Origin of the sequence: Chryseobacterium populi, from assembly GCF_000282115.1 — a bacterium.
Lineage (GTDB): Bacteria > Bacteroidota > Bacteroidia > Flavobacteriales > Weeksellaceae > Chryseobacterium > Chryseobacterium populi.
Genome location: NZ_AKJY01000034.1, coordinates 1 through 115343 on the forward strand (window position 1 = coordinate 1; position 115343 = coordinate 115343).

Consider the following 115343-nt stretch of genomic DNA (forward strand, 5'->3'; position numbering starts at 1 on the left):
TATAAAAAAGTCTCACAGAGTATTCTGTGAGACTTTTTTTTGTTATATACCTAATCCAATACCAATAATCAATAGATGATGAAGGATAGATGATAATTAATAAAAGGTACACCATAAATGATGAGGAAGGAGTAATTATAATACCCGGAGTCATTTTTCATTCATCACTTATCACTTATCAATCATAATGGCTCTTTAATGCCTTTCAAATTGCACTTATCGTAAAAACAACGCTGCTCTGATATGTAGCAGAAGGAATTATTACCGATACACCACTCAGCTGTAATTGAATCGGAATATTAGAATAAGCTGCCAACGCTAACGTTGCCGTAATTCTGAATAGTTCAGCATCTGTGAGAGTAAGTGTTTGGTAAGCCGTTCCTCCGCTTATGCTACACAGTACACAGGCCGTAGTTCCGTCTCCGGTTCTTTTGGCAGATAAAACCAAAGAATTATGCCATGTGGGATTAGCCTGATAATGTACGGAGACTTTTGCGTTACCCAATAATAATGGAACACTGGCAGCCAATAGAATCTGGTTGGTTGCACTTTCATAAGTTCCGGCATAATTGCTCCCGGCTTCGGTAATTGAGGGAATTGAAACAGTCCAGTTTGAACCTCCAACCGTCAACGTTCGTTGTGCTTTAAACACTCCACTCCATATTATCAGAATAAGAATCATACATTTGTTGTGAAGGGATTTTTTTTGTAAAAAGCGGCTGTGAGATTTCATTTTAATTTTATTTATTCGGTGATCGTATAGGTAATAGCAACCTGATTATTGGTATGGGCAGATAAATTGGCATAGGTATTGGGAACCAGTGTAATGGTCAGCCGGTGGCCGTTATTCGCTCCGTTTCCTGTAAATGCTCCGCCTATTCCACTTATAATGGTAATTGGAGTGGTAGTAAGAGTTACTTGTGCTGAAGGTGTGCCTAAAGTACCTCCACCGGCTCCGGAAGCAGCTGCGGCCTGTAATTTTATATCAATGCCGGGAATAATCTGATTAACGGAAGCTGTAATTTTTCTCGTAAGTCCTCCGGAAGTGATAGCTGAAGTGTAATTTATCCATTTGGCGGTATTGGCAGATGGGTTTATAATTGGTCTTCCTGCATCTGTAGGAGCTGCGAAGCTTAAACTAATATTTCCCGTAGGTTCTACATCCAGTAATGTAACGACTGGAAGCGTTATGGAAACAGTTTTGCTACCGGTTGTCTGGGGGAATACTTTACAGGATAATATAAAGCAGATTGTCAATAATATCTGGTTAGTTTTCCTCATTTTTTCTTTTTTATTTCATTGTATCCAACTTTTATACTTTCCTGCTGGTATCTAATTTCTGATTGTTGCTTTACAACATTGATGGTTAAATTTTTTATTTCAGAAGGCTTTAACATAAAATGAAAAACGGCCATAGAAATTTTATAGCGTTTGTCCAGTCCGTTTCTGTATATTTTTAGAGTCCAATCTCCCGGGCGTAAATAAGTAAAATCAAAAACATCTCCTATAAAAGCTATTTTCCTGTAAGTTTGTTCACCATTGGATGCTTCTAAAATGATACTTTCTCTTTTCTTTTTTTCCTTTTTGAGCGGAAACTGGGCAAAACTCAACTGATTATTTCCAGAAGCTTCATTAAATTCAATATGTCCCTGGATCTCTGCAGCAGTTGTTAAACCGAAATTAAAAATATGGTCTTTATTAGTCAATAATACGGAAGCAGGCAAAGTAACATCCGGAATATCATCGATTTCTGTTGTTGACCGGTCTATTTCAAGCAAATAATCTCCCGGAACAACATTTTTAAATATAAAATTTCCGCTCTTATCGGTAACTGCAAGATGGCTCCCAAGCAATAATCTTATCCCATCTACTTTCTTTACACCCATATTACTGATGTTTCCTGATAAAGTAGTGTATTCTGCAATTTTTTGTACAGGTATATTAAGGCGCCATGTGTAGCGTAGAGAAAATATAAAATCTTTATTTCCCAGTTCTCCTCTTTGTAAAGTATATCTTCCGGATAAATCAAATTCATGTCCCTGAAAAAGCTGCTGATGAAAAAGAAGCTCAAAAAGATTTCTGTCATTATAATATTCTTCAGGCATATAATTATTCTGATAAAAAATACTCAGGAATGTTTTGGAAGAAAACCTGCTCATGACACGGGCTCCATAGTAAAACTGTTTCTGGTTCTGCAGTTGGTATCGGGAAGTAATAGCATAGCTTCCATATACATTGAAAGAAGTTTTAAATTTTTCAAAACCCAGATTAATGGTATAAAAACTTGAATTTCCGGAAAAAGCAGTCAGATAGTTATCTGTATTGCCAAACTGGCTTTCCAGGTTCAGTTGAAAAATTCCTAACTGCTGATCGATACTTATCCTGAAATATTTTTCGTTATAATCAAATTCTCTTGGCTCGAGACGGTCTTTATACCTTTGATATCCGTTGTAAAACATAATGGTTCCGTTCTTGAGATATCTGTAGCTGATACCATACTGAAAGAATTTTCTGTAAGGTGCTGCCAGGTATAAAGTATCTCTTTGGAAATTCCGGGCGTCCTGAACATAGTTGGTAAATACACTCAGCCTTTTTAATATTTTAAATTGCAGGTTACCGTTAAATGTACTTGTATTGGAGAAATATCCTGAAAATTGGGGGCTTGCTCTCATATACATCATACTTCCGTTGATTCTTTCGAAATTGCCCGAAACCTGCAGCATATAAGCATTCCCTTCTGTTTTATCTGTTTTACTGTAAGATATTTCACCGGAGGCATCGATGTTTTTGTTGAGCTTAAGCTTTCCTGTTGCATAAGGAAGATGAGCATTTGAATCCAGTTTCATCCCATTAAAACTATAGCTGATCTCATCCTGTCTCGGAATCTTATATAAATATCCTGCTGTAATTTCAGATTCTTTATTAAGTTTAAAGGTGGAATATACATTAAATTCATCTTTAATATCCCGGAAAAACCTCGGATGATTGTAAAAGCCACCCAGGCTTATTTTCTTGAAATTGTAACGGATTTCTGCTCCGCGTCCATACCGGGCAAATTCTGTAAGATAGGATGATGAATAGTTTTTATCACCCAAATGAATAAAAAAATCATTACGTCTGTAACTGATAAAATATTCCTCATATTTTGTAAAAGAATTAAATTCCACCGGGTTCTTAGTGACGGCATGAAATTCAAGCTCACCTTTATTTTCTTTATCTAAGCTGCCTTTACCATAAAGCTCACCCTGAAAGCCATCCTGGTAATTTCCCCTGTTTTTCATTCCTATAAAAGCTAAGGAAGCCGAAACTGGTAAACGGTGATAGATATCGTCTTCGGCAGGTTTGACGGCAATAATCTTTGTACTTGTATATAGACTCTGATTTTCTGCCGGATTGTCGGGTGAATAAACCGATAGATTCAGATTCTGATATTCATTCTTTCCTAAATCGGGGTTCGTATTTTTACTGATGGTAATTATTTTTGTTTCGCCCGGTGGCAGGCTCAGTGAAGCATCATGGTCTACAATTGCATTTTTACTTTCAAGGATCAGGTTTTCTGTCATATTTCCATTGTTCTTTAATAGGAAAGAAGCTTTAATAATTTCTCCTGCTTTTACAAATTCCGGGAAATCTATTGCAGTCAGGGAAAGCTTTCTGTTTCCGGAAATGATGATTTCTGAAGATCTGATAATCTGCTCACTGTCAGTTTTCCCGGTTCCATATAATTTTATGGTATATTTTCCCTGTGGAGCTTCACTGGCAATTCTTAATGGAACAATATAAACAGCATTTTCTCCTGCAGGAACGGAAAATTCATTTTTTGTAATAATAGGAATGATAAATAAATCCGAAGTTTCAATCCGGATATCATAAATCTTATTCTCAGAAGTTCCGTTTTCTATTGTAAAAGAAATAGAAGTGGATGTTCCCGGTAGCAGACTATCTTTTTTGCTGACAAATTCTTTAGGCTGTTTTTGAGAAAAAATAAGTACTGGGAATAGTATGATAAGATATAGTGCCTGATTTTTAGTCATTCTTTACTTCTAGTTCCACATTGAGAGCAAAAGCGTTTTCATCTTCATCAGTAGCTATGATTACAGCATTGTACTTATCAGGAGGTATTTTGCTGATATCAATATGAAATGATTTGGATGTTTTAGGTAATAATCCCATGGCCTGGCTGGAAAAGGTTCCTACTTTCTGTCCGTTTTTGCGGTTATACATTTCAATAGCTGCTGTTGGTTTACAATAAATTTCACCTTTATTGGCTATTGCGATTTTAGCGATGTGCCTGCCTTCTTCTTTATCAATTTTTACACTTTCAAACTTAAGATCAGGTTTTATATTTTCCGAATCATAATCGGTAATCACCTGGATTGCATACCGGACGATAGAGGTGATATTCACACCGTCTTTATTCTCGTTCGGCTTTACATCTTCTACGGGCTCAACGATGATTACGCTCCAATAGCTGCCTGGTTTGGCTACCTGATTGGGAATGGTAATCTCATAATACACTTCAGTTTTTTCTTTGGCCTTTAACGTCAGAAAATTAGTATTAAGTCTGATCCAGTCTGTATTGGTTTTATCATTCGTGTGTGGAGCGGTAAAATTGATTGAGCCATCCGCATGATAAGTGAAATCCTGTAAGAATATTTTCACGTTCTGCGGTTGGTTGTCTGTATTTTCTATTGCGATCTTTCCCTTATAAACCTGTCCGTTTTCTACCTTATAATTATGGGTAAGGCCATTAAGGATCACAATACCCGCCTGTAAAACGGCAAAAGGTAAAATAAGGCTAATAAAAAAGAAAATACGCTTTATCATTTTTATGTAAAGTTTTTGAGTTTAAAATAAGACAGCAGAAAATAAAGAAGAAACTGATGAAACAATTTCTCCTTATTTACTTTAAGGTCGGGGTGTTCAGATTCTAATTATCCGAAATGGTATAGGTAACGGTAGCTACAGCTGTAGTTGTGGCTTCCAGGTCCGCATAGGCAGCTACACCACCGGGGCCGCTTCCTGCAGCTAAAGCATAAGTAAGATTATGGCCGTTATTGGCTCCGTCTCCTGTATAAGCACTCCCGATACCTGAAATGATCGTTTGATCCGCTGCACTCAGTGTTAATTGGGCAGAAGGTGTTCCTAATGTCCCGCCACCTGAGCCTGTAGCTGTCGCTGCAGTAACATTGATGTCAACTCCCGGAATTAAGGCATCCAGTTTTACAGACACATTACGGGTAGCATCTGCAACCGATTTAATAGATGAATAATTGAGCCAGAGTGTGGTGTTGGTAGCTGTAGGAACGATAGGAAGACCAGCTTCTGTAGGAGCGGTAAAACTTAAAGTGATGTTTTTGCTGGCAGCAGGTTCAATATCTACCAGTGCAACCTCCGGAACGGTAATACCAATCGTATGATTATCAGTGTTGGTGTCCTGAGCATGTACATAAGCAGAAACGGCTAATGCCACTAAAGACAGCGATAAATTTAGTTTTAATTTTTTCATGGTTGGTTATAGTTTTGTAGAGTGAAATTAATAAAAATTAAATAAAGGCTAAAAATTTTTATGTTAAAATGTAAAACATTAACACTCGTAAAAACAAAAGCCTTACACCGAAAGTAAGGCTTAAATGTATTTTGAATCATTGAAACATATTATGCCCAATGTGGATCAGATATAGAAACTTTTCCTGTTTCTATCCGTCCTGAAAAATGCCAGACGTTTTTTTCTGAATGTATTTTGATGTCATACCATCCCTTGGTTGCAGCGAGATTAATAATGATTTTCTCTTCAGATTGATTGACAGCAATCTTCTTCTGACTTTTTCCGTACAGGTTTTCGAGACTGATACTTATGTTTTCTTTCGTATTCTTTTTTATCATCAGATGAACTTCATTTTTCCGGGTATCATTCAGTAATCTGATTTCCAGTTCAGGTTGATGGTCACCTTTGAAATTTCTGTAAAAGCCATTGGGACCAAAAACTTCATAATCATACCGGCCGGAGTTTACAGCATGAGACAATTCCTGTTTTGAATATAAAGCATAAGAAAAATGATAATTTTCACTTTCAAACTGGGTCCTGTCGTAAATCAATAATGGGATTCCTGCGTCTTTCAGATTAACCATTTTAATATGATTGCCTTCTAAATTAACGAGGAAATCATAAGGCAGCGGATTGGAAGGTTTCATTCCCCGCTCCTGAATTTCCAATAAATCAGTATGCAATTCATTTTCAGAATACCATTTCAGATTTGGGACGGGCTTATTTTTCGCAGCATTGATCGTTTTCGCATAATCTTTCTGGTTTAAATAATCCATCTGTGGAACTTTCACACTGGATGTATTAAATGCAGAAATCAGATCACCACAGATCGCACGCCTCCAGTCACTGATATTATCAATGGTAACATCCTTACTGAATTTCTTCTGTATAAATTTTTCAAGAAACTGAAGAACTGAAGTGTGATCCGAAACTTCAGAATTAACGAAACCTCCCTTCGTCCACGGAGATGCAATAATCATCGGCACTCTGTATCCCAGTCCTACCGTTCCTTCAATCCGTTCATGATCCTTCAACGGAAGGGTTGACATATATTCCTGGTTTTTGTTGACATATTCTGCTCCTTCTTTTCCATTCATATCGACGGGCTGATTGGGGTTTAAAGGTGGTGCAAACGGTAATACATGATCAAAGTAACCGTCATTTTCATCATAATTGATAATGAAAATGGTCTTTTTCCATGTTTCAGGATCCTTGGTAAGAATATTTAAAACCTCAGAAATATACCATGCCCCATACCACGGTGAACCGGGATGATCCGAAAAATGTTCCGGAGCAACCAGCCATGACACCAAAGGAAGCTTTTTGTCTTCCACATCTTTTCGGAACTGGAATAAAACATCACCTTTAGGTACTACTAACCTTTCTCCATGTTCATCATTGCCGATTTCCAGATTCCAGTATTCCGGATCTCCCGAATTGGTGGTGAATGCTTTTTCATGAAGATTTTTTTCTTTCCGGGAAAGCTTTGAATAATTATCAGGGTGATATTTTATCTGGTCTTCCTGAAGTTCTGCAATCCTATTTTCAAATCTTTCCTTCTGCTTCGGATTTTTTTCAATTTCCTGCTTCAGGTAAGTAATGATATGGGGAATGTTTTTATAATACCCTTTTGAAAATTTTACATTGAAGTTTGAAAACCATTCGATCGGGTTATCGGTAAAATTGCTTAGCCAGGCTTCCTGCTCTCCGGACATTCCTTTAGGTAAGCTGATTTCATTCTGATAAATTTTCCATGAAACATTTTGTTCTTCTAATATTTCAGGAAAGCTTTTCCATCTTGCCTGATGGTTTTTATCATAATCAATATTTTCGTTAAAAACATTTGCTTTTGCTTTGCCGTTTTTCTGCTCACGAATGGTTCCGGACCACAGAAAAAGCCTGTTGGGTGTGGTTCCCGTCAGTGAGGAACAAAAATATTGGTCAAAAATGGTAAAGGCATCTGCAAGCTGATAATAAAAAGGAAGATCTTCACGGTTGTAATATCCTAATGTCAGCGGAATATCTTTATAATCTTTATTTCCTGATGCTTTTGCCTGCAGCCACTGATCATACTTCCCCTGATGTAAAGCTTTTTGCTGATCAGACCATGAATGGGGAAGTGAGCTCATCCAGGTAGATTTTGTATTTCTTAAATCTAAACGGGCAGGAGAAGCATATTTCCCGGCATCATTTTTCTGGAAAAAAACGGAATACCCGTCCGGCTTTATAAAAGCTCTTTTATCCAGAAATCCGCGTACTCCTTTAAGTGAGCCGAAAGCGTGGTCGAAAGAACGGTTTTCCTGCATTAAGATCACAACATGTTCCGCATCATAAAAAGTAGACTGAGCTGCAGGCTCTATTGTTAAAGCCTTCAGGATAGAAGGATGTAAAACACTTGAAGTTCCCAGCCCAGCCAGTAACAATCCTGATTTTTCTAAAAATTCTCTTCTTTTCATAATAAATAATAATAGGAAAGAAACCGCAAGATAACAGTTATTCTCCTGCGATTTCTCTTTGATACAGTAAAAAGTTAGATTTTTATTGCAGCCACCACGGTTTGGAATTGATATTATCAGTTCCGCCATATTGTGTAGCGAGTGCAGCTTTTAAATTGATGCTGTTGTAATTGTACTCAGCTTGCGGGTATCTGAACCTGTATGGTGCAGAAACTCCGGTCTGTAAAGGATAATTAGGATATCCTGTTCTCAGATAATCGTAATAAGAGGTCCATTGTGACTGGTGGAACATGGTCATGTATTTCTGAGTCATGATTTTCTCCAGTTGGGTAGCCAACGGAGCTGAATTATCATAAATAACTAAAGATTTAGTTAAGTATTGATTCACATCAAATCCTGTAAAATATTGCCCCGGATTTTTTACATACGTCTGATAAAAAGTGAAACTTGCCTTGATTGCATTGTCATAATGTGTTTTTGCAGATCCTGAAATCCATCCTCTTGCAGTGGCTTCAGCTAAAATAAATTCCAGTTCCGAATAGCTCAATACCGAAGAAGGTTCATTGGTAGCATCTTTGTAAAAACGGTCGTTTACTTTGGAAATATTTTTAGCGGCTACCAGAGCGGCATTGTCAGAATAAGGGGAAGTAGGATTTCCGCCGTTGTATCCTGTATAATCGGTAACAGGTTTCCCGGCTTCCTTTGCTGCTGTAGTTTGGGCTGCAAAAGTGAATAAACGCGGATCCTGTCTGTCTTTAAAGAAATTGATAAAATAATTGGCCATGTATAAACTTGAACCGTAGCCGCTGTTGTTAAACATCGTATACCTGCTGTCTGCAGCATCGGCAAATTTAAGCTCACCATTATCTGTAATAGCAGTCATTAAAGGTTGGCTTCCTGCGATAGAAGCAAATTCTGTTGAAATATTGTAGCTTCCAACCGTTGTTTTTTTGGAAAGGCTGATTAAAATTTTCAGACGGAAAGAATTGATCAGCTTTTTCCATTTGGAGGCGTCCCCGTTATAAATAATATCACCCTCTATTTTATCATTGGCATTGATAAGGTCATTAGCTTCTTTTAATTCTGTTAAGATTCCTGCCATTACGGTTTCCTGGCTGTCATACTTCGGCTGGGTGATCCCTGATTCTCCTTTTACGGCTTCGGAATAAGGAATACTCCCGAATTTTAAACTTAAATTGAAAAAATGATAAGCTCTGTAAAATTTACCGATGGCTATGTAATTTTTATTATTGATCTTTTCAGCTTCCTGCATCATTTTCACGGTATTCAGAAGGCCTGATGTGTAAACACCGAAAGAGGCGTCATTCCATTTCATGTACTGGTATACATTTTCACCATCCGTACCGATCATCATTCTTGAAGCATACATATTATCACCATTCACCTGGAAAGCAGATTTTGAAACATACGTTAAAAGGAATTTAGGATCAATGCTTGCCTGGTCATTCGGGTTTTCGTTAATAGTGTCAAGGTTGGATTCACAAGAGGTCAATGTAAATATTCCTGCAACAAATACTGATTTTATAATATTTTTCATTTGATTAAACTGCTTTTAATTAAAATTTAAGATTAAACCCAACTCCGAACCACCTGCTCGACGGATCCTGGATGTCATTTCCGGTTCCGATTTTGTAATCAGGGTCAGAATAAAGGTTTTTAGATTTTTTCCACATGGCAAGATTGTATCCTGAAATATTTGCAGTGAAGCTTTTCACCATTCCTTTCGGGTTCAGCAGGTAAGAGAAATCGTACTCAAGAACTACAGACCTCAGTTTTACAAACGTCCTGTCAAACACATTTGCAAACAATTCGCTTTCATCCTCCGTTACTCTTGCCTGATAAGGATAATTCTGTGCCCAGTCCTGGAAGCTGATGGCTTTGGTGTGTGGTGTATAAGTTCCGGTCGCTGCATTATAATTTACCCCATCCGGTACGAAATAGTAAGTTCCCGGATTGGCATATTCAAGGTCTCTGTAGGCTGTAGAGTTCGGATGTTTTCCGCCCCACCACATTTTTTCGACGACCTGAGATCTCATCACCCCGCCGATGCTTCCGTCGATACCGATATTTAAACTTAATTTTTTGTATTTGAAAGTGTTGTTAAAGCCAAATGTCCAGTCCGGATTGAAATGTCCTAAATTGGTAGGTGTGGTGGCCCTTGTCGGCATTCCCGTTTCAGCATTCAGAATCACTTTTCCGTCCGGAGACTTCTGCCATGTATAATCATAATAGCTGTCCATTCTTTCGCCCAGCTTAATGTTATTATAATTAGGCATATCCTGGTAAATAGAAGTCAGCTTCTGTTCGTAAGTACTCCAGTTGATCAAAGCTTTCCATGTAAACTGATCCGTTTTTACAGGTACCAGCCCCAATGAGATTTCAAGGCCCTGTGTAGTGTATTCGTTACCGTTTACATATTGGGAGGTGAAACCTGATGATTCTGTACTTGGGAACTGAAGGATATTATTATAGTCTAAAGTCCTGAAATACGTAGCATCTAAGGTAACCCTGTTTTTTAATAATCCGGCACTCAATCCTAATTCATAAGACTTTGTCTGTTCCGGCTTCAGAGAATTCTCATAATTCAGGGTTGTCGGATAATAATAGGTAGGATTTCCGTTATACGTAACTCCGCCATTGTTCAGATAGTAATTCCTGATTGAGTATGGCTGGAAATCATAAGCTACTTTCGCCCATGAAGCAGATAATTTTAGCATATCGATGGCTTCCGGCATTGTAACAAGATTTGAGATCACTGCACTTAAAGATGCAGAAGGATAGAAGTATGACCTGTTGGCTTTCGGAAGGGTAGAAGACCAGTCGTTACGTCCGGAAACGTTAATGAAAAAAGCATTATACAATCCGATATCGATTGTGGAGTAAGCACTGTAAATCAGTTTTTCCTTTAAATAATCATAGTATTTTACTGCCCCGATGGAATTGTTAAGGTTATACAGCTCAGGAACCTTTAAACCATCTGTAGAAGCATTGTCAATATTGTTTTTATAATAGAAAGCAGAACCTCCGGCATTGATGGTAAAATCAAAATTATCAGAGATTTTTTTCTTATATGTTGCTAAAATATCGTAGTTTAAGTTCCATGTTTTGGTGTCATTCAGGATATATCCGCCACTTCTCGGTGCGCTGTAATTGAAATAAGAATATGGGCTTAAAATCTCCTGCTTGTTATGATTTTCAACGATAGATATTTTACCTTTTACCGAGAGATCTTTCGTTGCTTTATATTCTAAGCCGGTTTGGGCATTGATAACGTTGGTTCTGTTCTGGTTTTTATAATAATTTGCTCCAAACCAAGGATTATTGTACCATGCATAATTCCAGTTGGCCTGCACGGTTCCTTCTTTTCCGGGAACCCACATATGAGATTTAAGATCTTTTCCGTTGACGTCACCCCCCATCCAGATCAGGATGGTATACATATGCCCGCTTGGGTTGTAATCGTAATTAGGGATATTTGGAGTAAAAGTCTGGTTGAAATTAAACTTTGTATCAAAAATCAATTTTTCTCCCAAATGGTTTTCCGAAGAAAAATTAATCCCGTAACGCTGTAAATAAGAATCAGGAACGCGGTCATCATAATTCATGAAATTTCCGGAAAGCCTGTAAATATCTTTATTGTTCTTATAACTTACCGAAAAATTATTATTGCTGATTACAGCAGGCTTTAAGAAAGTGCTTAAGTTATCATGATATTCCCAGTCGATAGGAAGCCTTTCGTATCTTGATTTATCGTTGTACTGGCTTCCTGCAACCGTTCCGTACCATGGGATAACTTTTCCGGTTACTTTATCCCTGATCGGGCTGTTCCATTGGGCAATTTTCAATCCCGGGACAAATTTGGGTCCCCAGATCATATCACCGTCATTTACTCCACCGTCAGCACCATCCCAGAATTCATATTGCCCGTGGGAGCCGTTTCCATATTCAGTCTGGGTTTTAGGAAGATTGGTAAAACCACCGGTTACCATCACGTTTTGTGAAAACTCTACGGTAAACCCTTTCTTTTTAGCACTTTTTGTTGTAATTAAAACAGCTCCGTATCTACCTCTGGAACCATATAATGCGGAAGCAGTTGCTCCTTTCAGAACATTGATATTTTCAATATTATTAGGATCTAAATTTTGAAAAACGGCTTTTTCTACAATAACCCCGTCAATTACAAATACCAGATTGGAATTGCCCCTCAGGGTAAACTCAGGTGTCTGCTGCATTCCTGTGGGATTGGAAACATTTAACCCGGCTACCTGTCCAGAAAATAAATTTCCTATGCTTGGTGTTGTAATGGTTTCAAACTGTTTTGTATTGACTTCCTGGGTAGAATAACCGATTTTTTCCTTCTTTTTAGCAATTCCCAAAGCGGTAATCACCACACCCTCAAGCTGCTTTTCATTCACTTTCCTTAAAACAATGACATATTGTCTTTTAGAAGAAATTTCTACACTGTACACCGAATAATCGGGAGAGAAAAACTCAAGAATATCTTTTGGATTGGCTGTAATGGTAAAATTTCCGTTTTCATCAGTAGTGGCAGATTTTCCGGTATTTTTATCAGTAATGCTGACACCGGAGACACTATTGCCATCTTCGGATTTTACATTTCCGGAAATATTAATTTCCTGGGCAGTTAAATAAAGGGGGAGCAAAAAAATTGCAAAAGTAGCTAAAGTCTTCTTCATTTTTTTGAGAGCAAATTTAGCTGTGTATTGTTACCTGTATTTTAATGATGTATTAAAATAAAAATATCATTTCAGTAAAGGGTTCCGAAAAGAATTAATGAAATTATAAAGCGGAAAATGCAGTACATACCACATTTTTTGTTTTATTTTAAATAGAATAGTAAGTAGGTATAAATACTTTTTTTCTAAAATCTGCTCAGGATTCCCCAATGGATTTTGATATCATTGAATTTAAAAGGATTTCCAAATTCGTTACCATTGGAAAACTGAAAGCTCATCAGCCCAATCGGAATAAAGAAATTGAACCCGAGCCCGACACTGTAGAGCTTGGGTTTTACATTTAAGGACTTATTATTGAGCTGCCCGTATTGCCCGAAGACATCGAAGAAAGCCTGGTTCCCGATTAGATACCTGTATTCCAGACTTCCATAATAATAAAAGTCGGCGGCGAGAGAGTTTTCATTAAAACCCCGCATGGAATTCCAGCCTCCAAAACGGTATAATTCGTTGGCTGAAAACTCGATTTTAGAATCCATCATGGCACCTTCCCCTTTTATATTTAGAAAATGATTCCCCGAAATATGGTAATTGTGTTCTCCAAAGAAGTAGAACTGGTTTTGATTCGCTTTCAGATTATCCGCGGTATAAGTAGTCGTAAGAAAATCATACCCCGCATTGATTCTTGTTTTATAGAGAAAAAGGTCAATATCCGTAGGTTCCGTCATTTCATACCAGATCCCGATCCCTTTTTTGTTGTAATCCTTACCCTGAACATATAAAGTATCAATAATACTGGATGTTTCAAAAGTTCCCCTGAAACCCACTTTATTGCGGTTATTGATGTGATAGTAAAATGCAGGAAGCAATTTTACATTTGCAAAAGTAGAATCCTGCCGGAAGATATTCACTTTCATGTTCAAACCTACATTAGATTTGAAAAGATAAGGGATATCGGTCTGCAGGTCGAAAGTTTGCCCTTTATCCGGGTTTCTCTGCCAGTATAGATTAATGGCTTCAAAACCGTTAAACATATTTTTGAAATTGACATTCAGGGTTCCGTTTAAAGTGAATTTATCCGTTTTGTCATTTCCAAAACCAATTACCCCATCAAAAGTATTGGTTTTTTTCTTTTCCATGAAAAGATAGATCTGGGTAGAATCTTTGGTAAATAAAGTTTGTGGCTGACGTTCCAGGGTGATAAACGGATGGCTCTGAAAGGTTTTATTGATGGCCAGAAGATTTTTGTCGTCATAGGTTTTACCTTTGAATTCTTTTTCAAGATTTTTCATAAATCTTTTGGGAACACTGGTATAACCTTTTACAACAAAGCCATCAATGGTTCTTTTGTCATTTTTATTGATTTCCAGCTCTACAACGGGATAGCCGTTTTTCTGCCCTTTATACTTAGATTTGAGGCGGCTGAAAGAATATCCGTCGTCAATGTATTTTTTATTAATGCTTTTCTTGGTTGAGTCTAAATTTTTAGTGAAAAAATCTTTCTGAATTTTTAATTTATGACTGATGGAATCGGAAAGATTGACATATGTTTCATTGAAGTTTTTGCCCTTGTCATAAGAGATTTCTGTTTTATCCCCATCTACTTTTACATCCCTGAGCTGTGTGAAAAAATAATTGCTTTGTGCGAGGGAATCCAGAAATTTTGCAGCGGAAGTGGAATCCTTCACTTTTTTCTTCTGATTGGTCTGAATATCAATAAGCCAATATTCCTTTTTCTGCGCTTGGATAAAAACGCAGAACAGCACGAAAAATATGTTCAGGAATAATTTCAAACTCTTTTAACAACTGGAATTAATCCAGTTTATTATATTTCTTCATTAAATTTTCATAAGTCCCCTGCGGAAGGATCCATTTCAAAGGAACACCGATTTTCTGTCCGAATTTACCAAAATAATAATGAGCTTTCCATTTATTTTTATTCAGAAGGCTGTTTATATATTCAGCCACTACAAGAGGTTCGGTTCCATCCCCCACATGGGAATTCATTAGTGAATAGACCTTGTCAAAAATGGTCTTGTACGGGTCTGAAACTTTTGTTCTCATCCGGTTTTCAGCAATATTGGTTTTAATATCTCCCAGATGCAGTGAGCATACATGAATATTCCATGGATAGACTTCATAGCGCATGGCTTCCGTCACTTTATCCAAAGCAGATTTTGATGCAGAATAAAATCCGCGGAAAGGAAGCCCCATTTCACTTCCGATACTTGAAACATTAATAATCTGCCCGAATTGATGTTCCCGCATTTTCGGTAAAACAGCACTCATCATCTGAACGGCTCCCACAAGATTAAGATTGAATAGCTTTAAAATATCCTCTTTTGTAGAATCTTCCACAGCACCTACCATTCCCATTCCGGCATTATTGATCAGAACATCAATTTTTGTTTCGGTTTTTAAAACTTCTGCAATGGCTTGCTGCACTGCATTATTATCAGTAACATCAGTAGGGATAGATCTGAAATATTGACTTTCAGTATGTTTTCTGCTTAAACCATACACTTTATGGCCTTTCTTTCCGAAATATTCGGCAAGCACAAAGCCGATTCCTGATGAGGTTCCTGTGATAATGATTGTTTTTGACATTAGAAATTAAAATGTTTATCTGAATTAGGAATTTTATATGAATTTTCTCCGATCGTAAAATTATTCATTTTTGTCAGTGGTTTAAACGGATACTTAAATTCTTTATAGAAATTTTTTGCCGGGGCTGCCTCTCCGTCGGCACACGGAAAATACTGTTCATCAACTATTACTTTTCCGGTTGAAAAATTAATTTCATTCAGAATATTAAACTCACAGGTATCGTCAAACTTATTGACAGATCCTATCAGGAAAAAATCATTATTCTGAAACCTGAATGTGTGGATGTACATTTGAGTATGCCTTGAATTGGTATTAAACTGTTGCGAAATAATCAGACAGTTATTTTTTATGGTGATATCGGGAAGTCCATTATTCTCCGGATAAAAACCGTAATTACTCGGGAAAATAAGGCTGGAGTTTTCTTTCCAGATTTTTAGTTTTCCGTTGATGCTCTTTAATATAAAAAAGATTCTCCGGTAACCTTCCGAACCTTTTTTGTTTTTTGTATTCAATAAGATGACCACTTCATTTTTACCATCCTTATCCAGGTCACCTTTCGTTTCCGAAAGTCTGGTATAACCTTCCGGAACAATAAAATCTTTCAGGTCCTGGGCATAAAAGATAGGGATCAATAAAAATGCTAAAAAAGAGAAGAAGCTTTTCATTACTCCTTATTTAATACTTTGGAAAGGTCTTCCCAGAATTTCGGGTATGATTTTTCAACAACATCTTCATCTTCAATGTTCAGTTCTTTGATAAGGCAAAACGGAGCGAAACTCATAGCCATTCTGTGATCCTGATACGTTCTGACTGAAATATTTTCTTCTGCTTCTTTAAACTGAGTTGATTGAATCGTTAAATCTGTAATTTCAGTTTCCGTTCCGAGTTTTTTCAATTCATTCTGTAAAGCCTGCAGCCTGTCGGTTTCCTTTACTTTTAAAGTTCCCAATCCTGAAATTTCAAACGGGATACGTAAAGCGGCAGCTGTTACACAAAGCGTTTGGGCAATATCCGGACAATCATTCATATTCAGAACAATTTTTTCCGGAAATGAAAAACTGGGATCAGGTTGCAACGTAATTTTATGCTCATCTTCAGAGAAAGTAGTCGTAATTCCGAAAAATTTCTCATAAATTTTTGCACTGGCAGAATCTCCCTGTGTAGATGCTTTGTAAAAACTTTTAAGGTGAATGGTTTTTCTTCCTATGGCAGAAAATGAATAGAAATAAGAGGCAGAGCTCCAGTCGCTTTCCACTTCGAAGGTGTCTGTTTTACTATTTTCATCAAACTTTTCAACGGAAATAGTATTATCTTCAAAGCTGTTTTTAATCCCGAATCTTGTTAAAATATCCAGGGTCATTTCGATATAAGATCTGGAAGTGATTTCGCCTACAAGATTGATTTTCAGGCCATTTTCAGGTTTTCCTGCAATAAGGAGCAGTGAAGTGATAAACTGGCTGGAAATATTAGCCGGAACATCTACTTTATTCTCTGTGATTTTTCTTCCCGTAATTTTCAAAGGCGGAAAGCCTTCATTTTCCATGTATTCTATTTCAACACCCAGATCCCTTAATGCGCTGACCAGGTTTTTGATCGGTCTTTCCTTCATTCTCCCGGAACCGGTAAGAATGGTCGTTTTTCCTTCAAAAATTGAATAATAAGAGGTCAGGAAACGCATGGCAGTTCCTGCATGATGAATGTTTACCGTTTCAGAATTCTCAGCTAATGCTTTTTTCAGCAGTTGAGTATCCTGGGAATTAGAAAGATTTCCAATCTGTATGTTTTTAAATAGGCTTTCCAAAATCAACAAACGATTCGAAATACTTTTCGAACCGCTGATCTGAATTGTTTTATCCCCGATTAATTTAGATTTTTCTAACTTCATTTTATATTAACTTCATTATTTAATAAGTTGAATAAGTTAATTCATAACTCATCATTCATAACTTATAACTATTTTAACTTTTCATTATTCTGATGCCTGTCTTTATCGCGATCAGTTTTTATTTTCATTTTCCTGTCGAAAGCTTCCTGCAGGTTTACTCCTGTCTGGTTGGCTAAACACAAAGTGACGAACAGCACATCTGCCAGCTCCTCACCGAGGTCTTTGCTTTTATCACTTTCTTTTTCACTTTGCTCACCATACCTTCTGGCGATAATTCTTGCAACTTCACCTACTTCTTCTGTAAGCATGGCCATATTGGTAAGCTCATTAAAATAACGTACCCCAATGGTTTTTATCCATTCGTCGACCTGCTGCTGTAAATTGGTAATTTCCATTATTGATAAGCTCCGAGGGTAGGGGTGGAAGGTCTTGATACATTGGCTATGTCAAAAGGTACACTTGCCGCACCGGCAGCATTTCCTTTATTTCTTGCTGGTGAATCAGGCTTTACTCTTAAATTAAGGTGTGCTGTGAAGTAGTTGAGGAACAAGGGGTCTTCATTCTTTTTACACAGTTCAACATTAGTATTGTTGTCAAAATTAAATCCTGCTTCAGAAGTATCGGAATATTTCAATAAACAATTCTGGAAAAGGTAATTGAATAACTGTCCGGGAGTATGCTCAAAATTTACGGAATTATCCCGGTCGGAATATACAATACTGTTGATTAAGCTGATCTGTAATGCTCCCTGTTCTGCCTGTCCCGATTCGTTCTGCCATTCGTTAGTGGCAAAAACCCCGTTGCGGTTGGAAGAGGCCATTACATCAGAGTAGTTGGCGATTGTAGAATGAATATAGCTGTGGGTTCCCCCTTTGAAAATACCGATAGAAGATTCACCGCAATTATTCATCACAAGATTTTTTGCATTAACTGTTGAAGCTACGGCATAAATACCATATTCCTGGAAAGTGTGAATGAATGAATTACTGATCGTGGCATTGGTCTGTTTCATTTCCAAACCTCGGGTACCTCCGAAAAGCCTTGCGTAATTCATATTAAGGGTAGAACCGGCATCCATTTTAATGGAGTTCCAGTTTTTCGGAATTGTATCATATCTCGGGTCATTTCTGTCACCACGAAGGACCACTTCATTATTTAAAACACCGTTGATATTGAGAGTTGCTCCTGAAGATACCTTCATCCCGCTGTTTTTATGGAAGTAAACTTTAGTTCCGGGCTGGATATCCAGAGTAATATTGGAATCAATGGTCAGGTCTCCGTAAATAATTTTAGCCTTATCATTGGTCCATGTCGTATGACTGCTGATCACATTCGGATTATTGGGAGTCTGAATAAAGAATTCCGCATCCTGAACAACAGAAAATAAAGTAACGTGCTGTTCTCCTGCCGGACTGTTAAAAATAATACGGTCCTCAGCAATAGCTTCAGGTCCGGAAGCTTGCGGAGCAATTTCAACAAAAATATAAAGACTGTCTTTTTTTCTCAGAGGAACATCCTTAAAATCATATCCGGATTTTCCGTCTACATTGATTTTGTAAAGAGATGCAGCACCTTTCTCAAGATTGATTCTCGGAATTAAAACATCCTTGTCTTCATTATTATATACTTTTACAGCATATGTTTCAGAACGCACCTGATGATAAACCGTATCACAAAATACCGTATCGGCAGAAAATCTTAATGACTGTGAAGGAGCATCAAAACTGATATCGTCTTTATTACACGATACTGTTAGAAGAAGCATCCAGAAAGAAAAAGCCAGTAATAATTTGAATTTCATCGAAATTAAAGTTTAAATAGATTTCAAATTTAACGAAAATACTTTGAATTTCTTATTAAACAAAAAATATTGGACAGCTATTTGGATATTAGAAAAAATATTGTATTTTTGCACCCTAAAATTAGCAGAGAAATATCCATTACTATTTCGAAAGCAAAACTTTAATTTTTTTAACAATTGTATTATGAAAAACGGAATCCACCCAGAAAATTATAGACTTGTTGTTTTCAAAGATATGAGTAACGACGAGGTGTTTCTTTGTAAATCTACTGCAGAAACAAAAGATACTATCGAGTATGAAGGACAAGAATATCCTTTGATCAAAATGGAAATCTCTTCTACTTCTCACCCTTTCTACACTGGTAAAGTGAAATTAGTTGATACTGCAGGTCGAGTTGATAAGTTCATGAACAAATACAAAAAATTCGCTAAGTAATTTTTTGAAACATAAAATATTGAAGTCTCCCAATCGATTGGGAGACTTTTTTTATTGATTTAATATAGAATTTAGATATTAGATATTAGAAGTTAGTTTCAGTATTTGTATTTTTGCTTTCAGCTAGAAAAGAGATTGAGATTAGAAGTTCATTAATGATTTTTTTTTAACTTCCGGTTTCCGTCCTCTAATTTCTGGTTTCTAACCTCTAACTTCTATAAGAATGCAATTAGTATTTTCAGATGCACAATACTGGGAAGATTTCCTTCCGCTTACTTTTACACGTCCCGTTGCAGAAATGCGATGCGGAATCCTTACGTTCTCCGAAAGATGGCAGAAGCTGTTAGACAACCCGGAGATTTCTTATTTTACTGAAAATTATCTTCAGGATAAATTTAAAAGCCCGGAAGAAAAAGAAAGCCTTTTTTTAGTAACCAACTTCCTCCCGACAGAAACCGTTATTCAGCAGATAAAAGACCTTAAGCAGGGAGAAGCCCTGGTATATGAAGACGAGCTGATCGCTGCTAAAATCAATATGAAAGGGTTTTCATTAAACCAGATTGAAAAAATGACGGATATTAAAGAGGAGCTTGTTTTCTTTAAAAAGCCGACTGATTTATTCACATACAATGATAAGGCGATTGATTTCGATTATGATTTGTTAACCGAAGGAAGAGTTTCACAGGAACTTTCTCCAACCAACGGATTTTTAGGCAATAAAAAAGATCTGTTCATAGAAGAAGGAGCCCAGATTGAGTTTTCAACATTGAATACCAAAACCGGGAAAATCTATATCGGGAAAAAAGCTGAGGTGATGGAAGGTTGTAATCTTCGTGGTCCGATTACACTTGGAGAGGAATCTAAGTTTAATTTAGGCTCGAAGATCTACGGAGCCACTACCATCGGGCCCCATTGTAAAGTAGGAGGCGAAGTTAATAATATTATCATTTTCGGATATTCAAGTAAAGGGCACGAAGGTTTTGTGGGAAATTCAGTGATCGGGGAATGGTGTAACTTCGGAGCAGATACCAATTCTTCCAATCTTAAAAACAATTACAGCCATGTAAAACTCTGGAATTACAGAACCAAAGCTTTTGAAGATACCGGATTACAGTTTGCCGGCCTGATTATGGGGGACCATTCCAAAACAGCGATCAATACTCAATTGAATACAGGAACCGTGATTGGGGTCGCTTCCAATATTTTTAAAGAAGGCTTCCCACCAAATTTAATTGAAAACTTTTCATGGGGTGGATTTAAAGATGATGAGAAATTTAAGCTAGATAAAGCCTACGAAGTTGCAGAAAGAGCAATGGCAAGAAGAAAAGTGCCATTAACAGACAATGATAAGGCTATTTTGAAATATATTTTTGATGTATTTTAATCAAATTGTAAACGAAACTTCAATTTTTTTTGAAGTTTTTTTATTTTAAGATGTAATACAATTCAAACTTTAATTGTCTTACCTATAGAAACAAAACTCATGACCCAAGAAATTTTTAAGAATACGGTGTTTATTCTCAAAAACGAGATGTATCGTTTTGCGAAAAGATTTGTCATGAGCAGTGATGAGGCGGAAGATGTAGTGCAGGATCTGATGATCAAATTCTGGCAGAAAAAAGAAGAGCTTGAGCAGTTCGGGAATTTAAAATCCTATGCATTGAAAGCTGTCCGGAACGAATGCCTGAACAGACTGAAGCACCACGATGTGAAGTTAGGGTTTGCAGATATGCAGCTTCACCGCTCTGAGCTTTACAGTATGGAAGTGAATAATCTGAAAGAACATATTATAGGATTTATCAATCAGCTTCCGGAGAAACAAAAAATGGTTATCCATATGAAAGATGTAGAAGAGTATGAAGTGTCTGAAATTTCTGAAATACTGGAAATGGAAGAAAACGCAGTAAGAGTAAATCTGATGCGGGCGAGACAAAAAGTAAAAGAACAAATATCACAACTGATGAATTATGAACAACGATCAATATCAAGATAAGTACGAGGAGGTCTTCCGGAAGTTAAAGGAAGAAAAAATGGATTGGGATTTTGAAGATTTCCTAAAGAAAGCAGAAGGAAAAGAAGATGAGAGCGGACCAGATCATGGAGCTCCGGTCATTCCGATTGGAAAAAGTAAACCTTCTTTCCCGAAATGGTTCTGGATGGCAGCAAGTGCAGTGGTACTTTTCGGTATCGGGCTGGTCTTAAATTATAATCAGGATAATACCGCTAAAGATCAGGCTCAGTTTGTCGAAAATCAGATTAAAAATCAGAAAAATGATTTTATCGAAGAGAATAATGACCATCAGGATCAGGTAGCTGTCAATCATACCAACGATACGATTTCCGGCGCCAAAAAAGATTCAATCTTCCAGGAAAATACAATGGCGGAGAAAGATGTTCTCGATGAAATCTTACCCAAAAGAGGCAGGCTGAAAAAAGAGAGAAAGCCGAAATACGTTGATAATTCTTCCTATAAAAAGATTTCAAAAGATTCCATGAGCTATAATGATTCCTATGTAATTGTGAATGGAAAGAGAATCACCAGTGAAAAAGAAGCAATAGATGTTGCTACCTATTCCTTTATGAAAATGGGGAGTGAGTTTAAAAAATCAGTAGCATCTTCTCAAAAAAATGAAAATTTGAACAACGAATACTAAAAGTCATGAAAAAAATATTTTCTATATTAATGATTATCCTAACCGGTTTGGTAACGCTTTCCGCACAGACTGAAAAGTTAAATCAGCTTTTTCAGGATTTTGAAAAGAATGGCGGGGTAACCTCTATCAACATTAAAAAACCGATGTTCAAATTATTGAATACCCTTGATGTGGATAATGAATATCTTGCAAAAATAAGACCTATCCTGAGCCAGGTAGATGGTCTTAAAGTTCTTATTATTCCAAAAGCTACATTTCCGGAAGACCTCAAATCTGAAAATTCAGACAATATAAGATTAAACGATCTGAAAACAGAGAAAGTGAATAAAGCACTGAGATCCCTTAATTTTAATGAGCTGATGTCTCTGAACAGTGACGGTACTTCTATGAAGTTTTTGGCAGAGACGGAAAACGGTGATTTTTTAGAGAACCTGGTTTTCAATATTGATTCTAATGAAGAGAATATTCTTTTTATCCTTAACGGGAAAATGAAAATGAGCGACGTTAATAAAATCATCAATTCCACAGAATCAAAAAATAGCCCTGTTAGTAATTTAAGAAGTAATATGACTTCGGAAACCAATTCCTCCTATCTGAACGGAGAAACCAGAAATGTAGGTGAGTTTTCAGGGATTCATGTAAGTACCGGAATAAGCCTGGTTTATAAGCAGGAAAGCCCGACCAGCATCAAAGTAATTGCTGATGCGGATAAACTTCAATATATCGTTACGAAGGTGGAAAATGATATTTTAAAAGTGTATATAGATAATAAAGGGGTTAAAAACGTGAAGTTTAAAAATTTAAGTGTAAATGTTTCCTCTCCAAGAATGGATAACGTTAAAGCTTCTTCCGGAGCCAGTTTTACAGCAGTAAATTCTGTAAGAGCGGATAACCTTGATATAGATGCCTCATCAGGGTCTTTAATAAAAGGAAAGTTTACTGTTTCAAATACGACCAATGTAGAAGCTACTTCCGGGTCCAATATTAAAGCTGACATCAATACCGGAAATATTATTATAAAAACATCAAGCGGTGCCGATACGTTTTTTGAAGGCCAGGCCAGCTCCGGATCAATTGATATCAGCAGTGGGGCGCTTTGTAAAGCTGAAAACTTAAGACTGGATGAGCTTGAGGCCGAATCGACATCAGGGGGAAACCTTTCTGTAAATGTGGCTAGAAAGCTTAAAGTAAAAGCTTCATCAGGAGGTTTGGTGAAATACAGAGGAAACCCTGACATAGAGTCCGAGATCAGTAAAATGTCCGGCGGAAGTTTAAAGCCTATCAATTAAAACTGAACAGCCATGAAAACTTTAAAAAACATTTTTCTCACTGCAGGTATATTGTTCTTACTGCAATCCTGTGTCGTTTCACACAAACCCAATATGGATTTCTTTTCAGATTCGGGGTATGATTTTAAAGGTGCAAAGTTTGAAAGCTTCAATGTACCGATGTTTTTAGCGAAACCCTTTATTAAAAAAGCGCTGAAGGAAGATGGTGAAGATGAAGCGATGATGGATCTTGTGAAAAAAGTATCAAAAATAAAAGTGCTGACCGTTGAAAATGGGGATAAAGAGATGTTAAATGATTATGCAGCATTTCTGAATAATAACAATTATGAAGACTGGGCAACCATAAAACATGACGGAGACAATGTTAATATCCGTGTAAAACAGACAGGTGAATCCATTAAAAATATGCTGATTACAGTAAATTCTGATAAAGAATTGGTTTTTGTAGATGTAAAAGGAAATTTTACGGCAGACGATATTTCAAAGATGATTAATGCTGCGTCAGATAAATAATTTATGATAATCAACACTGTTTACTATGGAAAAATTAACAAGAGAAGTACGTATTCTTAAAATATATGCAGTTTCACTTACTGCCGTTTGCATTCTGTTTTTCTTTTTTGCATTTAAACATCAAAACAGCCATCAACGTTTTGAAGAAATAGATGTAGAACGCATTAATGTTATCGAAAAAGACGGAACATTAAAAATGGTGATCAGTAATAAAAAACGTCAGCATCCCGGAATGGTCAACAATAAAGAATTTAAACCAAGAGAAAGAGAAGCGGGGCTGATCTTTTTTAATGAGCTGGGTGACGAATGCGGAGGGCTTGTGTATGGAGCGGATAAAGATGGATCCGGAATGGTATATTCTGTAGATCAGAAGAATACAGACCAGATTATGCAGCTTCAGTACATGGAGGGAGGCAGTGATAAAAAGAACAGGACCTACGGGCTTAAGCTTTGGGACAGACCCGATGACTTTCCTCTGGAAGATATAATAAAATTTGAAGATTCACTAAAGAAGCTTAATGACCCTGCAGCATCGAAAAAGGCATATGGCAAGTTGAGAAAGGAAGGAAAATTAACTACGGAAAGATTTTTTGCAGGAAAAACAGGTGACGGAGATGTAGGACTATTCCTTAAAGATAGCAATGGGCGTATCCGTCTTAAAATTTATGTTGATAAAAACAACCAGACTCATATCGATAAATTAGATGAAAATGGGCAGATTGTAAAATAAAGCAGACATTTATAATAAGAAGCAATTAGTTTCACATACATTCATTATTTTGTACAGAAGACCGTTCTTTATATAAGGGCGGTTTTTCGATTTAAGTTATTGATTATTAAATTTTATTTAAACTATTAAAAAGGATTTTTTTATCTCGTTAAAATAGCCTAATTTTGCAAAGAAAGTAAAGATGTCTATTCATAACAAAATTGTAGAGACAGCCATCACTTTCGATGACGTTCTTCTAGTCCCTTCTTATTCAGAAGTTTTACCTAACCAGGTTTCATTAAAATCAAGACTTACCGACAAAATTACGCTGAATGTTCCGATAGTTTCTGCTGCGATGGACACAGTTACTGAAGGAGATCTGGCTATTGCTCTGGCAAGAGTCGGAGGCTTGGGTTTTATCCACAAAAACATGACGATTGCAGAACAGGCAGCACAGGTAAACCGGGTAAAACGTTCTGAAAACGGAATGATTTCTGATCCCGTTACCCTTTCAAAAGATCATACCTTAGGCCAGGCCAAAGATATGATGGCAAAATATAAAATTTCCGGTCTTCCGGTAGTAAATCCTGATAATGTATTGATCGGGATCATTACCAACAGAGATGTAAAATATCAGGAAAACCTTGATATGAAAGTTGAGGAGATTATGACAAAGGAAAATCTGATCACTTCCGATAAAGATACCAACCTTGAAAAAGCAAAAGAAATCCTTCTTAAAAACAGGGTTGAAAAACTTCCGATCGTAGATAAAGACAATAAATTAGTGGGTTTAATTACGATTAAAGATATTGATAATCAATTGGAATACCCGAATGCCAACAAAGATCAGAACGGTCGTCTTATCGTAGGAGCCGGAGTTGGAGTAGGTGAAGATACGATGGATAGAATTGAAGCTTTGGTAAAAGCCGGTGTGGATATTGTAGCAATCGATTCAGCTCATGGTCATTCTAAAGGGGTTTTGGATAAAATTTCAGAAATCAGGAATGCATATCCGGATTTAGATATCGTTGGTGGAAATATTGTAACCGCAGAAGCAGCAAAAGACCTGATTAAAGCAGGAGCAAATGTTCTTAAAGTGGGTGTTGGTCCTGGTTCTATCTGTACAACGAGAGTGGTTGCCGGGGTAGGTGTTCCTCAATTGTCTGCAATTTACAATGTATATGATTATGCTAAGTCTCAAAATGTGGCAGTAATTGCAGATGGCGGGATCAAGCTTTCAGGAGATATTGTAAAAGCAATTGCAAGTGGAGCAGGAGCCGTAATGTTAGGCTCTCTTTTAGCAGGAACGGATGAAGCTCCGGGGGAAGAAATTATTTTCCAGGGAAGAAAATTCAAATCTTATCAGGGAATGGGAAGTCTTTCCGCAATGAAGAGAGGAGGAAAAGAAAGATATTTCCAGAGTGAAGCTAAGAAATTCGTTCCGGAAGGAATTGAAGGAAGAGTACCGCACAAAGGAAAATTGGAAGATGTCATTTTCCAGCTGACCGGTGGTTTAAGAGCCGGTATGGGATATTGTGGGGCAAAAGATATCGAAGCGTTGCAAAAAGATACCAAAATGGTAATGATTACAGGAAGCGGATTGAAAGAATCTCACCCGCATGACGTGATTATCACTCAGGAGGCTCCCAACTATTCATTATAATGATTATTTGAATATAAATAAAAACCATGCAAATAAGCATGGTTTTTTGTTTTGATAATATGTTCACAGCTAAGAAAGAAGGTCAATGAATGAATCATAAGTCCCGTCATAATCTTCCCACTTCTGATTATTGACAAAAAATGAAGGGGTTCCGTTGACGCCGCTTCTTACTCCACCTTCAAAATCAGTTTCAATTTTATCCTGCAGGTTGGCAGTGGTAATGTCATTTTCAACTTTATGAATATCGAGTTTCAATGCTTTGATACACTCTTTAAGCATGTCTTCATTCAGCATGTTTTGATTATTATAAATCAGATCGTGCATTTCCCAGAATTTCCCTTGTTTTCCGGCTGCTTCCGCTATTGTTGCAGCTGCCATAGCATATTCATGAGAATCTGTTAAAGGAAAGTTTCTGAAAATAAAAGCGACTTCATCAGAATGCTCTTCAGCAAATCTTTTTACAAGTGGAAAAGCATGTCCGCAATAAGGACACTGATAATCTCCATATTCTACTAATACGATTTTTGCAGTATTGGGATCACCCTGAACATGATCGTTAGGGCTAACTGGAATTCTTAGAACAGACATAATTATTGTTTTTGAGTTAAACTTTCTAAAGCATCGATAATGCCGTCAGCACCAGGATTAATACCATCAGGAGATAAATAACTCCATTGAATGATTCCTTCTTTATCGATTACAAACAAAGCTCTTTTTGATGTTCCGTTTTCTTCATTATAAACTCCGTAAGCTGCTGAAACTTCTCCTTTCGGATTAAAATCGGCCAATAAAGGAAAGTGTAGCTTCCTGTTCTCCATAAAGGCGTCATGGCACCAGGCGCTGTCTACTGAAATTCCCAGAATCTCGGCGTCGTATTTTCGGAAAATGGAAAGCATTTCATTATATAAACTCACCTGGTCTCCACACACAGGGCTCCAGTCTGCTGGATAGAAAACCAAAACTAGGTTTTTACCTGAAAAATCAGAAAGTTTCAGCTTTTGATCAGGTGTGGAATGAAGTTCAAATTCCGGGGCTGGGGTTCCTTTTTCTAATATCATATTTAGAGATTTGATTAATGTGTATTTAATGGCAGATTAAAATTATAAATAGGAATTTAATTTATTGTATTTAAAAACTTAAATTTATATTAAAGTTTGGCTTAAAATGAGAATTATTTAACATATACAAAAAATAACAAAAAGCATTCACCAAGAATGTTTTCTTGATTGGGATAAGTAAGAGAAAGTAATTCAACTTCATATTAATTTTTCAATTATTCTACGTTACGTATAGCCGTAATTAAATTTTAATCCTATTCTATACCTTTGAAAAGTCGTATTAAAGGTGCTTAATATAGAAAAATAATTTCCAGATTATTGGATTTATTTTATGTCTTCACAATGAAATTTAAATATTAAAATAAATATGAAAAAACTAATGATAGTTTTAGCTATGGTAGCTTTTGTGGCTATTGAAGCAAAAGTATGTACAAAAGGGTGTTATAATTCAGCCGGTGGTTATGGAGTTGGCATGGGATGGAATGTTCCAAATGGAACTGCTTGTACAGGAAATCCTCCTCATGGAGCAACAGTTCATTATGCCTATGCAACGTCAGATTATGTCTTTGATACCGGAGTAGTTGATTCGTGGGAAGGAACAAGTATAGGTTGCTAACAAAAAAATAAATTAAGAATATGAAAAAAATCATTTTAAGCACTATAGCTATAACTTCAATTTTAGCAAACTGTTCTAAAGAAGACGCTATGGCAAATGAATCAAATAATGATAAAAGTGCATTTAAATCATCGATTTTAAATGAAAATAATTCAGTCACTAGCAGGGTCGCTGGGAAAGAGTATACAGAACAATTGCCATATCTTGATGCTCATACAGATTTTCTTACTTTCAGTATTGAGAATGATCTTAATCATAAAATAAATGACTCTGAAATTGAGTGGAAAGTAATTAATTCATTGTATAACACTGATTTAAGTACTGCAGAGAAACAATTTTTGATCTATATAATACTTGCCAAAAAAGATCTTCTTGGAACTCAAAATGAAACGCCGACTCAGGATCAGGCTGCCTTAATAGCAAATTATGCTAAAGAATTAGTTGCTTCAAAATACATAGGATATTGTCTTTTGTACAATACCTTAGTGACTTTGAACAAAGATTCTCAAAATACACAATTAGTGAAGGATTTAGCAAAACAGATTGTTACTTATTCAGGAACTGAAACATTTCATTCAGATTTCGTACGTAAACCAGAAGGACGAGACCCCTACATAAACAAAGTTAAGGAAGATTATACTTTTTTAGATAAAATCGAAGATTTACAATAAAAATATGAAGTTCTTTAAAGAAGCTGAACAACTAAATTCCGAAGAAACTGCATCAGAAGAAAAATAAGTTTATTTTTTACTGATATATCATTTTATTTTAATAAACTTAAATTTTGGTTTGATGACGGCATTTAAAAACCTGCCTTTAGATCTTACTGTTTTAAATTTATCAGAAATGGGCTGCGGAACCTTCAGATAATCATATATGGCACCCGACTGATATATAATCCGCAATATTTCAGTTTCAGGAAAATAGATATATTGATTAACAACACTGGAAGGCATACTATTTTCCTGCAAAAAATATTCCTATCATTAAAAACCCCTTCAGGATTTCTGAAAGGGTTTTAATTTATTTCTTAAGGTTTTCTTTAAAATCATCAATCCGGAAATCGGTCAGGGCATTTCCTTTTTCCACTTTTTCTTTTGAATATAAGCGGAAATCATTTTCGGTTTTTTCAAGGAGATAATCATAAGGCCCGATATGAGAAATTAATTTGACCAATACAGGAGAAATTTCAAGACAAATAAAAAGCCCCATAATAAAAGCAGCAGCTAGACCTATGATAGCCGAATTTTTCCCCAGCTCATCCAATGCCTGTAGCCTTGCTGCAAAGCCATTGAATTTGTCCTCAAATGTTTCGGTTGATTTTCTTTCCGTTTCAAGATTGGCATATACTTTTGAGATCTCTTTATCCAGGTATTCAAGCCTTGGGGCCACCTGCTTCTGGTAATTCTCCAGATCCTGTCTTCTTTGCTCCTTAAGTTCCTGTTTACGTTTGGCATTAGGCCCAAAACCTTCTTTTCCACTTGTAAGGTCAGTCTGTTTTCCTAGAATCTCCTTTTCCAGTTCTACAGCTGCAGAATCATAAGACTTCTGGTACTGTCCAACTTTTTCTGAGATCTGTTTCTTTTCTGTTTCGAAAGGGCCGCTTTGTTGTAAAATCCTTCCGTTCATTTCACCCTGAAGCTGTTTTTTATTTCTCTGGATGATTGTATTCAATTGTTTGTTAACCTCTTTCTCGAAAATTTTGAGCTCTAGTGGCTTTGAAATAATGATTCCTAAAAATGTTGCTAAAACCAGACGAGGAACAGCCATTAGAACCTGATTCCACCAGGTGCCTGTTTTTTTTATGGAAGAAACAATATAACGGTCAAGATTGAAAATCATTAATCCCCATAAAATTCCAAAGCCCGCCGATGCCCATATATTATCAAATACAGTATACATGGCATAGCCTGCTGAGAGAGTGGCAAAAACAGCTGTAAAAAGGACGATTCCACCAATCCCGGCAAATTTGTTCCATTCACTTGGGGTTTTTCTTAAAATATGGATGTTTCCCCCGGAGCAGACCATCAGAAACTTCTGGAACCAATTTATCTTATGACTCACTTGATTTATAGTTTGTTGGTTATTTTTCATGATTGAAAATTTATACAAAAGTAATACTAAAAATCATACCAATGTTAAAAACAGTAATATGTTTTACCAAGTATGTTTGTTTTACGAGTTAAGTTGTTGTATTCCAATTTTTTATAAAATAATATGAAATCGTATTGAATATTTGGCTGAAAAATCGCTTGTTACTTTTGATAAAAATCATATTTTAGTGGCAATTATTTATTAAATAAATACAATATGAAAAAAATTATTATGATTTTCGCATTAATTTCTTTTATTAATGCATTTTCTCAAAACACAGAAAAATATTATAATTCTGATCGTGCGATGAGAAAAATGGATGCCAAATACGCACATTTGGAAAAAGATAGAAAAGAAGTAGAGGCCAGATTAGCCGGGTTGGATAAACGATCTTATCTGAATAAAGTAGGGGCAACTACTTCCTGGAACGGACTTTATACAGGCCAGATATATGAGATTCCTGTAGTAGTGCACGTAATTGAATCTCAGGCTGCAGCCAATGCCTACCTTTCCCTTACAGACCAGGAGATTATAGATTGGATCGACAGGACAAACAGCATGTTTGCTACAACTTTCGGAAATGGTTTTTACCCTGAAGGCCCTGGTCCCGACGGCGGAGCAGTGATGCCTTTTAAGCTTGTGCTGGCTAAAAGATCCCCAAGCTGCACCCCTACTACGGGTATTGTAAGATACAATGGAAGTACGATTCCCTCATACGATACGTGGGGAGTTCGTGTGCAGGGTACAGTTGGAGTAAGGAGTGACAAGATTAGAAACGCGGAACCTCACTGGCCGGAAACATCCTATTTTAATATCTATGTGGTGATAGGATTTGATGGCCAGCAACAATTGTCATATGAAATAAACGGAGTATCAACTTACCCGGGTTCTTATGATTACTACTATGACAGTTTTATAAAAGTTGCTGTGATTAAAGCCCCGAACAATGTAACACTTACCCGGCAAATTGGAATGGCCCTAGGATTATATTATACTTTCCAAGGGGATAGTGATAACTATCTTACAGGTTGCCCTATAAATAATAACTGTGAGACAGACGGTGACAGGGTTTGTGATACTTCACCTTCCAAAAGTATGGAGGGATCTGCGGTGGTTCCTGATAATAATACAATTGACCCATGTACGGGACAAAATTACGACGGAACCCAGTATAATGTCATGAATGAGACAAGTTCCAGCCGTAAGTTTACAGAAGGGCAGAGAGACAGAGCTGTTATGATGATGATGGAGAACCGAAAAAACCTGCTTAATTCAACAGCCGGACAAGATCCGTCAGTTGTTATTCCGTCTCCTGTATCTGTTGTTGCAGCACAATGTAACCCCGCGGGAACGCTTCATCCTACTAATAATAATTTTACCATTGGACCTTACAAAGTTAATTTTGGAAGTATCAACAGCACTACTAACGGGTATGATTCAGATGAAGCAGCACCTGTCTATTATGCAGACTATTGTATGGCAACATGTATCAGACCTGCTTACTATACTGATATTTCGGCAACAGCCGGCACGCCATTGAGAGTAAGCTATTTGAATGGACTTCCCCAGGCGGATAAATTCAAGACAAAAGTCTGGATAGATTACAATAACAACGGTTCTTTTGAAGATACCGAATTAGTAGTTAATGATACTTCGGTGAGCCCTTTAGATCCAGGATCAGGCACCACGCTTACCAATAATATTACTGTACCTGCTTCAGCAGTGAAGAATACTTATCTCAGAATGAGAGTTGCTGTAGATGCGGCAACGTTTGATGGAGCGGATCTTCCTGATTTTGGACCGTGTGCTCAATTGCAATACGGGCAGATGGAAGATTATGCAGTAAGAATTTTAGATGTATTAGGAACTTCTGAAGTGAAAAATAATTCAGAAACTAAAATTATCTATTTAAAATCTGAAAATAAGCTGAAATTAGTTGGCGGTAAGAACAGTATATTTGGAAATTACGAGATCTATGATGCAAGTGGAAAAATCCTTCAGAAAGGAGTTTCTAAATCAGATGAGATTCAGATCAATCAGCAGCTTCCAAAAGGAATGTACATGATCAATTATTCAGATAAGAAAGAATCGAAAAAATTCTTAAATAATTAAATAAGAAGCTGTCTCATAATAAAATGTAAACTGCACCCAAAAGTCTAAATAATATTTTGATAAGAAAGAGTCCTGCACTGTGCAGGACTCTTTCCTTTTAAATTAAGTCTGATCTATCCTGTAGTAATGAATATATTCTTTCATTGACCTTATGATTCGCTTGATTTATAGTTTGTTGGTTGTTTTCATAATTAAAAATGTATACAAAAGGAATACTAAAAATAAGATCAATGTTAAAGAGTAGGAATATATTTTACCATTGTGTTTGTTTTTACTAAGTTAAATTATTGTATCCCAGTTTTTTATAGAATAATATGAAACTATTATTGAATATTTGTAAAATTTAGGTAGAAATTATTGGGGTGTTTTGAAAAAAATGATAGTTTTGTGAAAAATTATTTACGAAATAAGTTAATATGAAGAAAATTATTATGATTTATGCATTGATTTCTTTTGTTAATGCATTTTCTCAAAACGCGGAAAAATATTGTGGTTTTGATGATGTAATGAGAAAAATGAATGCTAAATATCCAAATTTAGAAAAAAATAGAGAGGAAGTCGAAGCAAGACTGGCTGGATTAAATAAACAATCCTATCTGAATAAAGTAGGAGCAACTACTTCCTGGAACGGCCTTTATTCAGGCCAGGTATACGAAATTCCTGTGGTAGTGCATGTGATTGAATCTCAGGCTGCAGCCAATGCTAACCTCTCCCTTACAGATCAGGAGATTAAAGATTGGATCGACAGGGCAAACAGCATGTATGCCACAACTTTCGGAAATGGTTTTTACCCTGAAGGCACAGGTCCTGACGGTGGAGCCGTGATTCCTTTCAAGCTTGTATTAGCTAAAAGATCTCCAAGCTGTACTCCTACAACAGGTATTGTAAGATATAATGGGAGCACGATTCCTCTATATGATACCAGGGGTATTAAGATGCAGAGTGCAAGTGGAGCAAGTGATAGCCAGATTAAAAACGAACTGGCCCCTCACTGGCCGGAGACATCCTATTTTAATATCTATGTGGTGATCGGGTTTGATGGCCAACAACAATTATCATACGGATTAATGGGATATGCCATGTTCCCGGATTCTTATGATTACAGCTATGAAAGTTTCATGAAAGTGGCTACGATTAAAAACCTGAACGATACAACACTCACCCATGAGTTGGGACATGCTTTCGGATTATACCATACGTTTCAGGGAGTATCATATACCAATCAAACGAGTTGTCCTGTAAATAATAACTGTGCAACAGACGGGGACAGGGTTTGCGATACATCTCCTTCAAGAAGTATGTATGGAGTTCCGGTTCCTAATAATAATACAATTGACCCATGTACGGGACAAAATAACGATGGAACCCAGTATAATGTCATGAATTATACAAATTCTAACCGTAAGTTTACAGAAGGGCAGAGAGACAGAGCCATCATGCTTATGATGGAATACCGAAAAAACCTGCTTAATTCAACAGCTGGTAAAGATCCGTCAGTTGTTATCCCTTCACCGGTTTCTGTAATTGCAGCACAATGTAACCCTGCAGGAACACTTCATCCAACTAATAATAATTTTGCCATAGGACCTTACAAAGTTAATTTTGGAAGTATCAACAGTACAACGAACGGATATGATTCAGATGAAGCTGCTCCTGTCTACTATGCAGATTATTCTACAGCAACATGTATCAGGCCGGCCTATTATACTGATATTTCAGCAACAGCCGGCACGCCGTTGAAAGTAAGCTATATGAATGGATTTCCCCAGGCAAATAAATTCAGGACAAAAGTCTGGATAGATTATAATAACAACGGTTCTTTTGAAGATGCTGAATTAGTGGTTAATAATACTTCTGCAAATGCTATGAATTCAGGATCTGACATAACGCTTACCAATGATATCACGGCACCTGCTTCAGCAGTAAAAAATACATATTTAAGAATGAGAATTGCTGTAGATGCGGCAACGTTTAATGGAACAGATCTTCCTGATTTTGGGCCATGCGCTCAATTGCAGTACGGGCAGATGGAAGATTATGCAGTAAGAATTTTAGATGTATTAGGAACTTCTGAAGTGAAAAATAAATCAGAAACTAAAATGGTTTACATAAAATCTGAAAATAAGCTGAAATTAGTTGGTGGTAAGAATAATATATTTGGAAATTACGAGATCTATGATGCAAGTGGAAAAATCCTGCAGAAAGGAGTTTCTAAATCAGATGAGATTCAGATCAATCAGCAGCTTCCAAAAGGAATGTACATGATCAATTATTCAGATAAGAAAGAATCGAAAAAATTCTTAAATAATTAAAATAACAAAGAGGCTGTCTCAATTTTGAGACAGCTTTTTTTATGTTTAAAAAGGATAAATATGAGAATACTTATTGTATTGCTGTTTTACAGTCTAATAGTAGGCTGTCAGGGGCAAACTCAAAATTTGACATTAGCTGATGCGCCAAAGAATTTCCGGAAAAATGATAATGCTGATTATTTTACAGGAACATGGAAATTAACGGCTAAGAATTATGCAGATGGAAATGAAAAGAAAGTATTTCCTCTTCATGAATGTATGAAACACTATACTTTGCTGTTTGAAAAAGAGAGGCAGGACCTGTTTTTAACCAAAAATTTTGCCACAGGTAAAAACTGTACAGTGAAAAGTTCCACTTCCCGAAATTTGATTACATTAAACGGAAGTTCATTTTCATATTTCGAAGAAGACCTTAAGAAAAATGAACAGTTTAAAATAATTTCAAAAAACAGATTCGCGATACTCTATACCGATATTATATACGGGAAAGTAACCGAAATTGAAGATGTTTATGAAAAACAATAACACTTCTTACTTTAACCTGTCCGGATTCTGCTTTAAAAAACTGTCCCAACCGGAGTAAGATTTTGTTTCTGAAATGGTTCCTGAATTGAAATGATGACAAACGGCTACAGCCAGACCATCAGACGCATCGAGATATTTTGTAGGAAACTCTTTCAGTTTTAAAAGACTTTGCAGCATTCCTGCTACCTGCTCCTTACTGGCATTTCCATTTCCGGTGATTGCCATTTTTATTTTTTTCGGAGAGTATTCTGTAATCGGGATATTTCTGTGCAGGCTTGCAGCCATTGCTACTCCTTGTGCACGGCCAAGTTTCAGCATACTCTGGACATTTTTGCCATAAAAAGGAGCTTCCAAGGCCACTTCATCAGGGTGAAACTCATCAATCAAAGCCAAAGTTTTATCAAAAATATATTTCAATTTAGTCTCGTGGTTCGGGTATTTTTTCAGAATAAGTTCGTGGATGGAAACCAGTTCCATTTTACCTTTTTTAATGGAAATAATTCCAAACCCCATGATGGCGGTTCCCGGATCGATACCTAAAATTATTTTTTCTGAAATCATTGAGTCAAAGATATAACTTTTCGGTTTTTTTCAGAAGTAAAAAAAGAATAATAGTAAATCTTCATATAGTGAAAATTTATTAACTTCAACAAAAAATGATTATGAAAAACTTACTAAACCTTTGTGTGTTTCCACTCTTTGCTTTTTGCAGCTTTTTGCAGGTGGGTAACTTAAGAGTAAATAGCTCAATGGAAACTGAAAATTTACTGAAAGACAAAAGCCAGATCGGATATCTTTTTTTTAAAGTTGAAAAAAGTGATTCCGGCCCGGAAAAAGTAACGCTTGAATCAAAAAAAATTACAGACGGAAAACTTAAATCTGTACCGGCTTATAACAGAAATTCTGCAGGGATCGGTGATTTTATTGTTTCCCTGACGGATGGCAACGGAAAAGAAATCAACAAGCAGATTGTTGAAGACCCGTTGAATCAGAATATGGAAAGCTTTGAAAAAGAAGGAATCAACAGGCATAAGGTCTCTCTTGAAAATGCTGAGTTCAGTGTTCGGTATCCACATTCCGCAGATATCAGAATCGTGAAAGTTGAGAAAATTACAAATGCAGGGAACCAATTATTATTCAATCAAAAACTCTAGCCATGAAAAAAACTCTATTTTTCCTACTGATCAGCACGTTCTGCTTTTCTCAGACTTTTGAGACCGTATCTATACTGAATAACGGATCGAATGACAAACGCATCAATATTGCGGTTTTAGGAGACGGGTTTACTGCGGCACAGCAAAGCAGCTTCGTGTCCTCGGCACAGTCTACCATCAATTATCTTTTTACGAAAAGCCCATACACGGAATATAAGAATTATTTTAATGCCTATGCCGTAAAAGTGATTTCTACACAAACCGGAGTAAAGCATCCCGGAACGGCAGCTGATGTCACAGAGCCCGTAATTCCGGTTTCCAATCCTACCAATTATTTGGGATCTTCTTTTGATTTCGGAGTTCACCGATGTATTTACAGCAATACGACAAATAAAGTGGCGCAGGTTCTGGCCGCTAATGTGCCGGATTATGATATTACTTATGTGCTTGGAAATTCTACAGAATACGGAGGCTGTGGCGGAACGTATGCTTTTGCCTCTTTAAACGGAGCTGCTAATGAAATTGTAGTACATGAACTAGGGCATTCATTCGGAAATCTGGCTGATGAATACTGGTTTGCAGGTACAGGAGAATCTCCTAATAAAACCCAGAATTCCAATCCGACAACAATTAAATGGAAAAATTGGGTCGGATTCAATAGTGTAGGAGTTTATCCTTATACTGAAAGCCCTTCCTGGTACCGTCCGCACCAGAATTGTGAAATGAGATACCTTGACAGGCAGTTTTGCTCAGTATGTAAGGAAACTATCATTGAAAAAATTCATTCACTGGTTTCACCGGTCGATTCTTATACACCCGCCAGCAACAGTACAGTCAATGTGACGGCACCGATTACCTTTACTGTAAATGAGGTTTTACCCATACCCAATACTTTAGTTAATACATGGAAGCTTAACGGAACAGCTCTTTCCTCAACCGCTAATTCGTTGACAGTTTCACCAAGTCAGCTAAATGATGGAAATAATACCCTGATTTTTTCTGTAACCGATAACACTACTTTAGTTAAGGTAACAGGCCATAACACAGTTCATTTTGCTACCGTAACCTGGACGCTGAATAAATCAGCCACTTTGAAAGTATCTGATGTGGAAGCAAAAGAAAGGAGATTCGGGATCTATCCTAATCCTGCCAATAACGAATTTTATATCAAAGGAAAGCAGGAGTTTGCGAAAAACATTAAACTGGCACTATACGACGGATCAGGCAGAATAATTCCTGTGAAATTTGACATGAAAGCTTCATCAATAATACATGTGGAAATAAATACCTTACCTGCCGGAGTTTATACTTTGAATGTAACAGAAAATGGAGGTTTGATTATCTCCCAGAAAATTGTAAAAGAATAATTAATTTAATTTTAGTTTCAATAATATAAATCGGCTCTATTAGGGCCGGTTTTATTTTATACCTACTGCCTTCTCTGCGATGGGCAACCATTTTCCTTCATGGCGGAGGAGCAGAATCTTATTAACTAAAAAACTAGTTTTAAAATCTGTGTCTTTATAAATCTCCCATGCTTTTAAATAATTTTCAAAGCTTAAATCCCTGTATCCAATTGTGATATGAGGATTAAAAGAGCTTCGCATAAACCTGAACTGTTGCTTTACCCTGTAATAAAGGTCATGCAATTGTATATTTTCTTCCGGATGTATATACAAAACAGGATTTTTAGGATTGGGAAAACTCCTGAAACCGTTAAGTTCAATTTCAAAAGGGGAAATATGAGTATCGATTTTATCAAATGCTACAAAAATATCATTTTCCAATTCGAGCTCTCTGCAAAAAGGAGGGCACAATGTAATATGGGCATCATTCTTTACTGCCTTTGAATTATTATAGTTTATGGCTAAATCCTGCTTAAAAACCTCTACTTCATCAATAATCTGCTGAGGTGGATAAATTGCTATGAAGTATAATTTTTTCATGAGTTAAAAATATAAAACTATTTTTTCTCTACCGTGCTGATCATTCCTTTTCTCATATTAACAATGGTATTTTCAAGGGCATCAGTTATTTTTTTAACTTCAGTATAAGGTTTGAAAATAGAGCCTTTTCCTTTAGCTTCATCGGCAATATTAGACAATATGATAACAGATGTCTTAGTTCCGGGATAATAAATGTTGAGCGACGGGGAACCTTTGATATATCCGCTGTGAAAATAAATGTCGGGCTTTCCCGTACTTGTCATGATACCATAACCATAATTCATTTTTCCAAAAACAGCATGATGCCTTTCAGCACTTTTTGCGGCAAATTTCAGCAAAGTTTCAGGCTTTAAAATTTTTCCGCCATACAGAGCAGTATTCCACTGATGCAGATCCTGAATGGTAGAAAGAATCCCACCTGCAGGAATTCCTATTTCTTTTCCGCCCAGTCTTTCCGGCATATTTTTTATCTCTTCTGTATTCTTTTCATTTCCCAGATAGGCTCCTGCAAAATTACCACCCTTAAAAGTATTTCCTGTGGAAGATTGTTTCATCCCTGCTTTTGAAAACAGCTCTTTGAGATTTTCATCATAAGATTTTCCCGAAACTTTTTCGAGGACCTTTCCTAATGTATTAAATCCGTCATTGGAATAATAGAAATCGGAACCGCTTTTAAACATCAGTTTTCCCCCAAGTGTATTTAATCCAGAAGTATGATTTAAAAGCTGATGAATTGTGATGTTCTTATATTCTTTAGTCTGAAAATCTTTTAGGTAGTCTGAAACTTTATCATCTGTTTTCAGCTTTCCCTGTTCCATCTGAAGAAGTATCATCACTGCTGTGAACTGTTTACTCACGGAACCTATGGCAAAAATAGTACTGCTGTCAATTTTTGTTTTGTTTTTAAAATCGGAAAATCCATTATTTTTTCGGTACAGTTCTATTGAATCTTTGAATACGGCAATGCTGCCATTGAAATGATACTTTTTAAAAACAGAATCGATCTGCTGCTCCAGAAGCTTTTTCTCAAAAGCAGTGATTGTTGAATCTATAATTGCATTTCTGTCAACAGCCGGAATTTGAGGTTCTGCAGTTTTTTTGCAGGCTGTTAAAAAAAAGATGGGAACGAATAAAGTGAATAGAAACTTATAAATTTTCAGCATTGGTTTTAATTTATGCTAAACCCATCAAAAAGGATGCAAATTGAGGGTTTTGTATTTAAAATTTAATGGTTTTATTCTAATTGGGTTATGTTTAATTGTTTACATATTGCTTAAACTTAATCTTAAAGCCCCGGATTGGGGTGTATTATATAGTGGAATTATACCCGAAAAGTAATAATTTTGAATAAACTATCATGCAAGAATGGAAAAATATCTGGAGAACGATTGGTCACAAATTGACCGGTTATTAGAAAAAATAAAAAAACAGGGACTTTCTTATCTGAATACAATATCTGACAGAAGAACTTCTGTCGATCAGAATGTACTCCCGGACATTAAAAGAATATCAGAATCCGGCTACGGAACAGAAAAAGCATTGGAGATTTTTAATGAAAAATTTGAACCGGTTATCGTTGCTTCATCAGGCCCGAGATACTGGGGCTTTGTAACAGGAGGATCTACACCAGCTTCTATTGCCGGAGACTGGCTGGCTTCCGTATATGATCAGAATACACAAGCATCAAAAGGTCAGGGTGATGTGTCTGCGGTTATCGAGCTGGAAACCATTAAGCTGATGCTGGATCTTTTGGGGCTTCCGGAAAGTTTCTTAGGAGGTTTTGTAACCGGGGCAACGATGTCCAACTTTACCTGTATGGCAGTGGCCAGACAGTGGATAGGAAAAGAAAAAGGAAAAGATGTGGCGAAAGACGGAGTTTCGTTCCCTTTTAAGATCGTAACGGCTACACCACATTCTTCAAGCTTAAAATCCCTGTCACTTTTAGGGATTGGAAGCAGTAATATTGTTAAGGTTAAAACAATGGCGGGAAACAGGGAAGCTCTGTCTGTTGAAGATCTGGAGAAACAGATTCTGGAATTGCAGGATGAGCCTTTTATTCTGATCTCAAGCGGCGGAACGGTGAATACTGTAGACTTCGATGATTTTAAAGCGATTGCAGAACTTAAAAAGAAATATAAATTCTGGTGGCATATTGATGCGGCATTCGGAGGCTTTGCGGCCTGTACAGAGGAGACGAAACATCTGGTGGATGGCTGGGAAAATGCAGACAGCATCACGATAGATTGTCATAAATGGCTGAATGTTCCGTATGAAAGCGCTGTCTTTTTCATAAAAGAACAACATAAACTGTTACAGGTGGAAACTTTTCAGAATTCTAATGCACCTTATCTGGGAGATCCTCTGGAAAATTTCAGTTATTTAAATTTTCTTCCCGAAAACTCACGAAGACTGAAAGCTTTGCCTGCCTGGTTTTCTATGATGGCTTACGGTAAAAAAGGCTATCAGGAAATCGTAGAAAACAATATAACATTATCAAAAAAGTTTGGGGAATTCATTGATCACAGCAGTGATTTTAAACTCCTGGCTCCGGTGCGGCTGAATACAGTTTGCTTTACACTTAAAGACAGTGCGGATCAGGATAAAGTTGAACGGTTTTTAGAACTGCTTAACCATACCGGGAAAGTATTCATGACTCCTACTTTTTACAATCAGCATAAAGGAATCAGAGCTGCTTTTGTCAATTGGAGAACGGATGAAAAAGATATAGAACTGGTCTTTAATCTGATGAATGAAGTCATTACTGCATTGAAATAATTATAAAACCCCGTTAGTCGATCGCTACGGGGCTTATTTTGAAATCAGATCACAAAACCAGAAAACATATTCTTCATTCTGGTCATCGGGATCAGATTTAGGTTTCGGGTAAGTTTTTTTTACTATTTCCCCGACTTCAAAATGAATTGGTTGCTTAAAAACAGGGCCATCAAAAGTGAAGGTGTGAAACTCACCGTTTTCTCCGCAAGGATCTACATTTTCAGGAAGATCGCTGATGAAATCTTTATCGATAATTCTTCCTGCAAAACTTTTGTCAAGGTAAGTTTCATTCACGCAAGTTACGATCGTTTTAAACCTTAAGTCTAAAAAATCCTGGATGAGATCTGTTGTGTTAATTTTCCACAATGGGAAAACAGCCTGCATGCCGATGGCTTGTAATTGATCTTCACGGTATTTTCTTAAATCTTCAAGAAAAATATCCCCGAAAATAGAATGGGTAATGCCCTGAGATTGTATTTTATTCATGGTTTTACTCATAATTTCACGATATTCTTCCATCGACGGTTCTTTCGGAAGTTCCATTTTAATTAAAGGCAGGCCCAGACTTTCAGCCTGTTTTTCCAAAAGCGAAACATGAACCCCGTGCATAGAAATCCTTTGAAACTCTTTATTAATGCTTGTAAGCAAAGCAGTAACCTCAAATTGACCTTCTTTTAAAGTTTTATATAAGGCAAGAGCAGAATCTTTTCCGCTGCTCCAGTTGAAGATGGCTTTTGGTTTCATTAAATTAATTATTCTGCGAAAATAAAAAATCTCTCAGAATACTGAAGATAAATAGGTGGAATTAATCTTTTTCCTGATATGACAAAACAATTCCATCCTTAAATTAAGGATTCGTTAGCATAGGCTTAGGTAAAAATAAGAGTTTGTCCTGTTTTTCTCTTTATTTTCTTCATTAAAGTTTTATTAGGAATGCAAAAAAACCTCAAAGAATTTTCCTTGAGGTTGTAATATATAATTGTTTTGAAGTCTGTAGTCAGTATTGGTTTATGTTACTGTCATTACATATTCCTTCTGTATTTACCTCCCACTTCAAACAAGGCGTTGGTAATCTGTCCAAGAGAGCAGTATTTCACTGCATCCATCATTACTGCAAATAAGTTCTGCTGATTGATGGCTGCGTATTGTAATTTTCTGAGCGCTTCTTCAGACTGGCTTTCATTGGCATTCTGGAAGTTGTGAAGGGCCGCGATCTGTGCCTGTTTCTCTTCTTCGGTAGAACGGATAACTTCTCCCGGACGTACCGTTGGTGAACCGTCTTTTCCAAGGAAAGTGTTTACCCCGATGATCGGATATTCCCCGGTATGTTTCAGCCATTCGTAATGCATGGATTCTTCCTGAATTTTTGAACGCTGGTACATGGTTTCCATAGCTCCGAGAACACCTCCTCTTTCAGTGATCCTGTCGAATTCAGTATAAACAGCTTCTTCTACAAGGTCTGTCAGCTCTTCAATAATGAATGAGCCCTGAAGCGGATTTTCATTTTTAGCAAGACCTAATTCTTTATTAATAATCAGCTGGATCGCCATAGCTCTTCTTACCGATTGCTCAGTAGGGGTGGTGATCGCCTCATCATAAGCGTTGGTATGAAGTGAATTACAGTTGTCATAGATGGCATACAATGCCTGAAGGGTAGTTCTGATATCATTGAAATCAATCTCCTGAGCGTGAAGAGAGCGCCCGGAAGTCTGGATGTGATATTTCAGCATCTGGCTTCTTTCGTCTGCTCCGTATTTAAGCTTCATAGCTTTTGCCCAGATTCTTCTGGCCACACGTCCGATCACTGAATATTCGGGGTCGATACCGTTTGAGAAGAAGAAAGACAGGTTGGGAGCAAAATCATTGATATCCATTCCACGGCTTAAATAGTATTCCACATACGTGAAACCGTTGGCCAGTGTAAAGGCCAGCTGTGAAACCGGATTGGCCCCTGCTTCTGCAATATGGTATCCTGAAATAGACACCGAATAAAAGTTTCTTACCTTCTCTTTAATGAAGTATTCCTGAACGTCACCCATCAAACGAAGGGCAAACTCAGTAGAGAAGATACACGTATTTTGTGCCTGGTCTTCTTTCAGAATATCTGCCTGAACGGTACCACGCACGGTAGCAATCGTGTAGGCTTTAATTTTTTCATATTCTTCTTTAGGAATAATTTCATCTCCGGTAATTCCCAGAAGTTTTAACCCTAGACCACTATTGGAAGGAGGAAGTTCTCCATTGTATTTTGGCCTTTCTAATCCTTTATCATCGAATTTTTCCTTAAGCTTGGCTTCAACTTTAGCCTCGAGCTTGTTTTCGGCAATATATTTTTCAACGTTCTGATCGATGGCTGCGTTCATAAAGAAAGCCAGCAGCATTGGAGCAGGACCGTTAATCGTCATGGAAACAGAAGTCAGGGCATTCACCAGGTCAAATCCTGAATATAGCTTTTTAGCATCATCCAATGTAGCGATAGAAACCCCTGCGTTTCCGATTTTACCGTAAATATCCGGCGGTAAAGCAGGGTCCTGACCGTACAATGTTACAGAGTCAAATGCTGTAGACAGACGTTTTGCCGGCATTTCTGCAGATACATAATGGAATCTTCTGTTGGTTCTTTCAGGGCCGCCTTCACCTGCAAACATCCTTGTCGGATCTTCTCCGGTTCTTTTGAACGGATAAATCCCGGCGGTGTAAGGGAAGCTTCCCGGAAGGTTTTCCTGGCCTTTCCATTGGATCAGGTCTCCCCAGTCATTGTATTTAGGTAATGCAATTTTTGGAATTCTTAAATGGGATAAAGATTCTGTAGAGGTTTCAACCTTAATTTCTTTTCCACGTACAAAATAAGAATAGAACTCTTCATGGAATGCTTTTTTTGTATCATCCCATGTTTTCAGGAAATCAATATTTTCCTGCTGAAGATCTTTTTCCGCTTTTTGATATTCTGCATCCAGAGCTTCATTGGAAATGATATTTTTTACCCCTTCAATATGATACATTTTTCTGGCTAATTCTGCCTGCTTCTGGATATTTGCATCATACAGCCTGTTATTTTCAACGATTTCAGAAAGGTAACGCACTCTTTTCGGAGGAATAATCGTTACTTCATCTGTAATTTCCTGCTCGGCAAAAGTTTTCAGTCCTAATTCGGCAAACTTTTCATTGACTTTAGATATCAGCCTGTTGTATAATTCTGTAGTCCCGTGGTCATTAAACTGAGACGCCTTTGTAGCATAAACCGGCATGCTTTCCAACGGGCTTTCCCATAGAAGATGGTTTCTCTGGAATTGTTTTCTCACTGCCTGTAATGCATCTAAAGCCCCACGTTTATCAGACTTGTTTAAAGCTACAAGATCTGCATAATCTAACATGTCGATTTTCTCCAACTGTGTTGAAGCACCATATTCAGGCGTCATTACATACATTGAAACATCCGCGAAATCCGAAACCTCGGAGCCCGATTGTCCGATACCCGAAGTTTCCAATATGATCACATCCGGATGAGCCAGTTTTAAAACATTCAAAGCTGAATGGATGAACGGCGAAACGGAAACATTGTTTTCTCTTGTTGCCATCGAACGCATATACACCCTTGGATCATTGATCGCATTCATACGGATTCTGTCTCCTAAAAGTGCTCCTCCGGTTTTCTTTTTTGAAGGGTCAATAGAAATGATAGCAATTTTTTTCTCCGGATTTGAACGGATGAAGCGTCTTACCAATTCATCTGTTAAAGAAGATTTTCCGGCACCACCTGTACCGGTGATACCAATGATCGGGATATGTAAGTCTTTCGATTTTTCGTCAATTGCTTTTACCAGCTCAGGTTTTTCATCTGAGAAATTTTCAACAGCAGAGATAATTTTAGCAATGCTTGTCGCATTTTCAAAGCTAATTGAATCCAGGTCATTGGGCGTTACTTCTTTTCCTGTTGCGAAATCAGATCTGTTGACCAGGTCATCGATCATCCCCTGAAGGCCAAGCTCACGGCCATCATCTGGAGAGTAGATCCTGTCGATCCCATAATCCATCAGGTCTTTAATTTCTTCAGGCAGAATGACACCGCCGCCGCCGCCGAAGATTTTAATCTGCGGTGAGTTTTTCTCCCTTAAAAGGTCATAGATGTATTTAAAATATTCATTGTGACCACCCTGATATGAAGTGAGGGCAATGGCATTGGCATCTTCCTGAATGGCTGTATTTACAACTTCTTCCGCTGATTTGTCGTGTCCCAGGTGTATGACTTCGCATCCCGTTCCCTGAATTACACGGCGCATAATATTAATCGCTGCATCATGCCCGTCAAATAACGACGCGGCTGTTACAATTCTTACTTTGTTTTTAGGAGTATATTTTTGGGTTTCCATAAAAAATCTAGAAAATTTCTGAATTTTCAAATATAATAATAAAATACCAACCTTATTTTACTATTTAAGGTATTGAAAAATAATTCATTATAACTTTTTAAAGATTTAATTTTCTCCCGTTTGAATAAACATTCGTTTAGATATCATCTTTAAATTATCTACTTTTGCAGAATATTTTATGGTATGCAAAAAGCTCTTATTTATTTCGCGCTGGGAACGGTGATCAGTTTTCTTATCAATTATTTTTTTCTGAGCACTCAAAACACAGGCCTGGAAATATATTATGCATTGGCATTTGGTTTTGCCTGGGGACTGGCCTATTATTTAGATACGCCGAATTTTACATTACCCCAAAAACTGGGTTTGTCTTTTGCCGCAATGGGGATTCTGGTGCTTGCCGGGACTTTGATTTTCAATCTGGAGCTAGCAGTTCCTTCCATCCTTAAATTTTCAACTGTTTTTGTGGCCTACTATTTAATTGCAAGTTTCCGGGGAAGCAAGTCTTTACGTAATTAATGGATCATTAGGAAGCTTATATACAGAAGGCCGATAAGCATCAGCATGAGTCCGAAAGAATTAATTATAAATAAAAGAGAGCCTTTAAAAATACTGATTCTTTTCTTTGTTTCATAAACTCTGTGATGGGCTACGAAAAAATAAATGGCAAGATAGACAGTAAGTGCCATTGAGAAAAGTGTGGATATGAAATTAATGATGCCATAATCGGGTAGGAAATCCATGACACTTGATTTAATCATAAAAATCAGGATTCCTAATAATAAAAATGAGAAATAATGGAGTGTGAAAATGCCATGGTCGAAATACCACCATTTTTTCTTGTTGTGAAATAGCCACAGGAAGAAAGCAAATATAGGAAGGTATACGAACAGAGCTTTGGGAAGGGTATGTGAAAAGGTTTCTACAAAACGTTCTTTGATTTGTTTCTTATTTAATCCTCTTTCTTTCAGCTCAAAGGTTTTCTTGGCAAAAGGCCTTGTAAGAAGATAAAGCACGCCTCCGTTTTTTTGATGTAAAGAATCATACTGCTTCATATTTTCAGCTCCGAGCACTTTTGTATTGCTTTCGGTGAGAGTTTCGTCAATCAGATCATCGTTGTCTGCGATCGCCTGTTCTTTCTTTGAGTCACTTTCTATAGTATCAATAAGTTTTTTAACATTAATCACATTTTCGTCTGTAAGAATTCCTTCTTTCTTAAGGTTTCCCAATGCTTTTTCAGTCTTTTCTTTTTTTATTCTTGTTTCTTCAGCGGAAGGTTTTTGGATATCATGAGATTGATCTTCTATACTGGGAAGAAACCCCGGGAGCAGGAATGTAATAAAACTGATAAATATATAAAGTTTTACAGGGGCAACATAGAGCTGCCTTTTACCTGCAATGTATTCTTTGGTTAATTTTCCGGGACGGAACAAGAGATATTTTATGGTTTTCCAGAATTGTCCGTCATAGTGTGTAAAATCCTCTATGAAATGGGTGAAAAGATAATAGAAAGGTTGTCTGGCTTCCGTATTTTCCTGTCCGCAATAGGGGCAGAATCTTTCTTCTACTGTATGTCCGCAGTTAAGACAGTCTTTTTCCTCCCTGATTTTTCCGTGGCTCATTGTTTTTAGGATTTTGAGCAAATATAATTATTTCAGGAAAAATGTAATGTGAATTTTATAATAATCTTAAGGTATAGGTGTGGATAAATTAATAAAGTAAGAGTTGAGGGACCAAACTCTTTACTTTATCATTTGTGTTTTTAGAATCTTACGAAATTTATTTCCCATCACTGTGTTTCATTTTACAATATGTATGCCAGATAATTCATATAAACCCAATCTTGTCGAATCGTTTAAGTAAAATATGATTCAGCATATTAAATAAAATATGTTTTTAGGTTACAAAAATTATTTGTACCTTTGCACACCCTTATGGGGAAAATTATGTTTAATCTTTAACTAAAACGTGTGAATACATTAAGTTACAAAACTGTTTCAGCGAACAAAGCTACTGCTAATAAAGAATGGGTTGTGGTAGACGCTGAAGGACAGCCGTTAGGGAGACTAGCTTCTACGGTTGCAAAGATTTTGAGAGGTAAGCACAAAACGAATTATACACCTCACGTAGATTGTGGTGATAACGTAATCGTTTTGAACGCTGGGAAAGTAACTCTTTCAGGAAATAAGTGGAACGATAAGACTTATATCTGGCATACAGGTTATCCTGGAGGTCAAAAGTCTATGACTGCGGCTGAACTTCAAAAGAAAGATTCTCTAAAAGTATTGGAAAAGTCTGTAAAAGGAATGTTGCCTAAAAACAGATTAGGATCTGCTTTATTAAAGAACCTTTATTTATATGAAGGAACAGAGCACAAACATGAAGCTCAACAGCCTAAAACAATTAATGTTAACGAATTTAAATAATTAATATGTCTATAGTTCACAAAATCGGAAGAAGAAAAACTTCTGTAGCTAGAGTTTATGTAAAACCAGGTTCTGGAAACATTACAGTAAACGGTAAAGATGCTAAAGAATATTTCTCTACAGACGTAATGGTTTATAAATTAAACCAACCGTTTATCCTTTCTGAAACTGTTGGTCAGTATGACGTTACCGTAAATGTATTCGGTGGTGGAAATACAGGTCAGGCAGAAGCTATCAGATTAGGTATTTCAAGAGCTTTATGCGAAATCAACGCTGAGTTCAGATTAGCATTGAAGCCTGCTGGTTTACTTACGAGAGATGCAAGAATGGTGGAAAGAAAGAAGCCAGGTCAGAAAAAAGCAAGAAAGAGATTCCAATTCTCAAAACGTTAATTTTTTTCAGACATCAGATTGGAGATGTCAGATTTCAGACTTTTTTTCGTCTGCTATCTTATATCTGAAATCTATTAATCTAATTTTAAAAATTGCCCGTTACGTTTAGCATCCAAACGCTTCTCCCATCTAAAGAAGTTGTTGATTGCTTAAAAAGCGGAAAGTAAACTAACAAAAACAGAAAACATGGCAAAAGCAAATGTAAAAGACCTTTTAGAGGCTGGTGTACACTTCGGTCACATGACCAGAAAGTGGAACCCAAATATGGCTCCATACATTTTTATGGAGAAAAATGGTATTCACATTGTAGACTTACATAAAACAGCAGTTAAATTAGACGAAGCTTGTAATGCTTTAGAAAAATTAACTTCTGCAGGTAAAAAAGTTCTTTTTGTAGCAACTAAAAAGCAAGCAAAAGAAGTAGTTGCAAAACACGCTTCTGAACTTAATATGCCTTATATTACAGAAAGATGGCCGGGTGGTATGTTAACGAACTTCGTTACAATCAGAAAGGCTGTTAAAAAAATGAACTCCATCGATAAAATGAAAAAAGATGGTACGTTCGAAACTTTATCTAAAAAAGAAAGACTTCAGGTTGACAGACAAAGAGCTAATTTAGAGAAAAACTTAGGTTCTATCTCTGATATGGTTCGTCTTCCTTCTGCAATCTTTGTTGTTGATATCTTAAGAGAACACATTGCTGTAACTGAAGCTAAGAAATTAGGGATTCCGGTTTTCGGTATTGTAGATACGAATTCTGATCCTAGAAAAGTTGACTTCGTAATTCCAGGGAATGATGATGCTTCTAAATCTATCGATATGATTTTGAATGTAGTTTCTGAATCTATCAAAGAAGGTCAGTCTCAAAGAAAAGCTGATAAAGAAAAATCTAAAGAAGAAGGAGAAAAAGTATCTGCTGATACAGACGCTGATTTCGATGCTGAATAATTAAAGATTTATCTTTGAAATATAAAAACCGTTGAGCAAGTCTTAACGGTTTTTTTATGGTTGGTTTTTATTAATTGGAAAGCTTGATATTATAAGAACTGGTAATAAATTTTGTTTTTTGATATACCGATTCACAAACTCTTCCTGACAGATTGTAATTCTGGTTTTTAAGAACCATGGCAGAGCCTATCTTGCCTGCCCCGATTGGAATCTTTTTAAAATAATTATTACCGCTGATTGTGATCACCATGTTACATCTGGATTTATTTTCGATGGTAACGGATGTTTTAGGGCTGTCAGACGAATCATTTAACAGGTCTGTAAGAACTTCAGCAGTTTCCGGCTTATACGTTTTTATCAGGGCGCTATATTCCCTTTCTGTCTGTGAAGCAGATGAAGTGGAAGAGGTAGTGCGGGGATAAGGGCGTTTAATTGGAGAGCCTGTATTATAATTTGCATTACAGCTGCTTACAATAATAGCCAGAGTAAAACCTGAAAAGAGAAATGCCTTTTTCATATTAAAAATTTGTGATGTAAAATTAAACTTTTTTATTTTTTCAGAACCACCTGATCTCTAACCTCTTCAGGATTATTAATGGTTAGAAAAATGCTCTTTTTTATTTCTTTCTGTGAGCTGTATCGAATATCACATACATTACTGTTCAATGTGTAAGTACCCTTATTGATAACAATGAAATTTTCACCATGAGCAGGAACTGCCATATTGTAAAAATCTTTTCCCTGAATTCTTAGTACCAAATTACAGTCAGAATTATTTTTAAATAAAAGAATCACCTCCTTACTGCTGATATCTTCATTAAACATTGCATTCAGAAGTTTTACGGTTTTATCTTTATGCTGTTTCGATGTAGAAGCTATTAAATGCTTAAACTCTTCAGCTTCTGCCGAGTTAGAGCTTTTCATAATACTATTCGGGATTTCGGAAATCACAGGCCTCGCCTGCATTGGCTTTGCATTTATTTTTCCTTTTGTCCATTCTTCGTTTTTTAAAGCGATCAGTTTGGGCTTTAAAACACTTCTTCTCGGATCCTCCGGATGAGCTGTCTTTAAAAACAGTTCAATTTCGCTTATACTCTTACTGTCAAGGATATTGGCAGAAGATTTTTGAACATCATGGGTTGTGTTGCATGAAAGTAAAGCAAAGAATAAAGGGAATGTAAGTAAATTTTTTTTCATGGTTTATTGTTTTTATATATTAATTTCACATATTAAATTTTTTTACTGTTGTATTTATGTCTAAAAATATCAATATAAGGTCGTAGGATTTTACATATTTTAGTTTTTAAAATGATTTTTTTTCATTTTAAACCGTATGATATCCTGATTTAATTAATCCGGAATTTAATATAAGTAATAGTTTTTCCTTTAGCGGAAAAAAGTTCTTCATAATAAGTTCTGATATCTCTTAAATGTTCTGTATTAGGATCATATTCCGGGGCACCGTAAATATCATGATGGGCGGTAAGTATTTCGTAGCCGGCTCCCTGAAGAAAACCCAGGGTATAGCCATGCAGAAATTCAGAATCTGTTTTTAAATGAACGATTCCGCCAGGTTTTAAAAATTTTTTATACCTGTTAAGAAAGTCAGGATGGGTCAATCTGTGTTTTGTACGTCTGTATTTGATTTGTGGATCCGGGAAAGTAATCCAGATTTCATCCACTTCATTTTCTGCAAAAAAACAGTCTACAAGCTCAATTTGGGATCTTAAGAATGCCACATTGTTCATATTGTTCTCAACGGCTTCCTTCGCTCCAAACCAAAATCTTGCTCCTTTAATATCGATCCCGATAAAGTTTTTTTCAGTAAAGGTTTTGGCAAGGCCCACGGAATATTCCCCTTTTCCACAGCCTAATTCAAGAACAATGGGATGGTCATTTTTAAAAAAATCGGTTCTCCATTTTCCTTTAAGCTCAAAACCGCTTAACGCCTCTTCTCTTGTAGGCTGGATGACATTAGGTAATATTTTGTTTTCTGTAAATCTTGCTATTTTATTCTTGCCCATGACTGTTTATAAAAATCCTGCAAAAATAGCAAAATTTAAACAGATTAATTACTTTAGCTTGAAAAAGAAAGGTCTGGAATTTTTGATTATTTACCTTCTGAGGTCCCCAATGCTACCATAATAGGTTTTTGAATGGTTTTTTGGGAAGCATATTGGGCCCCACACACCAGACTTGTAAAAAGGTAATTTCCTTTTTCTACCACAATTGAGTTTTCATTATGAGCGGGAACGGCAAGCCTGTATTTTGTGGTACCTACTCCCTCCATTCTTACAATAATATTACAGTCGGATTTGTTTTCGATAAGAACGATACATTCCTTTGTCGTAGGATCATTATCGAAAAGGGAGTTTAGTATTTTTACGGTATTGTTTCTATGCTCAACAGGAGAAACTTTCATAAGCATATTGAATTCTTCCGCTTCCGCATTCGGAATAGCTGCTGTACTTGCAGAAGTGTTTACAACAATAGCATTGTTAGCATTACTTGGTGTGTAGACTACTGTAGATTGTTTTGCCGCCAGTTCGGCTTTATATTTAGCGATTTGTTTTTGTTTGATGATGGCATTCATCTCGTCAAAAGTAATTTTTGTAGAAGGCCTTCTTTTCAACAGTGCGAGCATTTCCTGCATCTCTTTCACCTTTTGGTCGGCCGGATGAGCGTTCTTTATATAGTCTCTCATCATGTCCATGACTTTGGGCTTTAATACGGATCTCCGGGGGTCATCAGGATGTGCATCGCGAAGGAAGGCATTGATCTCATAGATATTTTTGCTTTTCAGGATATTGCTATAATCTTTGGCTTTTTTCTGAGCTGAAAGACCAAAACAGATACATAAACTAAATAGTAAAAGTATTTTTTTCATTTAATACACATATATAAGTTAAAAATAAAGCATTTCTATAGGTATGCTTCCTTTGCTGCTGTGATTTGATGTGGTACAATAATACAAACGGAATAACACTATTTTTATTTTTAATCCAAAATGGAAAATAAAGTTATAAAATACGTATATACAAAAAATATACCGTCGATTGACGGTATACTTCTATTCATAATGTGATTTATTATTTTACGATTTCCTGAAGATGGGAATTCCTTAGCCTTCTCTGATAAATAGGCATATATTTTTCAATCGGAATCTTTACAGCCTCAAAATTTCCTGCCTGAATGTAAGGATCAAGACTTTCCGATGAATAAACAAACTGCAGGAAATTATCAATCAAATTTTCAGGAATCTTGAATTTTGTAAAATAATCTTTTCCAAGATAATTTTTAATCTGGCTGACAGACGAGTTCATTCTCTCATAGGCAATGTAACGCTGCTTTTTCTTTCTTTCACCAGATAAAATATCAAAGATACTCTCAAGGCTAAAGGTTAATCCGCCATCTCTTAATCCGGCAACAGGAAGCTGAGGTGGGGTGCCATCACCTTTAGGTTCCGGTAAGCCGATCACTTTTTTAAGTTCAAGTGCCTTATCTTTTTTGGCTAATGCCGTTACATCATATCTTAAATTTCCAGTAGGCTTAAACCTGCTGATAACAACTTCCTGAATATCATGATAAGCAATTTTCAGCTCTATTAAATTTTTAGGCCCAAGCATCTGAGGCGAAAGCTGAATGTCTTTTCTCTCCGTAACAATAGAGGTGAAGCGGATAATATCACCTGCATTCGCCTGGATATTGAAATCTCCGTTATAGTCTGTAAGAACAGTTTTTTGAGTATTAAGATTCGTAACATATACCTGGTTGAGATATAATACTGAATTATCTCTAAGGAATACTTCCCCCGAATATGTTTGAGCATTGATCTTTGCCAGAAAAACCAATAGCAATAGAGTAATAAGATTCTTCATATAATGGGGCAAAATTACACAGAAATCACTCAATTTATACCTAAGTAAATAGTGAAAACAGGTTAAAGTTATATTAAACTTTACCACAGAATTGTTAATGAATGTTATAAATGCCCTTTCTAAAAGAAGTTTTTACAAATTATCTTTGTTTCACCAATAGCCAGCTTGAATATTTTACATTTGTAGTAGCTCCGAATTCCGTCCAGCTGATGGTATACCAATACGTTGCAGTAGATACCGGTCTTCCGCCTAATGTTCCGTCCCAGATATACCGGTTAGATTTGTTCCCTCTGAAAATCTCTGCACCATATCTGTCATATATTCTGAACTCAATATTGTCTTTTTCCATTAATGCCGAATAATCTATAGCATCATTGTGACCATCTAGGTCAGGTGTAATGGTATTGATCAGATTGATGATGGTAAACGGTCTTTGAATCTCCGTACATCTTTTGGAGTCTCTTACATAAGCAATATAGCTGCCTCTCGGTACATTCAGGAAAACATTGGAAGTCTGCCATGTATTCCCATCCAGAGAATATTCATAAGGAGGGGTTCCGCCACTTGCTCCGATCGTTACTGTAGTTCCATTGATATCTATCGAGATGATGGACGGCGTTGGTGCTTCAATCACGTTCACATATTGCCTGTATACGCAGCCATTGGTTGTGAGGTCAACCCAATAGTTACCAATAGGAACATTGGTGATAGAAGGGGTTGTAGCTCCGGTACTCCAGAGATAGCTGTCAAAATTCGGACCTGCATCCAATGTTGTGGTGGTTTGTGGACAGACCATCTGATCCATCAGAAGAGGTGAGCTTTTAGGTGTTTTAATGGTAATGATAATGGTTCCCACTTCAGGACACACTCCAGGTTTTTCAAATCTTACATAGATGGTTTGAGTTCCTGTAATAGTAACGGGGTTGGTAAGTGGGTTTACATTATTTTGAGCATCGGCTAAGGAGCTGTGATAGCTTGCAGTTACCAGCGGATCGGCTGTAAACTGAGCAAGATATTGGTTTAGATCTACCTGTTTGGTACCATCTAAATCGTCATCACAAAAGCTTGCGGTTACCGTGCCGGTTATCAAAGGTATTTTAGCGCCGATATTGAAAACCAAAGGCTGAACTACGGCAGCACATCCATCAGGAGAATCTACCCTGATATAGATAGTTGTACTGGTGCTGAAAGTCCAGGTATTAGGTAATGTAGCAGCAGTTCCGGCATTGGCATCTGTTAAATTGGCATAGTATCTTACATTGGTAAAATAAGTGGGATTATTAAGCACCAAAGGAGTAATATTGGACAGAATAACTGTAACCAGACCATCCATATTATCATCACATAAATTGGCAGTGTAATTTTGCAATACAATGGCTACAGGATAGAGATTTAGGGTGATCTGTGCAATGTTCTTACATCCGGTAGAGTTTTTTACGACAGCGTAAACAATGGTGCCATTGGGAGCTGGGTAAGCCGTAGGTACGGTTATTAATGCCGCTGCATTTTCATTCTGAGCATCTAAAAGGGTAGGATAATAGGTTATTGTTACCGGCGAGTTATTCGTTACATTGGCAGAGGTAAGGTCAAAGGTTCCCTGCCCGTTTATGCTGCAGGTGGTTAACGTAGCATTGTTTACCGTAACTGCCTGGATGTTGATTGTCACCGTCACTGTTTCACAATCCGGGAAATCCGGGTCATTTCCGCAGAATGTATAGGTGAATGTATCTGTTCCTGCTGCTCCGGGGTTGGTAGCTGTATAAGTGATCGCTCCGGTAGTGGCACTTATCGTTGCGGTTCCTAAAGCGGGAGGCGTTGTAATTGCTATGGTAGAGATTACAGGAGTCTGTGGCGAGCTGCTGAAAGCAGGGGTAATAATTTTATCAGTACATATATCATAGGTTGCAGTACTTAATTTGGTACAGTTTAAAACTTTATATTGTTCTGTTATCAAAGGAGCACAGCTTCCCATTGTTACTGCACAGGTATAGTAACCTGATTGCGTTGGTGAATAAGAAACGCCGGTAGCACCCGGGATAAGGACTCCGTTTACATACCATTGATAAGCATTATAAATAATAGGATCTACAGTAAGAACAATTCCGGGAACACAGTCTCCGCCTGATTTTAAAATGACCGGCTGTGTCGGAAAGCCCGCGAAGAAGCCTCCGTATCCTACCGCATCACTCCCGGCATTGATTCCGGCTGTAATTGCTTTATCTGAAATAACGGTGATTGTTCCTGTTACATTGGGTATTCCATAAGTAACCCAGTTATTGGTACCTGTCATGCCGAAAGGGCCGGTACTGACAGGTGGAGTAACACCATTTACCGTTACTGTGGCACCTCTTTCTGTAATAAGGTTGAGCTTTGTAGGGATATTGAGAATTCCGGCAGGGTTGTTATTGGAATGGACAAAATTTTCATCAATCAGTCCCAGCTCGTTAATTTGCTTGGGCAGATAACAGTTTAAGGCAGGAATAAAATTAAAACCACCGGTTGCTACTTCATTACCGACTCCGGAATCTCCGGCCAGCATCTGATAAACATATGCATTTTTTGTGGTTTTAATGTATAAATTATAATGGCTGCTTCCCTGGGCCTGGTATTTGGTATCCGGGATTACATAGTATTCACCGATATTCAATGTGGCAAGGGAAGTTCCTTCATCATTTACAAAGATCTGAGTATTGTTTTCCGTGGCAATGACAAGAACCTGTTCCATATTGGCGCCAACGCTTCCGTTTCCTTTTACAAGAGCAAATTCAGATCCCAATCTTTCAACAGGAACTGCCTGGTCCATCAGGATATCAGAACTTGTGGGAAAGTTACCCGCATATTGGCCGTTAAAGTTACCATTGGTGATATTTACCGGTTTATTGGCAACAATTTTGGCCCCGATAAATCCATCGGAATTTCCGGTAAGGCTTCCGCTTCCTTCTATAATATAAGATTGTCCTTTATTGAGAGTAAAGGTCATGGTCGGGTTGGTCATTCCTGATGTTCCGTTTGAAAACTGTACAGTAGGTTTATATCCTGAAACCGTAACGGTTGTATTGTCTTCTGTTGCCAGTACACTGGTCATAAAATTCAAAATGGAATTGATTACAGTGATCGGGGCATTGGCAGCATAAAAAGTCTTTCCTGTGGAAGGTATCCCTTTTGAAGTAATGATTTCTGCATGATTGAATACCGAGAATCTCAGATTGGCATAGAACGGGAAATCTGCTTTTAAATAAAGGCCTTTTGATGTAGGAGTAAACAGATCAGCCTGTTGTGTAGTAATGATATATTGCCTTAATACATCAAATTTCTGAGGATTGTTTTTGCTGATATTTACAGTTCCTATTAAGACATTATTATTGTAAATGCTTACAGGAAACGGGGTCGTACGGTTGGTGGACAGGTATAACTTCTGATATGGATTTTGATTGGCAGTTCTGTCCATCATGGGAGCAAACCAATGTTCTCTGTCTAATTGAGCGAAAGTAGACATGAAAACGCAAAGTATAAATAAAAAAGATAGAGTTTTCTTCATTTAGTGCTGGCTTTTGTCACAAATTTAATAATAAAAAGTAGTAATGCCTTGAAAAAATAATAAAAAAACCACGATTTTTGGTCGTGGTTTTCATAGAGGCTTATAAAAATTATTATTCTCTGTTTTTTACAAGGATCCAGCCGGTGAATCGTATTGCAGTCTGCTTTTTATTGGGTTCATTCCAACTGATATCGTACCAGTAGTTTCCGGTAGGTATTTTTTTTCCACCTGTTGTTCCGTCCCATTGATACCCGTTATTTTTGTCACCCTGATGAATTTTGGCTCCATATCTGTCAAAAATACTGAAGACCAGGTTGGTTTTCCGGGCTAAGGATGAGTAATCAATAATATCATTAACGCCGTCTCCGTTCGGGGTAATTACATTGATAAGATTGGGAACGGTAATGGCTACATCTATGGGATCACAATCATAATTATCTTTTACATATACCGTAACATCACCCCTGGGAATATTTTCAAAAATATTAGAATCCTGCCAGTTGGCATTATCAATCGAATATCGGTATGGAGCAGTACCTCCTATAACATGTACGGTAACCGTATTGTTGGCAACTTCTATATTGGTAATGATCGGTTGTTCTGCCGGATATACATTTACAGTTTGCTTGGTAATGCATTCTCCTGTTTTTAATTTTACCCAATAGGTACCTACTGTAACATTGGTTATAGCTTGTGTTAAAGCTCCTGTACTCCATTCATAGCCGTCAAATCCCGGGCCTGCATCTAAGGTGGTGGTGTCTTCCATACAAATGATTTTATCAATAAGTACCTCAGATTTTACCGGTGGAAAAACAATTAATGTTACCTTGGCCACCCTATAACAGCCGTTTGCATTGATTACCTTTATATAAACGACTCCGTTCGGAGCGGTATATGAAGTTGGGGCCATAATTTCATTTGTTCCGTTTTCTGCATCCGTAGGAGATGGATAGTATTTTTTGGTTACTCCGGTCTGTGTGGTCACTGCTGCTGTGGTAAGGTTGAATAATCCTGTTGCTATGTTTTCTTCAAGAAAACAGGTTCTTAAGGTAGCATCGCTGACAACAGGCAATGAAGATACCGTTAAATTTAAAGTTACCTGTTCACAATCAATAAATTCAGGGGCATTACCGCAGAATTTATAAACCATTGTGTCCGGGCCAAAATATCCGAAATTCGGGACATAGGTTATCACTCCTGTTACGGGATCAATTGTTGCTGTACCATTTGCTGGCGGGGTTACAATGGTTACGGTACCGGGAACATAAGTCTGGGTGGAAATGGTAAATTCAGGAATGATGGGCTGATAACCATCACAGACTGTCATTGCTTTTATTGATTCCTGAAGACACGAAAACACTTTATATACAGGGGTTATAGCAGGTGGACAAGTTCCTATCGTAACTTTTACGGTATAGTTGCCTGCCTGGGTCGGAGTATATGAATTGCTTGTTGCACCCGGAATCAAATTTCCGTTTAAGAACCATTGATAACTTTCAAAACTGTCATCCACTTCCAGGACAATACCGGGAATGCAATCTCCGGTTTGTTTGGCAATAACGGGCACTGAAGAGAATCCGGCAAAATAGCCTCCGTATCCGGCGGTATTGTATCCTCCGTTTACTCCTGCCGTAACTGCTTTTGTGGATGTAATTGTAACGTTACCTGCGATACCCTGTATGGCATAAGTTACCCATTGAGTGTTTCCTGTGAGAGGAAAAGGGCCCTGGGATGCAGGAGGAGTATTTCCATTTACAGTTACAGCAGCGCCGGCTTCTGTCAGAATATTCAATTTCAAATTAATGGTACCGGTATAGGTGGGCATTTCATTAATTTTACCGATTTCATCAATTTTTCTCGGCAAAAAACAATTTAATGGCGGTATATAATTATAACCACCGGTATTGTTGGCAGTGCCGGAGCCCACCAATTGGTAGAGGTAGGCATTTTTTGTGGTTCGTATATAAATGTTTGAGTGTACCCCGGCCTGTGCAACATATGAGCTGGCTAAAATTCTGTAAAAATCTCCTTCCTGAATAGTTGCTACAGGAGTTGCCCATCGTTTAGATAAATATCCGTATTGTTTTCAGTAGCCACGATAATTCCACCTTCCATATTGGCGGAGCTGGTGGAAATACTTTTTACCATTGCAAATTCGTTTCCGAGACGCTCAACAGGTACAGATTGGTCCATGATAAGGTCTGACCCGTCTGCGGATGTTGTGGTAGCATAAAAGCCGTTTGAGTTACCATTGGTGACTGATACGGGTTTGTCTGCCACGATTTTTGTGCCTATAAAACCTTCCCGGTTGGCAACGATATTACCAAGACCTGCAAGGATGTAGGATTTTCCTTTATTCAGGATAATTGTGGTCGTTAATGGTGGATTGGGATAATTGATAAACTGTATATTCGGGTCGTAGCCAGAAATGGTTACCGTTGTATTGTCTTCAGTTGCCATTATTCCGGTTGTGAAATTACTGCTGCTTGAGCTGACGGTAATAGGTGTAGCTGCAGCATAAAACTTTTTTCCGATTCCGGCCTTGCCTTTAGAGGTAACGATTTCTCCATGAGATGTATTGTATATTCTTAGGGAAACAAAATAAGGCCTGCTTCCTTGGGTATATACTCCCAGACTGCTCGGAACAGCCGCGCTTGCGCTGGTAATGGTCCGGATATATTGAGCTGGCAGAGAAAAAACCTGAGGGTTGTTTTTACTGATGGTTACATTTCCGATTACAGTATTATTACTGTAAATATTTATCTGGAAAGGCGTCGTGGAATCTGTAGAGAAATACAAGCCATGAGTGTATGCAGTGGCTGATGTGGATGAGCTGTCATAATAAGGGGCAAACCAATGCTCTGTATCTCGTTGTGCAGAGAGTTCACTGATTGTAAATAAAAAGAAAAGTAAACTTAGTAGAAAATTTTTCATATGTATGGGAATTAATTATGGATTAAAACAAAAATAATAGAATATTTAATATATTTTTATATTTTTTTTAATTATTATTACGATAAATAAAAAAAACCACGATTATTAAATCGTGGTTGATAAAAATATGTGAATTTTATTATTCTCTGTTTTTCACCAGAATCCAACCGGTATATTTTATTGGAGTCTTTTCTTTATTAGGTTCATTCCAGCTGATGTGGTACCAGTAAGTCCCGGTTAAAATTTTCTTATCATAATGTTTACCATCCCATTGGTAATTATTGAATTTATCTCCCGTGAAAATTTTATTGCCATATCTGTCATAGATGACGAAAACAAGATTTTCTTTGTATGATAATTCTCTGTAGTCGATATAATCATTTACATTATCACCATTTGGTGTTATTGCATTAATTAAATTTGGAACTGTTATCTCCACGGAGATCGGAGTACAGTTGTAGGCATCTTTTACATAGAATGTATGCTGGCCTCTGGTAAGGTTGGTGAAGACATTAGAATCCTGCCAGTTGGTTGTTCCGTCTACAGCATACTGGTAAGGGGCTTTTCCTCCACTTACAATTACAGTTGCCGTATTGTTTGAAATTTGTATTTCGGTGATTACAGGATCCAACGCTTTTTTCACACTTACCATTTGTTTTACGAAACAGCCGTTATCCTGGAGGATTACCCAGTAATCGCCTACAGGAACCCCATTGATAGATTGTGTGGTATCTCCGGTGCTCCATTGGTAAGACTGGTAACCTGGTCCTGCATCAATATTCGTTCTTCCGTCGATACAGATATACTGATCAACCAATAAAGGAGATCGTTTTGGAGGAATGACAGTAAGGATAATTTTAGCGATTGCATAACATCCGTTTGAATTGAACACCCTTACGTATACAGCTCCATTGCCGGAAATATAAGCTGTAGCATTGACCACAATCTCATTGGTTCCGTTGCTTGCATCCGTAAATGTAGGATAGTATTTTTTAGTTACAGGATCTTCATCTGTGACATCAGCAGTCGTTAAATCAAACTTGGCACTGGTTTCATTATTTTCTATAAAGCATTCACTTAATGAGGCTTCTTTTACTACCGGAGTAGGGAAGAAATCCAAAGTGATTTTTGCATTTCCTGAACATCCTTCAGGGGTTGTTACTTTTACATAAACAAATCCTGCTGCAGAAAAATAATTGGTAGGATTGTTAATCTCATTCGTACCTGCATTAAGATCTGCCAGCGTAGGATAATATTTTCGTGTAGTAGGGCTATAACTTGTTACATTCGCGGTAGTCAGGTCAAAAAATCCTTTTCCACTATACTGACATGCAAATACTGTTCTGTCTGTTAAAGTAAACGGAACAACAGTCAGGTTTAAAGTCACTTTTTCACAGTCAACAAACTCAGGTGCATTACCACAGAACTGATAAACAATAGTATCAGAGCCTAAATATCCTGTAACAGGAGTATAAGTAATTGTACCATTTGTAGGGTTAACTACTGCTGTGCCATGAGCTCCTTGGGTAATGATGGTTACTGTACTTGGAACAACAGCCTGTGTAGAACTTGTAAATGTAGGAGTAATCAGAGTAGATGCACAAATATTTAAAGATTTTACAGTTTCAGTTAAACAGGAAAATACTTTATAAATTGGTGTAATCACTGGCGGGCAGGTACCCATAGTTACCTTTACAGTATAGTTACCTGCGGTTAGCGGAGCATATGTATTCGCTGTAGCTCCCGGAATAGCAACACCGTTCAGGAACCACTGATAAGTTTCAAAGCTGTCATCCACTTCCAGGATAATTCCCGGAGCACATTCTCCTGTTTTTTTAGCAATTACGGGCACTGAAGAGAATCCGGCAAAATAACCTCCGTATCCTGCTGTACTATATCCTCCGTTTACCCCTGCTGTTACTGCTTTTGTAGAAGTGATCGTAAGGTTTCCGGTAATTCCCGGGATTGCATACGTTACCCACTGGGTATTCCCGGTAAGCGGATAGGGTCCCTGAGCAGCTGTAGGAGGATTTCCATTTACCAATACGGTAGCACCTGCTTCAGTTAAAATATTTAATTTTAAGTTGATCGTACCTGTGTAGGTAGGCATCTCATTGATTTTCCCGATCTCATCAATTTTTCTCGGTAAGAAACAGTTCAATGGCGGAATATAGTTGTACCCTCCGGTGTTCGTAGCATTTGAGCCTACTAGCTGATACAGGTATACATTTTTATTGGTGCTTACATAAATATTATAATGGCCACTACCAGCTGTTTGCTGAATATAGCTGTTGTCTAATATCCTGTAATATTGTCCTTCATTAATGGTAGCAATCGGAGTGCTGGATCCATTCAGGTAGATTTCAGTATTATTTTCAGTGGCAATGATGATTCCTCCTTCCATATCGTAAGAATTGGTAACAGGAGATAAACTTCTTACCATTGCAAATTCCTTTCCGAGACGCTCTGTTGGTACAGACTGGTCTAAAATAAGATCGGAACCCGAGCTTGTATTTCCGGTTGCGTACATTCCGTTTGAATTACCATTGGTAACAGAAACCGGTTTGTCAGCAACAATTTTTGCACCGATAAATCCGGCTTGATTTGCTGTAATATTGCCGGTACCGGCAAGGATGTAAGATTCTCCTTTATTCAAAACAAGACTGATAGACGCCGGCGGCGTTGGGTGATTAATAAACTGTACAGCAGGATTATATCCGGAAATAGTAACCGTTGTGTTGTCTTCAGTAGCAAGAATCCCCGTGGTAAAATTCATTGAACTTGAATTGTACGTAATAGGTGCAGCGGCAGAATAGAATGTTTTCCCTATACCTGCCTTACCTTTAGAAGTAACAATTTCTCCGTGAGATCCGGAATATATTCTTAAAGATACATAATAGGGTTTGTCTCCTTTGGTATAGAGCCCTAATGTCTTTACTGTAGCGGCATCTGCTGTGGTCTGGGTATTAATAAAGGAAGCATTAACGGCAAACGTTTGAGGATTTCCTTTACTAATCGTTACAGTTCCGATGACACCATTATTGTTGTAAACTTTTACTTCAAAAGGAGTTAAGGAATCTGTTGACAAATACAGCGCATGGGTATAATTGGAAAATAATGAGCTGTCAAAATACGGCGCAATCCAATGCTCTGTATCTCTTTGGGCAAAGAGTGTATTAATCGTCAAAAAAACTAATACTAAACTAAGTAGAAATCTTTTCATAAAGTTGGAAATTAGGATTTCTACAAATTTAAAATAAAATTTGAAATATTATTAATAATTTGGAAATAAAAACAAAAAATTATTCTCGATTCTTTATTAAAATCCATCCGGAATATGAAACTGCTAATTTGCTGTCCGGCTCGGTCCATCTGATAATATACCAATATGTTCCGGTAGAAAGAGGCCTGCTTCCGGATTTCCCGTCCCAGGTATACGTCTGGTCTTTTGATTTATAAACCGGAGCTCCATACCGGTCTGCAATTTCAATGCTTACATCTTGTTTGATCCTTAAATCGGAATAATTTAATACATCATTAATGCCGTCTCCGTTTGGTGTAATGGCATTTACGAGATTTAAAACAAGAAACTCTTTCACTACAGGCTGACAGCCATCTGTACCTAAAACAAATATTGTATGAATTCCTCTTTCTAGTCCTGTGAATACGTTGGAAGATTGATAATCTATACCATTCAGGGAATATTGATAAGGAGAGGTTCCCCCTGAAACGAAAACTGTGGCGTTCGCCCCGGAAACTTCTATACGGGTAATCGTTGGAGTCTGGGCGCTGTAAATAGTGTATTGTTGTTGTAAATCTCAACCGGAAATGATGTCATCTGATCTGTGGATAAATTGAGATAACCTTCAAGGCCGGTTGTATTGGCTCTGGCTGCCATCGGAGCAAACCAATGGTCTGTATCCAGCTGGGCATTCATTAATAAACAAAGAAAGGTACAGAAAGAAAGTAGAAGTTTTTTCATGGTTTATTATAAGGGCAGCAAATGTAAGTATTAATAATCAATTTTTAACATATATAAATTCATGATGAATTTTAGATGTTAAATATTTAAAATAAAATTAATATATTCTTAATAATTGTTGAATGGCTTATAATAAAAAAATCCCGGTGAAAATTTTTTCACCGGGATTGATATTTTTAAATCTGAGAGAGATTATAAACTTACTCTTACAAATCCTGTTACCTTAAGATCTCCGTTTACTGATTTTACATAGTCAGCAACTGAAATACTTCCGTCTTTAATGAAAGATTGGTGCACCAAAGTGTTGTCTTTGTAGAATCTTTGCATTTTACCTTTAAGGATGTTTTCGATAATGTTTTCAGGCTTACCTTCTTTAGTAAGAAGTTCTCTTTCAATTTCCAATTCTTTATCGATCGTCGATTGAGAAACAGCAGTTTCATCAAGAGCTATTGGGTTCATTGCAGCAACCTGCATAGAAACAGCTTTAGCAGCTTCATCACCTCCGTCTACTTTAGAAGAAAGCGCAGTGATAGCAGCGATTTTGTTTCCAGCGTGGATATAAGCTCCTAAGAAAGGACCTTCGATTCTTTCGAATGCACCGATCTCGATTTTTTCACCAATAACACCTGTTTGCTCAATTAATTTCTCAGCAACAGTGATCCCGTGGAAATCTGTAGCTAAAAGCTCTTCTTTAGTTGCAGCAAAGATAGCCATCTCAGCCAATTCATAGGCAAGCTCGATGAAGGCTTCATTCTTAGCAACGAAGTCAGTTTCACAGTTTAGAGAGATGATAGCACCTAAAGTGTTATCTTCATTTACTCTAGCAATTACTGCTCCTTCAGTAGACTCTCTGTCAGCTCTGTTAGCAGCAACTTTTTGTCCTTTTTTTCTAAGGATATCTATCGCTTTTTCGAAATCTCCTTCAGCTTCAACTAAAGCTTTTTTGCAGTCCATCATACCTGCACCTGTTTGGTTTCTCAATTTTGCTACGTCTGCAGCAGCTGGTGTATAAGACATAATATCTATTATTTTTTTATTGTAAGATTAGTATTAATTTTTAGCTTAATTTTAAAGCAGTGCAAAGATAATGATTTTAATGATAAACTAAAAAATGACTTTTCACGTTATTTACTTATTTAATAATTTTTTAAATGTTTAGTTAATGAAAAAAATATTCCTCCTCATACTTTTATGCATTTTTACCCTTGGTTTTTCTCAAAAAAAGAAGAAAGCCAAATCCAAAACTATCGTAGAAAAGGAAACCCTGATTATCTACACAGAGCAGGATGCAGAAAGTACAAAGGAAGCAAGAGTGATTGCCGGTTTTCTGAAACAGAATCCGAATCATGCAAAAACCGATTATTTCAAGAGAAAGCTGATCGAAATTATCATGGCAGATAACTCTCCTGAAGCGAAACCTACCATTACAACACTAAGTAAAGATAAAGTTGAAAGAATAGTAAAAAATAATGAGCTGAATAATTCTAAAACGCTGGCTTCCAATACAGGATCTTCTACTCCGGAAAGAAAAGTGAATTATGCCAGTGTAGCAAGCATAGGAAGCGACAGTAAAAAATCTGAATCCGGTGAAAAAAATAAAAAGACCGCAGCAATGCTGACCCACCTTTTTAATAATGATCCGTTGGATAAAGAAGCTTATATTAATATTAAAAACAGATCCAAGTGTAATTTAATCGTAAAAATAAGCGGAAAAAAATACTACAATCTTGATGTCCCGGCCAATGGTCAAAACTTTTTACTGGTAGATAAGGGAGAATATGTTCTGACGACCATGGTTTGTGATGCCAAATATTCATCCCTGAAAAGGATCAGTAAGGATATTGAAATTGAACTGAATCTGAGAGATGATGAGTAGAATTAAATAAAAGCAAATAAAAAAAAGAAAGGTTAAGAAAATTTTCTTAACCTTTCTTTTTTTTATTTTATCCTTTAAACTGGCCCATTGCAATGAATTTATCCTGTCTCTGGGTTTCAAGTTCTTGTCCTGTGAATTTAGAGAATGCCTTGATATTCTGTAAAATAGAACTTTTAAGATTTAAAAATGCTGTTTCCGGATCATAATGAGCACCTCCAAGTGGTTCTTCAATAATTCCGTCGATGAATTTTTCTCTTAAAGCATCTTTCGGGGTCAGGTTCAGTGCATTGGCTGCATCTTCTTTATGATCCCAGTTTCTCCATAAAATAGAAGAACAGCTTTCCGGTGCGATTACCGTATACCAGGTGTTTTCAAGCATATATACTTTGTTTCCTACGCCTATTCCCAAAGCACCACCACTGGCTCCTTCGCCAATGATATAAGTGAAAATAGGGGTTTTAAGCTGCACCATTTCAAAAATATTTCTTGCAATAGCTTCTCCCTGCCCTCTTTCCTCAGCTTCCAATCCGGGATATGCTCCCGGTGTATCTACTAAAGTTACAATCGGAATATGGAATTTTTCAGCAAGTTTCATCAATCGTAGAGCTTTTCTGTATCCTTCAGGATTCGGCATTCCGAATCTTCTGTACTGTCTTTCCTTAGTGGTTCTCCCTTTCTGGGTTCCGATAACCATTACTTTCTGACCATCCAATGTCATCAGGCCACCGATCATTGCAGGATCATCAGCAAAATTTCTATCACCGTGAAGTTCTAGAAAGCTGCCTTTATCGGCAATACCGCTAATATAATCTAATGTATAGGGACGATCCGGATGACGAGACAGTTGTACTCTCTGCCAGGGACTAAGGTTGCCATAGATTTCTTTTTTCTTTTCTATGATCTTATCCTCAATTTGGCTGCATGCTAATTTTACATCAACACCACTTTCTTCTCCTACTAAAGAACATGTTTGGTATTGATCCATTAATTCTTTTATAGGAAGTTCGAAACTTAAATATTCCATTTCTTGAAGTAAATTAAATCTTTCAAATTTATGAAAAATTATGAAACTCTATTTAAAATTATTGATTGCCCTGTTTATTCTGGAGATACTCTCTTCTTTTCCAATGAGTTCCAGGATATCAGGCACGTCCGGACCTTTTAGTTCTCCTACTAAAGATAAACGTAACGGCATCATTACTTTACCCATTCCCAGGCCTTTGTTTTCTGCAAAATCATGAACTTCCTGTTTTAAAGTTTCCGCATCGAAGTTTTCAATTCCGTTTAATGTTGTTGCAAGTTCACTTAAAATTGCAGAAGTTTCATCATTCCATGCTTTTTTTGAAGCTTTCTCCTCATAAGAAACAGGTGCTTCAAAGAAAAACGTTCCGCTTTCATAAATGTCTTTCGGAAAAGTTGCTCTTTCTTTCATCAGATGAATGATCTTCAGTAATTTTTCATCTGAAATTCCGGATAAATTAAGCTCCGTATTTTTTAAAATATGCAGAAGTTCCCCATCAGATTTCAGCTGAATATATTGATGATTAAACCATTCTGATTTTTCTTTACTGAATCTTGCTCCGGCCTTATGTACTTTATTTAAATCAAATTCTTTTGCCATTTCATCCAAAGATAAAACTTCTTTATCGTGAGAAGGAGACCAGCCCAAAAGGGCAACCATATTGATGAACGCTTCCGGAAGATAACCGTTTTCCCTGTAACCTTTGGAAATATTTCCTGTTGCAGGATCTTTAAAATCTAATGGGAACACCGGAAATCCGAATTTGTCACCGTCTCTTTTGCTTAGTTTTCCTGAAAGGCCTTTCTTTAAAAACTGTTTTACAGAAGCAGTTAATGAATTGTCATTATCATTTTCAGTCAACATCGATTTAAATCTTGGGCTTTTTACCTCTGAAAAGAATGATTTGATAATCGGTGCAGATTCATCAAAAGTAAATTCATTGTTTTTCATCACAAATTCTTCTGTAAAAGATTTTGTGATGCTGTCTATATTATCTTTGTTAATTAATGTTGATACATCAGGTTTCAGAATTAAAGAAAGGTGGGCAAATTCCGGAGCTTTCCAGCCCATTGCTTCATACAGTAAAGTATGCAGCCCTAAAGACGGTAACCATTCTTCGCCACGGATAACATGGGTAATTTCCATCTCATGATCATCAATGATGTTGGCAAAATGGTAAGTTGGCATTCCGTCATTTTTTACCAGAACTTTATCATCCAGCGTATTGGTATTTACAGATGATTTCCCTCGGATAATATCTTCAAGATTCAATGTTCTGTCAACAGGCATTTTAAATCTTACCACATACGGTGTCTTTTCATTCAGTAATTTCTGAACTTCTTCTTCAGAAAGGGCAATGCTGTTCTTTAAACGGTTTCTCGTAATGTTATCATAAGAGAAAACATCTCCTTTAGCTTCAAACTCAGCGCGGATGGCATCTAATTCTTCTGGAGTGTCAAAAGCAAGATAAGCATAATCTGTTTTTAAGATCTGCTCTGTATAACGGTCATAAATATCTCTTCTTTCAGATTGTCTGTAAGGAGCAAATTTTCCTCCCTTTTTAGGGCTTTCATCGGGAATGATCCCACACCATTCTAAAGCTTCTTCAATATAATCTTCAGCACCTTCCACATATCTGGCTGTATCTGTATCTTCAATTCTCAATACAAATTCACCACCCTGATTTTTAGCAAAAAGATAATCATATAATGCGGTTCTTACACCTCCCAAATGCAAAGGCCCTGTAGGACTTGGAGCAAAACGGACTCTTACTTTCTCCATTTCAATTAAAATTTTGCTGCAAATTTACTTAAAAATTATGTGTTTAAAGTTCTTTGCCAGATGAATCTCATGGTAAACCAAAAGTATGGGAGTAAATCATATCCAAAACAACTTTATCCCTAACAATATGAAGTTAGAAAAGGTTTTTGATCCATATTTTTATTTTTTTTGTCAAAGAAAGATCAAGATGCAATTTTTTCTGAAGATGTTTTTTTGAAAATGAAAGGATAAACTCATCGATGTTTCTGGATGGGAAAAAAGACAGTTCTTTCCATAGGTTTCCATATATCGGGTGGAAATTTTTAAATTCAGAATAATTATTTGCATTCAGTTCTTTCCACAAATCAAGAAACCGGGAAGTATCAAAATCATTTTTATGCCCCCAGTTATTAATTTTTTCTATAATTTCATCCTCGCTCCGTGCCCAGGATTGATGGACCAAATAATAATCTAAAGAGAGGGTACGGCCTTTATTGGTTAGCCTTGCATATTCATATTTCGGATAATTGGTTATCAGCATACATTTTTCCTCAAAAGGAGTGATGACAAAAAAACCTTCTTCATTCTGCTTAAACAGGGTGACAAAATTGACCTGAAAATTTATAGGGTTATTTTTTGCTTTTTTTAACAGGAAACTGTTTTTTCTTAAAAATTGAGCCAATTTTCTGAAATCATAAGCATATTCATCTCCGTCTATCTGTATATGCCAGCCATCTGCTCCTAATTGTTCGGCCATCATGTTTCTTTGCCTGGTCTCAAGTTCCATAGGCTGCATTCCGGGAATATAGAATGAGTCTTTATAAAATGTAATTTTATGATCCGTATCAATCTTTTTAATATCTGAAAAAAAACTTTCAGGGATAAAGATATCATTTCCGGCCCATGTTTTATGATCGGCATCATAGCTTATCATAATATGATCGACATCATGATATATCTGATTGACAGATGTGAAGATATATGAATAATCGTAAGATAAAAGATAACCGGCTTTAATAATATTTCTTTTTCCCATAAGATTGTAATAAATTATTTATAATTTTGAATAAAGCCCGTTTATAATACCTTTAACATATGCCTTTGCTAAAGCGAAATCTCCTTTTTTAAATGCTTTCCGGGCCAGCTTCCATCGTTCTTTTTTTACATATTTAAGGTTTCCGTTATACAATCTGCAAAGCCATAAACGGTTTCGGGTCATATAATACTCATAAAAGCTTCCCTTCTCACTGTAGGTATTAAATGCCGTAAGACTTGTATTTACAGCTAATTTCCAACGGGTTTTCCTTAAAACTCTTAAGCACCATTCGGATTCTTCATAGTACATGAAAAACTTTTCATTCATCAGCCCTATCTCATCCAGAAGTTCTTTTCTGAACATAAAAACACTGCCATCCACATAGTCTAACTGGTAATTATAGTGGCTGATATGAACATCAGACCTGTTTAAATTGAAATGGGTATGAGCTCCCAGGAACCCTTTTTCCGGGTACAGCAGCCCGCCATCTGAATATATTTTATGATGATCATTTCTATAACAGATCCTTGGACCAATAGCAGCAATGTCCTGATGCTCCTGCAGGTCATTATACAATGTTTTAATGGTAGAGATATCAATATCAATATCCGGGTTCAAAAGCAGGAAAAAATTCTTCCCGTCCTGTATGGCTTTTCTAATAGCCAAATTATTACCATATGCGTACCCCCCGTTTTTTTCACTGATGATATAATTGATATTTTTTTGAGCTCCGAATTCAGCAATTTTATTTTTGTCCAGTGAATTATTATCCACCACATAGATAGATTTTTCATCACAGTTTTCTTTCAAAAGAGCATTTACCTCTCTGGAAGTGTCGTCAAAAGAGTTGTAATTTAAAATAATTATTGCTAAATCCTTCATTGCAGTATTTTGAAAATTTCGTCTCTTTGTGCTTCAATAGAGAATGGATAGATCGCTTTTTCAGAGTTGCTGTGTAACGTATTCCAGGTTGTTTCGTTGGTACAGATTTCAATAATATGGTCTGCAAATTTCTGATAATCGTCGTTGTCTGAAATCAAAGCGGTTACCCCGTTTTCTAAAAACATTCCTTCCGCACCGATAGTAGTGGTTAAAACAGGAAGCGTATATTCTAAAGCCTGTCCGATCTTACCTTTTACTCCTGCACCAAATCTTAGTGGTGATACGGATGCAAAGCATTTTTCATAATAAGGGATAATATTTTCTACAAAACCTGCAACCTCAAATTTTTCAGAATTCATTTTCACGATAGTTTCCGGAGCTTCCGAACCTATGATGGTTATTTTTAAATCCGGCAAAATCTTCCATACCAGAGGCATAATCTGGTGATACAATATTTCTACCGCATCTACATTGGGATCGTGTAAAAAGGTACCGATAAAAAATATTCCGTTTCGTTTTTCAAAAGGTGGCATATCTTCAGGTTTTACCTTTAAATTATGAACGTTGCTTACCGTAAATAGCTTGGACTCATCTACAAAAGCCTTCATAAACTCTTTTTCTTTGTCGCTGATTACAGCAATTTTATCTGCTTTCTTGCACAATTCAGTTTCTATATACTTATAATGAACCAGTTCTTTAGCTCTTACTTTGTCGTATTTGATTTCAAGACCCCTTTCCATTCTCAGGTAATGGATGTCAACCATATCATAAATGATTTTTACCTGTGGTGCTTTTTCCCTGAAAAAATCCAGGTAGTATTCAAAAAGCTCAGGCCTGTGGCACCATACAAAATCAAGCTTGGGAAGTAAGGTATTGATGAAATGTTTTTTACCTTTCATGATACCATATTTGCCTATAAATGGGGTATAGACAATTACATTATGATCATTCAGGTTTTTAATATATTTTTTAGATTCTACTTTTGGGATTGCTTTTCTCCAATCCATAAGGTACACATTGTAATGCCTGGCCAGAAACTTGGCAATTTCTGTGATCCGGTTTGAGGCAGAGTCTTTATCAAATGTAGGGATCTGGCTGTCTACAATCAGTATATTTTTTTTACTTTCATCAGGAATAATGGTTTTTTCTGATAAAGGATAATGATTTTTTAAATATATATAATTTTTTATTTTTCTTTTGATACCCATAATTTTATAATTTGAATATTTTTTCTGTAAAACTCTTTACCGTATATTTATTGAGAATGTCCTGGGGAATTTCTGAATATTCCAGCTCAAGAAATCTCTTAATCTCATCAGGCTCCAAATGATCACTGTCTACAACCAACATATTATTTGGATGGTAAAAATCATAATCCTTAACGGCAGCGTTTGTGGTAATCAGTTTCTTTCTATATCCCAGACTTTCAAAAGTCCTGAACGAAAGCCCGCTTTGGTCCTTTCGCTGAATATCCATCATGGCTTTAGAGCACGAAATAATCTTCTTCGTTTCACTAAGGGACAGGTATTCCGTAATTGAATGTAAATAGGGGTATACCAATTTTTCAAACCAGAATAATACAAAATAAATTCTGAATTCCGCTTCGGATAATATTTTTGATACTCTATCAATCTCATCGATTCTGGAATCATAGGATGAAACATTGAAAATATCATATTGTATTGGCTGAGGTTCTATAGTCTGGTCATAGATGAAATTAGAAGTTTCAATGAAATGATACTGCCTGATGTCTTCTTTTTCATAAGAATATACTTCATCAAAAAAATGAATTATTTCAATCTGCCGCGGATATTTTTTACAGCTGTCATAATAATATGCGATAAAGGAATCCGTATTTTTTTTTAATTCTGATAATAATGAATCTTCCAGTAAGTCGGGGCGGATGATGAAAATAATATCCTGTTTTTCTTTAATCTGCTGTAAAATCTGCCGGCTGAAATATTTTTTCTTGATATTGTGGCCAAATAACTTCGTAACTCCATTCCAGATTTTCACCCCTACATTCGGATACTTGTATTTTATAGTGTCTGTCTTAATGTCGGTGACAGTTATATTCCCGCCTGATTGCAGTTCCTGAACGACAAAATCAATATAACCATATGCGAAAGGGTAAATTAATGTAATCTTCTTTGACGTCATTTTTTAAATATTTCTGTCAGCTTTTCTTCAAATGCAATTTCTTCATTTAAAACCACTTTTTTATAAGGTACAAACTGAGGAATATGCGCAGGGTAATTTTCTAAAACCTCTTTTATTTTTGCAATGATTTCGGGAATTCTACCTTCACTGAAATTAAATTTATATTCGTCCGGAATCATCAGGTCTTGGTAATAAGCCGAAGATCCGTTTTTCCCTGAAACAATACAGCAATCCTGCGAAACAGATTCTCTGAGCATTTTATCCCGACCGGGATTTTCACCGAAGTCAACATACAATAAAGATTTGGCCATTAAATCTTTGATCTGACCGGCATTCATATTCTGTATAGGAACCCATTCAAGTTCCGGGGAGTTTTTAATTAACTGTGAGATCTCCTTTTTTCCTTTTCTGGGATTGTACAGGATTTTTTTATTGGTCAGGTCTTTCGTGATGGTTCCTTTGTTTTCTAAAAAACTGGGATTGATATAGTCACACACAAAATCTATCTGACTTTCAGGAATGCCATGGTCTTTGATGTACAGTGAGGAACGATAAGATTGTGCCCACTGGAAGACATTCGGTAATGGCTCAAAATAATATTCTTTATCTTTTTGTTGATAGAACAGTTTTGTGAATATATTCTGCTTCCGGATTCTGTAATCCATTAGGATTTTATAAAAATCAACACTCAGCCACCAGATTACTTTCTGGCTTTCAGGATATTGCTTTACTAAAAAAGTCATAGATTCCGGAACAATTAAAATGTTTTCGGCCTTGTCCTCTACACGATCTGTTTCATCAGTCAGATATACACTATAGTTTTCAGGTTTTGCACTTTTTCTTTTGGGAATGTAATGCATAAATACATTTTTTATACCCAGACGATGGAGCTTATCTGATAATTGATGCAGAGCTTCCGGACCGCCGGTAACACTGTTTGGAGGACAAAATATGATGATTTTAGATTGTTCTGTATAAGTAATCATGTACAAGTATAGGGAAATAATTCAAAAACGAATATAAGTAATTTTTTAAGATAGCTTAAAAACCACATTTACCCAGTGATCCAGAGTATATTTGTTATAGATGTCTTCAGGGATGTCTTCATAAGGCAGTTCAAAAAAAGATATGTCAAGATTACTGCAAGTCTTGTTTAAAACCAAAATATTATGTGCATTATAAAAATCATAACTTTTAATAGCTTCATTATCAGTGATGATTTTTTTTTCCAAAGACATGGCTTCAAAAACCCTGAAGCTTAAACCATATTGTCCTTCACGCATCAGGTCGAGCAACGCTTTTGAATTTTGATAGTATTTGGGCAGATCCTTATGTCCGATTTTTTTCATGCTGAAGATAATCGATAAATTCTCAGGAACCTTAATCAGGATGTTCTTTAGCTGATGTTTCCATGATTTCTTCCCAATAATCATAATCTGGAACTTAAGATCTAATGCCATTAACCTTTTGGCAAGCAATTTTATAAACGAAACCCTCTTATTGTCATAGGAAGTAATATAAAACAAATCCATTGTAGGATTTTGCTCCTTATTGGAAACATGGGGAAGATAAATATAGTTGGTCAGTTTTTCAAAACCATATTTCTCGATATCACCGATATCAAAGGAAAAGATTTTATCGAAAAGATAAAGCTTGTCATGTACGGGAAATCTTTCCAGGTTATCATAAAGGTAGGTAATAAGCCGGCCGGTGTATGTTTTTATCTTTTTTATGGTAGAAATATCAAAAACGTCGGGACTTAAAACAAGAATCTGATCCTGGTATCCCAGTTGTTCAAGAGAATCTAATACAAATTTTTGTCGCTTCTCGGTTTTTAGATTTTTATTTAAAAACGTTTTGCTTAAAGCATTGGTTGCCCTTTCTGTGAAATTGGAATGCGAAACCGATGCAATTTCAATATGATGGGCATCAATACCTTTACTGCATAATGTATCTACAATATACTTATCATATCCCCAAAAATCGAAACTAATTACACAAATCTTCATTCAATTAAATTTGCTCCTTTTTTAATGATTCATAAGTCTCATATACACTTAAAGACTGTAAATAGGAAAGTTGATACCCCTCTTTCCCGTCTGCTATACCTAACCGCAAAATGTATGCCTTAAAGAATTTGAATGCTGTTTTGGAGTATTGGGTTATCCTGCTGAATTTTTTCCCCTTCAAAGCAAGCTCCTGTCCTTTTAAAACACCATAATGAATCATTTTTTGTTTATAAGACTCATAACTGGAAACGGAATAATGAAACAATTTATTTTTCAGAATTCCGATGGATCCGTTTACTTCCAGTGTTTCATGAACTTTTTTTCCGGAAATATATCTTGCTTTGGATTTTCTGAACAGCCTGAAGTTTTTATCGGACTGCGTCCCGGAATAGTTGATCGGCTTATTCGCGAAAAAGAATTTTCTATAAAAGTAATAAGCATCTTTTTGTTGAGATACCGGTTTATTCAGCTCATCGATAATTTCCTTTCTCAGAAGTGGTGTGATTCGCTCATCGCCGTCAAGAAATAATACCCAGTCATTATTCGCAGCATCCAAAGCCAGATTCCGTTGTTTTGTAAAATCTTCAAACTTATGCTGAATCACTTTCACATTAGGATAGGTGTTGGCAATTTCAACAGTATGGTCTGTGCTGAATGAATCTATTACAATAATCTCATCACAAAAATCAAAACACCCGAGTACTTCCCGAATGTTTTGTTCTTCGTTATACGTTATGATTAAGCCACTTACTTTTTCAGTGAGTTCAGGCATATTTACTTTTTGAAATCTAAAATAGTTTTCTCTATAATTCTTACACAATCAAGCAATTGCTCTTCTGTAATTACCAAAGGTGGTGCAAGCCTGATAATATTCCCATGGGTAGGCTTGGCAAGCAATCCGTTTTCTTTTAATTGCAGACACAGATTCCATGCTGTAGAGCTCTCCGGTGTATCATTAATTAAAATTGCATTTAATAAACCCTTTCCCCTTACTTTTGTAATAAGGTCGGATTTTTCAATTATTTTTTCAATTTCTGTTCTGAAAAGTTTTCCCAGCTCTTCTGCTCTTTCAGATAATTGTTCTTCTGCAACTACATCCAGTGCAGCAATGGCAACTGCACAGGCAACCGGGTTTCCACCAAATGTAGAGCCATGTTGTCCTGGTTTGATAACACCCATAATGTTATCATTTGCTAAAACAGCTGATACAGGATACATTCCACCGGAAAGGGCTTTCCCTAAAATTAAAATATCCGGTTGTACATCTTCATGATGACATGCGATCAGCTTACCGGTTCTTGCAATGCCGGTCTGTACTTCATCAGCAATAAAAAGAACATTGTGTTTTTTACACAATTCCGAAGCGTTTTTCAGGAAACCGTCATTAGGAACATACACTCCTGCTTCTCCCTGGATGGGTTCAACCAGAAATGCAGCTATATTACCTGCTTCTCTGTTTAAAACCTCTTCTAAAGCCGAAATATCGTTGTAAGGAATTTTAATAAACCCGGGAGTGAAAGGCCCGTAATTTTGATTGGCATCAGGATCATTGGAGAAAGAAACAATCGTAGTTGTTCTCCCATGGAAATTATTTTCACAAACAATGATCTTTGCTGCATTTTCAGAGATGCCTTTTATTTCGTAGCTCCATTTTCTGGCTAATTTTACGGCTGTTTCCACTGCTTCGGCACCGGAATTCATAGGTAAAACTTTATCAAAGCCGAACAGAGTAGTGATTTTCTGTTCGTATTCTCCCAAATTAGAGTTGTAAAAAGCTCTTGATGTCAAAGCCAGTTTTTGAGCTTGATTTACTAAAGCTTCAACAATTTTAGGATGAGAATGGCCTTGGTTAACTGCAGAATAAGCAGATAGAAAATCATAATATTTCTTGCCTTCAACATCCCATACGAAAACGCCTTCTCCACGGTCTAAAACTACCGGAAGAGGGTGATAATTATGCGCTCCGTGTTTGTCTTCAAGGTCAATAAAATACTGTGAGTTTTTTGCTGTTTCTACTGTTGACATATATTTTTGGTTTTTGACAAAGTTAATAATTTAATGTGAGAAGCCATAAAATAAAAAACTGCCTAAAAATAAGGCAGTTATAGTAATTTTATTAAGATTAATCTTAATGGTTGTCATATTTTTTATCCATTACAAAACTTTCCATGAATTTTGTTGTATAGTTTCCTGAAAGATAATCTTCATTATCCATCAATTGTCTGTGGAAAGGAATGGTTGTTTTTACCCCTTCAATATAGAATTCTTCAAGTGCACGTCTCATTTTTGCAATAGCTTCTTCACGGGTCTGAGCAGTCGTGATCAGTTTTGCAATCATTGAATCGTAATTAGACGGAATGCTATATCCTGAGTAAACATGAGTATCAACTCTGATTCCGTGTCCGCCAGGGATATTTAATCCTGTGATTTTTCCCGGTGACGGTCTGAAGTCAGCATATGGATCCTCTGCATTGATTCTACATTCGATTGAATGTAATTTAGGATAATAATTGATTCCTGAAATAGGAGTTCCGGCAGCTAAAAGAATCTGTTCTCTGATAAGATCATAATCGATTACCTGTTCTGTGATAGGATGCTCTACCTGAATTCTCGTATTCATTTCCATGAAATAGAAATTTCTGTGCTTATCAACAAGGAATTCAATAGTTCCCACACCTTCGTATCCGATGAATTCAGCAGCTTTTACAGCGGCTTGCCCCATTTTCTCACGAAGTTCGTCAGTCATGAACGGAGATGGTGTTTCTTCCGTTAATTTCTGATTTCTTCTTTGTACGGAACAATCTCTTTCAGAAAGATGGCAAGCTTTACCATATTGGTCACCTGCTACCTGAATTTCGATATGTCTCGGCTCTTCAATCAGTTTTTCCATATACATACCTCCGTTTCCAAAAGCAGCTACAGCCTCCTGAATAGCAGACTCCCAGTGATCTTTAAGGTCTTCGGCTTTCCATACGGCTCTCATTCCTTTTCCCCCCCCACCTGCCGTTGCCTTGATCATCACGGGATATCCTGTTTCTTCAGCAATTTTTGCAGCATGCTCATAAGATTCAATTAAACCGTCAGAACCTGGTACACAAGGTACACCTGCAGCTTTCATGGTAGCTTTAGCATTAGCTTTGTCTCCCATTTTCTCAATCTGTTCCGGAGAGGCACCAATAAATTTGATTCCGTTTTTTTGGCAGATTCTTGAGAAATTAGCATTTTCAGATAAAAATCCGTAACCCGGATGGATTGCATCAGCATTGGTAATTTCTGCAGCAGCAATAATGTTAGGAATTTTAAGGTATGAGTCTTTACTCATAGCAGGACCGATACAAACCGCTTCATCGGCAAATCTTACGTGAAGGCTGTCTTTATCAGCAGTTGAGTAAACCGCAACGGTTTTGATCCCCATTTCTTTACAAGTACGTAAAATACGCATTGCAATTTCGCCACGATTGGCAATTAATATTTTTTTGAACATCTTCTTAAATTTGAAAATTAGATAATTTGAGAATTAGATAATGTTATTTGAATGCAGATAAAATCTGACATCTAACGTCTAACATCTAACTTCTAAATTAAGATGGATCTACTAAGAATAATGGTTGGTCGTATTCTACGGGAGTAGCGTCGTCTACTAGAATTTTAACGATTTTTCCGCTTACTTCAGATTCAATTTGGTTGAATAACTTCATTGCTTCAATTACGCAAACAATTTTTCCGTTAGAAACTTCGTCTCCTACATTTACGAAAACATCTTTATCAGGAGAGGGCTTTCTGTAGAAAGTTCCGATCATTGGAGATTTGATTGTAATATATTTACTGTCATCAGAAGCAGCTTCAGCCGGAGCAGCCGGAGTGGCCGCTGAAACTGGAGCCTGTACGGGAGCAGCTACTTGTTGTGGTGCAGTATGATAAACAGCAGGTTGTGCATAAGCTACTTCGCTTCCAGCTAATGGAGTTTTAATAGTGATTTCGAAATCTTTAGTTTTGTATTTCACTTCTGAAACTTCAGCCTTAGATACAAACTTGATAAGATTTTGTATGTCTTTAATGTCCATAAATTTGATATTTGATTTTGAGCCAAAGATACCAAAAAAACATAAAAAACAACAAAAAACCGCTCAATTTTATCAAAATCGGGCGGTTTTTGTATTAAAATGAGGCTTTTTTGAAAAAGTCTCTCTTAGTTTTCTTCAGTAGTTGCTACTTCTTTTTCCAGTACTACTTTACCTCTGTAGTAAAGTTTTCCTTCATGCCAGTGAGCTCTGTGGTAAAGGTGTAGTTCACCTGTAGTTGCATCTTTAGCTAATTGAGGAACTACAGCTTTGTAGTGAGTTCTTCTCTTATCTCTTCTTGTGGACGACTGTCTTCTCTTTGGATGTGCCATTTTGTAATAACTTTTTTAATTTGATGAGCGATGAGATTCTTTTCATCATCTCATCATATTTAAATTATTTTTAATTTTTATCTTTTAATTTTCTAAGTGCTTCCCATCTCGGGTCGCTTTCTTCTTCCTTCTCTTCCGATTCTTCAATATCTTTCGGACTGAATTTCTCAAGAATTTCCAGATCTTCATCACTTACGTTAGGTGATACCTTTTTCATTGGTATGGAAAGGGCTACATTTTCGTAAATCAATTGTGCTATATTGAAAGCATGGTCACTGGTAGGAATGGTGATGACATCTTCTTCACTGTCATCATATTCTTCACCAAACTTTACCAAAACCTTAATCTGGTTTTCAATGGGATGATCGAAATCTTCGTTTGTAATATCACAAACCAGTTCTACGGTCCCGCTGACTTTGATCTCAAATTCTAAAAAAGTAGTGTGTTTATCAAGTAAAACATCTACTGTTATCTTAGGATTTGTAAATTCTTGCTCAGTGTCAAATAATTGAAAGAACGTTTTATCTATCTCAAATTTGAACTTGTGCTTTCCGTATTTAAGTCCGGAAAAGCTTACATCGTAGTTTCTTAACTTGTCCATAAAATGAGTGTGCAAAAATATGCATTTTTTTTATAATTACAAATAAAATCTCCAACAAATTAATTTAAAATTTGTTTTAATGATTTATGCTTCAGTTTCATCCGGTAGATCTTCATCAATTCCATTGTCTACAACCATTTTTCTCGGCTGCATACGGTTATTCATCAGATCATTGTATTCACTTCTGTTCTTGAAAATTTTAATGGCAGTGAAGATGGCTTCTGTAAAGCTTTGCTCATCTGCAATATTTTTACCGGCAATATCATAGGCAACTCCGTGATCGGGAGAGGTTCTGATGAAAGGAAGTCCTGCAGTATAGTTGACACCTTCTTCATAAGCCAGTGTTTTAAACGGAGCCAGCCCCTGATCATGGTACATCGCCAATACTGCATCGAAACTTTTATATTTATTAGGCTGGAAAAAGCTGTCTGCCGGAAAAGGGCCGAAGGCTAAAATCCCATTATCTGAAAGTTCTCTGATAGCCGGTTCAATGATTTCTATTTCTTCATTTCCGATGACACCGCCGTCTCCTGAGTGGGGATTTAACCCCAAAACTGCAATTTTAGGCTTTGAAATACAGAAATCTTCAATTAAAGTCTGGTTTAAAGCTTTGATCTGTTTTTTTATTTTTTCTTTAGAGATGTTTTCGGCAACCTTTGCAATAGGAATATGATGAGTGGATACTGCTACTTTCAGATCTTCAGTTACCAGGAACATTAATCCTTTCTTGTTAAATTTTTCTTCAAAATATCCTGTGTGGCCTGCATGTTTGAATCCCATCTTCACCATTTCATCCTTATTAATGGGAGCTGTTACGAGAACGTCAATTTCTCCTTTCATTAAAGCTTCTGTTGCAGCTTCCAGAGAGTCAATAGCCATTCTTGTAGATTCTTCGGTAGGTTTTCCCAGTTCTACATTTACATTATCCTTTACCAGGTTTACCATATTCAGCTTGCCGTTCTGGGCCTGTGATGCCTCGTTGATGTAGTTGAAATTCAGATTGTGCTTAAAAATGTTTTTCTGATAAGTGAAAAGTTTACCCGAACCAAAAATCACCGGAGTGAAAAAATCAGTAATAGTTTTGTCTTTCAGAGACTTTATGATAATTTCCGGGCCAATGCCGTTGAAATCACCAATTGAAATTCCTACTCGTACTTTATGGTTTTTTGGGCTCATTTTGATTATCTTTGAAGATTATAATTTTACAAATTTAGCAAAAAATAATATGTTCACAGGAATTATTGAAGCAGTTGGGGTTATTGAGAAAATAGAGGAAAAGGGAAGTAATATTGATTTTACATTAACGTGCCCTTTTACCCATGAACTGAAAATTGATCAGAGCCTTGCTCACAACGGTTGTTGCTTAACGGTTGTTGAGGTTAAAAATGATCAGTATGTGGTAACGGCAATCAATGAAACTTTAGAAAAAACAAACCTTGGAAAATGGGAAGTTGGAACTGTTGTTAATCTTGAACGTTGTATGAAGATGGGTGGAAGGCTTGATGGGCATATCGTTCAGGGGCATGTGGATAAAACCGGAGAGGTTGCCGGAATTGAGAATAAAGACGGGAGCTATCTGATTACAGTAAAGTATGAAGATAACGGAAGCTTTTTAACTGTTCCTCAGGGATCTGTTACTGTTAACGGAATAAGTTTAACGGTTGCAAAAAGTGAAGATACCCAGTTTTCTGTAGCAATTATCCCATATACCTGGGAATTTACCAATATGCAGCATCTGAAAATAGGTGATAAAGTAAATCTGGAATTTGATATAATTGGTAAGTATATTGCTGGGTTAATTAAAAAACAGAATGTCAATTAGTAAATATAAAGGGTATAGTTTAAGAAACCGTGTTTTTTTCGGATTTCTGCTGGTATGTCTTTTAAGTGTTGCTGCCTCATCGCTTGTCCCATACTTTGTGCTGAGAAATAATTCTCTTGAGCAGAGCAGGATTGATATGCAGGACAAAACCAATGCAGTAATGGGCTATCTGGATTATGCAGTAAGCCAGGCTCAGATTGAAACCAAAGACATTCCTGCCGTTTTATCGAATAAAATTCTAGAAATTGCAGATATCAACCAGCATGATATTGTTATTTATGATTTAAAGGGGAAATATTTACTTTCCAATAAAGACGAAAGTTTAGTTAATCAAAAAACTATTCCTGTCAATATCGTTAATAAAATTCTTGCCACCAATGCGAGAGTGGATATCAAAGGCTATGATCAGGAAAAAGATGCAGTTTTCACTTCCTCTTATCTGCTGCTGAAAAATAATGTCCTGGAGCCGATAGGAATTGTGTATATTCCTTTATATCATAATGAGTCTGCCTATCTTGATGTTCTTAATCAGTATGTGAAATATATCCTTCTGGTTGATATTTTTCTTATTCTGTTCAGCATCTGGATAAGCTGGGTTACTTCCAATAATCTTGCGAAAACCATTACCAAATTTTCGGATATGATTACCCGTATTACATTGTTTGAAAATGAAATGCGCCCTATCAGGTATTATAAAAATGACGAGTTGAATGCCCTGGCAAGAGCCTATAACAGGATGATTCTCCAGATCCAGGATCAGAAGGAAAGGCTGCGTTTTAAAGCCTCGGAAGAAGCCTGGAGAGAAATGGCAAAACAGGTTGCCCATGAAGTGAAAAACCCACTGACTCCTATGAAGCTCACCATTCAGAATTTTGAAAGAAAATTCGATCCCGGAGATCCGAATATCAGGGAAAGGGTAAAGCTGATGAGCAAAACAATGGTAGACCAGATCGACCTGATTGCTACTGTAGCTTCTGCTTTTTCAGAATTTGCCAAGCTTCCTGAAAAAAATAATGAAGTGATCAATTTAAATACTGAGGTTGGAGATATTCTCCGTGTATTTAATGATGACAGTATCTTTATTCATACCAATAAAAATAATATTATGATTAACATGGACAGGATTTACCTTTCCAGAATCATTACGAATCTTGTCACCAATGCCCAGCAGGCACAAAGTGATGACCGCAAATTAATCATTAACGTAGATGTGGAACAGCATCAGAGGAGGGTCATGATCTCTATTCAGGATAACGGAGTCGGTATTCCGGAAAATATGTATGAAAGGATATTTGAACCGAATTTCACTTCGAAAAACAGTGGAATGGGACTCGGATTATCAATGGTGAGAAAAATGATAGAGGATTACAAAGGAGAAATTTCAGTGAAATCTGAGGTAGGAAAAGGCTCGACATTCATTATTACATTACCTACCAATTTATAGTGAAACCTTTCAGATTCAAACAATTCGATATTCAGCAGTCTGATGACGTCTTTCGTGTGGGAACAGACGGGGTGCTTCTTGGTGCGCTGGCTTCTGTAACTGATGCTTCCAAAGTATTGGAGGTGGGAACCGGAACCGGTCTGATTTCCCTGATGCTGGCTCAAAGAAATACCGATGCTGATTTTTTTGGGATTGATATTAATGGAAATGCTGCATATCTTACAAAGCTCAATTTTGAGAATTCTGCTTTTTCTTCAAGGCTGAAAAATGTCTGTCAGGATTTTAAAACTTTTGAAACAGAAGAACGGTTTGATCTTATCGTTTCCAATCCTCCTTATTTTGAAGAATCGGATTCCGGGAAAGATAAAATTGCCAGGCAAACTGTCGAGCTGAATTTCAAACAGCTGATTTCAAAATCAGCAATATTGCTTTCGGGAAAAGGAATTTTCTCTGTCATTATTCCTTTTGAAGCAGGAAATTATCTTATTGATATTGCAAAGGAAAACCAACTGTTTTTGCACCGGAGAATTAATATCAAAGGAATTGAAAGCTCAAAAACAAAAAGACTCATCCTGGAATTTTCATTAGCTGAAAAAAAACCTGAAGAATCTGATTTTATCATAGAAAAAAGTCCGAGACAATACTCGGACCAATATCTTGAACTCACAAAAGAGTTTCATATTTTTAAAGAGAGAGGTTAGAAGCTAGATGTTAAAAATTAGAAAAGTGTATATTCAAAATTTTCTACTTCATTCCCCAATATTTTAATTTTATTCGAATAATTCGGAAGTATCCAGTACGGAAACTTTTCCGTCTTCACATCTGATCGCTTCACCCGGGAAATTTTGAATCATGTGATAGTCATGGGTTGCCATTACTACAGCAGCTCCGTTTTCCAAAGCAACCTGTTTCAGTAAAGTCATAATTTCGTTGGATGTTTCAGGATCAAGGTTTCCTGTCGGCTCATCGGCAAGGATAAGATCAGGATGATTTAATAAAGCTCTTGCAATAGCGACACGTTGTTGCTCACCTCCGGAAAGCTCGTGAGGCATTTTATGCTTTTTACTTTTCATATTAACGCTTCCGAGAACCTCGTTGATACGGTCTTCCATTTTTATTTTATCACTCCATCCCGTAGCTTCAAGAACGAATTTTAGATTTTTCTCTACGGTCCTGTCAGAAAGCAGCTGGAAATCCTGGAAAACAATTCCTAATTTTCTTCTGAGGTTCGGAATGTCTGAAGGCCTTAGTTTGGCAAGGTCAAAGCCTACCACGGCTCCGTGTCCTGATGCCAAAGGAATATGCCCGTATAAGGTCTTTAAAAGTGAACTTTTTCCGGAACCTGTTTTCCCGATAAGATAGCAGAATCTACCTTTTTTAATGTTCAGATTAACGTCAGAAAGGACTGTAAAATTTTTCTGTGCAATCTTTGCATGTTGTAAATTTATAATATTATCTCCGGAGATATTTGTATGTGGCATAATTCAATTTTAAGAGGCTATTTCTAAAATAATTTTCAGATTTTAAAAATAGAAAAAAGAAATCTAAAGAACCTAAATTTTAGTAAATTTTAACAACAAAAAATGCCTGAAAAACTTCTTTTCAAGCATGATTTGTATATGATAATTCAGGAGATTATCTCTTAGCGCGTGATGCACTTACAGTTAAACTCTTTCTGCCTTTAGCTCTTCTTGCAGCCAAAACTCTTCTACCGTTTGGCGTAGACATTCTTTCTCTGAAACCGTGTTTGTTTCTTCTTTTTCTTTCTGATGGTTGGAATGTTCTTTTACTCATTACTATATATTTAAATCGTAATTATCTATTTATTTTTCAGGTTGCAAAGATATAGAATTTTTTAAAAGTTACAAACTTATCTTATATTTTTTTTAAAATATTTGATGAGATGGTTACGGGTTGAGGGCCGAAGGTTGAGAATAATCATTATAAGGGCTGATGATTTTTAAATCTTTCAATTTTTAATCAGTATTTTCTGTGTTTAAAAATAATGAGTCTAGGTTTATATAAAAGCTCTATCTTTGGAGACCTAAATTTTAAAGAAGACATAATGATGTTTACACCTGCGGAACTTTTAGAAATTAATGCACTGCTTACTCCTGAAAATAAGATAGTTATTCTTACTCACTATAATCCGGACGGAGATGCTATCGGTTCCAGTTTAGGGCTTAAACATTATCTTCAGGCTAAAGGAATCAATGCTGAAGTAGTGGTTCCGAATGATTTTCCAAAATTTCTGAAATGGATGCCTGAAGCCAGAAAGAATATCATTGGTGAATATAAAAGAAAGATAGCATTTGATTTAATTAATGAAGCAGATGTGATTTTCTGCCTGGATTTTAATTCCCCGGCGAGAATCGGAATCCTGGGCGACTGGCTGGTAAGAGCTAAGGCTAAAAAAATTCTTATTGATCATCATCAGCAACCGGAAGAATTTGATTATGTCTATTCTGATACGATTATTCCGGCGACATCACAGATGATTTATCATTTTATAGAAGCACTGCATGATGAAGCACTGGTAAATAAAGATATTGCAGAATGTCTTTACACCGGAATTATGACTGATACCGGTGGTTTCCGTTTCCGTTCCACGAGCGCGACAACGCACCGGATTATTGCTAACCTGATTGAAAAAGGAGCAGATCCGTCTGTCATCACGTCCAATACCTGGGATACCAATACGGTTTCGCGTCTTCATTTGCTGGCATTGATCCTTGGAAGGATTGAAGTGGTAAACGACGGAAAAGTGGCTGTTTTATACCTTACCCGAAAAGAGCTTCAGGAATATGGTTTCCAGAAAGGAGATACGGAAGGTTTTGTAAACTACGGCTTAAGTATTGTGGGAGTAAGAATGTCAGCGTTTTTCATGGAAGATCTTTATGAAGATTTTATTAAAATTTCTTTCAGAAGTAAGGATGATGTAGATGTAAACCAGCTTTCGAGAAAACATTTTAACGGTGGCGGGCACATCAATGCAGCAGGGGGGAAGTCTTATGAATCTTTACCGGACACGATCGAAACTTTCAAAGCCAGAGTAGCAGAAGAAAATTTGTAAGGAAACGGAATTGTTAATTTATAAAAAAGCAACAAGGCATATGGGCGCATATATTTATTGGCCCTAACAGTCAATTATAAGCTCTCTTAGTGTAGCCCTTATCTTCCAGTTCTTTGCAGGTATATTCGTATACTTCCTGGAACATTTCATCCATAAATTTCTTGTTGAAGAGGCTGAATTTTGTCATTTTAGGTGGATCCAGAAAAATATCACAGGATTTTACTTTGGAGTAAACGGATTTTGCAATGGCTAAATGCAGGATTCTGTCAAACTCTTTCATCAAGCTCATTTTCTGAAGTCCGTCGTAGCTTAATGAATTGACATGGGAAGCAATCAGGAAATTGCATTTATCAATAATGGGTTCGATAGGAAGGTTGTCCAGGACTCCGCCATCTACATATATTTTTTCTCCGATCCTCACAGGAGGCAGGATAAAAGGTACACTCGAGGATGCTAAAAGTGGCTGAAAAAGAGGGCCTTCTGAAAAGAAATCTACAATGCCATGAGTCATTTCCGTGGCTGCAACAATAACCGGAATTTTCAAAATATCAAAATTATCTTTCGGAAAATGATCGGTAAGGAGTTTTAGAATAAAGTTTGAACTAAAAATGCCGTTTTTGGAAAGCTTTAAATATGACCTTGAAAAAAATGTTGTATGTTTTACAATCTCCATCATTTCATCAGGTGTTTTCCCGAAAGAATAGAATGCTGCAATGATAGAACCTGCACTTGTTCCGGAGATGATTTCTGGTTTCAGGTCATATTCTTCCAAAGCTTTTAAAACAGCGATGTGGGCAATTCCACGCATTCCCCCGCCCGAGAGTGTCAGGCCGATAACTGGTTTCTTTTTTTTGAAAGAGAATAAACCCATGTAGAAAATTAAGCGTTACTAAGATACAAGAATTTTTGACACCTGTTTTTTAGGGTTCATCACATTCGGCATCAATTTTTGTGAAAAGCGAATTGAAGTTTTTATTCATTTCTGTATTGTGTTCCGGTCTTTGAATATTGTCGTTTACACAATTTCCCCATCCGAATACAATAAGATCCATAATGGCATAATCTCTCTTGTCAGGAGAATTAAAACGGTTTTCAAATTCGTTCATAACGTTTTGAGGATTTCCGTTTTTCCTGCTCATTTCTTCACGGAGCTTTCTCCACTCTGCAGTCATTTCATTGTCGTTGGAATTCAAAGCTTTTATAAAACGCTCACAATTTTCAGAATATTTGTCTTTTAATAAAACTGACGGGTCGGAATATGCTGCAATCTGGTTTTTTTCAGTTTCATATTCCTGCATCAGGGACTGAAGGGTTTGTTTCTTTACATTCTGCCAGTAAGGTATATTAACGACCTGTAAGTTTTCAATTGCTTTTTTCTTTTCTTTGAACTCCTTTTCTAATTTTTTTAAAATCTGGTCTTTGTCTCGTCTTACTTCCTGAAGGTCTGCAAGCTTGAAAACATGCGGAGAGCTTAGTATTGCACCTCCGAACTTGTAGTAAAGCTGATATGTTGCTTCCAGTTCGTCTCGGGTATATTTGCTTTCGTCAAAATAACCTTTATTGGTACATAGTTCGGTTTCAAAGACAAAAAATCCCTGATCCTGCCGTTCTTTTATCAGAGAATCTTTCTGGGCTTCTTTTACATAAGATATTGAGTCGGTGAGACTGCTGGCAACATGGGTTTCTTTTTTACAGCTGAAGAATACGGAGAGTATGAGTGGAGTAATAACAACTTTCATTGGGGTCAATTTCATAAAACTAATTTTTTAGGCATGTTGTGGAGTAATTCTGTATTGATAATTTCTGCACAGATACCGGGTTTCTCCCAGTGTCCGTTATGCCCGCAGTCAATAACATATGATTTGATATTGGTTCTGTCCGGGAGGCTTTTAATGGTATTTTCTGTTTTTACTGCATTGTCATGTTTTCCTGCCAGAACAAGGATTTTTGATTCAAGATTTTCAAGGATGTGCTTTTTATCGGTTCTTTCTACCATTCCTTTTACGCAGGCTAAAGCACCGAGATTATTAGTTGATAAGGCTATTGCCAAGGCAGTTTCAATTTTTCCTTCCAGGATATCCCTTTCATTAGGGTTGAATAAATTGGGGATTCCTGCTCTTACATAATTTGGAAAGGCTTCTTTGATTATTCTGTAACTTTTAATACGCTGCTGCTTTTTTTCTTCGTCATCCGGAAAATAGGTTGAGAAAAATAAGGTAAGGCTTTTCAGGTTTTCCGGATATTTCTCAGCAAAAGCAAGTGAAGTATAGCCACCCATAGAATGGCCTAATAAGTGAACTTTATTTAACTTTTCATGGTCCAGAACTTTTTTTACTTCTTCCGCCATCAGTTCCATGGTGTGGGTTTCAGCTAATATCTCCGACTGCCCATGCCCGGGAAGGTCTATTTTTAAAAGTGAAAAATTCTCAGAAAGATGCGGTTCCATATCATCCCAGATGGAGAGATTTTCCATGAAACCGTGCAGTAAAATCAAAGTCTCTTTTCCGTTTCCTTTTTTCTCAAAGTTCAGCATAGCTTAAAATTAAAAATGAATATCAATATACTCAACAAATCCCGAACCATTTATCATATCCTGGAGTCTCCATGTTTTCCCACCGTCTTTAGACATGAAGGTTTTTGTGCCTTGTCTTACATAAATTTTCCCGTTTTCGCTCTCAGAAATGCTTTCTGAAACACTTCCTGTGAAATTCATGTGCTTTTCAGAAATTATTTTCATATTGCCCTGGATGTGCACATAATCTTTTCCGGATTTTATATCTCCTGAAACTTCGTACCGGTCTTTTTCGCCTTCAATTTTTTTGAAATTTACAGAACCGGAATTTTTAATCAGGTTATGAGTGAATTTATGGTTACCGTTGAAATCTTTGAAGTGATTTTTAGCTCTGATGCTGTCATTGATTTTTGTTCTGGCAGCATTAATAGAATCGATAACTTTTGTGCTGTCCGTTTGATTTTGAGTAGATTGACTTTCTTTTTTTGAACATGAGGCTATAAGAGCAGCGAAGCTTGCAGCGATAAGAAGATTTTTCATTGATACATTAAATTATACTTTCAAAATTAAATAAAAAAAAGAGCATTTTTAAAATGCCCTTTCTCTTTATTTTGTTAATTCTTCATAAACTTTCTTTTCCCGGGGTTTGATGTCTGTAATGCCGTATCGTTCTTTTTTTGAAATTGCGATATTATCCAGCATATCAACAAAGTTTTTGTAGTTGGCATCATCAGTCGGTTTTACAATTACCGTGAAGATATCCTTTTTAGGTGCATTGTTATAGGCTTCTGCAATTACTTTGGAAATATTGACTCCATTGAAATCGGTTTCTTTTAAGTTGTTTTTTGTTAAATCTTTCTCATTGCTTTGATGATAGAACACTCTGTTATCTTTTCCTATAATGAAAGTAACCTGATTTTTATCTTTTATCACATTATCATTTATTGGAGGACTTGGTCTTGGATCTTTTGCCGGTAGCCGTAAATCCATTACATTGGGTTTTGTAAAATTGGTAGTGAACATAAAAAAGGTAATTAATAAGAATCCTAAATCTACCATAGGTGTCATATCAACCCGGATTAATTTTTTTTTCTGTTTTCCGCCTTGTTTTTCTTGAGCAATTATTTCAGCCATAATTTTAATTTTTAAATGTTAAACAATTGGTGATAAAGATTGAGGTACCTTTCTCTATTTGAAAAAATCTATACAAAGTCTGTACCTAAATTTTGATAATGTTGTAAATTTTCAAAATTTGTTTAATGTTTGATATAAAAAAACCTTATGAAGTTAAAAATTCATAAGGTTTTATAATGTTTTAAGATTGTGTAATTATTTTCTGATTATTAGTTTATCTGATAAAATAGTTTTTCCCTGGCACTCAACCTGGATCATATATACTCCGTTTATAAATTGATTAGTATTTATGGAAACTTTTTTTCCATTATATTTTTGAGTGAATAATTTTCTTCCGGACATATCTGTGATATGCACTATAATTTCACCGGGAAGGTTATCGAGATAAAAAGATTCCTTGGCCGGATTTGGATATAATGAAATAATGTTGTTAATATTATTTTCTTGAGTGCTTAGTTGTTCAGTTTTAAGTTTTACAATCCAGCCATCCAGGCTTCCGTGATTTCCGGTTACATTTCCGTCTGTGGAAAAAGTTCCTCCGATAACGACATAAGAATCATCTGAAGTTTGCACAATATCCCGTGCCGTATCGAGACTGCTTCCGCCCAATGTTTGTTGCCACTGAATATTTCCTGAAGCATCTGTTTTGATTACCCAAAAATCATGGAATCCGTGATTACCGGTAACATCACCATTTGCAGATTGTGCAATTCCAGCAATGATATAACCTCCGTCTAAAGTCTGTTTAATGGCTTCACCATAATCAGAAGATGTCCCACCGAAGGTTTTTTCCCATTCTATATTGCCAAGAGAATTTAATTTTACGGTCCATACTTCTCCCTGTCCATGACTTCCTGTAACGTCCCCGTCTGAAGATTGGGTGTATCCTGTCATAATATATCCGCCGTCATTGGTGAGCTGAACATCATATGGGTTTTCACGGGAACTGCCGCCCATCATTTTTTGCCAGATCATATTTCCTGAGGGGCCAAGTTTTAATATCCAAAAATCAGAAGTGTTGCCGGGAAGAGAACTATAAGTCCCAATGGCTATATAGTTGCCATCCGGTGTCTGTCTGATTTGAGAGCCGTCATCATCATAAATATTCCCAAACGTTTTTTGCCACTGGATGTTCCCTGTGTCGTCGAGTTTGAGTATCCACATATCCCTGAACCCATCATTTAAAGAAATGGCAAATCCAATTGCTATATACCCTCCGTCATCGGTCTGATAGATGTTGTTTCCTCCTTCCTCATAGGCGCCACCATAGGTTTTCTGCCATTGTAAGGTGCCAGAGGGACTCAATTTAACGATCCATAAATCATCCATGCCATGATTTATTGTGATATCTCCATCAGTAGAATTGGTATATCCGATAACAATATAGCCACCATCATTAGTCTGCCGGATACCGGATGCTCTGTCGAGAGCACTTCCGCCTAAAGTTTTTTGCCATTGGATATTGCCTGAGACATCTGTTTTTATCACCCACATATCCTGTAGTCCATGATTGGCTGTAACATCTCCGTTTGCAGAACCGGTATATCCGGCTATAATAAAGCCTCCATCACTGGTAGGCTCAATATCAAAGATTTCGTCCTGGTCAGTACCTCCTAAGGTTTTTTGCCACATAATATTAGGTGATTGACCATGTATTATTGAAAAACATAATGTAAAAATCAGAAAGAAAAGTAAATTTTTCATTAGTATTTCTAATTTATTTAAATATAAACAAAGCCTGATTAAGCCGGAATCCATGTATCCATACCTAACCTATTATTAATATAGTTTCTTTAATGACAGTATAAAAAACCTTATAAAGTTTTTTATTCATAAGGTTTTATATTAAGATGGTTATTGTTTATTTTTTGATGATTAATTTGTCCGATAAAATAGTTTTTCCCTGGTGCTGAACCTGGATCACATATACTCCGTTTATAAATTGATTAGTACTTATGGAAACTTTTTTTTCATTATATTTTTGATTGAATAATTTTCTTCCGGACATGTCAGTAATATGCACTGTGACTTCACCGGGAAGGTTATCGAGATAAAAAGATTCTTTTGCCGGATTTGGATACAGATGAGGTTTTTCAGATATGAGATTTTCTTCAGTGCTCAATCGTTTCCCGCCTAATTTTATAATCCAGTAATTATAATTTCCCGGAGTTCCGGTGATGGCGTCTGAGTAGCCGCTAATAATGTAGCCACCATCAGAAGTTTGTTGTACTGCCATTGCAGTATCATCTGTAAGACCTCCGAATTTTTTATGCCAGTCAACATCACCGTTGGGTTTTAATTTTAGCATCCAGTAATCATTGCTGCCCGGATTCCCTTCTGCGGGTGTTCCGGAGTATCCTACAACTGCATATCCGCCGTCACTTGTAGTATTAATATTAAAGGCACGGTCATATAAATCATCGCCGTAAGATTTTTGCCATTGCAGATTTCCCAAAGCATCCATTTTTACAACCCAATAATCATCGTTGCCGTTACTCGCTGTAATATCTCCGTCAATAGAAGATGATGTCCCTAAGACAATATATCCACCATCAGAGGTTTGTTTCACTGAGCAGGCATTGTCTGTATTGCTGCCACCAAAAGATTTTTGCCATTGTGTATTTCCTGTGGGATCGAGCTTAACAACCCAATAATCACCAAAGCCATGGCCTATAATAATGGTATTGGAAGTCCAGGAAGTACCGGCAACAATATAACCTCCATCCGTAGTCTGTTCAATAGAAGCAGCTTCATCAGGACCTTCGCCTCCAAGGGATTTTTGCCATTGCAGATTTCCTGTTGGGCTAAGTTTTACAACCCAATAGTCACTGTTTCCCAGATTTCCTGTAATGTCACCATCAACAGATGATGATCTTCCGGAAACAATGTATCCGCCATCGGAGGTCTGCCGTATAGATTTTGCGATATCAATGCCTGTTCCTCCTAAAGTTTTTTGCCAGGTTAAATTTCCTGATGCATCCAGTTTTACTACCCAGTAATCGCTGCTTCCATGATTTCCGGTGACATCTCCGTTATTGGATTCTGTAGAACCAGCTACAATATATCCGCCATCCGCCGTTTGACGAACAGAATATGCTCTTTCTACAGATGATCCTCCGAGACATTTTTGCCATTGAATCATTCCGCTGGAATTTAATTTTACCACCCATTGATCAAGAGAACCGTGGTTTCCTGTGACATCGCCGTTGTGAGAGCTGGAAGATCCTGCAACTATATATCCTCCGTCTGAGGTTTGCTGGATGTCAGGATACTGTTCTGAGAAAGTTCCTCCTAATGATTTCTGCCATTCAATATCCGGAGCCTGAGCCTTTATAAAAGAACAGCTTAATGCTATAAACAGAAAGTAATAGATATTTTTCATTTAGATAAGTTGAGATATGCATAAAATTATTAAAAACCAGTCAATTGTAGAGAACTCAATAAGTAAGTGTAGTCATTTTTCTAATAAGTGTAAAAAAAATGCCTTGTCAATTGATTTTGACAAGGCATTCTCTATTTTCTTAATTAAATTATTTATACTGTTTGTAATAGTTGACACCACATTCCAGGAATTTTTTGAAATCTTCTTTCGGCATATAACCGGAAACCGGTGTGTTGATTACTTTTCCGTCCGGAGTTACCAGGACATAATGCGGCTGGGAATTATTATTGAAATTTACCTGCTGGAATAAGCTCCATCGGTCTCCAATGGTTTTTACTTTCTTGATCTGTCCTTCTCCCAGATCTATTCTAGTTTTCTGATCTTCAGGAAGCTCTTCCTTATCATCTACATACAGAGAGGCAAGAACCACATCGTTCTGAAGTATCGGTAAAATGTCCGGTTCGCTCCATACGAATTCTTCCATTTTTCTACAGTTCTCACAGCCGTAACCCGTAAAATCGACCAGTATGGGTTTGTTTTCTTTTTTAGCCAGTTCAATAGCTTTAAAGAAATCATGTTCAGGATGCATGCCGAGAATTCCGTCTTTTTCATTGTGAAAATAGCTTACATTCAACGGAGGTAAGATTCCACTTAATAATTGAAGTTTCGGACGTTCTGAAGGAATTAACCCCTGAATTAAATAGATAACAAATCCAACGCCCAAAGCACCCAATATTTTTCGTGTAATAGAAATTTTCGGTTTTTTATCATCATGCGGGAATCTTATTAATCCAAATAAATATAATGCCAATCCAACGGCAATAATGATCCATATTATGATGAAAAGCTCTCTTTTTAATAAGAACGTTTTGGATACTAAGTCTGCTTTTGATAAGAATTTTAATGCCAATGCCAGTTCTACGAACCCTAAAACCACTTTCACAGTATTCATCCAGCCTCCTGATTTTGGAAGACTTTGTAAAGCCTGCGGAAATAATGCTAAAAGTCCGAAAACAATTGCCCAGGCAAAACCAAATCCGGCTAAAGCAAAAGTCAGTAGCATCGGAACATTTGTAGATCCTGTTACTGCGCTTCCTAATAAGCTTCCTAAAATAGGACCTGTACAAGAGAACGAAACAATAACAAGCGTCAATGCCATGAAGAAAATACCGATAATTCCCCCTGCTTCCTCAGCTTTGGAAGATTTGTTGGCAATTGAACTTGGCAAAGTGATATCATAATATCCGAAGAAACTTCCTGCGAAGAAAATAAAGATGATAAAAAATGCAATATTCAGCCAGACACTTGTAGAAATTTCATTAAAAATATTCCCTGCAATCCCATCAATTAAATGGAAAGGTACACTTAATAAAACGAAAATTAAAAGGATGAAAAATCCGTAAATAATGGCATCTCTTTTTCCTTTTGCTTTGTTTTTATTTCCCTTTGTAAAGAATGAAACCGTCAGAGGGATCATCGGGAAAACACAAGGAGTAAGTAAGGCAATAAGCCCTCCGATAAATCCTAAAAACAGGTAAGTCCAGTAGTTTTCACTAACTTCTGTAGAAGCGGTGCCACAATCTGTTAAAGGCTTCTTGAAATCTAAAGCCTCTATTTTTAAATTCTTAGGATCTAAGTGGGAAGATTCAGTAACCGTTACTTCATCTTTTTTAGGATTTACAGCCACTGTTTCTGTAGTTTTTACAGAGTCTTTTACTGTTTTCGCAATGGTTTCATCAGGTGCTGCTTCATCCGTTGTTCCTTTAGGCATAACCTTTTGATTGAATTCTAGGGTATTTGGTGCCAGACAAACCCTGTCGTCACAAGTCTGATAAGTGATTTCAGACGTCACATCAGCAGGTTTTGCCGGATCTTTAAGCTTAAATTTCTGTTTGAAGCCGGCATTATTGGAATAAAATACAATCGTTCCTCCAAAAGCTTCTGAAAATTCTTCATGTTTTTTTCCTACTTCTGTAAACTTTCCGATCAGTTCGATATTTTTCCCCGAAACCTTATATTCAGTCGGAATCCCCGTGTCTTCCGGTAAATCTTTGGAATAAATATGCCAGCCGCTTTCCATTGTTGCATTTAAAACAGCTTCATACTGGTTATTTCCTAAATCATTGATCGTGAATTTGAATTTTACAGGATTTTTAATCTGTGCATTAATTCCTGTACCTAAAAATAACAGAATTAATAAAAACCAGCTTCTAAATTTCATTGTATTTTTCATTAAAAATTTTGAGAATATTTTTTGTTTTCTCATCCCTTGCACACCTTCTGTCTTGTCTGAAAGGAATAATACCGAGAACAGAATTATTACCGTCAGCCAATATCCAGATTTTTTGCTTCGCTAAAATAGATATTTTTTCGTCCCTAAAAAACTTAGAAACTTTCTTTTTTCCTGAAAAGCCTGAGGGATAAAATAAATCTCCTTCCTGTTGCTTTCTTAATCGCAGTGGAAACTGGAGTTTATCGGCATCAAAGTCCCAGTCAAAACCCTTATTGATTTCGTCAATATCTTCAATGGCATCTCCAAGATTGATTAAATTCTGAGTTTTAGAAAAATCATAATTCTCTATCAGTACAAGCTCTTTGTTTACTGCCTTTTTTTCATTTCTATGAAGGAAGATCAATTCATTTCTGTGAACGGATAATTGATAATCTTTCGAAAAAAAAGAGCTCCCGTTTTCTGCTTTAAAGATTTTAGAAATCTCTTCTTCCTGATAGAAACCGTATTTTTTTAAAATTTCAAACTTTACAAAATCACTTTCTGTCTCTAGCTTTTCTTTTGATATTATTGTATGACCATTGTTAAATACCGAAATCCTGCTTTCTATTTCTTTAATCTGTTTCTGAACAAAATCTTTTGTTTGATTCAGATAAGAAGAGCTTTTTTTAAAATTTTCCAGAAAATGGTCATTGGTTTCCAAAAGTTTCGGAACAATCTCATTTCTGATTTTATTTCTCAGGTAATCATTTTTTTTATTGGATAAATCTTCGCGGAACTCAATATTATTCTCTTTTGCAAAGGTGTAAATTTCTTCTTTTGAAAATGGCAGAAGAGGGCGTAAAATATGATTGTCATTAGCCGGAATTCCACTTAAACCATTAATTCCCGATGCTTTTGAAAGGTTAATGATGAATGTTTCCAGCTGGTCATTCAGATGATGGGCTGTAACCAGGAATTCCAGCTTTTCTTTTTCCCTGATCTGTTTGAAAAAATTATACCTTAATTCTCTTGCCCAAAGTTGAATTGAGTTTTCCGGTTTTTGATCTCTACCGGAAACTACATATAAATGGAATGGAATATGCTTTTTCTCACAAAAGTCCTGAACTATTTTTTGATCCGAATCAGAATCTTCCCCACGAAGTTTATAGTTGATGTGGGCAATGTGAAAATGAAGTTTTGAATCATTAAAAAGCGAGGCTAAAACCATAGAATCAACACCACCGCTTACTGCTAAAAGATAAGTGTGGTTCTCAGGTGTCCCGACAAGATTTTTTAACTGTTTTTTTAAACTTATTTTTTCCAATAGGTATGTTGAGAATTTCTTTTATGCAAAGATAATCCATATAATTCAATTGAATTTCCCTAACTTTGATTCGTCTAAAAAAGATTATTTATGAAGATTTTAAAAATTTTAGCAGTTTCTGCAATGGTGTTGGGAATGACATCTTGTATCAGCAAAAAGCAATATGATGCTTTAAGTACAAACTACAAGCAATGTATTGAGAATATTGGAGAAAGACAAAGAGAGATTCAGGATTTAAAAGGACAAAACTCTGCGTTGACCAGTGAAAACAATTTATTGAAAAGTCAGCATGATGCATTAAAATCATCTTTAGATGCATGCTTGTCTAACACCGGAAAAAGTTCTGCAAACATTGATAAATTAGTAGGTGAGATCAACGCTTCCAATTCTTATATCAAGCAGCTGATCTCTAATAACGCTAAAAATGACAGTCTGAATTTAGCATTGTCAAACAAGCTGAAGAGATCTTTGGATAATGTAACAGACGATGATGTACAGGTAAAAGTATTGAAAGGAGTGGTGATGATTTCACTTTCAGATAAAATGTTATACAAAACAGGAGATTACAATGTATTGCCTGCTGCTCAGGAAGTATTAGGAAAAGTAGCAAAAGTGATTAATGATTACGATAAATATTCAGTATTAATTGAAGGTAATACAGATAACGCACCATTAAATTCTACTAATCTGCCAAGAGACAACTGGGATCTTTCTGCATTAAGAGGAACAGCAATTGCCAAAATCTTACAGACCCAGTTTGGGGTAGATCCTTCAAGAATTACAGCAGGAGGACGTTCTGAATATAATCCTAAAGCGACTAACATGAGCGTTTCCGGAAGAGCGGAAAACAGAAGAACGGAAATTATCATTATGCCTAAGCTTGATGAATTCATGAAACTGATGGATATTGCCCCGAAAAAATAAGAAGATCTAAATTTAATAATACAAATAAATCCCGAAGAAATTCGGGATTTATTGTTTGGGTCAAATTACTTCTTCTTTTTTCAATAATGAAATAATTCGTTTAAAAAATGAATTGGATATTGTGTTTTTAGTTTTTTTTAAAGACTCCGCTTTGCTCATCAACTCAGCAGGAGGCCTCTTCTCATGGGTTTGGTTTTCTCTGACATTCATATCCGTTTTTTCTTAGTGTTATTATCTGTCTTTGCAAAGGTAGCAGTATCATATATATGGGATATCCGTATTTCTACGGTAATTTATATGGGCTTTTTCCTGATTTAAAAATGATTTTTTCGCCATTAAATCTGCTCTTTTCCTTATATTTAGTTAAATTTGAGCTACAAAAATTTGTAGAATGAGCTTTTTTGAAGAAAAGAATCCTGAAATGGACAGGTATCTGGAAACCCATGCCTCCTCTGAACCTGAAATTCTGAAAAAACTAAGAAGAGAAACTTTTCAGAAAACGACACAGCCGCATATGATATCCGGATATCAGCAGGGAAGGCTTTTAACCATTATTTCCCAGATACTGAAGCCTGAAAATGTGCTTGAAATAGGTACATTCACAGGATATGCCACGCTTTGTCTTGCTACAGGTTTATCCAAAGAAGGAAAAATAACGACATTGGATATCAATGAGGACCTGGCTTATCTCCCGCAAAAATATTTTGAAGAAAGTGAGTATTCTAGTCAGATTCAGTTTAAACTTCAGGACGCCAAAGAATTTTTAAAGCAAACCGATGAGGTTTTCGATCTGGTGTTTATTGATGCAGATAAAGAAAATTATGCAGAATATTTCAGATTAATCAAGCCCAGGACCCAATCAGGTTCGGTAGTGATGTTTGATAATGTTTTATGGTATGGAAAAGTCCTGGAAGAAAACCCTAAACAAAAGTCAACACAGATTATTAAGGAATTAAATGATTTGATCGCAAAAGACAATGATTTTGAAAATCTTATTTTACCTTTGCGTGACGGAGTAAACTTCCTTCGCAGGAAGTAATTAAAATATTTAAAGATTAAAATAGTAAACGGCTTCAAACCTTTGTTTTTTAATCTTGAATGATTCAATCTTTTAATATAAAGTTAATGAATAAAGGAGTTTGTATTGTTACGGTAGCACCGGTACGCGCGGAAAATTCTGACAAGGCTGAAATTGTTACGGAAATACTATTTGGTGAAAGTGCAGATATTCTTGAAGTGAATAAAAACTGGACCAAAATAAAAATGCATTACGATGGCTATGAAGGATGGATGGATACCAAGCAGATAAAGCCGGTATCTGATGAAGAGCTGGCTAACAGAAAAGTAACGCTGATCACCGAAGATTTTTCTTCTGTTCTTACAAAAGACGGTAAAACCTTGCTTTCTATGGGTTCTGAAGTAGATTTTCCTGCTGTGGCATCCAGAAGAAGCCACGACCTGCGTGAAAGTATTGCCCTTACAGCAAAGGAATTCCTTAATGTACCTTATTTATGGGGTGGTAAAAGTTTTTTTGCGGTAGACTGCTCAGGTTTTACCCAACTGGTTTTCAAAATCCACAATGTAAAGCTGCCGAGAGATACTTATCAGCAGGCGGAAGTAGGAGAGCCTTTGACATTTGTGGAGGAAAGCCAGCCCGGAGATCTTGCTTTCTTTGAAAATGCTGAAGGAAAAATTATCCATGTCGGAATCATGCTCGACAATCAGAAAATTATTCATGCGTCAGGAAAGGTAAGAATCGATACCCTTGATTCCAGCGGTATTTTTAATAAGGAACTGAACCAGCATACCCACAAACTGAGAGTGATTAAAAATGTTCTTTAGTAGCACAAGAATATAATGACCAGAATATTATTAACTATAAGTGTTTTTCTGCTCATTTCGATCTGGGTTTTTGTCGGATGGAAATATGCTGGGTTACCCGAAATTATTCCAACTCATTTTGATATGAATGGGCATATGGACGGTCAGGATCATAAAAAAATAATCTGGTTTCTGCCTTCAATAGCTACATTTCTTTTTTTTATTCTTTTCGCTGTTACTAGAGATATTCATTCTCCGATGCTCAATATCCCGGATAATTTTCGAAATAAGGAGTCGGTAGAACTGTTTTCATACAGTATTTTGCTTTCTTTACTATTATTACTTGGGTATACGATTTTGAAAACGGTTTCGATGGCGGAAGGAAAAACAAATACGTTGGGTAATCTGTTTTTTGTTTTTCTGGGATTATTGTTTGCTGTGATAGGAACTAATATATTGATCATGTTTAAAAAAGGAAAGAATGGTTAAGACGAAAGACAATTCGGAGCATTATATCTGGGGAAATCTTTGTGACTGCTGGGTTTTAAGAGATACTCCAAAACTTTCGGTTAAACAGGAAAAAATGCTGCCGGATACTGCTGAAAAACTGCATTATCACGAAATTGCCGAGCAGTTTTTCCATATCCTGGACGGTGAAGCTGTATTTTACATTAATGGCGAAAGATTTTCAGTGAAAAGAGGAGAAAGTATTTCCATCTTACCCCAATCAAAACATTATATTTCTAATGAGTCGGTGGAAGACCTGGAATTTCTGGTGATTTCCAGTCCGTCTACGAATAACGACAGAATCGAAACCGAAAAATAATCAGATGTCTTTTTTCTATACCATATTTATCAATCTCCTCATCTTCGGAATGAAGATTTTTTCGTTGTTTAACGAGAAAACTAAAAAAGGAATTGAAGGAAGAAAACAGTCTCTATCTCTTGCGAAATACGGATTTTCCACTTCCGATAAAATCATCTGGATGCATGCGGCAAGCTTAGGAGAGTATGAACAGGGGCTCCCGGTTCTGGAAAAACTGAAAGAACAGTTTCCCGCCCATAAAATCCTGATCACTTTTTTCTCTCCGTCCGGATATGAAAATGTTGTTAAGAAGAAACATATGGCGGATGTAATCTGCTATCTGCCATTTGATAAGAAATCAATGGTAAAGGAATTTGTTTCACAGTTTAAAGCTGAACTATTTTTTACGGTGAAATATGACTATTGGTATAATCTCCTTGAAGAATTAAAAAATCAGGGAGCAAAAACGTATGTGATTTCGGCATTGTTTTATGAAAGACAGGCTTTCTTTACATCCTATGGTAAATGGTTTGTAAAACAGCTGCAAAAAAATATAGACTGGTTTTTTCATCAGACGGAACTGTCCTATGCTCTTGCTAAAAGTATAGGCCTGACAAAATCTTCAATAGCAGGGGATACCAGGTTTGACCGGGTAAAACAATTGAGGGAAAGACATAACCATGTTGAATTTATTAAAGAATTTATTGATGAAGAAAGGGCTGTTGTTTTTGGAAGCTCCTGGCATGCCGAAGAAAAAATAGCTCAGATGATTTCTGAAAAAAATAATGAAATTAAAATCATCATTGCTCCCCACGACTTGAAAAGAGTACAGCATTTAAAACAGATTTTCCCTGATGCTTTATTATACAGTGAATTGTCAGGAGCTCAACTTTTAACCAACAGCTCTAAAATCTTAATCATCGACAGTATTGGCTTGTTGTCAAAATTATACTCTTACGCAGATATTGCCGTTGTGGGTGGTGGCTTTCATGACGCCGGACTGCATAATATTCTTGAGGCAGCAACATTCGGAGTGCCGGTGATTTTTGGAAACCATTACAGAAAGAACCCGGAGGCGGATGATCTGATTCAGGCAAATGGTGGAAAATCCTTTAATGAGGTACATATAGCAGCAGACTTTGCTTTATTCCTTATTAATAATGAAGAAGTATTAAATGAGATGTCTGAAAATGCAGGAAAATTTATTAATGAAAAACCCAATTCAACAGAAATTATCCTGAAGAAAATCCTTTCATTTTAGAAATCCCTGACTCTTTATATCTTTTATAATTACATCTAAATCTTCAGGGATGTTTTCACATTTCAGCCAGTTCACATCAAAGCCGTTATTGATGCAAAGTTTTTGCAGATAATGGTTATCATTGATTTTATCCTCTAAATCTTTCAGAAGTTCATTAATTTCGATCCAATAATCTTCATCCAGTTTTTTTACCAGAACCAAAGCCCTCAGGACCTTATTGATCAGGTATATATAAAGCTTGTAGACTTCATCAAACCGTTGATGATTAAGTTTACTGCTGTCTAAGACTTTATTGACCAGAAGCAGATGAAGAGACACTTCCCCGAATTTATCGGTAGTAATTTTGACATGCTCTGTAATCTCTGCACTGATCTTCCGGATAAGGACTAAAAAATATTTCGAATTGCTGATGTATTTTGAAGCCAAATCAACTTTCTCATCAATTTGCTTCTCCATTTGAGCCCTTTTCTGATCTACGTTTTCAGGATCAATCAGTTCAAAATATAATTTTTTAGATAAAAGCTTGTCTTTTTTCAGTAATCTGAAGATCAGGCGGTCTTTTTCTACAGATGAAAAATTACTTAACGCAGCTTTGAATTCTTTTGAATACTCCATTAGTTGAAAATTTTAGAATATTTAATAAATCCGTTCATCGCCCAGTTGGCAGTATAATACAATGATTTTAATGTGGAGAATCCCATGAAATCTTTATATACCAGGTATTGATCTTTCACTATATTTTGTTTTTTTCTTGAGACACTGGTAGAGTGCATTCTGTATTTGGCCATCGTTTTTTGCAGAGGTTTACCAACAGGTATTTTCTTCAGTAAGTTAAGCCACATTACATGATCTTCACGTTTGCTGCCTTCGGGAAAATATTCGATCCCCACTCTTTGAGAATCATACATGGATGAGAGTAAAGAGAGGCGGCATGTTTTCAGTAAGTTTTCAAAGGTGACCTCCTTGTCTGCTTTAAAATCTTCAATCTGCGGAATCAGTTCTTCATTACATCTGGCATAATTTGAGTAGGCAATTTCAGCATTTTCCTTTTTCATAAATCCTATCATTTCATTCAGGAAGTTGGGCTCCCAAAAGTCATCAGCATCCAGAAAAGTAATAAATCTTCCTGCTGCTTTTTCCAGTGCAAGGTTTCTGGCATGCCCGGCGCCGCCATTTTTTTCAGCGATTGTCAGTCTTACTCTGGGATCATTGATCCTTTGAATAATTTCTACGGAATGATCGGTAGACTGATCATCCGTAATCAGCCATTCCCAGTCTGTAAAGGTTTGATTCATTACAGAAGCGATGGTTTCTTCCAGAAACTTTGAAGAATTATAACAGGGAGTAATAATGGAAACCTCCGGCATACCTATTTTTTTACAAATATAGGATTTTAGAATGGGGTATATTATTGCAGGAATTTTAAGAAAAAGAAAATTATATTTTCAAAAACTAAAAAAAATAGCAAAGTTTTTAAAAAAAATCATAATTTTAGGCCTTGAAAAATTTGATATATGAAGAAATTAGCATTACTATTTGCAGGTTTATCATTATTTGTAGCTACAGGATGTAATGATGATGATAACGATACACAGGAATTCCCGATTGTAGGATTATGGCAGCCTATAAAGGAGGTGGTCACTACAGTTCCGGTTAGCGGAAGTGGTGTTTCGGATGAGATTACATATAACGACTGTCAGAAACAATCCAGATGGAGATTTGATGAAGGATCTTCAGGAAAAAGAAATAATGTGGAAGAAAGCCCGAATCCCGGACAGTGTGATACGGTTTTTGAGCGTCCTTTCACTTATACCTATAATAAGAGTGACAAAAGAGTGGAGATCAAATACCAGGGAATTGCAACTCCGGATAAAGGAAAAGTAACAACGCTCAATGACACTACATTGAATCTTACCATCGAAGATACTACAGATCCTAACGAATATCATTCTGTAACTTATACTCTCAAGAGAATTCCACAATAATAAGCAACAGATACTATACCATATCAGATCTCATCTCCGGATGGGATTTTTTTATTTAAACCCTCAGGAGAATTAATTCAAAATTAAATTTCCATTTCTTTTAAAATCATTATTTTTGTGAATCTTGATTTGGAAATTTAAAAATCCAATATCAGGAATCTAACATCTAATATCAATAATAAAGTGTTTTACGATCATCAGCAGATAGAAAAAAAGTGGCAGAAATACTGGGAAGAAAATCAAACGTACAAAACTTCCGATGCACCAGATAAACCTAAATTTTATGTTCTCGATATGTTTCCGTACCCATCCGGGGCAGGACTCCATGTGGGGCACCCGCTGGGATATATTGCATCTGATATCTATGCGAGATATAAAAGGCATCAGGGATTTAATGTGCTTCACCCGGTAGGATATGACAGCTTTGGACTTCCTGCTGAGCAGTATGCAATCCAGACAGGGCAACATCCAGCGATCACTACGGAACAGAATATTAACCGATATGAAGAGCAGTTAAGAAAAATAGGTTTTTCATTTGACTGGAGCCGGGAAGTAAGGACTTCTGACGCTTCCTATTATAAATGGACCCAATGGATCTTTATTCAATTGTTCCACTCATGGTATAATAAAAATACCGACAAGGCAGAATCTATCGAAACTTTAATTCAGCATTTTAAAGAAAAAGGAACGGAAGATTTAAATGCCAATCAGAATGACGAATTAAGATTTACAGCAGAAGAATGGAACAATGCGTCTGATATTGATAAAGAAGATATCTTATTAAATTACAGATTATCCTACAGAGCGGAAACAACAGTCAACTGGTGTCCTGCCTTAGGAACCGTATTGGCCAATGATGAGGTGAAAGACGGTAAATCCGAAAGAGGCGGTTTTCCGGTTTTCCAAAAGAAAATGATGCAGTGGAGCATGAGAATTTCCGCCTATTCTGAAAGATTATTACAGGGGCTTGCTACATTAGACTGGCCGCAGCCTTTAAAAGATTCCCAGGAATACTGGATCGGAAAATCCCAGGGAGCACAGGTTAAGTTTATAATTGATGGTTTAAAGGCGAAAGAAGGAACTGACAATTTTGTAGAAGTATTTACAACAAGACCTGATACTATTTTTGGAGCGACATTTATGGTATTGGCTCCTGAAAACCCTTTAGTGGAAACAATTACTACTGCCGTTCAAAAAGCAGAAGTAGACCATTATATTGAAGAAACTTCCAAGAAAACGGAAAGAGACAGAATGGCTGACGTGAAAAACGTGAGTGGTGCTTTTACGGGAAGTTATGCAATCAATCCTTTCAGCAATGAAAAAATGCCAATCTATATTTCAGATTATGTACTGATGGGATACGGAACGGGAGCTGTAATGGCTGTTCCTGCGCATGATGAGCGTGACCACAGATTTGCAAAAAAATTCAATTTAGAAATTAAAAAAGTTGTTGAAACCGATGAAGACGTTCAGGAGAAATCCTTTGATTCCAAAACCAGCGTTTGTGTCAATTCTGATTTCTTAAACGGTTTAAATTATGATGAAGCAAAAGCATTAATCATTACTGCAATCGAGAAAAAAGGAATCGGCCACGGAACAACAAACTACAGACAGCGTGATGCGATCTTTTCAAGACAGCGTTACTGGGGTGAGCCTGTTCCTATATATTATAAGGATGGGATGCCTTACACCTTACCGGATTCTGCTTTGCCTCTGGAGCTTCCGGAAGTTGAAAAATATTTGCCTACTGAAGACGGTGATCCGCCATTAGGAAATGCAAAAGTTTTTGCCTGGGATGAAGCGAATCAGAAAGTTGTTTCTACAGATTTAATTGATGATAAAACAATATTTCCTTTAGAATTATCTACAATGCCGGGTTGGGCAGGAAGCTCATGGTATTTCTTAAGATATATGGATCCAAATGATGAGGAGGTTTTTGCTAAAAAAGAGTTGACTGATTATTGGGGGCAGGTAGATTTGTATATCGGAGGAAGTGAGCATGCAACCGGCCACTTATTATATTCCCGTTTCTGGAACATGTTCCTGAAAGACCGTGGATTTATTAATCATGATGAACCTTTCCAGAAGCTGATCAACCAGGGGATGATTTTGGGAATGAGTGCATTTGTATACAGGATTGACGGAACCAATCAATATGTTTCTAAAAATTTAGCAAATGATTACAAGACCCAGAAAATTCATGTTGATGTATCCTTATTAAAAGGAGCATCTGACGAATTGGATACTGAAGCCTTCATACAATGGAGACCGGATTATGCTGATGCCGAATTTATTTTAGAAGACGGAAAATACATCACAGAACGTGAAGTGGAAAAAATGTCGAAGTCTAAATATAATGTTGTAAACCCTGATGACATCTGTGAAGAATATGGTGCAGACGGTTTAAGATTGTATGAAATGTTCTTAGGCCCGTTAGAACAATCCAAGCCATGGAACACCCAGGGATTAAGCGGAGTATATGGTTTCCTTAAAAAATTCTGGAATCTGTATTTCAACGGTGATGTTTTTGAAGTTTCTGATGATGAGCCTACAAAAGCAGAATACAAAGTTTTGCATACCTTAATAAAGAAGGTGGTGTTTGATATTGAAAACTTCTCTTTCAATACCTCTGTATCTTCATTTATGATTGCAGTTAATGAGCTTCAGAAAATAAAATGTAACAAACGCAATATTTTAGAACCTCTTGCCGTTATTATCTCCCCATATGCCCCTCACATCTGTGAAGAGCTTTGGAGCCTGCTGGGGCACAACAGTTCAATAGAATTTGAAAAATTCCCTGTATTGAACGAGGATTACCTGGTAGAAGATGAAATTGAATATCCGGTAAGTGTAAATGGTAAAATGAAGTTTAAATTATCCCTATCTGCACAGTTTTCTGCCAAGGAAGTAGAAGATTTGGTGATTCAGGATCAAAAAGTGTTACAGGTTTTAGAGGGTAAAACACCCAAAAAAATCATTGTAGTGCATCACAGAATTGTGAATATTGTAATTTAAAAAAAAATTAACATTGGTAATTTAAAAAAAATGGAGGGTTAAAATTTTTAAATTTTTAACGTAAATGTTAAAATTGGAGAAAATAAATAAAATTTTTAAAAATAATTGTAATATCGAAATCGTATTAAAATTTCTTTATCAAAAAAAACCAAAATGTTTATTTAAGACTCTTGTATTTTAATTAATTTTGCCTTTAATTTACAACCTGTAAAATTTTAAAACAATATAATTTAGTTAAATATGGAAATGAATGTTTCAAAAAATGATGAGCAAGTAGTTGCTAGAAAAGCAGGAGGTTTAAACCCGGCTGTAATTATTCCTATTTTATTCGTTATAGGAGTTTGTATTTATTTATTCGTTCTTGGTAACCCAGGAAACTTTAAAGATGCAGATAAACTTGGTAGTGGGTCTGTAGCTTTCTCTAGTGTTGAAGGAAAAGACATTCACCCAGAGTCGTTTTTAGGAATTATCTACAAAGGAGGGGTTATCGTACCCATCTTGATTACTTTCATGATCACTGTAATCGTTTTCTCTTTTGAAAGATATTTCGTACTTGGCAAAGCTGCTGGTAAAGGAAACTTAGACAACTTCGTAGTTCAGGTAAGAAGCTTATTAAATCAAAACAAAATTGATGAAGCTTTAGAAGAGTGTGACAGACAGCAAGGTTCTGTAGGTAACGTAGTAAAAGAAGGTCTTACTACTTACAAAGCTCTATCTCACGATACTACTTTAAATAAAGAGCAAAAAATGGTAGCTCTTAACAAAGCTATCGAAGAAGCTACTACTCTTGAAATGCCAATGTTAGAGAAAAACATGATGATTCTTTCTACATTAGGTACCGTTGCAACGTTAGTAGCACTTTTAGGAACTGTAATCGGGATGATCAAAGCATTCTTCGCATTAGGTTCAGGTGGTGGTACTCCGGATGCTGCTGCACTTTCTACAGGTATCTCTGAAGCATTGATCAACACGGCTTTAGGTATTGGTACTTCAGCTATCGCTATTATCCTTTATAACTTCTTTACATCTAAAATTGATGGATTAACTTATAAGATCGATGAAATCGCTATGAGTATCCAGCAATCTTTCGCTGAATTCAACTAAGAATCTTTAGCAAGGTATTTGCATAAGCAATAAAAGAAGTTTAATTAAAAATAATTCAAAACAATGGCGAGAGTCAAACCAAAAAGACACGGAGTAATTACGGATATGACGGCAATGTGTGACGTTGCATTCCTACTACTTACGTTCTTTATCTTGACCACTCAGTTTAAAAAACCTGACGTGGAGCAGATCAAACCGCCATCTTCAATATCAGAGAAGTTACTTCCTGATGCAAGTTTGATGACTATCAACGCTACTCCGGACGGGAAATTCTATTTCCAGCCGGTAGAAAATGCATCAGAGAGATTACAGCTTTTAGAAAAAATGGGTCAGAAATATAATATTACTTTTGACAACAACGAAAAAGCTGCATTCCAGAAAGTACAAGCGATTGGAGTTCCTATGAGCCAATTGAAAAGCTATCTTGATTTGTCAGATGAGGAGCAGAAAAGTTTCAAGAGTCCTACTGGGATTCCTATGGATAGTACAAACAAGCAGTTAGTTGACTGGGTACAACAGAGTTTAAGCGTAAATCCTGATTACAAATTAGCAATCAAAGGAGACGTTACCACTGAGTATCCTAAAGTTAAAAACCTGTTTGAGGGTTTAAGAGATATTGATTTTCTTAAATTTTGGTTGATTACATCACAAGAAGGTAAACCTAATGAATAATATCATTTAGAAATGGCAGAAGTACAAGTACAGGAAAAAGGCGCCAAAGGCGGCAAGGTACGTTCCAAGAAACAGAGTACCAGAGTCGATATGACTCCGATGGTGGACTTGGGTTTTCTATTGATTACCTTCTTTATGTTCACAACCACATTTAGTAAACCGAACGTTATGGATTTGGGTCTTCCGGCTAAACCGAAAGATGATACGAAAAAACCACCTCCAACCGAGATTAAACTTTCTAACTCTATTTCTTTATTATTAGGAAAAGACAATAAGATATTCTGGCATCAACAAGATAACACATCTTTAACTGACCAGAATCTTAATGAAACTTCTTTCGATAGAGAAGGAATCAGAAAAGTAATTGAGCAGGCAAAAGCAAACGCGGCAGATAAAACCAAATTTACGGTAATTATCAAACCGACTGACGATGCTGTATATAAGAACTTTGTAGATATTCTTGATGAAATGGCTATTACCAAAAGTGAACAGTACGGGGTTACTGATCTTAAGCCTTGGGAAAAAGCTATTTATGATAAGAAAGTTGGTAACAATGGTGCAGCTCCTGCAGCTACAAAGTAATTAATCATAAAATTGCATTATTATGGCAGATGAAAATGTGTACGGTCAAAATCTTACTTTAGATGAGATCGTATTTGAAAATAGAAATAAGGAATATGGTGCTTATGATCTTAGACATCAGTATCCGAGACTTCTGACAAAATCTTTTATTGTTGGAACAGCATTATTCCTGATTGCGGCTTTGTCTCCTTTCATTTATCTTACTATCAAAAGACTTACTGCACCACCTAAACAAGAAGTGAAGGCTGATCTGGTAGAAATTCTTCAGGAAGATAAAATTATTGAGCAGCCAAAAGAAGAAGAACCACCTCCACCACCACCGCCAAAAGAGGAAGAGAAAATTGAAATTATTCAGAACGTGGTTCCGGAGCCTGTAAAAGCTCCGAAAATTGAAACGCCTCCGCCGCCAATTTCTAAGCAGTTAGAAACGACGACAGGTTTACAAAACCAGGAAGGTGTAAAAGCTCCAGCTTATACACCACCGCCACCACCGCCATCAACTGGTACAAGAACTTCAACTGCTGAAGTTAAGCCACAGGTTAACGAAAACCAGGTTTATACAGAAGTAGAGCAGACAGCTGAATTCCCCGGAGGTATTAATGCCTTCAGAAATAAAGTGTCTAGCAACTTTGACGGTTCTGCAATGAACGGAGATGAAGGTGCTGTAAAAGCTGAAGTTACTTTCGTAGTAGAGAGAGACGGTACTATTACAGACGTGAAGGCAAATGGTTCAAACTCTGACTTCAACGCTGAGGCAGTAAGAACAATTAAGTCTATTAGAAATAAATGGACTCCTGCAAAAATTAATGGACAATCTGTACGTTATCGATTCAGATTACCATTGACAATGAATTTTGAAGGGTAATTTATCTTTAAATAATGATTAAAAAAGAGAAGCATATGCTTCTCTTTTTATTTTTTTTGGTATTTTTGTTATATGATGTTCAATTGGTTATCTCTTATTACGGGACTATTCTATATCGCTTTAGGAATAGTAGTTATCGTTTACAAATTCTTTTTTACACTTCTGGAGCCTGCTATCGCATATACTTTGGGAGCGGTTCTTATTCTTTATGGTATATTCAGAATTTACAGAGCAGTATCAAAAATTAAAAATTCCGGAAATGAAGAATAGATTTAAAGCAATCGCATTAGTTGCTTTTAGTATTATTACGGTGATAAGCTGTAAAAAAGAAGACAAATCTCCGTCTTATCATAAAGGAGACCTTACAATTCTTACTGACGAATCTTTTAAAAGTGTTACAGAAGCACTTGCTGACGGATATATGATCAATTATCCTGAAACCCATATTAAAGTGGTTACAAAAAAAGAAGATTTAGGATTTCTGGATCTGTTAAATGACAAAGCCAGAATCGCTGTAATGTCGAGAGAATTAAGTCCTGAAGAAATCAAAACCTATGAAGAACAGGTAGATCTGAAAATTTTACCTGCTAAATTTGCTGCTGATGCGGTGGTATTTATCGTTCCTAAGAATTCTTCAAAAACCAGCATTTCAATGGAGGAGATTCAAAACGGATTAGCTTCCGATAATAAAGAATTTATTTTTGACGGTGCCAATTCCAGTAATCTAAACTTTGTGGCTCAGAAATTGAAAAAACAGCCCAAAGATTTAAAATTTTCAGTCATTCCGGGAAGTAAGAATATTATTGAAGAACTTGATAAATATCCCGATAAAATAGGAGTTATCGGCCTTAATACCTTTAGTCGTCCATATGATAAAGCTTCTGAACAATTAAGAGATAAAGTAAAAATATTATCTGTTGGATCAAAAGGGAAATTATACTCCGCTGATTTTGATGGTTTGCGTGAAATGAAATACCCTTTTACCAGGGTTTTGTACTTTTTGACTAATGAAGGTAATTTTAATATTGCCAATGGTTTTATAAGATATTCATGTACCCAATTGGGGCAGATGATCGTACAGAAAGAAGGTCTGCAACCCTATAACATATATAAAAGAGAAGTACAAATGCGTTAAAAAATATTAAATTAACGTTTTAGCCCAAATAATTACACTATTTTGGTCCAAAAATTGTGTAGAATATAAAACTGATTTAGAAAAATATAAAATGAAAGATATAATGAATATGAATGTAAAGAAGATTGCCTTTGGAGCAGCAGTGGTATTTTTTACCAATTTTGCGTTTGCGCAGACACTACAGGATGGTATCAACAGTATTGATAGTGATAAATTTGCTCAAGCTAAAAACAATTTCACTGATATGATTGCGAAAGCACCTACAGCTGAAAACTATTTTTATCTGGGAAATACTTTTTTAAGACAAGGAGAACCTGATTTTGCAACAGCAACAGAAAACTTTAATAAAGGTCTTGCTGCCGACAGCAAAAGTTACCTTAATAAATTAGGTCTTGCAACAGTAAAACTTGGAAAAGGTGATAAATCTGCAGTGGCTGAAATTCAGAAGATTGTAACGGATTCCAGGGAAAAAGATGCTGAAGTATTGTTCAGAGCGGCAGAAGCCTTGACATTATTTGAAAAAAACAACTCACCTGACCTTGCAATTCAATTCCTTAATAAAGCAATTGAAAGAGCTCAGAAAAAAGAAGTTCCGGCACATTACTATTATACATTGGGTGATGCTTACAGATTAAAGAGAATGCCTGGAGATGCGATGTCTGCTTACGATAAAGCATTGCCTTTAGCTAAAAACAAAGCATCTGTATATACAAGAATCGGTACTTTGTGGATGGCTGCACAGCAATGGAAGCAGGCTAAAGAAAGTATGGATAAAGCGGTTTCAGTAGATGCAACTTATGCTCCGGCTTATAAAGCATTAGCTGCTTACGATATCAAATATCAGGAAAATGCCAAAGCTACTCAGGATTTGATTAACTATACAAAATATGCTGATGAAGATCCGTATACTCAGTTGGAAATTTCAAAATTGTATTTCACTAATGACGATTATGCGAACTCAAAAGCAATTTTGGATAAGATCTTTGATAAAATTGATGATCCCATTAAATTTAAATTAAGAGCTTATCAGTTATATGCAGATGGTAAATATGCTGAAGCAAAACAAAGTATGGATACTTTTGTTTCTCAGGCTGATAAATCCAGAGTACAGCCTGCAGATCAGGGCTTACAAGGTTTGATCGCCGCTGGTTTAGCTAAAACGGAAACTGATGCAGCTAAAAAATCTGCATTGACGACTGAAGCACAACAAAAAGTGGCAATCGCTAAAGCTGCAAAAGACGAAACAATGAAGTGGGATATGGAACTGGCAAAAATTTCCGGTGGTGGAGCTTCTCAGGCAGATGCAGATTCAGGGCCTACAAACCCAACGATCGAGGCATTGAAAAAGCAGGTAGCAGCTAATGCTCAGGATTCTGATGCATTATTCAAACTGGCTACAGCTTATCAGGATGCTAAAAACTGGAATGGTGCTATCCTTACATGGCAAAAGATGATCGCATTACTTCCTGATTGGGCTCCTGCTTATTACAGCCAGGGGTATTCTTACCAACAGGCAGGGAATAACGATGCTGCAAAATTATCTTATGAGAAATTCATCAGTACGGTAAAACCGGCTGATATGGAGGCTAACAAGCAAACTTTAGCTTATGCTTACTTTGCGGTTGCTTATATGAATAAAGACTCTGATATTGCTAAAGCTAAAGACTATGTGGCAAAATCTTTACAGTTAGATCCGACTTATCAGGATGCTGTAAAATTGAATGCAGAGATCAACAAATAATTTAAAATTTAAATTAAAGATATTTAAACTTCCCATCCGTAATGTTTGGGAAGTTTTTATTTTAAGCCTTATCTTTGAAAATATGAAAACAGATATACTTGCTTTTGGAGCACATCCTGATGATGTAGAGTTGGGATGCGGCGGTACTATTGCCAAATTGGTTTCGGAAGGTAAAACATGTGTTATTGTAGATCTTACTAAAGGTGAAATGGGTACCAGAGGTACGGATGAAACAAGAAAAGAGGAAGCTACCGATTCTGCAAAGATTTTAGGAGTTTCTGCAAGAGAGAATTTGGGAATGAAGGATGGATTCCTTGTCAATTCTGAGGAATACCAGATGAAGATTGTAAAAATGATTCGCAAATACCGCCCGGAAATCGTTTTGGCCAATGCAATTGATGATAGACATCCGGACCACGCAAAAGGAGCGAAATTAGTATCTGATGCGTGCTTTTTAGCCGGACTGAGAAAAATTGAAACTGTGGAAGACGGGGAAAACCAGGAAGTATGGAGACCGAAACATATTTTCCATTATATACAATGGAAAAATATCCAGCCGGAATTTGTTATAGATATTTCTGAGCATCTTGATAAGAAATTAGAAGCATGTATGGCATTCAAAACCCAGTTTTATGATCCGAATTCGAACGAACCGGTGACTCCAATTGCAACGAAAGATTTCTTCGAGAGCCTTACTTACCGTGCTCAGGATTTAGGGCGTTTATCGGGAGTTGCTTACGCTGAGGGCTTTACAACAGAGAAGCTAATTGCGTTGAAAAATTTTGACGGAATTGTTTTGTAATTAAAAATTCTTTCCTATATTTGCAACCACAAAACGGTGATTGTAGCTCAGTTGGTTAGAGCGTCGGATTGTGGTTCCGAAGGTCGTGGGTTCGAGACCCATCATTCACCCTAAATTTAAGTCCCGCTAAGGTTTTAGCGGGATTTCTTTTTTACTAATCTTATTTTTCCGATTTCAACTATTTAAAATTCAATTACAGGTTATTTAAATAATCCTCTTTAAAAACCATCTAATTTTTTATTTAGTCCTCCTATTTTGGCGGTGAACTATATTTTTTCTTTTTGCTCCTGAAGACTTTATAATTATTAAAAATAAATATATTTTTATGTTGATTTTCAGTGTTTTATAGAGGCGGGTTCAGTAATGTGAAAAATTGACTGCAGGTTGTTTTTTCGTTGTCAAATATCATTCTGCATTTGATATTATTTTCTAGATTTGTAAAAACGAAGCCCCATGAAAAACTATCTTCTTAAAGAAAAACCATTTTATTCTCATTTTTACAAAATAAATAAGTTTGTTTATATAGTACTATTTATAAGTTGCTTCGGTTTTGCACAGAAAAAAGAAGCTTCTGAAATTCACTATACTCCAAATGGAATATTTGACCAGGTTTTTGACAATCAAGGCCGGGTATTTAAATTATCTGAAATTGAAGCGATAAGCCCCCATTCTACGAAAAGCGGAAAAAAAGTATTAAATATACAGTCTTTCTCATCAGGTATTTTTGAGCTTTATTTTGAAAATGGAAGTGGAATGGAAGTTGTCGGAAATGCGGTTCATGATCAGAGGAGAGCTATAATACTTCAGGCATTTCTGGATATTTCTGATTTTATCAATACTCCCTTAAAAAACACAGGAAACAATACTAAGGTAAAGTTTTGGATACGGAACCCATCGGCTTTAGGTTTATCCTCAAATACAGGTAGCTCTGCAAGTGCCTTTTATAGTTTTCCAACATTTTCAGCAGGAATTAGCAATCAAGGTATGGACTTTGGTGGAATTTTAGATAATGAAATCTGGAAGACGATACATACCGGAGTTGATTCGTATTCTAATACTGTTTTTCCCATTATTAACACAAATAATACCGGTAATTTCTATCACGGTTGGGCATGTTTCAATTTTGCAGGAACAGTGAACTGGAATTTAGACTATAACAAATATAATGCTGCCACTTCATACCCTTCTAATTATCTTGATTTTTATTCAACAATAATTCATGAAGTTACACATGCCTTAGGGTTTAATAGTTTAATGAGGTATAACGGAAACAGTTCTTTCTATAATAATCCGGGAAATTATTTCACAAGATATGATAAAAATTTAAAAACAAGTTCAGGTTTAGAATTAATTACAAACTCACCTGCAACTGGTGGTCAAATGTATGGCTTTAATTATAATCCAGTTATTTCGGGCCCTGTTTTATTTCCGGGCTGTAACGTATTTCCACCGGAATTTAATGGGAATAGTGGTTCTTTTAATTGTTCAAACTCTATAAAATATGTTGGGAATCTTACAGTATCTGTTTACACTCCTCCCTGTTTTGAAAATGGAGGAAGTTTAAGTCACTTTGAAGACGCTTGCTACAACGGAAATTCTAATGATCAGTATTTTATGATGAGCGACCGTGCCTCCGGCCTTTTTGCCAAAAGAACTTTAACAAATGAAGAAAGACAGGTATTATGTGACATTGGTTATAGTCTTCAAGGAACTTTTGGGAGCACGGGCAACTTTACCTACAAAAATTATGGTGTCGCAAGTTGCGCAGGAATATCAATCGGTGGAGTTAATGACGGATTTTTAAATGGAGTTTATGCTTATCAAGGTAATGCAGGTGCAAATATCAATGTCGATGGAATATTGAACAATGATTATACAAGCAGTTCATCACCCAGTTTGGGCTTTGAATTTGTTCAGGATTTATATGATCCGGATGCAATTATATCAGGAATTACTCCCACTTCATTTGTATTCAAATCTTATGTTCCGGGTGTACACTTATTGCGTTACGTTCCGTTTGACATCAGTACCGGACAACGTGGAAACATTACCTATATTTATGTAAATGTTTTTAATAATTGTACAAGTGTTGCTCAACCGAATTTGGTTAGAAATGGTGATTTTGAAGAGCATAATTATGCTCCTTCCTATACAAGCCAAATGTATAAATCATGTGGCTGGCAATGTACAAGTTATTTTCCGTCTCCTGATTATTTTAATTCAGATTCAACATATCCACATGTAAGTATTCCTTCAAATATTTTTGGCACTCAGGCGGATAAGATCAATGGAAATCATGCTTATGCCGGAATGTTTATATCTCCAAACAGACCTGCGCTATTACAAAATGTTTATAGTGAATCTTTAAAAACAGAGTTAACGAGCTCTTTGCAGCCAAACACTAAATATCAATTATCTTTTGATGTATCAATGGCTGATAATCATTTATCAAATGGCATAAAATTTCAAATATTTATTACTGATATCAACTTAGAGTTAACGACAGGAGGAATTATTCCAATTTCAAATATAACTTCTGATAAAGTTTTTTTGACAAATCCGACTTTTTCAGGATCTGCATCGGCAACTGAATGGGAAACAATTACTTTTACATTTACAACCGGCAGTAACCCTAATTTGAAATACCTCCATATTG

Annotated in this window: 106 protein-coding genes and 1 tRNA gene (1 of these 107 running past the window's edge); 43 read left to right on the top strand and 64 right to left on the bottom strand. The window is 36.5% G+C overall.

Annotated features, from left to right (window positions below; translation table 11 throughout):
- Positions 1-205 precede the first annotated feature (205 nt).
- From PMI13_RS09795 to PMI13_RS09860, 14 genes are all read right to left on the bottom strand, one after another.
- A complete protein-coding gene (locus tag PMI13_RS09795; protein ID WP_238536298.1) occupies positions 206-682 on the bottom strand; it encodes a hypothetical protein in 477 nt (158 codons plus the stop codon).
- Positions 683-744: 62 nt separating this feature from the next.
- A complete protein-coding gene (locus tag PMI13_RS09800; protein WP_007843218.1) occupies positions 745-1281 on the bottom strand; it encodes a hypothetical protein in 537 nt (178 codons plus the stop codon).
- Positions 1278-4034: a COG1470 family protein gene (locus PMI13_RS09805; protein WP_007843220.1), complete on the bottom strand. Its 2757-nt coding sequence runs from the start codon at positions 4032-4034 to the stop codon at positions 1278-1280. The genes PMI13_RS09800 and PMI13_RS09805 overlap by 4 nt, the downstream gene beginning before the upstream one ends.
- The gene (locus tag PMI13_RS09810; protein ID WP_007843222.1) at positions 4027-4827 is read right to left on the bottom strand and encodes a WxL protein host-binding domain-containing protein; all 801 of its coding nucleotides are present in this window, start codon (positions 4825-4827) and stop codon (positions 4027-4029) included. The genes PMI13_RS09805 and PMI13_RS09810 overlap by 8 nt, the downstream gene beginning before the upstream one ends.
- 103 nt (positions 4828-4930) lie before the next feature.
- Positions 4931-5509 carry a hypothetical protein gene (locus PMI13_RS09815; RefSeq protein ID WP_007843224.1) on the bottom strand — a complete coding sequence of 193 codons (579 nt, stop codon included), beginning with the start codon at positions 5507-5509 and terminating at the stop codon, positions 4931-4933.
- Positions 5510-5658: 149 nt separating this feature from the next.
- Positions 5659-8004, bottom strand: coding sequence for a phosphocholine-specific phospholipase C (locus PMI13_RS09820; RefSeq protein ID WP_034669415.1), 2346 nt, complete (start codon positions 8002-8004; stop codon positions 5659-5661).
- Between the two features lie 82 nt (positions 8005-8086).
- Entirely contained in the window at positions 8087-9562 is a 1476-nt protein-coding gene (locus tag PMI13_RS09825) for a SusD/RagB family nutrient-binding outer membrane lipoprotein (RefSeq protein ID WP_007843228.1), read from the bottom strand.
- A 19-nt stretch (positions 9563-9581) separates the two neighbouring features.
- Positions 9582-12722 (bottom strand): SusC/RagA family TonB-linked outer membrane protein, encoded by a 3141-nt coding sequence (locus PMI13_RS09830; protein ID WP_007843229.1) that lies wholly within the window; start codon positions 12720-12722, stop codon positions 9582-9584.
- Positions 12723-12907: 185 nt separating this feature from the next.
- Positions 12908-14485 (bottom strand): BamA/TamA family outer membrane protein, encoded by a 1578-nt coding sequence (locus PMI13_RS09835; protein ID WP_238536299.1) that lies wholly within the window; start codon positions 14483-14485, stop codon positions 12908-12910.
- A 46-nt stretch (positions 14486-14531) separates the two neighbouring features.
- A complete protein-coding gene (locus tag PMI13_RS09840) occupies positions 14532-15326 on the bottom strand; it encodes an SDR family oxidoreductase (RefSeq protein ID WP_007843231.1) in 795 nt (264 codons plus the stop codon).
- A complete protein-coding gene (locus tag PMI13_RS09845) occupies positions 15326-15991 on the bottom strand; it encodes a hypothetical protein (protein WP_007843232.1) in 666 nt (221 codons plus the stop codon). The genes PMI13_RS09840 and PMI13_RS09845 overlap by 1 nt, the downstream gene beginning before the upstream one ends.
- Positions 15991-17211, bottom strand: a complete 1221-nt coding sequence (locus PMI13_RS09850; RefSeq protein ID WP_007843233.1) for a 3-phosphoshikimate 1-carboxyvinyltransferase — start codon at positions 17209-17211, stop codon at positions 15991-15993. The genes PMI13_RS09845 and PMI13_RS09850 overlap by 1 nt, the downstream gene beginning before the upstream one ends.
- Positions 17212-17279: 68 nt before the next feature.
- Positions 17280-17606, bottom strand: coding sequence for a nucleotide pyrophosphohydrolase (locus tag PMI13_RS09855; RefSeq protein ID WP_007843234.1), 327 nt, complete (start codon positions 17604-17606; stop codon positions 17280-17282).
- A complete protein-coding gene (locus tag PMI13_RS09860) occupies positions 17606-19012 on the bottom strand; it encodes a hypothetical protein (RefSeq protein ID WP_007843235.1) in 1407 nt (468 codons plus the stop codon). Before PMI13_RS09860 ends, PMI13_RS09855 begins: the two co-directional genes overlap by 1 nt.
- Positions 19013-19196: 184 nt before the next feature.
- On the opposite strand from PMI13_RS09860, the gene PMI13_RS09865 reads away from it, so the two are divergent.
- From PMI13_RS09865 to guaB, 8 genes are all read left to right on the top strand, one after another.
- Positions 19197-19448 (top strand): type B 50S ribosomal protein L31, encoded by a 252-nt coding sequence (locus PMI13_RS09865; RefSeq protein WP_002976190.1) that lies wholly within the window; start codon positions 19197-19199, stop codon positions 19446-19448.
- A gap of 223 nt (positions 19449-19671) precedes the next feature.
- Entirely contained in the window at positions 19672-20832 is a 1161-nt protein-coding gene (locus PMI13_RS09870) for a GlmU family protein (RefSeq protein WP_007843236.1), read from the top strand.
- Between the two features lie 99 nt (positions 20833-20931).
- A complete protein-coding gene (locus PMI13_RS09875) occupies positions 20932-21441 on the top strand; it encodes an RNA polymerase sigma factor (protein WP_007843237.1) in 510 nt (169 codons plus the stop codon).
- Positions 21416-22102, top strand: a complete 687-nt coding sequence (locus PMI13_RS09880) for a hypothetical protein (protein ID WP_034669416.1) — start codon at positions 21416-21418, stop codon at positions 22100-22102. The genes PMI13_RS09875 and PMI13_RS09880 overlap by 26 nt, the downstream gene beginning before the upstream one ends.
- Before the next feature lie 5 nt (positions 22103-22107).
- Positions 22108-23391 carry a DUF4252 domain-containing protein gene (locus PMI13_RS09885; RefSeq protein ID WP_007843239.1) on the top strand — a complete coding sequence of 428 codons (1284 nt, stop codon included), beginning with the start codon at positions 22108-22110 and terminating at the stop codon, positions 23389-23391.
- A gap of 12 nt (positions 23392-23403) precedes the next feature.
- Entirely contained in the window at positions 23404-23904 is a 501-nt protein-coding gene (locus PMI13_RS09890; protein ID WP_007843240.1) for a DUF4252 domain-containing protein, read from the top strand.
- A gap of 25 nt (positions 23905-23929) precedes the next feature.
- The gene (locus PMI13_RS09895) at positions 23930-24634 is read left to right on the top strand and encodes a hypothetical protein (RefSeq protein WP_007843241.1); all 705 of its coding nucleotides are present in this window, start codon (positions 23930-23932) and stop codon (positions 24632-24634) included.
- Positions 24635-24815: 181 nt separating this feature from the next.
- The gene (gene guaB / locus PMI13_RS09900; RefSeq protein WP_007843242.1) at positions 24816-26276 is read left to right on the top strand and encodes an IMP dehydrogenase; all 1461 of its coding nucleotides are present in this window, start codon (positions 24816-24818) and stop codon (positions 26274-26276) included.
- 69 nt (positions 26277-26345) lie between these two features.
- Here the strand turns inward: guaB and PMI13_RS09905 are convergent, their stop codons facing one another.
- On the bottom strand, positions 26346-26864 hold the full coding sequence (locus tag PMI13_RS09905; protein WP_007843243.1) for a DsbA family protein: 519 nt from the start codon (positions 26862-26864) through the stop codon (positions 26346-26348).
- 2 nt (positions 26865-26866) lie between these two features.
- Positions 26867-27334 carry a redoxin domain-containing protein gene (locus tag PMI13_RS09910; RefSeq protein WP_007843244.1) on the bottom strand — a complete coding sequence of 156 codons (468 nt, stop codon included), beginning with the start codon at positions 27332-27334 and terminating at the stop codon, positions 26867-26869.
- A 394-nt stretch (positions 27335-27728) separates the two neighbouring features.
- Between PMI13_RS09910 and PMI13_RS09915 the strand changes: the two genes are divergently transcribed.
- On the top strand, positions 27729-27950 hold the full coding sequence (locus tag PMI13_RS09915; RefSeq protein WP_156104399.1) for a hypothetical protein: 222 nt from the start codon (positions 27729-27731) through the stop codon (positions 27948-27950).
- A gap of 20 nt (positions 27951-27970) precedes the next feature.
- Positions 27971-28621 (top strand): hypothetical protein, encoded by a 651-nt coding sequence (locus PMI13_RS09920; protein WP_007843253.1) that lies wholly within the window; start codon positions 27971-27973, stop codon positions 28619-28621.
- 87 nt (positions 28622-28708) lie between these two features.
- Here PMI13_RS09920 and PMI13_RS09925 read toward each other — a convergent pair whose 3' ends face one another.
- Both PMI13_RS09925 and PMI13_RS09930 read right to left on the bottom strand, forming a co-directional pair.
- Entirely contained in the window at positions 28709-28906 is a 198-nt protein-coding gene (locus PMI13_RS09925; protein WP_034669417.1) for a KTSC domain-containing protein, read from the bottom strand.
- Between the two features lie 67 nt (positions 28907-28973).
- Complete coding sequence (locus tag PMI13_RS09930) at positions 28974-30044, bottom strand: DUF4407 domain-containing protein (protein WP_007843254.1); 1071 nt, start codon at positions 30042-30044, stop codon at positions 28974-28976.
- Between the two features lie 216 nt (positions 30045-30260).
- Here PMI13_RS09930 and PMI13_RS09935 point away from each other — a divergent pair, with 216 nt between their 5' ends.
- The 3 genes from PMI13_RS09935 (at position 30261) to PMI13_RS09945 (ending at position 34993) form a co-directional block, all read left to right on the top strand.
- Positions 30261-32156: a zinc-dependent metalloprotease gene (locus tag PMI13_RS09935; RefSeq protein ID WP_034669418.1), complete on the top strand. Its 1896-nt coding sequence runs from the start codon at positions 30261-30263 to the stop codon at positions 32154-32156.
- A 416-nt stretch (positions 32157-32572) separates the two neighbouring features.
- Positions 32573-34468, top strand: coding sequence for a zinc-dependent metalloprotease (locus PMI13_RS09940; RefSeq protein ID WP_007843256.1), 1896 nt, complete (start codon positions 32573-32575; stop codon positions 34466-34468).
- A 60-nt stretch (positions 34469-34528) separates the two neighbouring features.
- Positions 34529-34993 (top strand): hypothetical protein, encoded by a 465-nt coding sequence (locus PMI13_RS09945; protein ID WP_007843257.1) that lies wholly within the window; start codon positions 34529-34531, stop codon positions 34991-34993.
- Positions 34994-34999: 6 nt separating this feature from the next.
- On the opposite strand, the gene ruvC is transcribed toward PMI13_RS09945, so the two are convergent.
- Positions 35000-35554 (bottom strand): crossover junction endodeoxyribonuclease RuvC, encoded by a 555-nt coding sequence (ruvC, locus tag PMI13_RS09950; protein ID WP_007843258.1) that lies wholly within the window; start codon positions 35552-35554, stop codon positions 35000-35002.
- 101 nt (positions 35555-35655) lie between these two features.
- Here ruvC and PMI13_RS09955 point away from each other — a divergent pair, with 101 nt between their 5' ends.
- Together PMI13_RS09955 and PMI13_RS09960 are read left to right on the top strand one after the other, a co-directional pair.
- Positions 35656-36147 carry a hypothetical protein gene (locus PMI13_RS09955; RefSeq protein WP_007843259.1) on the top strand — a complete coding sequence of 164 codons (492 nt, stop codon included), beginning with the start codon at positions 35656-35658 and terminating at the stop codon, positions 36145-36147.
- A gap of 2 nt (positions 36148-36149) precedes the next feature.
- Positions 36150-37514, top strand: coding sequence for a peptidase M64 domain-containing protein (locus tag PMI13_RS09960; protein WP_007843260.1), 1365 nt, complete (start codon positions 36150-36152; stop codon positions 37512-37514).
- A 51-nt stretch (positions 37515-37565) separates the two neighbouring features.
- Here the strand turns inward: PMI13_RS09960 and PMI13_RS09965 are convergent, their stop codons facing one another.
- Both PMI13_RS09965 and PMI13_RS09970 read right to left on the bottom strand, forming a co-directional pair.
- Positions 37566-38093 carry a 2'-5' RNA ligase family protein gene (locus PMI13_RS09965; RefSeq protein WP_007843261.1) on the bottom strand — a complete coding sequence of 176 codons (528 nt, stop codon included), beginning with the start codon at positions 38091-38093 and terminating at the stop codon, positions 37566-37568.
- Between the two features lie 17 nt (positions 38094-38110).
- A complete protein-coding gene (locus PMI13_RS09970) occupies positions 38111-39256 on the bottom strand; it encodes a serine hydrolase domain-containing protein (protein WP_007843263.1) in 1146 nt (381 codons plus the stop codon).
- Positions 39257-39458: 202 nt separating this feature from the next.
- Between PMI13_RS09970 and PMI13_RS09975 the strand changes: the two genes are divergently transcribed.
- Positions 39459-40868: a pyridoxal phosphate-dependent decarboxylase family protein gene (locus tag PMI13_RS09975; RefSeq protein WP_007843265.1), complete on the top strand. Its 1410-nt coding sequence runs from the start codon at positions 39459-39461 to the stop codon at positions 40866-40868.
- Between the two features lie 33 nt (positions 40869-40901).
- Here the strand turns inward: PMI13_RS09975 and PMI13_RS09980 are convergent, their stop codons facing one another.
- Both PMI13_RS09980 and PMI13_RS09985 read right to left on the bottom strand, forming a co-directional pair.
- Positions 40902-41612, bottom strand: coding sequence for a Dph6-related ATP pyrophosphatase (locus PMI13_RS09980; protein WP_007843267.1), 711 nt, complete (start codon positions 41610-41612; stop codon positions 40902-40904).
- A gap of 278 nt (positions 41613-41890) precedes the next feature.
- Complete coding sequence (locus tag PMI13_RS09985; RefSeq protein WP_007843269.1) at positions 41891-45238, bottom strand: methylmalonyl-CoA mutase family protein; 3348 nt, start codon at positions 45236-45238, stop codon at positions 41891-41893.
- A gap of 183 nt (positions 45239-45421) precedes the next feature.
- Here PMI13_RS09985 and PMI13_RS09990 point away from each other — a divergent pair, with 183 nt between their 5' ends.
- Positions 45422-45754 (top strand): hypothetical protein, encoded by a 333-nt coding sequence (locus PMI13_RS09990; protein WP_007843271.1) that lies wholly within the window; start codon positions 45422-45424, stop codon positions 45752-45754.
- On the opposite strand, the gene PMI13_RS09995 is transcribed toward PMI13_RS09990, so the two are convergent.
- Positions 45751-46857: a DUF3667 domain-containing protein gene (locus PMI13_RS09995; protein ID WP_007843273.1), complete on the bottom strand. Its 1107-nt coding sequence runs from the start codon at positions 46855-46857 to the stop codon at positions 45751-45753. The genes PMI13_RS09990 and PMI13_RS09995 overlap by 4 nt on opposite strands.
- Before the next feature lie 348 nt (positions 46858-47205).
- Between PMI13_RS09995 and rplM the strand changes: the two genes are divergently transcribed.
- From rplM to rpsB, 3 genes are all read left to right on the top strand, one after another.
- The gene (gene rplM, locus PMI13_RS10000) at positions 47206-47661 is read left to right on the top strand and encodes a 50S ribosomal protein L13 (protein ID WP_007843275.1); all 456 of its coding nucleotides are present in this window, start codon (positions 47206-47208) and stop codon (positions 47659-47661) included.
- 5 nt (positions 47662-47666) lie between these two features.
- Positions 47667-48053, top strand: a complete 387-nt coding sequence (gene rpsI / locus PMI13_RS10005) for a 30S ribosomal protein S9 (protein WP_007843277.1) — start codon at positions 47667-47669, stop codon at positions 48051-48053.
- Positions 48054-48239: 186 nt separating this feature from the next.
- On the top strand, positions 48240-49001 hold the full coding sequence (gene rpsB, locus PMI13_RS10010; protein ID WP_007843279.1) for a 30S ribosomal protein S2: 762 nt from the start codon (positions 48240-48242) through the stop codon (positions 48999-49001).
- Between the two features lie 70 nt (positions 49002-49071).
- Here rpsB and PMI13_RS10015 read toward each other — a convergent pair whose 3' ends face one another.
- From PMI13_RS10015 to tsf, 12 genes are all read right to left on the bottom strand, one after another.
- Positions 49072-49518 (bottom strand): DUF6759 domain-containing protein, encoded by a 447-nt coding sequence (locus PMI13_RS10015; RefSeq protein ID WP_007843281.1) that lies wholly within the window; start codon positions 49516-49518, stop codon positions 49072-49074.
- A gap of 32 nt (positions 49519-49550) precedes the next feature.
- On the bottom strand, positions 49551-50198 hold the full coding sequence (locus PMI13_RS20615; protein ID WP_007843283.1) for a DUF6759 domain-containing protein: 648 nt from the start codon (positions 50196-50198) through the stop codon (positions 49551-49553).
- Positions 50199-50347: 149 nt separating this feature from the next.
- On the bottom strand, positions 50348-51025 hold the full coding sequence (gene trmB / locus PMI13_RS10025) for a tRNA (guanosine(46)-N7)-methyltransferase TrmB (RefSeq protein WP_007843284.1): 678 nt from the start codon (positions 51023-51025) through the stop codon (positions 50348-50350).
- An 86-nt stretch (positions 51026-51111) separates the two neighbouring features.
- A complete protein-coding gene (locus tag PMI13_RS10030) occupies positions 51112-51888 on the bottom strand; it encodes a DUF6759 domain-containing protein (RefSeq protein ID WP_007843285.1) in 777 nt (258 codons plus the stop codon).
- A gap of 202 nt (positions 51889-52090) precedes the next feature.
- Positions 52091-52879, bottom strand: coding sequence for a hypothetical protein (locus tag PMI13_RS10035; protein ID WP_007843287.1), 789 nt, complete (start codon positions 52877-52879; stop codon positions 52091-52093).
- A gap of 139 nt (positions 52880-53018) precedes the next feature.
- Positions 53019-56417 carry a T9SS type B sorting domain-containing protein gene (locus tag PMI13_RS10040; RefSeq protein ID WP_007843289.1) on the bottom strand — a complete coding sequence of 1133 codons (3399 nt, stop codon included), beginning with the start codon at positions 56415-56417 and terminating at the stop codon, positions 53019-53021.
- Positions 56418-56529: 112 nt separating this feature from the next.
- Positions 56530-58281 carry a T9SS type B sorting domain-containing protein gene (locus PMI13_RS21320; protein ID WP_007843291.1) on the bottom strand — a complete coding sequence of 584 codons (1752 nt, stop codon included), beginning with the start codon at positions 58279-58281 and terminating at the stop codon, positions 56530-56532.
- A 179-nt stretch (positions 58282-58460) separates the two neighbouring features.
- Positions 58461-59351, bottom strand: a complete 891-nt coding sequence (locus PMI13_RS21325; RefSeq protein WP_007843293.1) for an IgGFc-binding protein — start codon at positions 59349-59351, stop codon at positions 58461-58463.
- 139 nt (positions 59352-59490) lie between these two features.
- Positions 59491-62574 (bottom strand): T9SS C-terminal target domain-containing protein, encoded by a 3084-nt coding sequence (locus PMI13_RS10050; protein ID WP_007843294.1) that lies wholly within the window; start codon positions 62572-62574, stop codon positions 59491-59493.
- Positions 62575-62653: 79 nt separating this feature from the next.
- Positions 62654-62950 carry a T9SS type B sorting domain-containing protein gene (locus PMI13_RS21145; protein ID WP_007843296.1) on the bottom strand — a complete coding sequence of 99 codons (297 nt, stop codon included), beginning with the start codon at positions 62948-62950 and terminating at the stop codon, positions 62654-62656.
- Between the two features lie 161 nt (positions 62951-63111).
- Positions 63112-63333, bottom strand: a complete 222-nt coding sequence (locus tag PMI13_RS10060) for a hypothetical protein (RefSeq protein ID WP_007843298.1) — start codon at positions 63331-63333, stop codon at positions 63112-63114.
- 192 nt (positions 63334-63525) lie between these two features.
- The gene (gene tsf / locus PMI13_RS10065) at positions 63526-64350 is read right to left on the bottom strand and encodes a translation elongation factor Ts (RefSeq protein ID WP_007843300.1); all 825 of its coding nucleotides are present in this window, start codon (positions 64348-64350) and stop codon (positions 63526-63528) included.
- A 145-nt stretch (positions 64351-64495) separates the two neighbouring features.
- Here tsf and PMI13_RS10070 point away from each other — a divergent pair, with 145 nt between their 5' ends.
- Positions 64496-65209, top strand: a complete 714-nt coding sequence (locus PMI13_RS10070; RefSeq protein ID WP_007843301.1) for a DUF6759 domain-containing protein — start codon at positions 64496-64498, stop codon at positions 65207-65209.
- A gap of 67 nt (positions 65210-65276) precedes the next feature.
- Here the strand turns inward: PMI13_RS10070 and PMI13_RS10075 are convergent, their stop codons facing one another.
- The 15 genes from PMI13_RS10075 to pdxA form a co-directional block, all read right to left on the bottom strand.
- Positions 65277-66233, bottom strand: coding sequence for an acetyl-CoA carboxylase carboxyltransferase subunit alpha (locus PMI13_RS10075; RefSeq protein ID WP_007843307.1), 957 nt, complete (start codon positions 66231-66233; stop codon positions 65277-65279).
- Positions 66234-66281: 48 nt separating this feature from the next.
- On the bottom strand, positions 66282-68012 hold the full coding sequence (gene gltX / locus PMI13_RS21550; RefSeq protein WP_007843308.1) for a glutamate--tRNA ligase: 1731 nt from the start codon (positions 68010-68012) through the stop codon (positions 66282-66284).
- A gap of 133 nt (positions 68013-68145) precedes the next feature.
- Positions 68146-69027 (bottom strand): hypothetical protein, encoded by an 882-nt coding sequence (locus PMI13_RS10085; RefSeq protein ID WP_007843309.1) that lies wholly within the window; start codon positions 69025-69027, stop codon positions 68146-68148.
- Between the two features lie 18 nt (positions 69028-69045).
- On the bottom strand, positions 69046-69909 hold the full coding sequence (locus PMI13_RS10090) for a glycosyltransferase (protein WP_007843311.1): 864 nt from the start codon (positions 69907-69909) through the stop codon (positions 69046-69048).
- The gene (locus tag PMI13_RS10095; RefSeq protein ID WP_007843314.1) at positions 69906-71117 is read right to left on the bottom strand and encodes a glycosyltransferase; all 1212 of its coding nucleotides are present in this window, start codon (positions 71115-71117) and stop codon (positions 69906-69908) included. Before PMI13_RS10095 ends, PMI13_RS10090 begins: the two co-directional genes overlap by 4 nt.
- 4 nt (positions 71118-71121) lie before the next feature.
- On the bottom strand, positions 71122-72069 hold the full coding sequence (locus tag PMI13_RS10100) for a hypothetical protein (protein WP_007843316.1): 948 nt from the start codon (positions 72067-72069) through the stop codon (positions 71122-71124).
- Complete coding sequence (locus PMI13_RS10105) at positions 72066-73055, bottom strand: hypothetical protein (protein ID WP_007843317.1); 990 nt, start codon at positions 73053-73055, stop codon at positions 72066-72068. Before PMI13_RS10105 ends, PMI13_RS10100 begins: the two co-directional genes overlap by 4 nt.
- Before the next feature lie 45 nt (positions 73056-73100).
- Entirely contained in the window at positions 73101-74078 is a 978-nt protein-coding gene (locus tag PMI13_RS10110; protein ID WP_007843319.1) for a CgeB family protein, read from the bottom strand.
- A gap of 4 nt (positions 74079-74082) precedes the next feature.
- On the bottom strand, positions 74083-74850 hold the full coding sequence (locus tag PMI13_RS10115; RefSeq protein ID WP_007843320.1) for a glycosyltransferase family 2 protein: 768 nt from the start codon (positions 74848-74850) through the stop codon (positions 74083-74085).
- Positions 74851-74852: 2 nt separating this feature from the next.
- A complete protein-coding gene (gene rocD, locus PMI13_RS10120; RefSeq protein ID WP_007843321.1) occupies positions 74853-76103 on the bottom strand; it encodes an ornithine--oxo-acid transaminase in 1251 nt (416 codons plus the stop codon).
- 103 nt (positions 76104-76206) lie between these two features.
- Complete coding sequence (accC, locus tag PMI13_RS10125; RefSeq protein WP_007843322.1) at positions 76207-77562, bottom strand: acetyl-CoA carboxylase biotin carboxylase subunit; 1356 nt, start codon at positions 77560-77562, stop codon at positions 76207-76209.
- A gap of 97 nt (positions 77563-77659) precedes the next feature.
- A complete protein-coding gene (accB, locus tag PMI13_RS10130) occupies positions 77660-78142 on the bottom strand; it encodes an acetyl-CoA carboxylase biotin carboxyl carrier protein (protein ID WP_007843324.1) in 483 nt (160 codons plus the stop codon).
- 125 nt (positions 78143-78267) lie between these two features.
- Positions 78268-78471, bottom strand: a complete 204-nt coding sequence (gene rpmF, locus PMI13_RS10135) for a 50S ribosomal protein L32 (RefSeq protein WP_007843326.1) — start codon at positions 78469-78471, stop codon at positions 78268-78270.
- Between the two features lie 70 nt (positions 78472-78541).
- Positions 78542-79072, bottom strand: coding sequence for a YceD family protein (locus PMI13_RS10140; RefSeq protein WP_007843327.1), 531 nt, complete (start codon positions 79070-79072; stop codon positions 78542-78544).
- An 84-nt stretch (positions 79073-79156) separates the two neighbouring features.
- Positions 79157-80248: a 4-hydroxythreonine-4-phosphate dehydrogenase PdxA gene (gene pdxA, locus PMI13_RS10145; RefSeq protein ID WP_007843328.1), complete on the bottom strand. Its 1092-nt coding sequence runs from the start codon at positions 80246-80248 to the stop codon at positions 79157-79159.
- A gap of 49 nt (positions 80249-80297) precedes the next feature.
- Here pdxA and PMI13_RS10150 point away from each other — a divergent pair, with 49 nt between their 5' ends.
- From PMI13_RS10150 to PMI13_RS10160, 3 genes are read left to right on the top strand one after another with little or no spacing between them, the layout of a single operon-like run.
- Complete coding sequence (locus PMI13_RS10150; protein WP_007843329.1) at positions 80298-80894, top strand: riboflavin synthase; 597 nt, start codon at positions 80298-80300, stop codon at positions 80892-80894.
- Positions 80884-82338: a sensor histidine kinase gene (locus PMI13_RS10155; RefSeq protein WP_007843330.1), complete on the top strand. Its 1455-nt coding sequence runs from the start codon at positions 80884-80886 to the stop codon at positions 82336-82338. Before PMI13_RS10150 ends, PMI13_RS10155 begins: the two co-directional genes overlap by 11 nt.
- Positions 82338-83039: a tRNA1(Val) (adenine(37)-N6)-methyltransferase gene (locus PMI13_RS10160; RefSeq protein WP_007843332.1), complete on the top strand. Its 702-nt coding sequence runs from the start codon at positions 82338-82340 to the stop codon at positions 83037-83039. The genes PMI13_RS10155 and PMI13_RS10160 overlap by 1 nt, the downstream gene beginning before the upstream one ends.
- Positions 83040-83108: 69 nt before the next feature.
- On the opposite strand, the gene PMI13_RS10165 is transcribed toward PMI13_RS10160, so the two are convergent.
- Together PMI13_RS10165 and rpmH are read right to left on the bottom strand one after the other, a co-directional pair.
- The gene (locus PMI13_RS10165; RefSeq protein ID WP_007843333.1) at positions 83109-83819 is read right to left on the bottom strand and encodes a cell division ATP-binding protein FtsE; all 711 of its coding nucleotides are present in this window, start codon (positions 83817-83819) and stop codon (positions 83109-83111) included.
- A gap of 154 nt (positions 83820-83973) precedes the next feature.
- The gene (gene rpmH, locus PMI13_RS20905; RefSeq protein ID WP_007843334.1) at positions 83974-84132 is read right to left on the bottom strand and encodes a 50S ribosomal protein L34; all 159 of its coding nucleotides are present in this window, start codon (positions 84130-84132) and stop codon (positions 83974-83976) included.
- A gap of 274 nt (positions 84133-84406) precedes the next feature.
- Between rpmH and PMI13_RS10170 the strand changes: the two genes are divergently transcribed.
- A complete protein-coding gene (locus tag PMI13_RS10170) occupies positions 84407-85411 on the top strand; it encodes a DHH family phosphoesterase (protein WP_034669420.1) in 1005 nt (334 codons plus the stop codon).
- 70 nt (positions 85412-85481) lie between these two features.
- Here the strand turns inward: PMI13_RS10170 and PMI13_RS10175 are convergent, their stop codons facing one another.
- From PMI13_RS10175 to tilS, 9 genes are all read right to left on the bottom strand, one after another.
- Positions 85482-86282: a patatin-like phospholipase family protein gene (locus PMI13_RS10175; protein ID WP_007843336.1), complete on the bottom strand. Its 801-nt coding sequence runs from the start codon at positions 86280-86282 to the stop codon at positions 85482-85484.
- 49 nt (positions 86283-86331) lie between these two features.
- Complete coding sequence (locus PMI13_RS10180) at positions 86332-87165, bottom strand: hypothetical protein (RefSeq protein WP_007843337.1); 834 nt, start codon at positions 87163-87165, stop codon at positions 86332-86334.
- Positions 87162-87944 (bottom strand): alpha/beta fold hydrolase, encoded by a 783-nt coding sequence (locus PMI13_RS10185; RefSeq protein ID WP_007843338.1) that lies wholly within the window; start codon positions 87942-87944, stop codon positions 87162-87164. The genes PMI13_RS10180 and PMI13_RS10185 overlap by 4 nt, the downstream gene beginning before the upstream one ends.
- Positions 87945-87953: 9 nt before the next feature.
- On the bottom strand, positions 87954-88463 hold the full coding sequence (locus tag PMI13_RS10190; RefSeq protein ID WP_007843339.1) for a hypothetical protein: 510 nt from the start codon (positions 88461-88463) through the stop codon (positions 87954-87956).
- A 66-nt stretch (positions 88464-88529) separates the two neighbouring features.
- Positions 88530-89057 (bottom strand): ExbD/TolR family protein, encoded by a 528-nt coding sequence (locus PMI13_RS10195; RefSeq protein ID WP_007843340.1) that lies wholly within the window; start codon positions 89055-89057, stop codon positions 88530-88532.
- Between the two features lie 195 nt (positions 89058-89252).
- Positions 89253-90761, bottom strand: a complete 1509-nt coding sequence (locus PMI13_RS10200; RefSeq protein ID WP_007843341.1) for a T9SS type A sorting domain-containing protein — start codon at positions 90759-90761, stop codon at positions 89253-89255.
- Positions 90762-90918: 157 nt separating this feature from the next.
- Positions 90919-92439 carry a T9SS type A sorting domain-containing protein gene (locus PMI13_RS20910; protein ID WP_007843342.1) on the bottom strand — a complete coding sequence of 507 codons (1521 nt, stop codon included), beginning with the start codon at positions 92437-92439 and terminating at the stop codon, positions 90919-90921.
- 148 nt (positions 92440-92587) lie between these two features.
- Positions 92588-94660 (bottom strand): protein-disulfide reductase DsbD family protein, encoded by a 2073-nt coding sequence (locus PMI13_RS10210; RefSeq protein ID WP_007843343.1) that lies wholly within the window; start codon positions 94658-94660, stop codon positions 92588-92590.
- On the bottom strand, positions 94650-95975 hold the full coding sequence (tilS, locus tag PMI13_RS10215) for a tRNA lysidine(34) synthetase TilS (protein ID WP_007843344.1): 1326 nt from the start codon (positions 95973-95975) through the stop codon (positions 94650-94652). The genes PMI13_RS10210 and tilS overlap by 11 nt, the downstream gene beginning before the upstream one ends.
- 90 nt (positions 95976-96065) lie before the next feature.
- On the opposite strand from tilS, the gene PMI13_RS10220 reads away from it, so the two are divergent.
- The 6 genes from PMI13_RS10220 to PMI13_RS10245 all read left to right on the top strand — a co-directional run bounded on the left by PMI13_RS10220 (position 96066) and on the right by PMI13_RS10245 (position 100786).
- Positions 96066-96899: an OmpA family protein gene (locus tag PMI13_RS10220; protein ID WP_007843345.1), complete on the top strand. Its 834-nt coding sequence runs from the start codon at positions 96066-96068 to the stop codon at positions 96897-96899.
- Between the two features lie 391 nt (positions 96900-97290).
- Positions 97291-97938, top strand: coding sequence for an O-methyltransferase (locus PMI13_RS10225; protein ID WP_007843348.1), 648 nt, complete (start codon positions 97291-97293; stop codon positions 97936-97938).
- 86 nt (positions 97939-98024) lie between these two features.
- Entirely contained in the window at positions 98025-98741 is a 717-nt protein-coding gene (locus PMI13_RS10230) for a C40 family peptidase (RefSeq protein ID WP_007843349.1), read from the top strand.
- A gap of 15 nt (positions 98742-98756) precedes the next feature.
- Positions 98757-99209 (top strand): DUF1648 domain-containing protein, encoded by a 453-nt coding sequence (locus tag PMI13_RS20630; RefSeq protein ID WP_007843350.1) that lies wholly within the window; start codon positions 98757-98759, stop codon positions 99207-99209.
- Positions 99202-99546 carry a cupin domain-containing protein gene (locus PMI13_RS10240; RefSeq protein ID WP_007843351.1) on the top strand — a complete coding sequence of 115 codons (345 nt, stop codon included), beginning with the start codon at positions 99202-99204 and terminating at the stop codon, positions 99544-99546. Before PMI13_RS20630 ends, PMI13_RS10240 begins: the two co-directional genes overlap by 8 nt.
- 4 nt (positions 99547-99550) lie before the next feature.
- On the top strand, positions 99551-100786 hold the full coding sequence (locus PMI13_RS10245) for a 3-deoxy-D-manno-octulosonic acid transferase (protein WP_007843352.1): 1236 nt from the start codon (positions 99551-99553) through the stop codon (positions 100784-100786).
- On the opposite strand, the gene PMI13_RS10250 is transcribed toward PMI13_RS10245, so the two are convergent.
- Positions 100778-101401 (bottom strand): hypothetical protein, encoded by a 624-nt coding sequence (locus tag PMI13_RS10250; protein ID WP_007843354.1) that lies wholly within the window; start codon positions 101399-101401, stop codon positions 100778-100780. The two genes, PMI13_RS10245 and PMI13_RS10250, sit on opposite strands and share 9 nt — an antisense overlap.
- Positions 101401-102153, bottom strand: coding sequence for a glycosyltransferase family 2 protein (locus PMI13_RS10255; protein WP_007843356.1), 753 nt, complete (start codon positions 102151-102153; stop codon positions 101401-101403). Before PMI13_RS10255 ends, PMI13_RS10250 begins: the two co-directional genes overlap by 1 nt.
- Positions 102154-102300: 147 nt before the next feature.
- Here PMI13_RS10255 and PMI13_RS10260 point away from each other — a divergent pair, with 147 nt between their 5' ends.
- The 12 genes from PMI13_RS10260 to PMI13_RS10315 form a co-directional block, all read left to right on the top strand.
- A complete protein-coding gene (locus PMI13_RS10260; protein ID WP_007843358.1) occupies positions 102301-102771 on the top strand; it encodes a lipocalin-like domain-containing protein in 471 nt (156 codons plus the stop codon).
- Between the two features lie 183 nt (positions 102772-102954).
- Positions 102955-105786, top strand: a complete 2832-nt coding sequence (gene leuS / locus PMI13_RS10265; RefSeq protein WP_007843360.1) for a leucine--tRNA ligase — start codon at positions 102955-102957, stop codon at positions 105784-105786.
- Positions 105787-106026: 240 nt separating this feature from the next.
- A complete protein-coding gene (locus PMI13_RS10270) occupies positions 106027-106890 on the top strand; it encodes a MotA/TolQ/ExbB proton channel family protein (protein WP_034669421.1) in 864 nt (287 codons plus the stop codon).
- Between the two features lie 63 nt (positions 106891-106953).
- Positions 106954-107562, top strand: a complete 609-nt coding sequence (locus PMI13_RS10275; RefSeq protein ID WP_007843362.1) for an ExbD/TolR family protein — start codon at positions 106954-106956, stop codon at positions 107560-107562.
- Between the two features lie 12 nt (positions 107563-107574).
- Positions 107575-108144, top strand: coding sequence for an ExbD/TolR family protein (locus PMI13_RS10280; protein ID WP_007843363.1), 570 nt, complete (start codon positions 107575-107577; stop codon positions 108142-108144).
- 22 nt (positions 108145-108166) lie between these two features.
- A complete protein-coding gene (locus PMI13_RS10285; RefSeq protein ID WP_007843365.1) occupies positions 108167-109009 on the top strand; it encodes an energy transducer TonB in 843 nt (280 codons plus the stop codon).
- 72 nt (positions 109010-109081) lie between these two features.
- Entirely contained in the window at positions 109082-109279 is a 198-nt protein-coding gene (locus tag PMI13_RS10290; protein ID WP_007843367.1) for a DUF308 domain-containing protein, read from the top strand.
- Positions 109269-110144 carry a PstS family phosphate ABC transporter substrate-binding protein gene (locus PMI13_RS10295; RefSeq protein ID WP_007843368.1) on the top strand — a complete coding sequence of 292 codons (876 nt, stop codon included), beginning with the start codon at positions 109269-109271 and terminating at the stop codon, positions 110142-110144. Before PMI13_RS10290 ends, PMI13_RS10295 begins: the two co-directional genes overlap by 11 nt.
- A 91-nt stretch (positions 110145-110235) precedes the next feature.
- A complete protein-coding gene (locus PMI13_RS10300; RefSeq protein WP_007843370.1) occupies positions 110236-111885 on the top strand; it encodes a tetratricopeptide repeat protein in 1650 nt (549 codons plus the stop codon).
- An 82-nt stretch (positions 111886-111967) separates the two neighbouring features.
- Positions 111968-112687, top strand: coding sequence for a bacillithiol biosynthesis deacetylase BshB1 (gene bshB1 / locus PMI13_RS10305; protein ID WP_034669435.1), 720 nt, complete (start codon positions 111968-111970; stop codon positions 112685-112687).
- Between the two features lie 35 nt (positions 112688-112722).
- Positions 112723-112798 (top strand) — tRNA-His (locus PMI13_RS10310).
- A 342-nt stretch (positions 112799-113140) separates the two neighbouring features.
- Positions 113141-115343 carry the 5' portion of a T9SS type A sorting domain-containing protein gene (locus PMI13_RS10315; protein ID WP_007843372.1) on the top strand. The gene runs 350 nt beyond the window's last position, so 2203 of the gene's 2553 nt are visible here — the first part of the coding sequence; it begins with the start codon at positions 113141-113143; its stop codon lies beyond the right edge, outside the window.

Coding starts and splice junctions, on each gene's coding strand:
- PMI13_RS10220 (WP_007843345.1), top strand. CDS start 96,066: ATGAAGATTTTAAAAATTTTAGCAGTTTCTGCAATGGTGTTGGGAATG.
- PMI13_RS20615 (WP_007843283.1), bottom strand. CDS start 50,198: ATGAAAAAAAATTTACTTACATTCCCTTTATTCTTTGCTTTACTTTCA.
- PMI13_RS09895 (WP_007843241.1), top strand. CDS start 23,930: ATGGAAAAATTAACAAGAGAAGTACGTATTCTTAAAATATATGCAGTT.
- PMI13_RS09850 (WP_007843233.1), bottom strand. CDS start 17,211: ATGAAGTTAGAAAAATCTAAATTAATCGGGGATAAAACAATTCAGATC.
- PMI13_RS09920 (WP_007843253.1), top strand. CDS start 27,971: ATGAAAAAAATCATTTTAAGCACTATAGCTATAACTTCAATTTTAGCA.
- PMI13_RS20630 (WP_007843350.1), top strand. CDS start 98,757: ATGACCAGAATATTATTAACTATAAGTGTTTTTCTGCTCATTTCGATC.
- tsf (WP_007843300.1), bottom strand. CDS start 64,350: ATGTCTTATACACCAGCTGCTGCAGACGTAGCAAAATTGAGAAACCAA.
- PMI13_RS10115 (WP_007843320.1), bottom strand. CDS start 74,850: ATGCCTGAACTCACTGAAAAAGTAAGTGGCTTAATCATAACGTATAAC.
- PMI13_RS10085 (WP_007843309.1), bottom strand. CDS start 69,027: ATGGGAAAAAGAAATATTATTAAAGCCGGTTATCTTTTATCTTACGAT.
- PMI13_RS09880 (WP_034669416.1), top strand. CDS start 21,416: ATGAACAACGATCAATATCAAGATAAGTACGAGGAGGTCTTCCGGAAG.
- PMI13_RS09855 (WP_007843234.1), bottom strand. CDS start 17,606: ATGGAAATTACCAATTTACAGCAGCAGGTCGACGAATGGATAAAAACC.
- accC (WP_007843322.1), bottom strand. CDS start 77,562: ATGTTCAAAAAAATATTAATTGCCAATCGTGGCGAAATTGCAATGCGT.
- PMI13_RS09840 (WP_007843231.1), bottom strand. CDS start 15,326: ATGTCAAAAACAATCATTATCACAGGAACCTCATCAGGAATCGGCTTT.
- PMI13_RS09820 (WP_034669415.1), bottom strand. CDS start 8,004: ATGAAAAGAAGAGAATTTTTAGAAAAATCAGGATTGTTACTGGCTGGG.
- guaB (WP_007843242.1), top strand. CDS start 24,816: ATGTCTATTCATAACAAAATTGTAGAGACAGCCATCACTTTCGATGAC.
- PMI13_RS09970 (WP_007843263.1), bottom strand. CDS start 39,256: ATGCTGAAAATTTATAAGTTTCTATTCACTTTATTCGTTCCCATCTTT.
- PMI13_RS09980 (WP_007843267.1), bottom strand. CDS start 41,612: ATGAAACCAAAAGCCATCTTCAACTGGAGCAGCGGAAAAGATTCTGCT.
- PMI13_RS10285 (WP_007843365.1), top strand. CDS start 108,167: ATGGCAGATGAAAATGTGTACGGTCAAAATCTTACTTTAGATGAGATC.
- PMI13_RS09860 (WP_007843235.1), bottom strand. CDS start 19,012: ATGAAATTCAAATTATTACTGGCTTTTTCTTTCTGGATGCTTCTTCTA.
- trmB (WP_007843284.1), bottom strand. CDS start 51,025: ATGGGCAAGAATAAAATAGCAAGATTTACAGAAAACAAAATATTACCT.
- PMI13_RS10250 (WP_007843354.1), bottom strand. CDS start 101,401: ATGGAGTATTCAAAAGAATTCAAAGCTGCGTTAAGTAATTTTTCATCT.
- PMI13_RS10260 (WP_007843358.1), top strand. CDS start 102,301: ATGAAGAAATTAGCATTACTATTTGCAGGTTTATCATTATTTGTAGCT.
- PMI13_RS10255 (WP_007843356.1), bottom strand. CDS start 102,153: ATGCCGGAGGTTTCCATTATTACTCCCTGTTATAATTCTTCAAAGTTT.
- PMI13_RS09885 (WP_007843239.1), top strand. CDS start 22,108: ATGAAAAAAATATTTTCTATATTAATGATTATCCTAACCGGTTTGGTA.
- PMI13_RS09940 (WP_007843256.1), top strand. CDS start 32,573: ATGAAGAAAATTATTATGATTTATGCATTGATTTCTTTTGTTAATGCA.
- PMI13_RS10100 (WP_007843316.1), bottom strand. CDS start 72,069: ATGACGTCAAAGAAGATTACATTAATTTACCCTTTCGCATATGGTTAT.
- PMI13_RS10240 (WP_007843351.1), top strand. CDS start 99,202: ATGGTTAAGACGAAAGACAATTCGGAGCATTATATCTGGGGAAATCTT.
- rpsB (WP_007843279.1), top strand. CDS start 48,240: ATGGCAAAAGCAAATGTAAAAGACCTTTTAGAGGCTGGTGTACACTTC.
- PMI13_RS09960 (WP_007843260.1), top strand. CDS start 36,150: ATGAAAAAAACTCTATTTTTCCTACTGATCAGCACGTTCTGCTTTTCT.
- bshB1 (WP_034669435.1), top strand. CDS start 111,968: ATGAAAACAGATATACTTGCTTTTGGAGCACATCCTGATGATGTAGAG.
- PMI13_RS10105 (WP_007843317.1), bottom strand. CDS start 73,055: ATGATTACTTATACAGAACAATCTAAAATCATCATATTTTGTCCTCCA.
- accB (WP_007843324.1), bottom strand. CDS start 78,142: ATGGACATTAAAGACATACAAAATCTTATCAAGTTTGTATCTAAGGCT.
- PMI13_RS10095 (WP_007843314.1), bottom strand. CDS start 71,117: ATGGGTATCAAAAGAAAAATAAAAAATTATATATATTTAAAAAATCAT.
- PMI13_RS09870 (WP_007843236.1), top strand. CDS start 19,672: ATGCAATTAGTATTTTCAGATGCACAATACTGGGAAGATTTCCTTCCG.
- PMI13_RS09890 (WP_007843240.1), top strand. CDS start 23,404: ATGAAAACTTTAAAAAACATTTTTCTCACTGCAGGTATATTGTTCTTA.
- PMI13_RS09930 (WP_007843254.1), bottom strand. CDS start 30,044: ATGAAAAATAACCAACAAACTATAAATCAAGTGAGTCATAAGATAAAT.
- PMI13_RS10290 (WP_007843367.1), top strand. CDS start 109,082: ATGATGTTCAATTGGTTATCTCTTATTACGGGACTATTCTATATCGCT.
- PMI13_RS10175 (WP_007843336.1), bottom strand. CDS start 86,282: ATGGGTTTATTCTCTTTCAAAAAAAAGAAACCAGTTATCGGCCTGACA.
- PMI13_RS09945 (WP_007843257.1), top strand. CDS start 34,529: ATGAGAATACTTATTGTATTGCTGTTTTACAGTCTAATAGTAGGCTGT.
- PMI13_RS10245 (WP_007843352.1), top strand. CDS start 99,551: ATGTCTTTTTTCTATACCATATTTATCAATCTCCTCATCTTCGGAATG.
- PMI13_RS09815 (WP_007843224.1), bottom strand. CDS start 5,509: ATGAAAAAATTAAAACTAAATTTATCGCTGTCTTTAGTGGCATTAGCC.
- PMI13_RS10180 (WP_007843337.1), bottom strand. CDS start 87,165: ATGAAATTGACCCCAATGAAAGTTGTTATTACTCCACTCATACTCTCC.
- PMI13_RS10195 (WP_007843340.1), bottom strand. CDS start 89,057: ATGGCTGAAATAATTGCTCAAGAAAAACAAGGCGGAAAACAGAAAAAA.
- PMI13_RS21325 (WP_007843293.1), bottom strand. CDS start 59,351: ATGAAAAATTTTCTACTAAGTTTACTTTTCTTTTTATTTACAATCAGT.
- PMI13_RS10060 (WP_007843298.1), bottom strand. CDS start 63,333: ATGAAAAAACTTCTACTTTCTTTCTGTACCTTTCTTTGTTTATTAATG.
- PMI13_RS10295 (WP_007843368.1), top strand. CDS start 109,269: ATGAAGAATAGATTTAAAGCAATCGCATTAGTTGCTTTTAGTATTATT.
- PMI13_RS10170 (WP_034669420.1), top strand. CDS start 84,407: ATGTTTACACCTGCGGAACTTTTAGAAATTAATGCACTGCTTACTCCT.
- PMI13_RS09965 (WP_007843261.1), bottom strand. CDS start 38,093: ATGAAAAAATTATACTTCATAGCAATTTATCCACCTCAGCAGATTATT.
- ruvC (WP_007843258.1), bottom strand. CDS start 35,554: ATGATTTCAGAAAAAATAATTTTAGGTATCGATCCGGGAACCGCCATC.
- PMI13_RS10015 (WP_007843281.1), bottom strand. CDS start 49,518: ATGAAAAAGGCATTTCTCTTTTCAGGTTTTACTCTGGCTATTATTGTA.
- PMI13_RS09915 (WP_156104399.1), top strand. CDS start 27,729: ATGGTAGCTTTTGTGGCTATTGAAGCAAAAGTATGTACAAAAGGGTGT.
- rpmF (WP_007843326.1), bottom strand. CDS start 78,471: ATGGCACATCCAAAGAGAAGACAGTCGTCCACAAGAAGAGATAAGAGA.
- PMI13_RS10040 (WP_007843289.1), bottom strand. CDS start 56,417: ATGAAGAAAACTCTATCTTTTTTATTTATACTTTGCGTTTTCATGTCT.
- PMI13_RS20910 (WP_007843342.1), bottom strand. CDS start 92,439: ATGAAAAATATCTATTACTTTCTGTTTATAGCATTAAGCTGTTCTTTT.
- PMI13_RS09990 (WP_007843271.1), top strand. CDS start 45,422: ATGCAAAAAGCTCTTATTTATTTCGCGCTGGGAACGGTGATCAGTTTT.
- PMI13_RS10185 (WP_007843338.1), bottom strand. CDS start 87,944: ATGCTGAACTTTGAGAAAAAAGGAAACGGAAAAGAGACTTTGATTTTA.
- PMI13_RS09805 (WP_007843220.1), bottom strand. CDS start 4,034: ATGACTAAAAATCAGGCACTATATCTTATCATACTATTCCCAGTACTT.
- PMI13_RS10155 (WP_007843330.1), top strand. CDS start 80,884: ATGTCAATTAGTAAATATAAAGGGTATAGTTTAAGAAACCGTGTTTTT.
- PMI13_RS09925 (WP_034669417.1), bottom strand. CDS start 28,906: ATGCCTTCCAGTGTTGTTAATCAATATATCTATTTTCCTGAAACTGAA.
- PMI13_RS09935 (WP_034669418.1), top strand. CDS start 30,261: ATGAAAAAAATTATTATGATTTTCGCATTAATTTCTTTTATTAATGCA.
- PMI13_RS09975 (WP_007843265.1), top strand. CDS start 39,459: ATGGAAAAATATCTGGAGAACGATTGGTCACAAATTGACCGGTTATTA.
- PMI13_RS10075 (WP_007843307.1), bottom strand. CDS start 66,233: ATGGAATATTTAAGTTTCGAACTTCCTATAAAAGAATTAATGGATCAA.
- PMI13_RS10190 (WP_007843339.1), bottom strand. CDS start 88,463: ATGAAAAATCTTCTTATCGCTGCAAGCTTCGCTGCTCTTATAGCCTCA.
- rpmH (WP_007843334.1), bottom strand. CDS start 84,132: ATGAGTAAAAGAACATTCCAACCATCAGAAAGAAAAAGAAGAAACAAA.
- PMI13_RS10110 (WP_007843319.1), bottom strand. CDS start 74,078: ATGAAGATTTGTGTAATTAGTTTCGATTTTTGGGGATATGATAAGTAT.
- PMI13_RS09810 (WP_007843222.1), bottom strand. CDS start 4,827: ATGATAAAGCGTATTTTCTTTTTTATTAGCCTTATTTTACCTTTTGCC.
- PMI13_RS09985 (WP_007843269.1), bottom strand. CDS start 45,238: ATGGAAACCCAAAAATATACTCCTAAAAACAAAGTAAGAATTGTAACA.
- PMI13_RS10035 (WP_007843287.1), bottom strand. CDS start 52,879: ATGAAGAATCTTATTACTCTATTGCTATTGGTTTTTCTGGCAAAGATC.
- PMI13_RS10200 (WP_007843341.1), bottom strand. CDS start 90,761: ATGAAAAATTTACTTTTCTTTCTGATTTTTACATTATGTTTTTCAATA.
- PMI13_RS10165 (WP_007843333.1), bottom strand. CDS start 83,819: ATGCCACATACAAATATCTCCGGAGATAATATTATAAATTTACAACAT.
- PMI13_RS09830 (WP_007843229.1), bottom strand. CDS start 12,722: ATGAAGAAGACTTTAGCTACTTTTGCAATTTTTTTGCTCCCCCTTTAT.
- PMI13_RS10090 (WP_007843311.1), bottom strand. CDS start 69,909: ATGAAGGATTTAGCAATAATTATTTTAAATTACAACTCTTTTGACGAC.
- PMI13_RS10210 (WP_007843343.1), bottom strand. CDS start 94,660: ATGAAATTTAGAAGCTGGTTTTTATTAATTCTGTTATTTTTAGGTACA.
- PMI13_RS09845 (WP_007843232.1), bottom strand. CDS start 15,991: ATGAAAAGCTTCTTCTCTTTTTTAGCATTTTTATTGATCCCTATCTTT.
- rpsI (WP_007843277.1), top strand. CDS start 47,667: ATGTCTATAGTTCACAAAATCGGAAGAAGAAAAACTTCTGTAGCTAGA.
- PMI13_RS10230 (WP_007843349.1), top strand. CDS start 98,025: ATGAATAAAGGAGTTTGTATTGTTACGGTAGCACCGGTACGCGCGGAA.
- PMI13_RS09875 (WP_007843237.1), top strand. CDS start 20,932: ATGACCCAAGAAATTTTTAAGAATACGGTGTTTATTCTCAAAAACGAG.
- PMI13_RS10070 (WP_007843301.1), top strand. CDS start 64,496: ATGAAAAAAATATTCCTCCTCATACTTTTATGCATTTTTACCCTTGGT.
- rocD (WP_007843321.1), bottom strand. CDS start 76,103: ATGTCAACAGTAGAAACAGCAAAAAACTCACAGTATTTTATTGACCTT.
- PMI13_RS10030 (WP_007843285.1), bottom strand. CDS start 51,888: ATGAAAAAAATACTTTTACTATTTAGTTTATGTATCTGTTTTGGTCTT.
- PMI13_RS09955 (WP_007843259.1), top strand. CDS start 35,656: ATGAAAAACTTACTAAACCTTTGTGTGTTTCCACTCTTTGCTTTTTGC.
- PMI13_RS09905 (WP_007843243.1), bottom strand. CDS start 26,864: ATGTCTGTTCTAAGAATTCCAGTTAGCCCTAACGATCATGTTCAGGGT.
- PMI13_RS09865 (WP_002976190.1), top strand. CDS start 19,197: ATGAAAAACGGAATCCACCCAGAAAATTATAGACTTGTTGTTTTCAAA.
- PMI13_RS09795 (WP_238536298.1), bottom strand. CDS start 682: ATGATTCTTATTCTGATAATATGGAGTGGAGTGTTTAAAGCACAACGA.
- PMI13_RS09800 (WP_007843218.1), bottom strand. CDS start 1,281: ATGAGGAAAACTAACCAGATATTATTGACAATCTGCTTTATATTATCC.
- PMI13_RS10150 (WP_007843329.1), top strand. CDS start 80,298: ATGTTCACAGGAATTATTGAAGCAGTTGGGGTTATTGAGAAAATAGAG.
- PMI13_RS10300 (WP_007843370.1), top strand. CDS start 110,236: ATGAAAGATATAATGAATATGAATGTAAAGAAGATTGCCTTTGGAGCA.
- PMI13_RS10280 (WP_007843363.1), top strand. CDS start 107,575: ATGGCAGAAGTACAAGTACAGGAAAAAGGCGCCAAAGGCGGCAAGGTA.
- PMI13_RS10270 (WP_034669421.1), top strand. CDS start 106,027: ATGGAAATGAATGTTTCAAAAAATGATGAGCAAGTAGTTGCTAGAAAA.
- PMI13_RS10140 (WP_007843327.1), bottom strand. CDS start 79,072: ATGGACAAGTTAAGAAACTACGATGTAAGCTTTTCCGGACTTAAATAC.
- PMI13_RS10050 (WP_007843294.1), bottom strand. CDS start 62,574: ATGAAAAGATTTCTACTTAGTTTAGTATTAGTTTTTTTGACGATTAAT.
- pdxA (WP_007843328.1), bottom strand. CDS start 80,248: ATGAGCCCAAAAAACCATAAAGTACGAGTAGGAATTTCAATTGGTGAT.
- gltX (WP_007843308.1), bottom strand. CDS start 68,012: ATGGAGAAAGTAAGAGTCCGTTTTGCTCCAAGTCCTACAGGGCCTTTG.
- PMI13_RS09995 (WP_007843273.1), bottom strand. CDS start 46,857: ATGAGCCACGGAAAAATCAGGGAGGAAAAAGACTGTCTTAACTGCGGA.
- PMI13_RS09825 (WP_007843228.1), bottom strand. CDS start 9,562: ATGAAAAATATTATAAAATCAGTATTTGTTGCAGGAATATTTACATTG.
- PMI13_RS09910 (WP_007843244.1), bottom strand. CDS start 27,334: ATGATATTAGAAAAAGGAACCCCAGCCCCGGAATTTGAACTTCATTCC.
- PMI13_RS10275 (WP_007843362.1), top strand. CDS start 106,954: ATGGCGAGAGTCAAACCAAAAAGACACGGAGTAATTACGGATATGACG.
- PMI13_RS10225 (WP_007843348.1), top strand. CDS start 97,291: ATGAGCTTTTTTGAAGAAAAGAATCCTGAAATGGACAGGTATCTGGAA.